Annotated in this window: 103 protein-coding genes and 2 pseudogenes (1 of these 105 running past the window's edge); 51 read left to right on the forward strand and 54 right to left on the reverse strand. The window is 71.4% G+C overall.

What is annotated here, in order from left to right; all coding sequences use genetic code 11:
- A pseudogene (locus BCD49_RS26290) lies at positions 1-435 on the forward strand (TetR/AcrR family transcriptional regulator); the annotation flags it as partial.
- Positions 432-1,235 carry an SDR family NAD(P)-dependent oxidoreductase gene (locus BCD49_RS26295; RefSeq protein ID WP_007508023.1) on the forward strand — a complete coding sequence of 268 codons (804 nt, stop codon included), beginning with the start codon at positions 432-434 and terminating at the stop codon, positions 1,233-1,235. The pseudogene BCD49_RS26290 and the gene BCD49_RS26295, both read left to right, overlap by 4 nt.
- Positions 1,236-1,261: 26 nt before the next feature.
- On the opposite strand, the gene BCD49_RS26300 is transcribed toward BCD49_RS26295, so the two are convergent.
- The 6 genes from BCD49_RS26300 to BCD49_RS26325 form a co-directional block, all read right to left on the reverse strand.
- Positions 1,262-1,909: a TetR/AcrR family transcriptional regulator gene (locus tag BCD49_RS26300; protein ID WP_035925467.1), complete on the reverse strand. Its 648-nt coding sequence runs from the start codon at positions 1,907-1,909 to the stop codon at positions 1,262-1,264.
- A gap of 43 nt (positions 1,910-1,952) precedes the next feature.
- Positions 1,953-2,813 (reverse strand): SDR family oxidoreductase, encoded by an 861-nt coding sequence (locus BCD49_RS26305; RefSeq protein WP_007508019.1) that lies wholly within the window; start codon positions 2,811-2,813, stop codon positions 1,953-1,955.
- 65 nt (positions 2,814-2,878) lie between these two features.
- Positions 2,879-3,979, reverse strand: coding sequence for a phosphotransferase family protein (locus tag BCD49_RS26310; RefSeq protein WP_007508017.1), 1,101 nt, complete (start codon positions 3,977-3,979; stop codon positions 2,879-2,881).
- A gap of 26 nt (positions 3,980-4,005) precedes the next feature.
- Positions 4,006-5,205, reverse strand: coding sequence for a cytochrome P450 (locus tag BCD49_RS26315; protein WP_071042020.1), 1,200 nt, complete (start codon positions 5,203-5,205; stop codon positions 4,006-4,008).
- Positions 5,202-6,368, reverse strand: a complete 1,167-nt coding sequence (locus BCD49_RS26320) for a hypothetical protein (RefSeq protein WP_007508014.1) — start codon at positions 6,366-6,368, stop codon at positions 5,202-5,204. The genes BCD49_RS26315 and BCD49_RS26320 overlap by 4 nt, the downstream gene beginning before the upstream one ends.
- 178 nt (positions 6,369-6,546) lie before the next feature.
- Complete coding sequence (locus BCD49_RS26325; RefSeq protein WP_007508012.1) at positions 6,547-7,662, reverse strand: NDMA-dependent alcohol dehydrogenase; 1,116 nt, start codon at positions 7,660-7,662, stop codon at positions 6,547-6,549.
- A gap of 171 nt (positions 7,663-7,833) precedes the next feature.
- Between BCD49_RS26325 and BCD49_RS26330 the strand changes: the two genes are divergently transcribed.
- The 3 genes from BCD49_RS26330 to BCD49_RS26340 all read left to right on the forward strand — a co-directional run bounded on the left by BCD49_RS26330 (position 7,834) and on the right by BCD49_RS26340 (position 10,914).
- Complete coding sequence (locus BCD49_RS26330; protein WP_007508010.1) at positions 7,834-8,439, forward strand: hypothetical protein; 606 nt, start codon at positions 7,834-7,836, stop codon at positions 8,437-8,439.
- Complete coding sequence (locus tag BCD49_RS26335; RefSeq protein WP_007508008.1) at positions 8,436-9,206, forward strand: SDR family NAD(P)-dependent oxidoreductase; 771 nt, start codon at positions 8,436-8,438, stop codon at positions 9,204-9,206. The genes BCD49_RS26330 and BCD49_RS26335 overlap by 4 nt, the downstream gene beginning before the upstream one ends.
- Positions 9,207-9,303: 97 nt before the next feature.
- Positions 9,304-10,914 (forward strand): AMP-binding protein, encoded by a 1,611-nt coding sequence (locus tag BCD49_RS26340; RefSeq protein ID WP_007508006.1) that lies wholly within the window; start codon positions 9,304-9,306, stop codon positions 10,912-10,914.
- A gap of 84 nt (positions 10,915-10,998) precedes the next feature.
- Here BCD49_RS26340 and BCD49_RS26345 read toward each other — a convergent pair whose 3' ends face one another.
- The 4 genes from BCD49_RS26345 to BCD49_RS26360 form a co-directional block, all read right to left on the reverse strand.
- The gene (locus BCD49_RS26345; protein WP_007508004.1) at positions 10,999-11,427 is read right to left on the reverse strand and encodes a nuclear transport factor 2 family protein; all 429 of its coding nucleotides are present in this window, start codon (positions 11,425-11,427) and stop codon (positions 10,999-11,001) included.
- A gap of 70 nt (positions 11,428-11,497) precedes the next feature.
- A complete protein-coding gene (locus BCD49_RS26350; RefSeq protein ID WP_071042021.1) occupies positions 11,498-13,156 on the reverse strand; it encodes a class I adenylate-forming enzyme family protein in 1,659 nt (552 codons plus the stop codon).
- Positions 13,153-13,950 carry an enoyl-CoA hydratase/isomerase family protein gene (locus BCD49_RS26355; protein ID WP_007508000.1) on the reverse strand — a complete coding sequence of 266 codons (798 nt, stop codon included), beginning with the start codon at positions 13,948-13,950 and terminating at the stop codon, positions 13,153-13,155. The genes BCD49_RS26350 and BCD49_RS26355 overlap by 4 nt, the downstream gene beginning before the upstream one ends.
- A gap of 291 nt (positions 13,951-14,241) precedes the next feature.
- Positions 14,242-15,027 carry an SDR family NAD(P)-dependent oxidoreductase gene (locus BCD49_RS26360; RefSeq protein WP_007507997.1) on the reverse strand — a complete coding sequence of 262 codons (786 nt, stop codon included), beginning with the start codon at positions 15,025-15,027 and terminating at the stop codon, positions 14,242-14,244.
- 33 nt (positions 15,028-15,060) lie between these two features.
- Between BCD49_RS26360 and BCD49_RS26365 the strand changes: the two genes are divergently transcribed.
- Positions 15,061-16,068 carry a phosphotransferase gene (locus tag BCD49_RS26365; protein WP_027141141.1) on the forward strand — a complete coding sequence of 336 codons (1,008 nt, stop codon included), beginning with the start codon at positions 15,061-15,063 and terminating at the stop codon, positions 16,066-16,068.
- Positions 16,069-16,106: 38 nt separating this feature from the next.
- Here BCD49_RS26365 and BCD49_RS26370 read toward each other — a convergent pair whose 3' ends face one another.
- Positions 16,107-17,402, reverse strand: a complete 1,296-nt coding sequence (locus BCD49_RS26370; RefSeq protein WP_007507993.1) for an acyl-CoA dehydrogenase family protein — start codon at positions 17,400-17,402, stop codon at positions 16,107-16,109.
- Between the two features lie 56 nt (positions 17,403-17,458).
- On the opposite strand from BCD49_RS26370, the gene BCD49_RS26375 reads away from it, so the two are divergent.
- Together BCD49_RS26375 and BCD49_RS26380 are read left to right on the forward strand one after the other, a co-directional pair.
- Positions 17,459-18,352, forward strand: coding sequence for an SDR family oxidoreductase (locus tag BCD49_RS26375; protein ID WP_035925471.1), 894 nt, complete (start codon positions 17,459-17,461; stop codon positions 18,350-18,352).
- Position 18,353: 1 nt separating this feature from the next.
- The gene (locus tag BCD49_RS26380; RefSeq protein WP_083401709.1) at positions 18,354-19,580 is read left to right on the forward strand and encodes an acetyl-CoA C-acetyltransferase; all 1,227 of its coding nucleotides are present in this window, start codon (positions 18,354-18,356) and stop codon (positions 19,578-19,580) included.
- Positions 19,581-19,595: 15 nt separating this feature from the next.
- Here the strand turns inward: BCD49_RS26380 and BCD49_RS26385 are convergent, their stop codons facing one another.
- From BCD49_RS26385 to BCD49_RS26395, 3 genes are all read right to left on the reverse strand, one after another.
- A complete protein-coding gene (locus BCD49_RS26385) occupies positions 19,596-20,420 on the reverse strand; it encodes an enoyl-CoA hydratase/isomerase family protein (protein WP_051466434.1) in 825 nt (274 codons plus the stop codon).
- A gap of 188 nt (positions 20,421-20,608) precedes the next feature.
- Positions 20,609-21,760, reverse strand: coding sequence for a phosphotransferase (locus tag BCD49_RS26390; protein ID WP_007507984.1), 1,152 nt, complete (start codon positions 21,758-21,760; stop codon positions 20,609-20,611).
- A gap of 44 nt (positions 21,761-21,804) precedes the next feature.
- Positions 21,805-22,032, reverse strand: coding sequence for a hypothetical protein (locus BCD49_RS26395; RefSeq protein ID WP_131803572.1), 228 nt, complete (start codon positions 22,030-22,032; stop codon positions 21,805-21,807).
- Between the two features lie 47 nt (positions 22,033-22,079).
- Between BCD49_RS26395 and BCD49_RS26400 the strand changes: the two genes are divergently transcribed.
- Entirely contained in the window at positions 22,080-22,940 is an 861-nt protein-coding gene (locus BCD49_RS26400) for a TIGR03620 family F420-dependent LLM class oxidoreductase (protein ID WP_007507982.1), read from the forward strand.
- A gap of 92 nt (positions 22,941-23,032) precedes the next feature.
- Complete coding sequence (locus BCD49_RS26405) at positions 23,033-23,767, forward strand: TetR/AcrR family transcriptional regulator (protein ID WP_083401711.1); 735 nt, start codon at positions 23,033-23,035, stop codon at positions 23,765-23,767.
- A gap of 121 nt (positions 23,768-23,888) precedes the next feature.
- On the opposite strand, the gene BCD49_RS26410 is transcribed toward BCD49_RS26405, so the two are convergent.
- The 4 genes from BCD49_RS26410 to BCD49_RS26430 all read right to left on the reverse strand — a co-directional run bounded on the left by BCD49_RS26410 (position 23,889) and on the right by BCD49_RS26430 (position 28,755).
- On the reverse strand, positions 23,889-25,154 hold the full coding sequence (locus BCD49_RS26410) for an ABC transporter substrate-binding protein (protein WP_007507976.1): 1,266 nt from the start codon (positions 25,152-25,154) through the stop codon (positions 23,889-23,891).
- A 120-nt stretch (positions 25,155-25,274) separates the two neighbouring features.
- Positions 25,275-26,534 (reverse strand): CaiB/BaiF CoA transferase family protein, encoded by a 1,260-nt coding sequence (locus BCD49_RS26415; protein ID WP_007507974.1) that lies wholly within the window; start codon positions 26,532-26,534, stop codon positions 25,275-25,277.
- Complete coding sequence (locus BCD49_RS26420; protein ID WP_232794223.1) at positions 26,531-27,739, reverse strand: CaiB/BaiF CoA transferase family protein; 1,209 nt, start codon at positions 27,737-27,739, stop codon at positions 26,531-26,533. Before BCD49_RS26420 ends, BCD49_RS26415 begins: the two co-directional genes overlap by 4 nt.
- 650 nt (positions 27,740-28,389) lie before the next feature.
- A complete protein-coding gene (locus tag BCD49_RS26430; RefSeq protein WP_007507968.1) occupies positions 28,390-28,755 on the reverse strand; it encodes a hypothetical protein in 366 nt (121 codons plus the stop codon).
- Positions 28,756-28,924: 169 nt separating this feature from the next.
- On the opposite strand from BCD49_RS26430, the gene BCD49_RS26435 reads away from it, so the two are divergent.
- From BCD49_RS26435 to BCD49_RS26460, 4 genes are all read left to right on the forward strand, one after another.
- Entirely contained in the window at positions 28,925-29,785 is an 861-nt protein-coding gene (locus BCD49_RS26435) for a hypothetical protein (protein ID WP_007507966.1), read from the forward strand.
- 429 nt (positions 29,786-30,214) lie between these two features.
- The gene (locus tag BCD49_RS26440) at positions 30,215-30,826 is read left to right on the forward strand and encodes a hypothetical protein (RefSeq protein WP_007507964.1); all 612 of its coding nucleotides are present in this window, start codon (positions 30,215-30,217) and stop codon (positions 30,824-30,826) included.
- Between the two features lie 167 nt (positions 30,827-30,993).
- Positions 30,994-31,833, forward strand: a complete 840-nt coding sequence (locus BCD49_RS44290; protein WP_007507963.1) for a hypothetical protein — start codon at positions 30,994-30,996, stop codon at positions 31,831-31,833.
- Positions 31,834-33,129: 1,296 nt separating this feature from the next.
- Positions 33,130-33,915: a flavin reductase family protein gene (locus BCD49_RS26460; protein ID WP_007507959.1), complete on the forward strand. Its 786-nt coding sequence runs from the start codon at positions 33,130-33,132 to the stop codon at positions 33,913-33,915.
- Between the two features lie 68 nt (positions 33,916-33,983).
- Here the strand turns inward: BCD49_RS26460 and BCD49_RS26465 are convergent, their stop codons facing one another.
- Entirely contained in the window at positions 33,984-34,784 is an 801-nt protein-coding gene (locus BCD49_RS26465; protein WP_035925474.1) for an SAM-dependent methyltransferase, read from the reverse strand.
- Between the two features lie 194 nt (positions 34,785-34,978).
- Positions 34,979-35,581 (reverse strand): TetR/AcrR family transcriptional regulator, encoded by a 603-nt coding sequence (locus tag BCD49_RS26470; protein WP_269799841.1) that lies wholly within the window; start codon positions 35,579-35,581, stop codon positions 34,979-34,981.
- 77 nt (positions 35,582-35,658) lie between these two features.
- Here BCD49_RS26470 and BCD49_RS26475 point away from each other — a divergent pair, with 77 nt between their 5' ends.
- The 3 genes from BCD49_RS26475 (at position 35,659) to BCD49_RS26485 (ending at position 37,951) form a co-directional block, all read left to right on the forward strand.
- Positions 35,659-36,432, forward strand: a complete 774-nt coding sequence (locus BCD49_RS26475) for an SDR family oxidoreductase (RefSeq protein WP_007507953.1) — start codon at positions 35,659-35,661, stop codon at positions 36,430-36,432.
- Between the two features lie 14 nt (positions 36,433-36,446).
- On the forward strand, positions 36,447-36,881 hold the full coding sequence (locus BCD49_RS26480) for a nitroreductase family deazaflavin-dependent oxidoreductase (RefSeq protein WP_007507951.1): 435 nt from the start codon (positions 36,447-36,449) through the stop codon (positions 36,879-36,881).
- A 65-nt stretch (positions 36,882-36,946) separates the two neighbouring features.
- Positions 36,947-37,951, forward strand: a complete 1,005-nt coding sequence (locus BCD49_RS26485; protein WP_007507948.1) for an NADP-dependent oxidoreductase — start codon at positions 36,947-36,949, stop codon at positions 37,949-37,951.
- 451 nt (positions 37,952-38,402) lie between these two features.
- Here the strand turns inward: BCD49_RS26485 and BCD49_RS26490 are convergent, their stop codons facing one another.
- The 10 genes from BCD49_RS26490 to BCD49_RS26535 form a co-directional block, all read right to left on the reverse strand.
- Entirely contained in the window at positions 38,403-40,583 is a 2,181-nt protein-coding gene (locus BCD49_RS26490; RefSeq protein WP_007507946.1) for a carbon starvation CstA family protein, read from the reverse strand.
- A complete protein-coding gene (locus BCD49_RS26495; protein WP_007507944.1) occupies positions 40,580-41,038 on the reverse strand; it encodes a hypothetical protein in 459 nt (152 codons plus the stop codon). Before BCD49_RS26495 ends, BCD49_RS26490 begins: the two co-directional genes overlap by 4 nt.
- Before the next feature lie 274 nt (positions 41,039-41,312).
- The gene (locus BCD49_RS26500; protein WP_007507942.1) at positions 41,313-42,509 is read right to left on the reverse strand and encodes an ABC transporter ATP-binding protein; all 1,197 of its coding nucleotides are present in this window, start codon (positions 42,507-42,509) and stop codon (positions 41,313-41,315) included.
- A gap of 8 nt (positions 42,510-42,517) precedes the next feature.
- Entirely contained in the window at positions 42,518-43,426 is a 909-nt protein-coding gene (locus BCD49_RS26505) for a carbohydrate ABC transporter permease (protein WP_007507940.1), read from the reverse strand.
- The gene (locus BCD49_RS26510; RefSeq protein ID WP_071042038.1) at positions 43,426-44,352 is read right to left on the reverse strand and encodes a carbohydrate ABC transporter permease; all 927 of its coding nucleotides are present in this window, start codon (positions 44,350-44,352) and stop codon (positions 43,426-43,428) included. The genes BCD49_RS26505 and BCD49_RS26510 overlap by 1 nt, the downstream gene beginning before the upstream one ends.
- A gap of 29 nt (positions 44,353-44,381) precedes the next feature.
- Positions 44,382-45,632, reverse strand: coding sequence for an ABC transporter substrate-binding protein (locus tag BCD49_RS26515; protein ID WP_027141147.1), 1,251 nt, complete (start codon positions 45,630-45,632; stop codon positions 44,382-44,384).
- Between the two features lie 513 nt (positions 45,633-46,145).
- Positions 46,146-46,553, reverse strand: a complete 408-nt coding sequence (locus BCD49_RS26520; protein WP_007507934.1) for a VOC family protein — start codon at positions 46,551-46,553, stop codon at positions 46,146-46,148.
- A gap of 201 nt (positions 46,554-46,754) precedes the next feature.
- Positions 46,755-48,041: a hypothetical protein gene (locus tag BCD49_RS26525; RefSeq protein ID WP_007507932.1), complete on the reverse strand. Its 1,287-nt coding sequence runs from the start codon at positions 48,039-48,041 to the stop codon at positions 46,755-46,757.
- 150 nt (positions 48,042-48,191) lie between these two features.
- Complete coding sequence (locus BCD49_RS26530; RefSeq protein ID WP_007507930.1) at positions 48,192-49,343, reverse strand: hypothetical protein; 1,152 nt, start codon at positions 49,341-49,343, stop codon at positions 48,192-48,194.
- 72 nt (positions 49,344-49,415) lie between these two features.
- Complete coding sequence (locus BCD49_RS26535; RefSeq protein ID WP_071042022.1) at positions 49,416-51,632, reverse strand: protein kinase domain-containing protein; 2,217 nt, start codon at positions 51,630-51,632, stop codon at positions 49,416-49,418.
- Positions 51,633-51,978: 346 nt separating this feature from the next.
- Here BCD49_RS26535 and BCD49_RS26540 point away from each other — a divergent pair, with 346 nt between their 5' ends.
- The gene (locus BCD49_RS26540; protein WP_007507926.1) at positions 51,979-52,725 is read left to right on the forward strand and encodes an SAM-dependent methyltransferase; all 747 of its coding nucleotides are present in this window, start codon (positions 51,979-51,981) and stop codon (positions 52,723-52,725) included.
- A 251-nt stretch (positions 52,726-52,976) separates the two neighbouring features.
- Positions 52,977-53,939, forward strand: coding sequence for a glutamate ABC transporter substrate-binding protein (locus tag BCD49_RS26545; RefSeq protein WP_241832402.1), 963 nt, complete (start codon positions 52,977-52,979; stop codon positions 53,937-53,939).
- Positions 53,940-54,117: 178 nt separating this feature from the next.
- Here BCD49_RS26545 and BCD49_RS26550 read toward each other — a convergent pair whose 3' ends face one another.
- From BCD49_RS26550 to boxC, 3 genes are read right to left on the reverse strand one after another with little or no spacing between them, the layout of a single operon-like run.
- Positions 54,118-55,722: a CocE/NonD family hydrolase gene (locus BCD49_RS26550; RefSeq protein ID WP_007507921.1), complete on the reverse strand. Its 1,605-nt coding sequence runs from the start codon at positions 55,720-55,722 to the stop codon at positions 54,118-54,120.
- 55 nt (positions 55,723-55,777) lie between these two features.
- A complete protein-coding gene (gene boxB, locus BCD49_RS26555) occupies positions 55,778-57,232 on the reverse strand; it encodes a benzoyl-CoA 2,3-epoxidase subunit BoxB (RefSeq protein ID WP_051467354.1) in 1,455 nt (484 codons plus the stop codon).
- Positions 57,233-57,255: 23 nt separating this feature from the next.
- A complete protein-coding gene (boxC, locus tag BCD49_RS26560) occupies positions 57,256-58,971 on the reverse strand; it encodes a 2,3-epoxybenzoyl-CoA dihydrolase (RefSeq protein ID WP_007507917.1) in 1,716 nt (571 codons plus the stop codon).
- A gap of 162 nt (positions 58,972-59,133) precedes the next feature.
- On the opposite strand from boxC, the gene BCD49_RS26565 reads away from it, so the two are divergent.
- From BCD49_RS26565 to BCD49_RS26600, 8 genes are all read left to right on the forward strand, one after another.
- Positions 59,134-60,003: a PaaX family transcriptional regulator gene (locus BCD49_RS26565; protein ID WP_051466439.1), complete on the forward strand. Its 870-nt coding sequence runs from the start codon at positions 59,134-59,136 to the stop codon at positions 60,001-60,003.
- A 157-nt stretch (positions 60,004-60,160) separates the two neighbouring features.
- Positions 60,161-61,840 (forward strand): benzoate-CoA ligase family protein, encoded by a 1,680-nt coding sequence (locus BCD49_RS26570; RefSeq protein WP_007507913.1) that lies wholly within the window; start codon positions 60,161-60,163, stop codon positions 61,838-61,840.
- A gap of 180 nt (positions 61,841-62,020) precedes the next feature.
- Entirely contained in the window at positions 62,021-63,409 is a 1,389-nt protein-coding gene (locus tag BCD49_RS26575) for an ABC transporter substrate-binding protein (RefSeq protein ID WP_007507911.1), read from the forward strand.
- A gap of 621 nt (positions 63,410-64,030) precedes the next feature.
- Positions 64,031-64,210: a hypothetical protein gene (locus BCD49_RS42515; protein ID WP_007507909.1), complete on the forward strand. Its 180-nt coding sequence runs from the start codon at positions 64,031-64,033 to the stop codon at positions 64,208-64,210.
- 36 nt (positions 64,211-64,246) lie between these two features.
- Positions 64,247-65,230 (forward strand): AAA family ATPase, encoded by a 984-nt coding sequence (locus tag BCD49_RS26585; protein ID WP_007507907.1) that lies wholly within the window; start codon positions 64,247-64,249, stop codon positions 65,228-65,230.
- Positions 65,227-66,372: a DUF58 domain-containing protein gene (locus tag BCD49_RS26590; protein ID WP_007507904.1), complete on the forward strand. Its 1,146-nt coding sequence runs from the start codon at positions 65,227-65,229 to the stop codon at positions 66,370-66,372. The genes BCD49_RS26585 and BCD49_RS26590 overlap by 4 nt, the downstream gene beginning before the upstream one ends.
- Positions 66,369-68,993, forward strand: coding sequence for a transglutaminase family protein (locus BCD49_RS26595; protein ID WP_071042024.1), 2,625 nt, complete (start codon positions 66,369-66,371; stop codon positions 68,991-68,993). The genes BCD49_RS26590 and BCD49_RS26595 overlap by 4 nt, the downstream gene beginning before the upstream one ends.
- Before the next feature lie 17 nt (positions 68,994-69,010).
- On the forward strand, positions 69,011-71,299 hold the full coding sequence (locus BCD49_RS26600; RefSeq protein ID WP_007507899.1) for a PKD domain-containing protein: 2,289 nt from the start codon (positions 69,011-69,013) through the stop codon (positions 71,297-71,299).
- A gap of 60 nt (positions 71,300-71,359) precedes the next feature.
- Here the strand turns inward: BCD49_RS26600 and BCD49_RS26605 are convergent, their stop codons facing one another.
- Positions 71,360-72,241 carry a tetratricopeptide repeat protein gene (locus BCD49_RS26605; protein ID WP_007507897.1) on the reverse strand — a complete coding sequence of 294 codons (882 nt, stop codon included), beginning with the start codon at positions 72,239-72,241 and terminating at the stop codon, positions 71,360-71,362.
- 275 nt (positions 72,242-72,516) lie between these two features.
- Here BCD49_RS26605 and BCD49_RS26610 point away from each other — a divergent pair, with 275 nt between their 5' ends.
- Positions 72,517-73,152 (forward strand): hypothetical protein, encoded by a 636-nt coding sequence (locus BCD49_RS26610; protein ID WP_035925481.1) that lies wholly within the window; start codon positions 72,517-72,519, stop codon positions 73,150-73,152.
- Positions 73,153-73,181: 29 nt separating this feature from the next.
- On the opposite strand, the gene BCD49_RS26615 is transcribed toward BCD49_RS26610, so the two are convergent.
- From BCD49_RS26615 to BCD49_RS26640, 6 genes are all read right to left on the reverse strand, one after another.
- Positions 73,182-74,042, reverse strand: coding sequence for a nucleotidyl transferase AbiEii/AbiGii toxin family protein (locus tag BCD49_RS26615; RefSeq protein WP_071042025.1), 861 nt, complete (start codon positions 74,040-74,042; stop codon positions 73,182-73,184).
- A 138-nt stretch (positions 74,043-74,180) separates the two neighbouring features.
- Complete coding sequence (locus BCD49_RS26620; RefSeq protein ID WP_007507891.1) at positions 74,181-74,480, reverse strand: DUF1905 domain-containing protein; 300 nt, start codon at positions 74,478-74,480, stop codon at positions 74,181-74,183.
- A 147-nt stretch (positions 74,481-74,627) separates the two neighbouring features.
- Positions 74,628-75,380 (reverse strand): AraC family transcriptional regulator, encoded by a 753-nt coding sequence (locus tag BCD49_RS26625; RefSeq protein ID WP_007507889.1) that lies wholly within the window; start codon positions 75,378-75,380, stop codon positions 74,628-74,630.
- Positions 75,381-75,426: 46 nt separating this feature from the next.
- On the reverse strand, positions 75,427-75,729 hold the full coding sequence (locus tag BCD49_RS26630) for a putative quinol monooxygenase (RefSeq protein WP_007507887.1): 303 nt from the start codon (positions 75,727-75,729) through the stop codon (positions 75,427-75,429).
- A 167-nt stretch (positions 75,730-75,896) separates the two neighbouring features.
- On the reverse strand, positions 75,897-77,261 hold the full coding sequence (locus BCD49_RS26635) for a TetR/AcrR family transcriptional regulator (RefSeq protein ID WP_007507885.1): 1,365 nt from the start codon (positions 77,259-77,261) through the stop codon (positions 75,897-75,899).
- A gap of 258 nt (positions 77,262-77,519) precedes the next feature.
- A complete protein-coding gene (locus BCD49_RS26640) occupies positions 77,520-78,728 on the reverse strand; it encodes an amidohydrolase family protein (protein WP_007507883.1) in 1,209 nt (402 codons plus the stop codon).
- 397 nt (positions 78,729-79,125) lie between these two features.
- Here BCD49_RS26640 and BCD49_RS26645 point away from each other — a divergent pair, with 397 nt between their 5' ends.
- From BCD49_RS26645 to BCD49_RS26660, 4 genes are all read left to right on the forward strand, one after another.
- Positions 79,126-80,121 (forward strand): NAD-dependent epimerase/dehydratase family protein, encoded by a 996-nt coding sequence (locus tag BCD49_RS26645; RefSeq protein ID WP_051466442.1) that lies wholly within the window; start codon positions 79,126-79,128, stop codon positions 80,119-80,121.
- Complete coding sequence (locus BCD49_RS26650) at positions 80,121-80,318, forward strand: hypothetical protein (protein WP_051466444.1); 198 nt, start codon at positions 80,121-80,123, stop codon at positions 80,316-80,318. Before BCD49_RS26645 ends, BCD49_RS26650 begins: the two co-directional genes overlap by 1 nt.
- Before the next feature lie 183 nt (positions 80,319-80,501).
- The gene (locus BCD49_RS26655; RefSeq protein WP_007507880.1) at positions 80,502-81,392 is read left to right on the forward strand and encodes an MEDS domain-containing protein; all 891 of its coding nucleotides are present in this window, start codon (positions 80,502-80,504) and stop codon (positions 81,390-81,392) included.
- Complete coding sequence (locus BCD49_RS26660) at positions 81,389-82,357, forward strand: sensor histidine kinase (protein ID WP_007507878.1); 969 nt, start codon at positions 81,389-81,391, stop codon at positions 82,355-82,357. The genes BCD49_RS26655 and BCD49_RS26660 overlap by 4 nt, the downstream gene beginning before the upstream one ends.
- 127 nt (positions 82,358-82,484) lie before the next feature.
- On the opposite strand, the gene BCD49_RS26665 is transcribed toward BCD49_RS26660, so the two are convergent.
- Entirely contained in the window at positions 82,485-82,673 is a 189-nt protein-coding gene (locus BCD49_RS26665; RefSeq protein ID WP_007507875.1) for a hypothetical protein, read from the reverse strand.
- Positions 82,674-83,000: 327 nt separating this feature from the next.
- Between BCD49_RS26665 and BCD49_RS26670 the strand changes: the two genes are divergently transcribed.
- The 4 genes from BCD49_RS26670 to BCD49_RS26685 all read left to right on the forward strand — a co-directional run bounded on the left by BCD49_RS26670 (position 83,001) and on the right by BCD49_RS26685 (position 87,616).
- Positions 83,001-83,978, forward strand: coding sequence for a TIGR03557 family F420-dependent LLM class oxidoreductase (locus BCD49_RS26670; RefSeq protein ID WP_007507873.1), 978 nt, complete (start codon positions 83,001-83,003; stop codon positions 83,976-83,978).
- Between the two features lie 171 nt (positions 83,979-84,149).
- A complete protein-coding gene (serA, locus tag BCD49_RS26675) occupies positions 84,150-85,346 on the forward strand; it encodes a phosphoglycerate dehydrogenase (RefSeq protein WP_007507871.1) in 1,197 nt (398 codons plus the stop codon).
- Complete coding sequence (locus tag BCD49_RS26680) at positions 85,343-86,809, forward strand: FAD-binding oxidoreductase (RefSeq protein WP_007507869.1); 1,467 nt, start codon at positions 85,343-85,345, stop codon at positions 86,807-86,809. The genes serA and BCD49_RS26680 overlap by 4 nt, the downstream gene beginning before the upstream one ends.
- Positions 86,810-87,013: 204 nt before the next feature.
- Positions 87,014-87,616 carry a VC0807 family protein gene (locus tag BCD49_RS26685; RefSeq protein WP_035925485.1) on the forward strand — a complete coding sequence of 201 codons (603 nt, stop codon included), beginning with the start codon at positions 87,014-87,016 and terminating at the stop codon, positions 87,614-87,616.
- A gap of 120 nt (positions 87,617-87,736) precedes the next feature.
- Here BCD49_RS26685 and BCD49_RS26690 read toward each other — a convergent pair whose 3' ends face one another.
- The gene (locus tag BCD49_RS26690) at positions 87,737-88,912 is read right to left on the reverse strand and encodes a hypothetical protein (protein WP_071042026.1); all 1,176 of its coding nucleotides are present in this window, start codon (positions 88,910-88,912) and stop codon (positions 87,737-87,739) included.
- A gap of 389 nt (positions 88,913-89,301) precedes the next feature.
- Between BCD49_RS26690 and BCD49_RS26695 the strand changes: the two genes are divergently transcribed.
- Positions 89,302-89,589 carry a DUF1330 domain-containing protein gene (locus tag BCD49_RS26695; protein ID WP_007507862.1) on the forward strand — a complete coding sequence of 96 codons (288 nt, stop codon included), beginning with the start codon at positions 89,302-89,304 and terminating at the stop codon, positions 89,587-89,589.
- Between the two features lie 226 nt (positions 89,590-89,815).
- A complete protein-coding gene (locus BCD49_RS26700; protein ID WP_007507861.1) occupies positions 89,816-90,643 on the forward strand; it encodes a phytanoyl-CoA dioxygenase family protein in 828 nt (275 codons plus the stop codon).
- Positions 90,644-90,705: 62 nt separating this feature from the next.
- Here BCD49_RS26700 and BCD49_RS26705 read toward each other — a convergent pair whose 3' ends face one another.
- A complete protein-coding gene (locus BCD49_RS26705; protein ID WP_027141153.1) occupies positions 90,706-91,404 on the reverse strand; it encodes an SDR family oxidoreductase in 699 nt (232 codons plus the stop codon).
- Between the two features lie 91 nt (positions 91,405-91,495).
- On the opposite strand from BCD49_RS26705, the gene BCD49_RS26710 reads away from it, so the two are divergent.
- A complete protein-coding gene (locus BCD49_RS26710) occupies positions 91,496-92,437 on the forward strand; it encodes an AraC family transcriptional regulator (protein ID WP_035930554.1) in 942 nt (313 codons plus the stop codon).
- A 190-nt stretch (positions 92,438-92,627) separates the two neighbouring features.
- Here BCD49_RS26710 and BCD49_RS26715 read toward each other — a convergent pair whose 3' ends face one another.
- Complete coding sequence (locus BCD49_RS26715; protein WP_071042027.1) at positions 92,628-93,521, reverse strand: class I SAM-dependent methyltransferase; 894 nt, start codon at positions 93,519-93,521, stop codon at positions 92,628-92,630.
- 1,200 nt (positions 93,522-94,721) lie between these two features.
- On the opposite strand from BCD49_RS26715, the gene BCD49_RS26720 reads away from it, so the two are divergent.
- Both BCD49_RS26720 and BCD49_RS26725 read left to right on the forward strand, forming a co-directional pair.
- Positions 94,722-95,147, forward strand: a complete 426-nt coding sequence (locus tag BCD49_RS26720) for an Hsp20/alpha crystallin family protein (protein ID WP_007507854.1) — start codon at positions 94,722-94,724, stop codon at positions 95,145-95,147.
- 84 nt (positions 95,148-95,231) lie between these two features.
- The gene (locus BCD49_RS26725; RefSeq protein ID WP_007507853.1) at positions 95,232-95,585 is read left to right on the forward strand and encodes a MerR family transcriptional regulator; all 354 of its coding nucleotides are present in this window, start codon (positions 95,232-95,234) and stop codon (positions 95,583-95,585) included.
- Positions 95,586-95,648: 63 nt separating this feature from the next.
- Here the strand turns inward: BCD49_RS26725 and BCD49_RS46500 are convergent.
- Positions 95,649-95,741, reverse strand: a pseudogene (locus tag BCD49_RS46500) (SDR family oxidoreductase); the annotation flags it as partial.
- 427 nt (positions 95,742-96,168) lie between these two features.
- Between BCD49_RS46500 and BCD49_RS26730 the strand changes: the two are divergent.
- Together BCD49_RS26730 and BCD49_RS26735 are read left to right on the forward strand one after the other, a co-directional pair.
- Positions 96,169-97,887, forward strand: coding sequence for a hypothetical protein (locus BCD49_RS26730; RefSeq protein WP_007507851.1), 1,719 nt, complete (start codon positions 96,169-96,171; stop codon positions 97,885-97,887).
- Positions 97,888-97,895: 8 nt separating this feature from the next.
- Positions 97,896-98,762, forward strand: a complete 867-nt coding sequence (locus tag BCD49_RS26735) for a hypothetical protein (RefSeq protein ID WP_007507850.1) — start codon at positions 97,896-97,898, stop codon at positions 98,760-98,762.
- 133 nt (positions 98,763-98,895) lie between these two features.
- On the opposite strand, the gene BCD49_RS26740 is transcribed toward BCD49_RS26735, so the two are convergent.
- Positions 98,896-99,465: a dihydrofolate reductase family protein gene (locus BCD49_RS26740; protein WP_027141155.1), complete on the reverse strand. Its 570-nt coding sequence runs from the start codon at positions 99,463-99,465 to the stop codon at positions 98,896-98,898.
- A 337-nt stretch (positions 99,466-99,802) separates the two neighbouring features.
- On the opposite strand from BCD49_RS26740, the gene BCD49_RS26745 reads away from it, so the two are divergent.
- The gene (locus BCD49_RS26745; protein ID WP_027141156.1) at positions 99,803-100,159 is read left to right on the forward strand and encodes an ArsR/SmtB family transcription factor; all 357 of its coding nucleotides are present in this window, start codon (positions 99,803-99,805) and stop codon (positions 100,157-100,159) included.
- A gap of 18 nt (positions 100,160-100,177) precedes the next feature.
- Positions 100,178-100,744: an SRPBCC family protein gene (locus BCD49_RS26750; RefSeq protein WP_007507847.1), complete on the forward strand. Its 567-nt coding sequence runs from the start codon at positions 100,178-100,180 to the stop codon at positions 100,742-100,744.
- A gap of 26 nt (positions 100,745-100,770) precedes the next feature.
- Here BCD49_RS26750 and BCD49_RS26755 read toward each other — a convergent pair whose 3' ends face one another.
- Positions 100,771-101,490, reverse strand: coding sequence for an SDR family NAD(P)-dependent oxidoreductase (locus BCD49_RS26755; RefSeq protein ID WP_007507846.1), 720 nt, complete (start codon positions 101,488-101,490; stop codon positions 100,771-100,773).
- Between the two features lie 138 nt (positions 101,491-101,628).
- Between BCD49_RS26755 and BCD49_RS26760 the strand changes: the two genes are divergently transcribed.
- Positions 101,629-102,645: an AraC family transcriptional regulator gene (locus BCD49_RS26760; protein WP_007507845.1), complete on the forward strand. Its 1,017-nt coding sequence runs from the start codon at positions 101,629-101,631 to the stop codon at positions 102,643-102,645.
- Here BCD49_RS26760 and BCD49_RS26765 read toward each other — a convergent pair.
- The 3 genes from BCD49_RS26765 to BCD49_RS26775 form a co-directional block, all read right to left on the reverse strand.
- On the reverse strand, positions 102,593-103,636 hold the full coding sequence (locus BCD49_RS26765) for an NAD-dependent epimerase/dehydratase family protein (protein ID WP_007507844.1): 1,044 nt from the start codon (positions 103,634-103,636) through the stop codon (positions 102,593-102,595). The genes BCD49_RS26760 and BCD49_RS26765 overlap by 53 nt on opposite strands.
- 71 nt (positions 103,637-103,707) lie before the next feature.
- Positions 103,708-104,895, reverse strand: a complete 1,188-nt coding sequence (locus BCD49_RS26770) for a sensor histidine kinase (protein WP_007507843.1) — start codon at positions 104,893-104,895, stop codon at positions 103,708-103,710.
- Between the two features lie 33 nt (positions 104,896-104,928).
- Complete coding sequence (locus BCD49_RS26775) at positions 104,929-105,657, reverse strand: response regulator transcription factor (RefSeq protein ID WP_007507842.1); 729 nt, start codon at positions 105,655-105,657, stop codon at positions 104,929-104,931.
- Positions 105,658-105,819: 162 nt separating this feature from the next.
- Here BCD49_RS26775 and BCD49_RS26780 point away from each other — a divergent pair, with 162 nt between their 5' ends.
- From BCD49_RS26780 to BCD49_RS44300, 3 genes are read left to right on the forward strand one after another with little or no spacing between them, the layout of a single operon-like run.
- Complete coding sequence (locus BCD49_RS26780) at positions 105,820-106,500, forward strand: glycosyltransferase family 2 protein (protein ID WP_007507841.1); 681 nt, start codon at positions 105,820-105,822, stop codon at positions 106,498-106,500.
- Positions 106,497-107,204 (forward strand): TIGR04282 family arsenosugar biosynthesis glycosyltransferase, encoded by a 708-nt coding sequence (locus BCD49_RS26785; RefSeq protein ID WP_071042028.1) that lies wholly within the window; start codon positions 106,497-106,499, stop codon positions 107,202-107,204. Before BCD49_RS26780 ends, BCD49_RS26785 begins: the two co-directional genes overlap by 4 nt.
- A complete protein-coding gene (locus BCD49_RS44300; RefSeq protein WP_007507838.1) occupies positions 107,201-107,920 on the forward strand; it encodes a class I SAM-dependent methyltransferase in 720 nt (239 codons plus the stop codon). The genes BCD49_RS26785 and BCD49_RS44300 overlap by 4 nt, the downstream gene beginning before the upstream one ends.
- Here BCD49_RS44300 and BCD49_RS26795 read toward each other — a convergent pair.
- Both BCD49_RS26795 and BCD49_RS26800 read right to left on the reverse strand, forming a co-directional pair.
- Positions 107,915-108,427 carry a hypothetical protein gene (locus tag BCD49_RS26795; protein ID WP_007507837.1) on the reverse strand — a complete coding sequence of 171 codons (513 nt, stop codon included), beginning with the start codon at positions 108,425-108,427 and terminating at the stop codon, positions 107,915-107,917. The genes BCD49_RS44300 and BCD49_RS26795 overlap by 6 nt on opposite strands.
- A complete protein-coding gene (locus BCD49_RS26800; protein ID WP_007507836.1) occupies positions 108,424-109,623 on the reverse strand; it encodes a molybdopterin-dependent oxidoreductase in 1,200 nt (399 codons plus the stop codon). The genes BCD49_RS26795 and BCD49_RS26800 overlap by 4 nt, the downstream gene beginning before the upstream one ends.
- 113 nt (positions 109,624-109,736) lie before the next feature.
- Here BCD49_RS26800 and BCD49_RS26805 point away from each other — a divergent pair, with 113 nt between their 5' ends.
- Positions 109,737-111,371: a glycosyltransferase 87 family protein gene (locus BCD49_RS26805; protein WP_007507835.1), complete on the forward strand. Its 1,635-nt coding sequence runs from the start codon at positions 109,737-109,739 to the stop codon at positions 111,369-111,371.
- 84 nt (positions 111,372-111,455) lie between these two features.
- Here the strand turns inward: BCD49_RS26805 and BCD49_RS26810 are convergent, their stop codons facing one another.
- Together BCD49_RS26810 and thrS are read right to left on the reverse strand one after the other, a co-directional pair.
- Entirely contained in the window at positions 111,456-112,055 is a 600-nt protein-coding gene (locus BCD49_RS26810; protein WP_232794227.1) for a L,D-transpeptidase family protein, read from the reverse strand.
- Positions 112,056-112,407: 352 nt separating this feature from the next.
- Positions 112,408-113,652, reverse strand: coding sequence for a threonine--tRNA ligase (gene thrS, locus BCD49_RS26815; protein ID WP_269799870.1), 1,245 nt, complete (start codon positions 113,650-113,652; stop codon positions 112,408-112,410).
- 544 nt (positions 113,653-114,196) lie between these two features.
- Between thrS and BCD49_RS26820 the strand changes: the two genes are divergently transcribed.
- Positions 114,197-115,343, forward strand: partial view of a penicillin-binding transpeptidase domain-containing protein gene (locus tag BCD49_RS26820; protein ID WP_241832403.1) — the 5' portion only. 497 nt of this gene lie beyond the right edge of the window; the window shows 1,147 of its 1,644 coding nt (coding positions 1-1,147); its start codon is at positions 114,197-114,199; its stop codon lies off the right edge, out of view.

The raw sequence follows: 115,343 nt of genomic DNA on the forward strand, positions 1-115,343 counted from the left end.
GAACGCATCCGCGCGGCGAACGAGCACTACCTGCGCACCTACGCCGCCAACGCCGGCATCATGCGCGTCATCCACCAGGTCGCCACCATCGACGTCGACGTCTGGCGCATCCGCTTCCAACGCCAGGACGCCTTCGCCCACAGCATCGAACGACGCATCCGCCAAYTCCAACACGACCACCTCGCCGACCCCGACGTCGAACCCGCCTACGCMGCCCARGCCCTCGGCGGCATGGTCGCCTACTTCGCCGAACTCCTCTTCAACTCCCACGACCCCGTCGCCTTCGACACCGACAAGGCCGTCGACGAACTCACCCGCATCTGGCTCAACGCCCTCGGCATCAAACACCCACCGCGTAATCCCCGTCAGGGCGGTGAGCCGGCACCAGACGAAGACAATCCTCCGGTTTCCTCCACGGGGAAGGAAGAGCGATGAGCGGCACACCCCCGGAATGGGTCGGCGTCGTCACCGGCGCGGCGAACGGCATCGGCCGAGCGGTCGCACGCCGGTTCGCCGCCGAAGGCGGAAAGGTCGTGGGCGGGGATATCGATGAAGCGGGTCTCGCCTCGCTCGGCGCCGAGCTCGGCCCGGACGTGTTCGCCGCCGCCCGGTGCGACGTGACGGTCGAGGACGACGTGGCGTCGCTGATCGACACGGCCGTCGCCACCTTCGGTCGCCTCGACGTCGTGGTCGCCAACGCGGGCGCCGGGTATCTCTCCGAGATCCCGGACCACGATTTCGACGCGTGGCGACGGGTCGTCGACCTGTGCCTGCACGGAGCGTTCCTGACCGTGAAGCACGGCAGCCGGGTCATGCGCGACGCCGGGCGGGGCGGGGCGATCGTCACGGTCGCGAGCCTCAACGCGGTGCAGCCCGGGCGCGGAGTGGCCGCGTACTGCGCGGCCAAGGCCGGCGCCGTGGCGCTCACCGAGGTCGCCGCGCTGGAGCTCGGGCGGTACGGCATCCGGGTGAACGCGGTCGCCCCGGGGCTGGTGCGCACCGGGCTGACCGGCGGGCTGTGGCACCTGCCGGGTCTGGTCGAGGAGTTCGTCGACAACGCGCCGCTCGGCCGGTTCGCGGAGCCGGACGAGATCGCCAATGTCGTCTACTTCCTCGCCTCGGACCAGGCCTCCTACGTCTCGGGCGCGCTGTACGGCGTCGACGGGGGCGCGCGGACCCGCCGTTACCCCGACATGGTCGCCGCGATGAGGCCGCCCGCCCCGCGCTCGGCCTGACGGCAGGCGGCAGGCGGCGAGCCTGCTCAGGCCGGGCCGACGAGTGCGCGCACGACGTATCTGTCGACGAACTCCCGTTTCCGTGCCGGCGACCAGCCGGACCACGGTGGGCTCATGATGATGACGCCCGCGGCCATCATCCACCGGACGGTCTCCCTGAGGTCCAGGTCGGTGGCAAGTTGCCGACCGTCCTGCCACTGTCGGAGTAGCGGCCGGAGGTGGCGATACACGGCGTCCACTATGGGTTCCGCGGTCAGTTCCAACGACTCCGGCAGCGATCGGCTTCCCGTGGCGAAGAGCGCCTCGTTGATGGCGTCTCCGTTGATCAGGTCCGTGCACTTCAGGAACACGTCACAGATCGAGCTCGACGCGTCTTCTGGCCGCGAAAGTGAACTGAGAACGCCCTGCATGGCGACGTCCACTCTGCTCAGCAGGACGGCGAGGATCAGTTCGTTGCGGCCTTTGAAGTATCGGTAGACCGTGGAGCGGGAGACGCCCGCCTCGACGGCCACCTCCTCGACGCGGATCCGGCTGGTGCCCCGCCGGGCGAGGCAGCGACCCGTGGCCGCGACCAGGCGCCGGCGGGCCTCCTCGTCGTCGAGCAGCGCGCTGTCGCTCCCCCACCACCCCGGGGTGCGCTGGCCCGCGCCGTCCTCCTCGGCGACCGCTGTCATGGAGCCATGGTAGGGGCGGCGCGGCATCCGTCCGTGGCTCGTCTCATGGGCCGGTACGGGCCGGCTCGGCCCTCCCCAGCAGGGCGTCCTTACCCCCGAACCGGGGCGCGACCAGGGTCGAGTAGTCCGGGCCCCGGCGCAGGGAGAGGCCGCCGTCGACGTTGACGATCTGCCCGGTGACCCTGGCGGCGCGGGACGACAGCAGGAAGCTGACCAGCTGCGCGACGTCGTCGACATCGGAGGCGCCCCCGAGCGGCGTGTTCTCGTCGTAGCTCTCGTAGACCGGCGTGCCCGGCTTCGCCCAGCTCATGATCTCCGTCGACGTCAGCCCCGGCCGGACGGCGTTGAACCGGATGCCCGCCGCCCCGTACTCGTCGGCGGCGTTGCGGATCAGTTCCTCCACGGCCGCCTTCGCCACCGGATAGGCACCGAAGTATGGGTGCGTCACGTGTCCGGCGATCGACGAGATGGCGACGAACGAACCGGCGCCGGCGCCGGCGAACAGCGGAACCGAATGCTTGACCAACAGCAGCGTGCCGATGACGTTCAGCGTGAGGACACGGTTGAACTCGTCGACCTTCTGGGCGTGCAGCGGGGCCAGGGCACCACCACCGCCCGCGTTCGCGACCACGCCGTCGAGCCGGTCGCGCCAACCGGCCGCGAGCTCGACGAGCTGCCGCACGTCCGGCTCGCTGGTGACGTCCGCGACGTGGAACTGGACCGCCTCGCGGCCGGCGTCGGCGTTGATCGAGTCCGCCGTCGCCCGCAGGGTGTCCGCGGTGCGGCCGCAGATCGTGACCCAGGCGCCCTCGGCCACCAGCCGCCGCGCGATACCCGCGCCGATGCCGGTACCGCCGCCCGAGACCAGCACCGACAGTCCGTCGGCCTCGTTCGTCATGTCCATGTGTCCGTCTTCCTGTGATCACGACTCGTCTGATCGCCGGCACGCCGGCGCATGTCCGAGGGCTGTCAGCGGGCCGGGCCCGCGGACCTCTCGCGGGCTTCCTGAACACGCTCGGGCCGGGGCTCGACGGGTCCGGAGGGCAGTCGCTCGTCGATGCCGAGGTCGCGCAGGGCCCGCCGGACGTAGGGCGCGATGCCCAGCCCCATGAGGCTGAACCTCGGGTCGTCCGAGTGGCCGGCGTCGAACAGCATGGCGCCGACGAGGAGGATCACGCAGGTCTTGAACGACTGGAACGCCCGGTACCACTCCCGGTGCCGGACCGGTATGCCGGTGAGCTCCTCGTAGTACGCGACCGCCTCGTCGGAGGTGAGGGCCGACGGCCGGCTCGTGAAGAAGCCAGGCGTCTTCCAGAGAAGGTCGAGGTACCCGACGTCGGCGAGTGGGTCACCGACCCCGGCCATCTCCCAGTCGAAGACGCCGGTGACCTCGCCGTCCACGAACGCGAAGTTCCCGGGTTTCGGGTCGCCGTGGACCAGGGTGGCCCGCTCGGACGCCGCGGGCTTCCGGTCCCGCAGCTCGGTGAGCAGYCGCTCCAGCGCCGGGAGCTCGTCGCGCTGGACCCGGCGCATCTCGGCCGTCCAGTGGTCGAGCTGGTCGTCGACATACGTCCGGCCGTCGCCCAGGGCGGCCAGGCCGCTGCCGGAGAGGTCCACCGAGTGGATCGCGGCGAGCTGTTCGACGAGTGCCAGCGTCATGCGTCGAATCGTCGCGGGCCGCGCGTCGAGCCACTCGGGTATCTCCTGCTCGTAGACATCCCCGACCACTCGCTCCATCACGTAGAACGGCCGCCGCAGCACCTCGCCGGACTCGTCGAGCCACAGGACCGCCGGGCTCTGCACGTCGGTCTTCTCGAGCGCTCGCAGGATGGTGAACTGCCGGGTCATGTCATACGGCTCCAGCAGGCCCGGAAACGGCGGGCGCAGGCGCAGGACGACATCCTGGCGACGCTGCTCGGTGCCGGCGCGCCAGGCCAGCGTCAGCGCGAGCATCTCGGCCGAGTGACCGAAGGTGACCCGGCTGGAGTTCTCGACGCGGACGTCGGTCGCGGGCGCGAGCCGGTCCCGGAACCATAAGGTGAGCAGCTCGAGAGCGTCCTCGGTTCGCATTGCTCGCCATGCTCCTTTCGCGCCGGTCAGCTCGGGGTGAAGCGGATGCGGATACGGTCGTAGGCCCTGGCGAAGGTGGCCGCCAGGATCTGGGGCTCGTCCGGGTCGACCAGCTCCCAGTCCGGCATCCTGCGCAGCAGCTCCTCGAACATCACGCGAATCTCGAGGCKGGCGAGGTGGGCGCCCAGGCACACATGGGTGCCGAAACCGAAGGCGACATGCCGCTCGGACGTTCTCGTCACGTCGAGGACGTCCGGGTCCGTGAAGGCCCGCGGGTCACGGTTGGCGGCCGAGTAGAGCAGCAGGATCTGGTCGCCCGAGCGGATGTGCTGCCCGTGCAGCTCGTGGTCCTCGGTGGCGGTGCGCCTCATGTTGAGGACGGGCGACACCCACCGGATGAACTCCTCGACCGCCGTGTGCGTGAGCAGCTCGGGCTGCTCGCGCAGCAGCCGCCGCTGCTCGGGGTGCAGCGCCAGGTCGCGGATCATCGTGCCGATCACGGTCCGGGTCGTCTCCGCCCCGCCGTCGAGCACGAGGATGGTCTCGTCGAGAACGCGTTTGGTGTCCCACCCCGGGGTCGTCACCCACAGCGAGATGAGGTCGTCGCGGGGCTCGGCCCGGCGGGCCTCGATGATCTGCACGGTGGTCGCGACGAAGTCCTTGATGACGGGGATGATCCCGGGGTGGGTGACGTGCGGCGGGCCGTCCGGTGACGTCTTGCCGGACAGCAGCATGATCTGCTCCGACCAGTACCGGACCTTCTCCCACAGCTCGCGCGGGTATCCCAGCAGGTCGCCGATCACGATGGCCGGAAGCCGCGAGGCGATGGACTCGATCGCCTCGCACTCCCCGAGCGGCGTCACCGCGTCGAGGATCTCCGCGACGACGCCGCGAACGTGCTGTTCATGGCTACGCATGGCACGCGGGGTGAACCGCCGGRCCACCACGTTGCGCTGGTCCTGGTGGTCCGGATCGTCCATATTGATCATGGAACGGTCTTCGCGCAGGTCGATGTGCGGCCGGGAGCCGTAGAACGACGAGTACCGGGCGCCGTCCTTCTCGACCGCGAGGACGTCGGAGAAACGGGAGACGACCCACAGCTTCTGTACCGGGTCCCAGAAGACCGGAGCCTCGTCGCGCAGCCAGCGGTACGCCTCCCACGGGTCCACGTAGAACTCGGGGTCGAGAACGTTGATCCGCTCTTCGGCGGCGGTCCCGGTCGTCATGCGAACGACACCTGGTGGTCGGAGGCAGCCGTCAGGCCGAGTTCGGGCCACTCGCCGTGGATGAGGCTCTCCAGGATGCCGTAGCCCACCGCGTCGCCTTCCCGGACCCGGACCGGCGTGTCGCGAAGCTGGCCGAGGACGCGCAGGTTCTCGTCGCTCCAGCAGTCCTCGAAGTACTCGCCGTCGAGGTGCAGCTTTCCCAGCCACGACCCGTGGATGTGCCCGCCCCAGGATCCGTATCCCCCGGTCTTCAGGAAGAAGCCGGACTCGCCGAGGGCCTCGACCTCGATGACCCGCTTCTCACCGGAATCCATCGTGAGGTGCAGCTCCCCACCCCTCACGAACCGCGTACGGCTGTCGTACTCGATGCGCGGCTCGGCCTCACGGATCTTCAGCTGGGTGCCGTCGGACTCGTTGAGATACGCGGAGGTGTATCCCCAGACGCCTTCGGCGATGAAGATGGCGGTCTCGTAGTACGAGCCGTCGGGGCGGCGCAGGAAGGCCGGCGCCCATTTCATCCCGCCCTTGACCTGTGTCTCCTGCCGCGGCGCCCGACTCCGGATCAGATCCGTCGGGGGCGCCCCGACGGCCTGCCGGACACCCCACGAGTGGTCCCGATAGCCGAACCACGCCTCTGGGCGGACCTCGTGGGTCTCGCCGTCGACCGTGACGGTGCCCGACACCCAGCCACCCTGGTGATAGCGGACGACGTTGACGTCCACCCGGCCGGTGCGGCGGTTGCGAACGAGGTTGCGGTCCTCGAAGAACGGTGGAGTCACGCCGGACAGGACGAGGTCGAAGGAGATGGGCTGGACATCGTTGGGCTCCAGCCGGAACCGCACCTGGTCCAACGACGCGACGATCTCGTAGTGGATCGGGCCGACCGCCGTCTCCTCCGGGTCGCTGCGCAGTTCCCGGCTACCTCGGACCGTCCACTGCGAACGGCCCCGGGAGACACCCGCGAAGCCGTCCATGATGCCCCGGTTGTGGTACTTCCCCAACCCGAAGCCGACCTGCAGCGAACCGTCGACGCTCGCCAGCGAGCCCCAGATCTTCTCCGTCCAGGCAAGATCGGACTCCGCCACGGTGGCGAACGTGTCCGCTAACTGATGGTTCAGGGTCTCGTCGGCGCCACGCAGCGCTCCGATGTCCTTAGGTGCCATCTGTCCCGTCCCCTCACGACGCAGCACGACTGCGACTCACGACGGCAAGCATGTCGCATGGCAACACACTATTGCACTCATGTCTCATCTTCTTCAAGAAGCGGGCGAGCACCGGCCAGCGGCCCCGGACGCCGCTGACCAGATCGAGGCCGACCGGATCGAGATCGTCGGCTGGCGCTCAGAAGACGATCGCCCCGCGGAGGATCTGACCGGCCTCCAGGTCTGCGTAGCCGTCGTTGACCTGGTCGAGCGTGTACGTCCTGGTGACGAGCTCGTCGATCTTCAGGATGCCCGCGCGGTACAGGTCGAGCAGGCGCGGGATCGCCACTCGTGGGCTCTGCGAGCCGTACAGGCAGCCGCGGATCTGCTTGTTCGTCATCGCGAACATGAACAGGTTGACGTCCGCCTGCGCCTGGCCCGCCGGCGCCACCGCGGTGATGACGCACGTGCCGTCCTTGCCGGTGAGGCCCAGTGCGGGCTCCAGCAGCTCGGAACGCATCACCGAGAACGCGCAGATGACCGCGTCGCACATCGCGCCCGCGGTCAGCCGCCTGATCTGGTCGGCTGCCTCGTCCAGGGACGCGAACGCGTGGGTGGCACCGAGGCGCAGCGCCTGGTCGCGCTTGAACTCCACCGGGTCGACGGCGAACACCCGGCGGGCCCCCGCGATACGCGCGCCCTGCACCGCGCTGACGCCGATGCCGCCGACGCCCAGGACGGCGACGGTGTCGCCCGGCTTCACCTCGGCGCGGTTCACCGCGGAGCCGAACCCCGTGGCGACACCGCAGGACACCAGTGCGGCCACCGTCCAGGGCACCTCGGGATCGATCTTGACGAGCGAGGTCTCGGCGACCAGCTGACGCTCGGAGAACGCGCCGAGCTGGGAGTAGCGAGCCACGGGCTCGCCGCCGACGCGGTGGGCGATCCGCCCGTCGGTCATCATGCCGAGGCTGAACAGCTTCGCGCCCTCGTCGCACAGGAAGGCCCGGCCCGTGCGGCACAGCCCGCAGACGCCGCAGGACGGCACGAACGACATCGCCACGTGGTCACCCGGCCGGACCGAGGTGACCCCCGGACCAACCTCGGTCACCTCACCGGCGCCCTCGTGGCCGCAGATTATCGGGTAGTGCGACATCGGCATGTCGCCCGTGCGCGCGTGCTCGTCGGAGTGGCACAGGCCGCAGGCCCGCACCTCGATCAGGACCTCGCCGGCCCGGGGTCCGTCGATGTCGACCGTCTCGATCTTGAAGTCCCGACCTGGGCCGTGCAGCAGCGCCGCTCGTGAGCTGACCATCTCGTGACTCACCTTTCGTGAACCCGCGGTGGTGCGACCTCGGGCGAAGCCTGGCCGCAGGGTGAGACAGCATCAATCAATCGACTCAGGATGAGACAGTCAATAGATTCTGTTGCGACCCGGCGCCCCGCCGCGGGCCTGACGTCGCACCGGAGCAGGTGGAGACCACGCATGACGACCGACACGGGACCGGACGAGGACGACGTCCTGCAGGCGTTCCGCCTCATCGACCAACGACTCGTCGACACACCAGGGCATCGCGGCCTTCGACTGCTCCGGGAGCGCCTCGCCGGCGAGCTGATCGGTGACTCCGAGCGCGTGGGGGCGACGCTGGATCCGGCGTTCGCCCTCGTGACGCACGCGGGCGGAAGCGCCACGAGGACCGACCGGGCGGCCCTCGTGGAGACGGTCCACCGCCAGGGCCGCGCGAAGGGCGCGGCGATGACCTGGCTGCGCCTCGACGACCTGGTCGTCGAGGGCGACGCCATCGCGGGCCAGGGCGTGCTGCGCACGCTGCTGACCGCCCCGCTGGCCCAGCGGCAGGGCTGGCAGGGCCTCGGCCCGGCCGACCTGTGCCTCACGACGATCCCACTCGCGTTCTTCATTCGTCTCGTGGGCGACCTCATGACGTCCGAGGTCCTGTACCTGGCCGCCGACGCGAGCGAGCGGACGGTCCTGACGAACGGCTCGCGGCCAGACCCGGATCACTGCCTCAGGCTCATCGACGGCGGGGGCGCCGGCCTGACGGCGGGCCTCACCACGGAAGGCGGCTCATGAATCTCACGGACGCGTCGGCGATCGTGACGGGCGGCGCCGGCGGCCTCGGTGCGGCCACCGTCCGCCACCTCGTCGAGCTCGGCATCGGTGTCGCGGTCTTCGACCGGGACGGCGAGCGCGCGAGGAACCTCGCGGCGGAGCTCGGGCCCGCGACGGCGGCGGTCGTCGGCGACGTCACCGCCGACGCCGACGTCCAGGCCGCGATCGACGCCGCCCGGTCACTCGGCACCCTGTCGGTCGTGGTCAACGTGGCCGGCGGCGGCACCCGCCCGGCGCGCACCGTCGGCCGCGACGGGGAACCGCACGACATGGCGACGTTCGTCGACACGATGGCGAAGAACGCGTTCGGCACGTTCAACGTGACCCGGCTGGCCGCCGCCGCGATGGGGGCGAACACACCGGACGAGGACGGTCAGCGCGGCGTCGTGGTGAACACCGGGTCACTGGCGGGGCTGGAAGGACAGGCCGGCCAGGTCGCGTACGCGTCGGCGAAGGCCGCCATCCTGGGGATGACGCTGCCCCTCGCCCGCGACCTGGCTCCACTGGGCATCCGGGTGTGCGGCATCGCGCCGGGCACCATCGGCACCGATCTCATGCTCAGCGCCTCCCAGCAGTTGAAGGACAAGCTGGTCGCCAGCATCGTCTTCCCGCCCCGCATGGGTCGCCCCATCGAGTTCGCCCTGTTGGTCGAGGCGATCGTCCGCAACCCCTATCTCAACGGGGAGAACATCCGGCTCGACGCCGCGCAGCGGTTCCCCGCCAAGTGACCACGCGAGACGCCGAGAGCCAAAGGGTGTGCAAAATGATCTTCTTGTGCGCGCCCGGCGGCCGTCCCCAGGATCAGCAGCAGCAGGAGGCATCCCCATGAGCGGCGCATCGCCGGACGAGGCGGCGGACCTGTACCAGGACCTGTACCGCGGCGCGTTCCTTCCCGACCTGCTGATCGCCGCGCTGCGCCGCCATCCCGACCGGCCCGCGATCCATCTCGGGGAAAGCGTCCTGACCGGCGCCCAGCTCAGCGCGCGGATCAGCCAGTACGCGCAGGTCTACGTGGCGAAGGGGGTGCGGCCCGGCAGCGGCGTCGCCATGCTCTCCACGAACCGCCCCGAGGTGCTGTACGCGATGGGCGCCTACATGGTCGCGGGCGCCCGCAACACCTCGCTGCACCCGTTGGGCTCGCTCGACGACCACGCGTACGTCCTCGAGGACGCCCAGATCGAGACGCTGGTGTTCGACCCAGCCTTCGCCGAGCGGGCCGCCCGGCTCCAGGAGCGGGTGCCAGCCCTGAAGCGGCTGCTGTCGTTCGGGCCGTGCGACGTCGGCGAGGACCTGAACGCGCTCGCGGAAGGCCACGACCCGCTGCCGCTGGTCGCGCCCCGCCTCGACGCCGAGGGGATCTCCGCGGTGGCCTACACCGGCGGGACGACCGGGCAGCCCAAGGGCGTGATGGCCACCTACCGCGGCAGCGCCGCGATGACCCAGATCCTGCTCACCGAATGGCAGTGGCCGACCGATCTGCGCCACCTGGTCTGCACACCGCTGAGCCACGCGGGCGCGCCCTTCATCGTCCCGGTCCTGCTCCAGGGCGGTTCGGTGGTCGTGCTTCCCAGGTTCGACGCCGGCGCGGTCCTCGACGCCATCGAACGCCACCGCATCACGTCGGTCTTCCTCGTCCCGGCGATGATCTACGCGATCCTCGACCATCCACGGCTCGACCAGACCGACCTCTCCAGCCTCCAGACGGTCTTCTACGGGGCCTCGGCGATGTCGCCCACCCGGCTGAGAGAGGCGATCACGCGGATCGGGCCGGTCTTCTTCCAGTTCTACGGGCAGACGGAGGCACCCCAGACGGTGTTCGTGCTGCGCAAGGAGGAACACGACCCGGACGACCTGTCCCGGCTGGCCTCCTGCGGCCGGCCGGTGCCGTGGCTGAAGGTCGCGCTGCTCGACGACCAGGGGCACGAGGTGCCGCGCGGCGAGCCCGGGGAGATCTGCGTACGCGGGCCGCTGGTCATGAAGGGCTACTGGAACAAGCCGGAGCAGACCGCCGAGGCCCTCGCCGGCGGCTGGCTGCACACCGGCGACATCGCCCGCGAGGACGAGCGCGGCTTCCACACGATCGTGGACCGCAAGAAGGACATGATCGTCAGTGGCGGCTTCAACGTCTTCCCCCGCGAGATCGAGGACGTGCTCTCGACGCACCCCGCGGTGGCCGCGGCCGCCGTCATCGGCGTGCCCGACGAGAAATGGGGCGAGGCCGTCAAGGCCGTCGTGGTGCTCCGCGCCGGCACGGCGGTGTCGGCCGACGAGCTGGCGGCGGAGCTAGCCGCGCTGGTCAAGGAGCGCAAGGGCTCCCACTACGCCCCCAAGAGCGTCGAGTTCGCCGACACCCTCCCGCTCACCGCCGTCGGCAAGCCGGACAAGTTGACCCTGCGCCAGCGCTACTGGTCGGGCGCGGCCCGCCGGGTCGGCTGATCCCGCGCCGACCGGTCCGGCGGGCAGCGGTCGATCCGCGGCCCAGGTCGGGCCCGGCCGGATCGTCCACCAAGCCGCCGACCGTCACGAACCTTCCGGGGCCGGCTTCCTCGGGCGCGCGGGCCGGTCGGACAGGCCGTCCGGCGTGATGAACTGGCACCGGCAGCGGCTGATCCGCCAGCCGTCCGGGGTCCGGACGAGCTCGTCGCTGTAGACGGCATGCCGCGCGACCCCGTCGGCGCGGTCGACGAAGAGCAGGTTGCGGGTCGTACGGGCCTCGTCCGGACCGACCATGTCGATGACCGGCGGGCCGCCGAGGTGCAGTCCACCGGGAGCCGCGCGCATCATCGCCCGCAGCGCGTCACGCCCATCGAAGGAACGCCCGTAGACCAGATAGCTGGCGTCCGGGGTGAACAGACCGACCCAGCCCTCCACGTCGTCCAGGTCGAGCGTCAGGCAGTAGCGGGCCAGCAGGCCGCCGATGGCCACCTGGTCCGCGGGCGAGGGAAGCATCAGAACTCCTCCGGGCGAAGTGCGGCGCCGGGGTCGGGGGCGGGTCGGTCTCTTGGGCTTCTCCAGCGGGTCAACCGTCGGCCAGCCGGGCGGCCAGGTCGCTGTCCTTTCCGGGTGTGTCCATCACCAGCCGGGATCGGACGAGCTTGCCCGAGGCGGTCCGGGGCAGCGGCGCATCCCAGCGGACGACCTGCTCGGGCAGCTTGCGCGTCGCGACCCCCTGGGCGACGAGATGGGCCACGACGGCGTCGAGAGTGACCGCGATGCCGTCGGCCGGCCAGACCGCGACCGCGAGCCGCTCGCCGGTCGACGGGTCGGGCATGCCGAAGCAGGCGGCCTCGACGGCTCCGGGCAGGTCGGCCAGCGCCGCATCGATCTCGGTCAGCGAGATCTTGAGGCCGTTGYGGTTGACGACCTCCCTGAGCCGGCCGACGACCGTCAGCCGGCCGTCGTGCAGCTCGAGCTGGTCACCGGTACGGAACCAGCCGTCCTCGAACGCGGCCTCGTCGTCCGCCGCGTCCAGGTAGCCGAGGAACAGGTTGGGACCGCGCAGCAGGCCCTCGCGCGGGTGGTGGCTGGAGCCGACGCGCACCTCGCTGCCCGGCAGCAGGGCCCCGTCGTCGGACAGCCGCCGCTCGCGGTCGTCCCCTGGCAGGCTTCCGGAGAAGGTCGGCGCCTCGGAGGAGCCGTAGACGCGGGCAATCTCGATCCCGAAGGTGTCCGTCGCCAGCTCGAGCAGAGGGCGCGGCAGCATCGCGCCGCCCAGCGCCAGCGTCCGCAGGCCGATCCCGGCGCCGTCCGGGCCGGCGGCCACGGCGGCCCGCAGCAGGCGCTCGGCGATGACCGGCGCGCCGCCCAGCAGGGTCGCGCCAACGGCGTTCATCTGGCGCAGCGTCCGCTCCGGTGAGAACCGGTCTTCCAGCGCCAGCGTGGCGTGCCGGTCCGCCGCGAGGTGGACCTGCGACAGGCCGGTGATGCTGGTCAGCGGGCTGACGAGGAAGACCACCGTGCGCTCGTCCGCGGACGTGGTCCGTGCCATGTTGTCGGCGCCGGCGGTGAGCGTGTTGAGCGAGTGGACGACGCCCTTGGGCCGGCTGGTGGTGCCCGACGTGAACAGCACCACCGCGGCCCGGTCGCGGTCGGGCTCCGCCCAGGTCGGCGCCCATGGCGACAGCGGCCGCGAGCCGACCGAGCCTGCCGAGCCTGCCGAGCCAGAAGGTTCGGCCGAACCGGAAGGCTCGGCTGGAGGCCCGCTCACGTCGTCGAACAGCTCCAGCGACACCACCTCGACCGCCTCGGTCAGCGGCTCGGCGAGCCGCTCGGCCTCGGCCGCCGGCACGATCACCCGAGGTCGCGCGCAGAGCGCGTCGAGGGCGGCACGCAGGTCGGCGACCCCGCACCGGCGGTCCAGCAGGACCGTCGTCGCGCCGGCGCGCAGCAGCGCATGGTAGGCGATCACTCCATGACGGGTGTTGCCGCTGACGAGCACGACGCCGTCGCCCGCCCGGACGCCCCGCGCGGCCAGGGCGGTCACGCCCGCCGCCACGGCCGTCGCCAGCTGGGCATAGGAGAGCCCGCGCTCGTCGTCCACGACCGCCACGACGTCGGGACGGCGGTCCGCGCCCACCTCGACGCCGTCGGCGAGCAGGCGGTTGTCCCACAGCCCGGCCGCCCGGTAGCGCGCGGCGCGGTCGGCCGGGGCACGCCCAAGCCCGGCCAGGGCGCTCACCGGCTCGGCCGGCCGGCCGCCCGGCTCAGCATCGCCGCGAGGTTGCGCTGGAACGCCGGCTCGTCGAACGACGCCGTCTCCCGGTCGAGCGCCGCCGACAGCGAGGACGTCATCGCGTGGTGCAGCGCGCCGTTGAGGATCGCCTTGGTCTCGATCACCGCCTGCGGGGGCAGCGCGGCCAGCCGGGTCGCCAGCTCCACGGCGGTGGTGACCGACGTCCCCGTCGGGACCACCCGGTTGGCCAGCCCGAGGCGCAGCGCGTCGGCCGCCGGCAGCCGGTCACCGAGCAGGATGAACTCCTTGGCGCGCAGCAGGCTGGTCAGCAACGGCCAGGTCAGGGCCCCACCGTCGGCGGCGACCAGGCCGAGCGCCACGTGCGGGTCGGCGAAGTACGCGTGCTCCTCGATGACCACCAGGTCGCTCATGGCGGCGAGGCTGCAGCCGAGACCGACCGCCGGACCGTTGACCGCGGCGACGATCGGCACCCGCACGGACGTCATCCCGCGGACGATGTCCGCCGCCTCCGCCATGATGTGGGCGCGCAGCTCGACGTCCTTGACCATCCTGTCCAGGAGGCCGAGGTCGCCGCCCGCCGAGAACGCCGCGCCCGCCCCGGTCAGGACGATCGCGCGGACCTTCGGGTCCGCGTCCAGCTCCGGCCACACCTGGGCCAGCGCCGGGTGCAGCGTCTCGTCGGCGGCGTTGAGCGCGTCGGGCCGGTTCAGCGTCACGACCCGCACGGCCCCGCGCGCCTCGACGATCAGGGGACCCTGCGTGCTCGGACCGTCGACCATGTCACTCCCTAGGTGTTCCCGCTGGTAGGTGGCCCGCTGGCGTCGGGCGCTCCGGCGTCGTCATTCCCGCCGCCGAGGTGCGGCTCGCCGCACGTCCCGATCATCATCGGGCCGGCCTGACGCCGGCTCCGTCCTCCCCAGAATATCGAACTCGACACCAATGTCGAGATTTGCGACCATCCGCTCGTCCTGTCCGACGTGACGGGGAATCCTGTCAGACGCCAGCGCCACGACCAGCACCGTCTCGTGACGCTGGCGTCTGACAGGACGCGCGAGAGGAGTGGTCGGGCGTCAGACCAGGCGGCCGAGGTCCTGGAGGAAGGGCTGCGTGTAGACGACCTGGCCGGTCGTCGTCGCGGGGTCGGCGGTGCAGAGGATGAGCGCGGTCTCGGTGATCAGGTCGATCTCCTCGGTGTCCTCCTTCGCCAGGTCGAGCGTGCCGGCGCCCGGCGTGGACACCGGCTGGAACGGCGCGGCCGCGTTCACCGCGATCCGGTCGGTGTACAGCTCGGCGGCGAAGGCGGCGGTCAGCCGGTCGAGCGCGGCCTTGACGGTGCCGTAGACGCCGAATCCGGCGGTCCGGTCGAACTCCGAGAACGGCGGCCCGACCGGCCGCTGCCCGGCGATCGAGGTGAGGTTCAGGATCCAGCCGCCGCCACGGGCCCGCATGCCCGGGACGGCGAGCTGGATCAGGTGCATCGGGGCGAGCACATGCATCTCGAACATCAGCCGGGCACGCCGTTCGGGAAATCCGTCCAGGGTGCGTAAGAAGGTCACGGCGGCGTTGTTCACCAGGATGTCGGGCGGGCCGGCCGCCTCGACGGCCGCGGCGAAGAAACGCTCGCGGTCGGCGTTCTGGGAAAGGTCACACTGGATCTCGACGGCCGATCCGCCCGCGGCCCTGATCTCCTGCGCCGTCTCCCGTAACGAACCCACGTACTTGTCGTCCGGCTCCATGGTCCGCGCCGTGATGACCACGGTGGCGCCCTCGGCGGCGAACCGCTGCGCGATCGCCTTTCCCAGTCCTCGACTCGCCCCGGTGACCAGCGCTACCTTGCCCTCGCACAGCCCTGACATGTTGTCTCCCGAATATCAACCCGACGACGGGGAGTGATGACGATAGAAATCGACCTGGGCACGCTCGAGTCGCGGCTCGCGGTCATCGGACTCACCGGCCTGCGTCGCCTGTCCGGCGGCGCGTCCAGCCTGTCGTACGTCGGAACGGCCACCGTCGACGGCATTTCTCGTCCCGTCGTCGTAAAAGCAGCGCCACCGGGCCTGGAACCGGTGCGCAACCGTGATGTGCTGCGCCAGGCGTCGATGCTGCGCCGGCTGGCGGCGACCGAGGTGCCGGTGCCCACGGTCCTGTGGGAGGACCCCGGCGACCCGCCCGAGGTGCCGCCGGTCTTCGTGATGTCGTTCGTGCCGGGCGCCTCCTTCGAGCCGCTGTTCGACCGCGACGGCGACGGCGGCGGCGACCCCGACGACGGCGGCGACCCGGCCGTCGTCGCCGACCGGATGCTCGATGCCGCTCGTACCCTCGCCGCGCTGCACCGGCTGAGCCCCGCCGCGCTGGGGCTGGCCGACGAGCCCCAGGTCGGCCTCGCGGACGAGGTGCGTCGCTGGACACGCGCACTGGGAACCGTCGACCCGACACTCGTGCCCGGCTGGGAGCGGGTCGCGGAGGCGCTGCTCGCCACCGAGCCGGCCGCGATCGCGCCGGCCGTCGTCCACGGCGACTTCCGCCTCGGCAACCTGCTGGCCTCGGGCCCCACCGTCACCGCCGTCATCGACTGGGAGATCTGGTCGGTCGGCGACCCCCGGGTGGACCTCGGGTGGTTCCTCATCAACGCCGACCCGGCCACCTACGGCCGGCGGACCCGCTACGCCGAAGCGCTCCCCGCGCCGGCCGACCTCGCGGCGACCTACGCCGAGCGCCTGGGCCGCGACGTCCCGGCGCTGGACTGGTTCCAGGCGTTCGCCTGCTTCAAGTCGGCCGCCACCTGGTCGCTGATCGTGAAGCACTCCCGGCGCCGGCCGGCGCCGGACCCGATGGCCGAGGAGCTGGCCGGCGCGCTGCCCGGGCTGCTCACGCGGGCCGCCGATCTGCTGGGCTGACGGTCGTAACCGGGGCCTGTCCCGGGCACGGGCGCGCATCAGGTCCGTGGGATTCCGGCGAGGCGGTCGGCGAACTTCGCCTCGGCCTCGGCGCGCAGGCGCACCAGGTGGCCCGACGGGAACAGGCCCTCCGCGGGCGAGTACCCCTTCAGCAGCTCGCGGGCGAGGGTGACCTTGTGGACCTCGGTCGGCCCGTCGGCGAGCCCGAGCACGAACGACTCGACGAGGTAGTGCACGAAGGGCATCTCGTGGGTCGTGCCGAGCGAGCCGTGCAGCTGCAGCGCCCGCGAGCTGACGTCGTGCAGCACCTTCTGCATCATCGCCTTGACCGCGGAGATGTCCGCGCGGACGGCCTTGTAGTCCTGGAACTTGTCGATCTTCCACGCGGTCTGCAGGGTCAGCAGGCGGAACGCCTCGATCTCCATCCACGAGTCGGCGACCATCTGCCGCACGAGCTGCTTGTCTCCCAGCACCTCGCCCTGGGTGAAGCGGGAGACCGCCCGCTCGCAGATCATGTCGAAGATCCGCCGGACCAGCCCGACCGTGCGCATCGCGTGGTGGATGCGGCCGCCGCCGAGCCGGGTCTGGGCGACCATGAACGCACCGCCGCGCGGGCCGAGCATGTGGTCGGCCGGGACGCGGACGTTCTCGTACCGGACGTAGCCCTCGCTGCCCTGGCCGACCGGCTCGTAGCCCATCCCCACGTTGCGCAGGATGTTCACGCCGGGTGTCCCGGCCGGGACGACGAACATCGACTGCCGCTGGTACGGCGGCGCGTCCGGGTCGGTCACCGTCATCACGATCAGGAACGACGCGAGGGCGGCGAACGAGGTGAACCACTTCTCGCCGTTGATGACCCACTCGTCGCCGTCGAGCGTCGCGGTGGTCGTGAAGATCTTCGGGTCGGCGCCGCCCTGCGGCTCGGTCATCGAGAACGACGACACGATGCGGTTGTCGAGCAACGGCTCGAGGTAGCGCTTCTTGAGCTCCGGCGTGCCGAAGCGGGCGAGGATCTCGCTGTTACCGGAGTCGGGGGCCTGCGAGCCGAAGACGATCGGCGCGCAGACCGACCGGCCGAGGATCTCGTTGAGCAGGGCGAGCTTCACCTGCCCGAAGCCCGGCCCGCCGAGCTCGGCGCCGAGATGGGTCGCCCATAACCCCTTCTCCTTGACGATCGCCTGCAGCGGCGGAATGAGCGCCTGCCGGACCGGGTCATGGAGGTCATGTGACTCCCGGACCACCAGGTCCAGCGGCTCGCACTCCTCGCGCACGAACGCGTCGGCCCAGGTCAGAAGCTCGGCGTAGTCCGGATCGGTCGCGAAGTCCCATGCCACGTCCGCCCCAACCCCTTCGCTTGCACCAACATCGACATCGATATTGGCTGTCTACCATGAGTGAAGCCGACATGTGCGCGGGCAGGACCTGCATCGTCACCGGCGCGGGACGCGGATTAGGCCGGGAGTACGCGCTCTTACTGGCCCAGCACGGCGCGAACGTCGTCGTCAACGACGTCGGTGGCAGCCGGGACGGGACCGGCGGCAGCAGCGGCCCGGCGACCGAGGTCGTCGACGAGATCACCGCCAAGGGCGGCTCCGCCGTCGCCAACACCGACGACATCAGCAGCTGGGACGGCGCAGCGCGGCTCGTCGGGCAGGCGGTCGACACGTTCGGCGGCCTCGACGTCCTGGTCAACAACGCCGGCATCCTGCGCGACCGGATGCTGTTCTCGATGTCCGAGGACGAGTGGGACGCGGTGATCCGCGTCCACCTCAAGGGCACGTTCGCCCCGAGCCGGCACGCCGCCGCCTACTGGCGGGAGCGCGCGAAGGCCGGCGAGACCAACGACGCCCGCATCATCAACACGACCTCCGTCTCCGGTCTGTACGCCAACGTGGGTCAGACCAACTACGGCTCGGCCAAGGCCGGGATCGCCGCCTTCACCCAGATCGCCGCCCAGGAACTGGGCCGGTACGGCGTGACCGTCAACGCCATCGCCCCGGGCGCCCTCACCCGGCTCACCGCCAATCTGGAGATCACCGACGAGATCCGCTCGACCTTCTCCCCCGCCGCGGTCGCCCCCGTCATCGCCTGGCTGGCCTCCGCCGACTCCCGCGACGTGACCGGCCAGGTGATCGAGGCGTCCGGCATCGTGCTGGCGGTCGCCGAGGGCTGGCACCGCGGCCCCAGCACCAACCCCGTCGAGTCTCCAGGTGAGGCCGGCGAGGCGGTGCGACGGCTGCTCGCCGACGCCCGCCCCCGCACGCTGTTCCACGAGGTCAGCTGACATGGACGCCTGGATCGTCGACGCGGTCCGGACCCCGCGCGGCAAGGGGCGGCCCGACGGCGCGCTGCACGACATACACCCGCAGGAGTTGCTGGCGCAGTGCCTGCGCGCGCTGGCCGGCCGGGTCGGCTTCGACCCGGCCGAGGTCGAGGACGTCGTCGCCGGCAACGGCATCTTCGCCGGCGACCACGGCGACTGCATCGGACGGCTCTCGACGCTGCTCGCGGGCTGGCCGGAGACGGTGCCCGGCATGACGCTGAACCGCTTCTGCGGCTCCGGGCAGCAGGCCGTCACCATCGCCGCGACCGGGGTCGCGAGCGGGGCGCAGGACCTCGTCGTCGCCGGCGGGGTGGAGTCGATGTCGCGCTGGGGCCTCGCCGCCGGCTCGGCCACCATCGACGGCCAGAACCCGGCGCTGCGCGCGCTGTTCCCCACCGTGCCGCAGGGCATCTCGGCCGACCTCATCGCCACCCTCGCCGGCCTGGGCCGCGCGGACGTCGACGCCTTCGCCGTCACCAGCCAGGACCGCGCCGCGCGCGCGGTCGCCGAGGGCCGGTTCGACCGCGGGATCATCCCGGTCACCGACCCAGACGGCAAGGTGCTGCTGGACCGCGACGAGCACCCCCGCCCCGGGACGACGCTCGAGGGGCTCGCCCGGCTGCGGCCGGCGTTCGCGGCGGCCGGCGCGACCCGGCCGGACGGCGAGGCGCGCACCTACGACGAGCTCGCCCTGACGCGCTACCCGCGAGCCGGCCACGTCGAGCACGTCCACCACGCCGGCAACTCCTCCGGGGTCGTCGATGGCRCCGCCGCCGTGGTCGTGGCGTCCGACGCGTGGGTGCGGGCCAACGGGGTCACCCCGCGCGCCCGGGTCCGCGCCACCGCGGCGGTCGGGTCCGAGCCGGTCATCATGCTCACAGCGCCCGCGCCCGCCGCGCGGCGTTGCCTGGCCAAGGCCGGGATGGCGGCCGGCGACATCGACCTCTGGGAGATCAACGAGGCGTTCGCCGCGGTCGCGCTCACGACGATCGACGACCTCGGCCTCGACCCGGACCGGGTGAACGTGAACGGCGGCGCCATCGCGCTCGGCCACCCGATCGGCGCGACCGGCGCGATGCTGCTCGGCACCGTTCTCGACGAGCTGGAGCGCCAGGACCTGACGGCGGGCCTGGTCACCATGTGCACCGGTGGCGGCATGGGCACCGCCACCATCATCGAGCGGATCTGACGTGGCCCGACGCCGTCAGCGCCCGCTCCACGCCGCGCGCGCCGCGGCCGCCTCGTCGGTGGCATGGGTGATCACCTGGTTGCGGTTCTCCAGCTCGATCGCGGCCGCGAGGCTGGGCGCGTCGGTGTTCTGCGCGAGGGCGCGTTTCGTCATCCGCGTGGCGAGCGGCGCGTGCGACGCGATCAGCCCGGCGGTCCGCATGGCCTGCTCCCACAGATCGCCGTCGAGGTGGACAGCGCTCACCAGTCCACTGCGCAGGGCCTCGTCGGCCGCGACCGTCCGCCCGGTGAGCATCCAGTCGGCGGCGATGCTGGTGCCGACGACGCGCGGCAGGTGGTAGCTCATCCCCATCTCCGCCCCGGACAGCCCGAGCCGGATCGCGGCGTTGCCGAATGTCGCGGACGCGGCGCAGATCCGCACGTCGGCGGCGAGGCAGAGGGCGAGCCCACCCCCGAACGCCGGCCCGTTGACCGCGGCGACGACCGGCTGCGGCAGGTCCCGCACGACCTGCGGGAGCGCCGCCATCATCTCCTGGAACCGCATGCGCTCGATCGCGGGCGCCGCCGCGTCCGGGACGTCGCCGCCGAAGTCGCGGACGTCGATGCCCGAGCAGAATCCCCGGCCGGCCCCGGTCAGCACGACCACCCGGACGTCGCCGTCGTCGGCGATCGCCGCGCAGGTCGCGCGCAGCGCGGCCACCAGCGACGCGTCGAGGGCGTTGAGCCGGTGGGGACGATTGAGCCGCAGCACGGCCACGCCCTCGGACCGGTCGACCAGCAGCGTCGGCGCCCCGTCCCGCGAGGTCGACTCCCCAGACCTGGACACCCGCGACGCCACCATCCTCGATCACCGCTGGCGGAACCACTCGCCGGCGAAGACACACCGTCCGCGGTGGAGCACTGTAGCGCCGTCCGCGGCGGCCCGGAAGTCACCGCGTCCCGGCCGGGCCGGGCCAGCGAGCGCCGGGCCAGGTCCGGTCGGGACGGGTGGGGGGCATGGCTGCCCCCGCGTCCGACGGTCGTGGCCGGCTAGGCCGACAGCAGTTCGAGGGCCTCCAGGTCGCGGATCGCCGCGCAGGCGTTGGCGGCCATGGACAGGAACATCCGGTCGGCGCCCGTGGTGCGCTCGGCGCTCGCGTAGATGGCGCCGATCATCGTGATCAGCGGCCCCTGCAGCAGCCCGCGCCGGTAGTCCTCGAAACAGAGGTCGACGGGGTAGTCCGGGACGCCGTACTCGACGAGCCGCTGGTGGTAGGCGGCGACGAGCGCCCGTTCGTGGACGCGCCGCTCGGCGGGCGGCAGGGCGGTGGACAGGAAGTAGGCGAGGTCTCGGCCGGGGAAGGCGACCTCGACGGTCTGCCAGTCGACCGCCCGCACCTGCGCGTCGCCGGAGAACAAAAGGTTGTCGAGCCGGTAGTCGCCGTGTAACAGCGAGAAGCGACCCGTCGTGTGTCTCCCCCAGCCGGCGACGAGCTCGGCCGCGCGCAGCAGGGTGTCGACGTCCCGCGGGTCGAGGTCGGCCCGGTACCGGTCGGTGAACTCGGCGGCGGCGCTGGTGGCGACCTTGCCGAGGAAGCTCATGCCGGCCTCGTCGAGCCGGGACAGCCAGTCGGCGCCCTCGGCGAGGGTGTCGTCGTTCCAGAACGGCGCGTGCAGCCCGGCGAGGTTGCGGACGGCCAGCACCGCCTGCGCGGCCGTGCAGCCGTCGACCTGGCTGCCGGCCCGCGCCGGGTGGGCGTCCTCCAGCACCAGGGTGAAACGGTGCTCGTCGTCGCTGAGCCCGGCGCTCCAGCATCGCGGCACCTCGACCCGCGCGCGTCCCGCGAAGGTCCGGTAGAAGCCGACCTCGTTGCGGTAGGCCACCTTCAGCCGCCGGCGGACCTCCGGGGCACCGCAAGCCATCTTCACGACCACGCTCGCCGGCCCGCGCCCGGCCTGGCCCGGCGCGAGGTCGAGGTGGAAGCGGTAGCTGACCGCGGTCTGCCCGGTGCCGACCGGCTCGAAGCGCAGACCGGTGACCTCGACGTCGGCGCCGCCCGAGCGCAGCACGTCCGTCAGCCACGCCGGGGTGATCTCAGCCGGATCGTCGACGACCCGGTTCGGTCCGTCCGCGCCTCGCGGCTCCCCCGCCTCGGCCCGCGCGGCCTGGTCGGGCACCAGGCCCGTTGCGTCCTTCGTCATGCGTCCGCCCCTCACCCCTCACCCCGTACCGCGGCTCCATCACGTCACCACAGGCTGGCGATTGGCTCCACAATTGCCGGATCGGTCGCTTCGGCGCGGTCGCGGCCGGCGGCGGCACGCGCGGACCATAGCCCGATCACAACTTCGAGGTCAATGTCGAGATTGCGAACGCGATCCATCCCCAGGCCGACCGTCGTCCGGCCGAGCGCGGCCCCGCGAACGGAGATTCCAGACAACACTGGCGTTTCGACCGCCCACGGTGCACGTTTCATGCCAAGGAGTGCTGCCGGCCGGCGGCGGAACAGTGCGGAGGAGCGGCATGGAGCTGTCGGGTGTCGGGGTGTGGAGCCAGGAACTGCACTACGGCGATCCGGGCGAGGCCAGCGAGGCGGCCGCCGAGCTGGAGGAGCTGGGCTTCACCGCACTCTGGATCCCGGACATGGGCGGGGCGCTGTTCGCGGCCGTCGACCGCCTGCTGGCCGCCACCCAACGGACAGTCGTGGCGACCGGCGTCCTGAGCCTGTGGAACCACGCCCCGGCCGACGCCGCGAAGGCGCACGCCTCGCTGTCCGCCGTGCACGGCGACCGCTTCCTCCTGGGCATCGGGGTGAGCCACGCGATCGCGGTGGACATGGCGGAGCCCGGGCGCTACCAGCGGCCGTTGACGGCGATGAGCGAGTTCCTAGACGGCCTCGACGCCGAGGACCCGCCGGTGCCCGTCGACCAGCGGGTCCTGGCCGCGCTGGGCCCGAAGATGGTCGCTCTCGCGGGAAGCCGGGCCCGCGGCGCGCACCCCTACCTCGTCACTCCCGAACACACCAGCCGCGTCCGGGAGGCCCTGGGCTCCCAGGCGCTCGTGCTGCCCGAGCAGACCGTCATCCTGTGCGCCGACGCCGACGAGGCGCACGCGATCGGCGGCGCGTGGCTGCGGGGCTACCTGAGCCTGCCGAACTACGCCAACAGCCTGCTGCGGCTCGGTTTCTCCGCCGACGAGGTGACCTCGGTCAGCGACCGCGTCTTCGACGCCATGATCGCCTGGGGGGACGAGGAGGCGATCATGCGCAGGGTCGACGAGCACCGCGCCGCCGGCGCCGACCACGTCACCCTTCAGGTCCTCACCGCCGACCAGAAGGCCTTCCCCCGGGCGCAGTGGCGCCGAATCGCCACGGCTCTGCGGTAGGCCTGCCGGGCGGGCGGCGGGGCGGGCCGTGAGGACTCCACCGGGAGATCCGCGCGCCGGAGCACGCGGACGTTCCGGTATACTGACGTTTTATGTCGGGGATTCCCGCTCGTCCGGACGTGCGTAAGGATGTGCGTAAGGATGTGCGTGGCATCCATACGCGGCAGCTCCTTCTCCGAACCGCGGAACGGCTTTTCGCGGTGCAGGGAATCGCCCGCACCTCCACCCGGCAGATCACCGCCGAAGCCGGCATCAGCCGGGACGCCATCCACTATCATTTCGGTTCCAAGGCGGCTCTGGTGCTCGCGATCGTCGACGCGCGCACCGAGGAGCTCCGTGTCGAAATCGAGCGCCTGTTCACCGTGAACGTCCCGGACCGGGACGTCACCATTCGCGACATCGCCCATGCCATGGTGGTCGCGGCGACCGAGATGGCCGAACACGAGACCGGTCGGTACTACCACCCCTTCCTGGCCGCCCTGATGAACGATCCCGAGTTCCGGCATCTCGTGAACTCACGGTCCACGCCGCAGAGCGAGGCCGTCGTGGCACTGCTCACCCCGCTCACACCAGGTCTCGGCGAAGCGGAACGCGTCTATCGGGTGGCCTGCGCGTTCGTGCTGATCCTGTCCGGCACGGGAAACAGCGGCGTCGTCGAATGGGTGAATTCCCAGGTCGCGACGACGCACGGCCGGCTGCTGATGATGCTGGTCGACGTCGTCACGAGCGTGTTGGCCGGCAACGTCCCCGCCGCGGACCCTCCGGGGGCGCCAGAGCGGCAGGCCGCGTCCCATGGTCAGAGGCCCGAGGCGGCGTCGGCGCGGTGACGGCGAGCTCGGCGGTGTAGGGTCGCCCGTTCCCGGTGGCCGGGCTCCGTCCGGCGCGACGAGCGGCCGGGCCGGACGCCGCCGAAACGGTGACCGGCCCAGCCCTCGGCCGGCTACCGGCTCAGTTCCCGATCGAGGAAACCCCGAACGGCCTGTAGTCGGTCGGCTGGCCCTTGTCGTTCAGGGTCGCGATCAGCCCACCTCGGACGCACCCCCCGGGCTGGTCGGGAACCGCCTTGCCGTTGCAGCGAAAACGCAGGCCTCCGGCGCCCGGCAGCTCCTTCTCCGGCATCCCCTTGATGGCGGCGGCCACCGACGCGGGCGTGACGTCACCGGTGAGCCCCTCCAGCGCGGACCCCAGGGCGGCGACCACGGTGAACATGCTCATCGTGCCGGACCGGTTGACGTCGATGTCATGGCCGTAGGTCTTGACCACGGCACCCAGGAGGCGGGTCGATGGGCTGTCCGTGCCGATGGGCGCGGACGCGGAGACGGAGATGCCCTTGAGCGAGGACCCGGGCACCGCCTTGCGCGTCGCGTCGGTGATGCACAGTCCCACGGCCACGACCGAGCCGGTGAACCCGACCGCGCGCAGGCCGTTCAGCGCACTGATACAGAAGGCGTCACCGCCGATGATCGACACGACGCTCGGCTCACCGGAGGCGATGTTCCGCAGCTGCGGTGTCATGTCGGCCGTGCCCGGCGGGACGGAGACGACGTCGAGGTCGATACCCAGCTTCTGGAACCTCGCCGGCGCGAACGACTTGTAGAAGTCCGCCACGACGGGCACGTCGATCACCACGGCGGTGACCTTCTTGAGACCCTTGTCCTTCGCCACCTGGGCCGGCAGGTTGATCTGACCGAAGTACGGGTCGGTCAGGTTGAACGACGTCTCGCCGTCGTTCAGGACCACAGAGGCGGACGTGTTCGCGAACATCAACGGGATCTTCGCCGCGTGCAGCGGCGCCCAGATGCTCTCCCCGACCGACGACGAGCCGACGACGACGGCCACGACGTTCTGCTCGACCATCTGGTTGGCGCAGTCGGTGCCCTTGCCCGGATCCGCCAGGGCTTCGCATTTCACCAGCTCGATCGGCCGGCCGGCGATTCCGGAACGGTGCTCGTTGAGCCACTTGATGGTGGCGTCGGCGACGCGCGGCTCGTAGGACAGGTCCGAGACGGGGCCCTTGCCGTCCGAGATCATGCCGATCCGGACCGGAGCGCCCTTCGCCGGGGCGGACGGCCCGAGCACGTCGGCGGAGCTCGCGGCGCCGGCCGTCGCCGTGCCGCCGTCGCCGCTATCGCCGTTGTCACCGTTGTCACCGCCGCCGCAGGCGGCCAGCAGGAACAGGCTCGCGGCCACGCCGGTCGCGGCGGCTAACTTCATTCCACTCGGGCGCCACCCGACTCGTCGGCGTCCCGTGCGCGCAGGCCAGATCCCGATGTTTTTCATGAACGGTCCCATCTCTTCGTCGTGCACAGACCCGTGAATTCGTCGGGGATGAGCTCAGCCCTCGGACCAACCGGTCTTCAGGACGCTTTCGGTGTGTTCCCCGAGCAGGGGAGCCGGCCGGGAGATCCGCCAGGGGGTGCGACTGAAGCGGTAGGGCGTCCCGGGATGGGTCTCAGTCCGGCCGGTGTAGGGATCGGTCACTTCGGTGGCGAATCCGCGGGCGACAAGGTGTGGGTCGGCGATCGCCTCTTCCGGAGACGCCACGAATCCCGCGACGAGCCCGCGCTGTTGGCAGCCCAGGAAGAAGTCATATCCCGGCAGCCGCTCGGCGAGCAGCATCATCGCGTCGCGCGACGCGTTCCAGATCTCCATCGCCAGTGGGTCCGTCGCGAGCTCGACGACGGCGACGCCGCCGCGCTCCACCGCGAGCTCCAGCAGGACCACGTCCGGGAACTCGTCGCGCAGCCCGACGAGGTCGATCCACTCGGCGATCGAGGCGTAGTCCTCCGCCGCCCGCGGCGGGAAGCCGAGGACGACATGGTGTCCGTCGGCCGCCTGAACCTGCGTCGGGGCGGTCGGCTCGACCATCGCGTGCCGACCGGTCAGTCGCCGGACGATGCCGCCATCGGCGAGGTACTGGACGGTGGCCAGTTCGCTGGAGACGTTGAGGGCCGCGTCGACGCTGACGTCGACGTGTTGCCCGTGCCCGGACATGTCGCGGTGCAGCAGTGCGGTGAGCGCGGCCGCGACCGCGAAGGATCCCGCGACGTGTGCGCTCTGCCCCCCGGCGCCGCGCACCGGCGGCAGTGTGTGGTCGTCATAGCCGCAGCTGTGTACCGGGCCTCCGCCGGCCAGCAACGTGAGATCGGTGGTCGGGGTCTCGGGTGGCGACCCGCGCCGCCCGAACGGCGTGACCGAGACCCAGACGAGCGATGGGTACGCGTCCGCGAGCGTCGCCGGGTCGAGGCCGAACGCGGCGAGGTCCCGCGCCGGCAGCCCTTCCAGGAGCACGTCGCAGTCGGTGAGCAGCCGCTGGAAGGGCTCGCGGTCCGCGTCGTCGCGCGGGTCGAGAAGGACGCCTCTTTTCGAGGTGTTGTAGTGCCGCCAGTGCAGGCTCGTCCCGGGCGCCGGCTGGTCGCCGGCGAACGGACCCCATGAGCGGGTCACCGAGCCGCCGGGCGGTTCGACCACGATGACGTTCGCGCCCAGGTCGGCGAGCAGCTTGCCTGGGTAGGCGGAGAACTCCCCGGCGATCTCCAGGACGCGCAGCCCGTGCAGCGGGCCAGTCGTCGGGCCTGTCGTCGGGCCGCTCATATCGTGCCCTCGGCCGTCAGCTCCTCCAGCTCGGTCTCGCCGACCTCGAGCAGATCGCCCAGGACGAAGCGGTTGTGCTGGCCGAGCCGGGGAGCGCCGCGACGCAGCGACCAGTCGGTCTCCGACAGGTGCACCGGTAGCCCTTCGACCCGTGCCGGCCCGATGTCGGGATGCACGACCGTCGGCCAAAGGTCCCAGCCGGGCGTCGCCGCAACCCCGTCGATCCGTTCGGCCGGCGTACGGACGGGGCTGGCCGGGACCCCGGCGGCGACGAGACGGGCCGCGAGCTCATGGTTGTCGAACCCGGCGGTCCACGCGGCCAGCAGGGCATCCAGCGCATCCTGGTCGGCGAGCCGGGCGGCGAGTGTCGCCAGCTCCGTGCTCGTGGCCCACGGCTGGTCGATCTCGTCCGCGAGCCGCCGCCAGTCGTGGTCGTCGCGGCAGGCCACCGCTACCCAACGGTCCTCGCCCCGCGCCGGGTAGATCCCGTGCGGTGCCATCGCCGGCGCGCGGCCGCGGTTGGAGTCGACCGAGCCCGGCTGCCGCGGGGAGCGCCCGTTGAGGTGGTGGTCGAGGATCTCGGGGCCGGTGAGGCTCAGGCCGACCTCGACACCGGCCAGGTCGACCCACTGCCCCTCGCCGGTCCGGTCGCGGTGCCACAGCGCCGCGAGAATCGCGATCGCCATGGCGTAGGCGCCCATGTGGTCCATGTAGGAGAAGCCCCAGCCGGCCGGCGGCTGTCCCGCCAGACCCGCGGTGAAGGTAAGGCCGCTTACCGCCTGGACGATCGGCCCCCAGGTACGGAAGTCGCGGTAGGGACCAGCGGCGCCGAACCCGCTGTGCGAGACGTAGACGATGTCGGGCTTGATCTCCTGAAGCCGTTCATACGGGAAGCCGAGCCGGGCGAACACCCCACCGGCGAAGTTCTCGGTGACGACGTCCGAGATCGCGATCAGCCGGGCGAGCAGGTCACGCCCGCGCTCAGTGCGCAGGTTGATCGTGACTCCCAGCTTCTCGGCGTTGTGGTTGTTGAAGCTGCCGCCGAACTCGATGCCGCGGCGTCCGTCGTGGAAGGGCGGGGCCCCGCGGACGATGTCCCAGCCGCCGCTCGTCGTCGGATCCTCGACGCGGATCACCTGAGCGCCGAACGCGGCGAGAATCCTGGTTGCCCCGGCGCCGGCAAGCTGCCCGCTGAGATCACACACGCGGATTCGGCGTAAGGCCGTCGACCTGGTCTCAAGATCGGGTGGGCACCCGGCCCACCGATCGGCAGCCTCATCGGAAGCGGCCCGCGACGACGATCCGACCACTTGCTGCCTCCCGCATCAGTCCCCGCGACGGGTGGACCACCCGTGGAGCACGGTTTCTATCAAGCGCTTGGCAGAAAAGTCCAGACCCGGGTGGTCACGCCTCGCCTCGGGGCGCGCCGCGGGCTGATCCACACCCTGCTCGCCACCGCCACGACGAGTGTCGTCACCGTCGCGGCCGTCGGGGCCCCGCTACCCGGCGGCCGGACGGCCGCCGGGCACGCTTCGAGACCGAGGGATGGGAGATGGAGACCGAAGGAGAGCACCGCGATCGTCGAGCCGTGTTACGCGATGACCAGGCCGGATGTCACCGGGCGCCGAGGGCTCGACGCCGGTGACGTCCGAATGTGATCACAGGTGCCGTACTCACCCTGGCGACCCTCACGTCGTCGGCCGCCACGGAAGGGCGGTCGACGCGTTCCAGCACCGCCGCGGCACAGTCAGTTCGACGGACCGGGCGCACGGAATCACGGAATCACGGAATCACAGCGGCGAGGGCCGCGAGCGGACGTGCAGGCGGTCCCAAAATCCGGTGGGTCGCCGCGACGTCACATGCTTAGTTCACGTTCGATCGTCCGGAGGCCGTGGCGGGCCATGGCGAGGTTGGCCCGCGCGCGGTCCAGGGCGAGGTACAGGAACAGCCTGCTGCCGCCGCGGGTAAGCAGGCGGATGACGTGGTACTGCCGGTCCAGGGTGATGAGGATGTCCTCGATCCCCTCCCGGATGCCAAGTGCCTCCAGCGTCCTCGCCTTGGCGCGAACCACATCGGTGTTGCCGGCGGCGGCGATCTCGAGGTTGAGCGCGCGGCCGCCGCCGGCCGAGCCCAGCATCATTCCGCTCTCGTAGTCGACCAGCGCGGCTCCGATCGCACCGTCGAGCGCCATAGCTTCCTTCAACGCGGTATCGATGTCCATACAGCCCTCCCCGATTCAACGGCCAGTTTGTCATTGTGCGTGGGTTGTTTTTTTCGTGAACCGGTCTGCCATCGTTTGCGCGCTCGTTGGCTGGACTGGTAGCACTTGGTCGCAACGCACCATATCCTTCCCCCTGTTCGCTGTCACTGGGATGAGGGGGTGGAACGCGATGGGCGCGGACACCGCGGCGGATGGTTATGTTCTTCTAGACGTATTGTCACGGCTCGGCGAGGAACGTTTCTCGGGGACGCTGCGGACCGAGGGCGCGCGGGGCGGGGGAACGGTAGTCCTGAGTTCCGGCCTGCTGGTCGCCGCCGACACCCCGGTCACCCCGGGGGTCGAATCCCTGCTGCTGCGGTCGGGGCGGGTATCTCACGAGGACTGGGCCGAGGCCCTGGTCGAGGCCGCGCCGGCGGGCAGGCTGCGCACCGAGCTGGTCAGGCGCGGCCTGCTCGGCGACACGTCCGTGCAGGTCGTGACCCAGACGGCCGCGATGGACGCCCTGTTCGCGCTGGCGCTCGCGGACGTCTTCGCGTGCGTGCCCGATCCGGACGTCGCGGACCCGCTCATACCGCTGGTGCCAGGGATGGACGTCGGCCGCGTGGTCCGGGAGACCCGGCGCCGGCTCGCGGTCGCGGCCGGGTGGCGCGAGCAGGGCCTGCACGCGCGGGCCCATCCGCGAACCCTCCCGGCGATCCCACCGATCGACGAGGGCCGGGTGGAGATCCTGGCGCGGGTGAACGGCCGGCGGACGGTCAGCGACCTTGCCTTCCTGCTCGGGCGCGGCCTTTTCGCCGTGATGTTCGACATGGCCCTTCTCTACCGAGACGGACAGATCGCCTTCGACCAGTCCGAGCCGGCCGCGGCGAGCGTCCTGTCCTGGCCCGGCCATCCTGACGACGGTTCACCGCTGGTCGTCTCGAGGCTCCCCGGCGGCGACGTCGAGGACCTGGCCGCACCCGTGGGCTCCGCCGATTCGGCTCCCCGCCGGCGGCTGATTTCCCGACGGGGAGCGCGTGGCGATCGATGACTATCCGGACACGTGAATGAGAGCCGCGTGGACGACTAGTGGACGACTAACAGTCGGACGACTAAGAGAATGACTAAATTTTCCGTCCGTTGATTCTTCTCGTCATCAGTGTCGTCATCAGTCCTGGGTCTCGGCTGACGGACTCAGGCGTGCCTGACCGACGTGGGTGGCGAGCTGTCCGACGCGGGCCAGTCGAACCTGACCCGGTTGCCGCCGGCGCCTTGGAGACCGGCGCGCCCCCACTCGTCGCGGACACGCCCCGAGGCGCTTCCGGCGGCCACGCGGCACCGGACGGGCGGTATCGGGCGAACGACCATCGCCGTGCGGCCGCCGGGCTCCGGCGTTTACCGCCCAAGATCGCGGGTACCGGAGCGGTCGTAGCAGGCGGAACGTAACGGGCAGACAGCCCGATCTTACGGAGGTTGCGGCATGTCGGCATTGGGGTGGATCATTCTGGCGATCTGCGTGATCGCGCTGGTCGTGGTCCTGGTCATATTCGTCCGGGGCGCGGGCCAACACGGCGGTTCGACCCGCGCGCTGCGCCGCAGATTCGGCCCGGAATACGACCGGGCGGTCGAACAGAGCGGTGACCAGCAGGAGGCCAAGCGCAGGCTCGCGGAGATCGCCCGCCGCCGCGACGAACTCGACATCCGCCCCCTCGACGCCGACGAGCGCGCCAGCTATGTGGCCCGCTGGGACGGGCTGCAGGCCCAGTTCGTGGACGAGCCGGCCGAGGCCACCCAGCAGGCGGACCTGCTCATCGCGGACGTGATGCGTACCCGTGGCTACCCGGAGGCGGACTTCGACGGGCGCGCTGAGCTGATCTCGGCCGATCGGCCCGAGGTCGTCAGCTCCTACCGGCAGGCCCACGCCGGAGCGTCCAGCCAGGTCGACGGCCAGGGCACCGAGAAGCTGCGGTCGGCCTTCATCCACTACCGGGAGCTGTTCGAGTGGCTCGTGGAGGACGGCTCGCGGGGAGCGAAGACCCCGGGTAGGGACCCGTCCCCGGCCTTGTCCGGGCCGGACCGCTCCCGCGCCTGACCACCAGCCACCGAGATCCCGCCCGACCTGGGCCCCGAGCCCCCGCGCGTCCCGTCTTGAGCGGCGAGGTTCGCCACCCCGCAGTCCCGCCAACCCCGCAGCCCCGCCAACCGCAAGGAACCGGCCGGCAACACCCCGGCCGGCGTGGTCCCCGAGGAGGACGCGAGATGAACCTGTTCGACCGACGACCATCCACTGATGAAGTGGCGTCCACGAACGACTCCGAACCCACGGATGCCACCGCGGCGCACCAGGTCGTGGCTCCGGCCGGGACCAGCGCACCGACCCCGCACGCCTCGGACCTCGACACCCGCGATGACACCGACACCCGAGACGTCACCGACGGAGACGTCACGGACCGGGGCGTCACCGACCGGGACGTCACGGACCGGGGCGTCACCGACCGGGACGTCACCGATCCCGATTTCACCGACGACGACCTCGTCGACGAGCCCGTGGTCGCCGAACCCACCGCGGCACACGAGACCGTGACCCCGACTGTGACGCCTACAGGGACAGACGTGCCGACCCCGCCGGCTTCGGTCTCCGATACTCGCGACGGCACCGCCGGCCCGTTCGCCGATGAGCCCGTCGCCGCCGATCCCCAGGGTCCCCGGGCGTTCGACGACGCGAGCGCGTTCGACGCCGAGGCCGCCGCCGCGGGCACCGGTCCCATCGACGCCGAGGCAGCCGCCGCGGCAGCCGCCGCCGACACCGATGCCGCCCCCGCCACCGACGCCACCGCTGGTGCGGATGCCGGCAGTGAGCGGCAGGCCGGAGACTGGCGGCAGGTGCTGCTGGAGTTCGTCGACAATCCGCGGGAGGCCGTCGAGAAGGCCGACCGACTCGTCGACGACGCCGTGCGGTCGCTGACCGAGCGGATCAACCGCGAGCACTCGGGACTGCGGGACGCGTGGCACACGCACGGCGAGCCGTCCACCGAGGACCTGCGCCGGGCGCTGCGCGGCTACCGGGACTTCTTCGACAAGGTCCTCAGCAGCCGCTGAGCACCCAACCGCCCCGCGGCGCCTCCCCCATGGAGCCGCCATCCCACGCCCCGGTCGGGCGCAGACCAGTGGTCCGAGCCCGACCAGGGCGTCGCCGGCTCGGGCGACGCGAGGCGAGATTGTGGCCCTACTGACGGCCACGGCATGATCGATTGTGGGTCGGCGCCCATCATCCGGTCGTTACGAACCACCTGACAGGCTCGGCAGGCGCATACTGGAACCAATGACAAGGCCCGCGGCACCCAAGCGCCACTTGCCCACCAGCCCCTTCAAGGCGCCGGTTACTCCACGGTGCGAACGGTTCGCTCTAGGAGACCGGGTCGTCCACGACACGTACGGTCTCGGCCGGGTGACCCGAGTCGAGGAGGAGATCGCCGTACTCGTCGATTTCGGATCCGAGCAGATTCGCATCCTGAGCCCGTTCAGCAAGATGTCCCATCTCTGACGCCGAGCAACTTCGATCTTCGGTCTCCGAGGACGCTTGGTGCGCCTAGGCCGCGGACGGTTTCGTCCGCGGTCCGGTTGGCGTGCTACCTGATCGTTCCGCTCGGCCGCCACGTCCTGAAAGCGAGACAGCCCCCATCGACACGACCGAGACCCCCCTCTTCTCCGCGCTCGAACCAGCACCAGCCCCGCCACGGCGCGAGTCAGCACAGCTGACGACTGACCTCTTCCGGGCCCCCGACTTCGGGCCGGACGATGTCGAACCAACCGACTTCGAGACGACCGGCCTCGACGCGCCCGCCGTCGCGAGCAATCGCTCCGCCGATCCCCGTCGTTCCGCGGATCCCCGTAGCTCCGCGGGTCCCCGCCGCTCGTCGGATCCTCGCCGCTCGCCCGATCCACGCCGATCCACGGATCCCCGTCGTCGCCGGGCGCGGCCCCGCCAGCCCTAGGCCCAGGTACGGCCGCGGTCAGCCACGGCAGCGACCGCGAGACCCAGCTCGACGTCAGCGACCTCGTCGTCACGCACCTGCACGGCTCCGGCATGCCGGAGCCGCTCTGACAGGTCGCGAAGTTCCTGCTCCTGGTGACGCTCGACGCCGTCCTGCGCGGACTCACCCTCCTGGCCTGACCGGCCCGGTGGCGGGCGCGGCGGACATGGTGGCACGGCATCGAACATCGGCATGTGTGTCAGTAGTGTTCGAGGGGCCGCTCACCTGGACACCGCTTGCCTTGTCGACTTGCCTTGTCGACGACACGCCACGCCACTCCAGGCCGTGGCACCGGCCGGGCGGGTGCCCGCACCGACGCGCGTGGATACGGTGGACGAGCACGAACGGAGCAGGTGCGAACATGCCGAATCGCATACCGTCGCCGTCATCGCCCCGGGCGGCGTCCCGGACCCCGGGCGACAGCCGCGACGACGCCGGCGCCGAGGCGATGCGCCTTGCCTTCCGGCGGCACGCGGCGGGCGTCACGATCGTGACGATGTCCGGGCAGCGCGGTCCGGTGGGCTTCACCGCGACCTCGGTGGCCTCCCTGTCCGAGCGCCCCCCGTTGCTCGCGCTGGCGTTGTCGGTCCGGTCGTCGATCGCGCCGACGCTGCGCGCCGCCGAGACGCTCATCGTTCACCTGCTCTCCCGGGACCAGCAGGACCTCGCCGCGCGCTTCGCCCTGCCGGGCGCCGATCGGTTCGCCGCGCCCACCCGCTGGCGTCGGCTCGACACCGGCGAACCGCTGCTGCTCGACGCGACCACCTGGCTGCGCTGCCGAATTCGGGATCGCTCCGCCACGGGCGACCACTGGCTGGTGGTCGCGGAGATCCTCGAAAGCCGGGTCGATCCCACGGCGGAGCCGCTCGTCTACCACGACGGCGGCTACGGCACCGTCCTCAAACACGACGACGGCCCCGGGACCGGCGGTAAGCCGGCCGGCGGCGGGGCGACCAGCACGGCCGGGACGGCCGGCGGCGCGGGGAATGCCAACGCCGCGGGGAAAGCCGCCTCCACCGGCAAAGCCAGCGCCGCGGGGAAGGCCGCGGCGGGCAAGGCCGACGGCGGCCGGAGCCGGAGGGACGGCGGCGGAAAGGCCGCCGAGGGCGATCTCGGCATTCGCGGCCGGTCGCCGTCCGGCCCCTGAACGGCTCGCGCGGCTACCGACGGCCTACCCAGCTCGGCGCGTAGCCCGCGCAACCGGGACCGGCCGGATCACGGTTTGCGCGCGAGGGCGCCGTAGGCGCTGACCTGTGCGTCGGTCGGCTCGTCCGCGGTGCCAGCCTCGTCCGGGCGCCAGCGGTGAATGAGCGCGACACCGGGATCAACGGGTTCCAGGCCGTCGAAGAACCGCGCGATCTGCTCCCGGGAGCGAGCGACGGCGGGCAGGCCGCTGCGGTGGTAGACCTCGGCCGCACGGGCGGCCTCCTCCGGTGCCAGGTCGGCGGTGAACTGGCTCAACGTCAGGTAACTCCCCGACGGCAGGGCGTCGAGGTAGGCGCGGATCAGCCCGTAGGGGTCGTCGGTGTCCGGGATGAAGTGGAAGATCCCGATCAGGGACAGGGCGACCGGCTTCGAGAGGTCCAACGTGTCGGCCAGCTCGGCCGAGCCGAGGATCTTCTCCGGTTGCCGCAGGTCGGCGTCCAGGTAGGCGGTGCGGCCGATCGAGGTGCCGGTGAGCAACGCCCGGGCGTGCGTGAGCACGCTCGGGTCGTTGTCCACGTAGAGCACCCGGGCGTCCGGGGCGATCGCCTGCGCGACCTCGTGCAGGTTCGGCGAGGTCGGGATGCCGGTGCCGATGTCGAGAAACTGACGGATGCCGGCCTCACGGGCCAGGTAGCGGGTGGTGCGGTGCATGAACGCCCGACCCTCCGCCGCCACGATCCGCGCGTTGGGCAGCACGGCCAACGGCTTCTCAGCCGCCTCGCGGTCCGCCGGATAGTTGTCCTTGCCGCCCAGGTAGTAGTCGTACATCCGGGCCGGGTGGGGGACAGGCTGACGACTACTCGTGGCCAGAGTGGCGGTGGCCCAGCTGCGTCACGCCCATGCTCACGCTCACCTTTGCCGGACAGTCCCGATGGTCACACCGGACTAGCGAGCAGGTTCGCTCCAGCAGGCGCGATGCGCGCAAAATGCAGCACCGTACCACCGTACGAGGGTGGTCGGTTCAGCTGTTCGCGGGCTTGGTGGTGGTTGCCGCCGACTCTTGTTCAGGGCGCCGTCCAGGGCCATGCCCGCATCGCCAGGGCGGCCACTGCTTCCAGTTCGCCGCGATCGGCGCCGTCACGGGCCTGTTGGGCCATGCCTTGCATGACCACGCTGGTGTACACCGCCAACGCGCGGGCGTCGGTGCCGGCGGGCAGTTCCCCGGCGTCAATCGCGACGTTGACGAGGCGTTCGAGCGCGTCGAGGTCGGTGGTGCGCAGGGCGCGCAGGGCCTGTTCGACCTCGGGTGCGTTGCAGTTGACAGCGGCGCTGATCACTAGGCAGCCGCGCGGCAGGTCGGGACGGGTGTAGGCCCCCGCGGCCTCGCGCAACATGCGGTCCAGTCCGGCCTTGAGGGTCGGCTCCTCGATCAGCGCCCTTGCGATGAAGGCGTGGTAGGTCTGGCCGTAGACCTGCACGACCTCGTCGAACAGCTCGCGCTTACTGCCGAAGGCCGCGTACAGGCTCGGGGCGCCGACACCCATTGCCGCCGTGAGATCGGCGATGGAGGTCGCCTCATAGCCGCGCTCCCAGAACAACACCAGGGCGTGATCAAGAGCCGCGGCTCGGTCGAACTCCCTGGGTCGTCCCCGTCGGACTGCTACCACATCCTCATTCTATACCGAACGCTAGAGAATCTGCTACAGTCCGAATTCTGTAGCGACCGCTTTAGAAGGATGTGGGCATGAGGACGCTGGCAGGCAAGACCGCGCTGGTCACCGGTGGCAGCAGGGGTATCGGCAAGGCCATCGCCGAACGGCTGGCCCGGGAGGGCGCGCTGGTCGCCGTCCACTACGGGAGCGACGAGGCAGCGGCCACGCAGACGGTAGCCACGATCAAGAGCGGCGGCGGCAGAGCGTTCCTGATCCGGGCAAGGTTCGGGGAGGCCGGCGACGCCACGGCGCTCTGGGAGTCGTTCGACCGGGGCCTGGCCGAGTTCACCGACACGCCAGGCCTGGACATCGTCGTCAACAACGCCGGGATCGTCGCCTACGCCGCCATCGGCGACGCCGCCGAGAAGGACTTCGACGAGATGTTCGCGGTCAACGCCAAGGCACCGTTGTTCATCCTCAAACATGGCCTGCACCGGCTCCGTGACGGTGGCCGGATCATCAACATCACCTCCGCGGCGGCCCGGATCGCCGTCCCGATGACCATCGCCTACTCGATGACCAAGGCAGCCCTCAACGTCCTGACCCACACCCTCGCCCAGGAGCTCGGGCCGCGCGGCATCACCGTGAACGCGGTCGCGCCGGGCGTCGTCGACACCGACCTCGCGCCCTGGCTCGCCGACCCGCAGCTAAGGGAGCGCACGGCCGCCCTGTCGGCCTTCCACCGGATCGGTGAGCCGGTCGACATCGCCGACGTCGTGGCCTTCCTCGCCTCCCCCGACGCACGGTGGATCACCGGTCAGACCATCGACGCGACCGGCGGCACCCTGCTCGGCGTGACCGTTTAGAAACCGAGACGATCATGACCTTGTCGGGTGCGTACGAGCCCAGCCCGTTCCGGCGGATCCGTGACCAGGTCGAGCTCTACGAGGCGACCGACGGGCGTGAGGGCGGCATGCTGGAGGACCGGCCGGTCATCATCCTGACCCACCGGGGCGCGACCACTGGGAAGCTCCGCAAGACGCCGCTGATCAGGATCGAGCACGACGGCGGCTACCTCGTGGTCGCCTCCTACGGCGGCGCGCCCACCCATCCCGTCTGGTACTACAACCTGCTCGCGCACCCGCTCGTCGAGGTGCGCGACGGTGCCATCACCCGCACCATGCACGCGCGCGAGGTATCCGGCGCCGCGAAGACGGAACTGTGGAAGACGGCCGACACGGCCTGGCCGCATTTCCCCGAATACCGCGCCCGCACCGACCGGGAGCTGCCGATGTTCCTCCTGGGCTCCCCCTGAACCCGCACCGCCCTCTCCCTTTCGCCCATGCAGTCTTTCTCCCCGTGCGACCCAGGAGGTCTCCCATGCCGGTTTCCAGCCGTGCCTGGCAACTCGCCGCCCGCCCGATCGGCGAACCCAAACCGACCGACTTCGTGTCCGTCACCACCACGGTCGCCGACCCCGGACCGGGTCACATCCTCGTCCGCAACGACTGGCTGTCCGTCGACCCGTACATGCGCGGGCGCATGGACGAAGGTGAGTCCTACATCCCACAGTTCGAGCTCGGCGAGGCAATGACCGGTCATGCGGTCGGGACCGTTGTCGCCTCCGGAGCCGACAACGTGCCGGTCGGGTCAACCGTGTTGCACTTCCTGGGCTGGCGCGAGTACGCCCTGCTCCCCGCCGCCGTCGAGGTGCTCGATACCCGCCTCGCCCCCGCCCAGGCCTACCTCGGCGCGCTCGGTATGACCGGGCTCACCGCCTACGCCGGCCTCACCCACATCGCCCCGGTCCGACGAGGCGACGTCGTCTTCGTCTCCGCCGCCGCGGGTGCGGTCGGGTCAGTCGCGGGCCAGATCGCCAAGCGCCTTGGCGCCGCCAAGGTCATCGGCTCGGCCGGCGGCCCCGGCAAGGCCCGGCGCCTCGTCGAGGACTTCGGCTACGACATCGGGCTCGACTACCGGGCAGGCGACCTACCCGGCCAGCTCACCAAGGCCGCACCCGAAGGCATCGACGTCTACTTCGACAACGTCGGCGGCGACCACCTCCAAGCCGCGCTCGGCGCGATGAACCTGCACGGGCGCATCGCCCTGTGCGGTGCGATCTCCATCTACAACAGCACCGAACCCCCACCCGGCCCGAGCAACCTGCCGCTCGCCATCGGCAAACGCATCACCCTGCGCGGCATGAACGTCGGCGACCACTACAACATCGCCACCGACTACATCCAACAGGCCACCGACTGGTTGCAAGACGGCTCGCTGCGCACCGAAGAGACCATCGTCGAGGGCATCGATAAAACCGTCGAAGCCTTCCTGTCCATGATGCGCGGCGCTAATACCGGCAAGACACTCGTCCACCTTCCATAGGGTTTTGCCAGGTCGTTGATCGTCTGGATTTGGGGTGCGGGATCTTCGTCTGGTTCGGCGGTCGTTGTGCATCCCTTCCCCGGTAGGGACGACGAATGAGTACGACGACAGACTCCCACGCCGTCAGGTACCACAGGGTGTGGGAACGACGCGTCACCGACCGGAAGATTCCAGGTGAAAAGACCAGCGGACCGCTGTCCTGACGGAAGCCCTGGTGGCCGCATCCTTGGCAGGACGAGCATCCGTGATGCATGTTCTTCCAGCCGCGCTCTCGGCCGAGGACGAGCCGGACCTGTCGTCGGCGCCAGCTGCGTCGTGGCCGACACGTGTCCATCGCTGGTGGCCACGGACCGCTTCGACCGCCCTCCCGCCGCATTGTTCCGCCTTCTCCCCTGTCCGGTTTGGGCCGGGGTTCCGCAGCGCGACGCCGCACGTCGAACGGCGGTGCACGTCAAACAGAAATGTCGTCCGCGTGCGCGAGCGGCTGGTTCGCGGTCTCGCCCGCGAACCGTCCCGCGGGCACGACGATCCGCGAGGCCACATGCTCCGCCTCGGTGGTGGGTACCGGCACGCGGCCGCGCGCCACCCGCACGCAGACCCGGGTCGCGTCGACGAGTACGACGAGGACCAGCAGGGCGAACGTCATCGCCAGGATCCCGTCCACCGTCGAGTTCTGCACGATCCTGTGCATGTCGTCGACGGTCTTGGCGGGCCCCAGAATCCTRCCGTCGTCGAGGGCGGCGGCGTAGCGGTCGCGCTGGGCGAAGAAGCCGAGCCTGGGATCGTCCGAGAAGACCTTCTGCCAGCTCGCGGTGAACGTGACCGCGACATCCCAGGCGAGCGGAATGCCGGTCACCCAGGCCCATCGCGCCCGCCCGCTCTTGATGAGCAGGGTGGTGGCCACCGTCAACGCGATCGCCGCGAGCAGCTGGTTGGCCAGGCCGAACAGCGGGAAAAGCTGGTTGATGCCACCGAGCGGGTCGGTCACCCCAGCCCAGAGGAAGTAGCCCCACGCACCGACCACCAGGGCGCTGCTCAGCCAGACCCCGGGCCACCAGCTCACCCGTCCGATCGGTTTCCAGACGTTCCCGAGCGTGTCCTGCAGCATGAATCGGCCGACCCGGGTGCCGGCGTCCACCGTCGTCAGGATGAACAGCGCCTCGAACATGATCGCGAAGTGATACCAGAACGCGGCAAGCCCGTTGCCGAAGGCGCCGGAGAGGAGGTGGGACATGCCGACGGCGAGCGTTGGCGCCCCTCCGGTCCGGGCAACCAGCGTCGATTCGCCCACCGCCCGGGCCGCGGAGTCGAGCGCGTCCGGCGTGACGGTGAATCCAAGGTGGGCGACCGCGGTCGAGGCCGATGCCGCCGTCGTCCCGACGACCCCGGCGGGCGCATTCATGGCGTAGTAGAGGCCCGGGCTGAGTACCGCCGCGGCGATCAGCGCCATCAGCGCGACGAAGGACTCGGTCAGCATCGCCCCGTAGCCGACCAGCCGGACCTGCGACTCCTTCTGGAGCATCTTCGGTGTGGTTCCGGACGCGACGAGCGAGTGGAATCCGGACAGAGCACCGCAGGCGATGGTGATGAAGAGGAACGGAAACAGGCTGCCGGCGAAGACCGGTCCGTTGCCCCTGGTCGCGAAGGGGCTGATCGCGTCCGCCTGGAGCGCCGGGAGCTCGACGAGAACCCCCACGGCGAGCAGGCCGATGGTGCCGATCTTCATGAATGTGGAGAGGTAGTCGCGCGGCGCGAGCAGCAGCCACACCGGCAGTACCGAGGCGACCAAGCCATAGCCGACCAGGCAGGCGACCAGTGTCTTCGGGCTGAGCGTGAAGGCGGAGGCGAGCCCGGACTCCTGGACCCACCGGCCGCCGACGATGGCCGCGAACAGTGCCGCGACGCCGAGGGCGGTGGCTTCGCCCACCCGCCCGGGCCGCACCAGCCGCACGTAGACGCCCATGAACAGCGCGATCGGGATCGTCATCGCGATCGAGAACGTGCCCCACGGGGAGTGCGCGAGAGCGCTCACCACGACGAGAGCGAGCACCGCCAGCAGAATGATCATAATGGTGAAGACCGCGAGCAGCGCCGCCGTCCCGCCCACCGGGCCGATCTCATCGCGGGCCATCTGGCCAAGACTCTTGCCATCCCGCCGCATCGAGAAGAACAGCGTGACCATGTCCTGCACCGCGCCGGCGAAGATCACGCCGACGACGATCCAGATCGTGCCGGGCAGGTAGCCCATCTGTGCCGCGAGCACCGGACCAACGAGAGGCCCGGCCCCGGCGATGGCGGCGAAGTGGTGACCGAACAGGACTCGCCGGTCGGTCGGCTGGTAGTCGACGCCGTTGTCGAGGCGCTCGGCCGGCGTCGCCCGGCTGTCGTCGACGCGCAGCACCCTGTTCGCCAGGAACCGCGCGTAGAACCGGAAAGCGATCGCGAACGATCCGAGGCCCGCTACCAGTATCCAGGCCGCGGAGACAGACTCGTCCCGGGAAAGCGCGAGCACGGCCCAGCCGATCGCACCGGTCACCGACACCGCGGTCCAGATGATGATCGACCGGAGCCGACGGGCCGCACCGCCGCCGGAGGCGCGGCCAGCGTCGGCCGTGCCGAGGTGGGCGGTCATGCATCGCCCCCGATGACCGAGCCCTCGCGGACCGGACCCGCGGAGACCGAGCCCGCGGGCACCGGACCCGCGGAGACCGAGCCCGCGGGCACCGGACCCGCGGAGACCGAGCCCGCGGAGACCGAGCCCGCGGCAGCCCGGCCGAACAGCTCCGTGAGCCCGATGTCCTGGGGTAGATCGCAGCTGAAGCGCCGAAATCCGAGACGGAACCGGCAATCAACCGCGACATCCCTGCCCAGCAGCCACGGATAGGCGAGCGGGTGAGCCATGGAACTTCCGACCGGATCCGCATCGAGTGAACGAAAGCCGCGATATTTGAGCGCGACGGCCCGTGGCGCCGTGCGCAGCCATGGCTGACCGGTGCAGCCACAGCACAGCCCGAGCGCGGCCCAGTCGAACACGATCACCTCGCCGTCGCGCAGCGCGGCGCACGCCCGCTCGGTGAGCCGAATCATCGAGTGCTTCCCCGCGCCGGGACCTGGTCGTGCAGCCGCCCTCCGGCGACCGTCACCAGCGCCCGGCGCGCGGTCGAAGCATCCAAAACGCCCCGTTCCGGCCTGTCTCCGTGATTTTCGCCGTGGGCCATACAGTCTCCCGTGATCGCGCGGTCGCCCTGTTTATAGCGGGCTGGCCATCCGATCGGTGAATTCCTGTTCGCGACGGTGACGTCGCCGGGAGACTTGTCCCMGCTTGTGGGGGTCCGCGGGAAAGAGAGGCGCCGGTGAATCGTTAGTCCGTGGCCGGAGTGTCCAGGTTGCGGCCAGTGTCGGGATCGAACAGGTGCAGCTGGTGGGTGTCCAGCCAGAGCTCGGCCTGCTGGCCCTCGTGGACCCGGCTGGCCGCGTCGAGCCGGGCGACGATCTGTTCCGCCCCGCTGGAGAGGTCGACGGTGCCGGCGTCGTGGGCCAGCTCCTCGAGGTCGGCGATCCGGGCCCGTCCGCCGGTCACCGTGAAGTAGGCGAAGCTGTCCGAGCCGAGCCGTTCCAGCACGTCCACCGTGGCCGTGAACCGCAGCCCCGGGCGGTCGGTCACCTGCTCCAGCGCGGCGTCCTCGAAGTGCTCGGGCCGCGCTCCGACGATCAGCGACCGATCGCCGGCGGCGCCGCCGTTCCAGGCTTCCAGCAGCCGCCGCTGCCGGTCGTCCGGGGCGATGTTCCCGAACGGGGTGCGCAGCTCGCCCTCCTCGACGGTCGCCGGCACGAAGTTCATCGCCGGCGAGCCGATGAAACCTGCCACGAAGACCGTCGCCGGCCGGCCGTAGAGCTCGGTCGGCGTGCCGACCTGCTGGATCCGCCCGGACCGCAGCACCGCCACCCGGTCGCCGAGCGTCATCGCCTCGGTCTGGTCGTGGGTGACGTACACCGTCGTGGTGCCGAGCTGGTTCTGGAGCCGGGACACCTCGGTGCGCATCTGCACCCGCAGCTTGGCGTCCAGGTTGGACAGCGGCTCGTCCATCAGGAACGCCTTCGGGGAGCGGACGATCGCCCGGCCCATCGCGACCCGCTGCCGCTGCCCGCCGGAAAGCTGCGCCGGCTTGCGGTCAAGGTGCTCGGTGAGGTCGAGCACCCGGGCCGCCTCCTCGACCTTCCGGTCGATCTCCTCCTTCGGCCTCTTCGCCAGCGCCAGCGCGAAGCCCATGTTCTTGCGCACCGACATGTGCGGGTACAACGCGTAGCTCTGGAACACCATGGCGATGTCGCGGTCCTTGGGCGCCAGGTCGTTGACCACCTTGCCACCGATCCGCAGCTCGCCGGAGGTGATGTCCTCCAGGCCGGCGATCATGTTCAGGGTGGTCGACTTCCCGCAGCCGGACGGGCCGACCAGGATGACGAACTCGCCGTCGGCGATGGAGAGGCTCGCGTCGTCCACCGCGAGCTGGCCGTCCGGGTACCGCTTGGTGACGTGGTCGAGAACGATGTCCGCCATGGCCGGGCCTACCCCTTCACCGCGCCGGACGTCAGCCCGGCGACGATCCGACGTTGGAACAGCAGCACGAAGATGATGATCGGGATGGTGATGACGACCGCCGCCGCCGCGATCGAGCCGATCGGCTGGGCGAACTGCGACGCCCCGGTGAAGAACGCGATGGCGGCGGGGACCGTCCGCGACCGCTCCGTCGACGTCAGCGAGATGGCGAACAGGAAGTCGTTCCAGCAGAAGATGAACACCAGGATCGCGGTGGTCACCATGCCCGGCGCGGCCAGCGGGGCGATGACCCGCAGGAATGCCTGCAGCGGGGTGGCGCCGTCGACCTGAGCGGCCTTCTCCAGGTCCCACGGGATCTCCCGGAAGAACGCCGACAACGTGTAGATGGCCAGCGGCAGCGAGAACGTCAGGTACGGGATGATGAGCCCGATCCAGGTGTCGAAGATGCCGATCTGGCGCCAGAGGTTGAACAGCGGGCTGACCAGGGAGATCTGCGGGAACATGGCGATCAGCAGGGCCAGCCCGACGAGCAGCCGCTTGCCCGGGAAGTCGAGCCGGGCGATCGCGTAGGCGGCCATCGACCCGAGCACCACCGCGAGCACGGTGGAGATGATCGCGATTCCGAGGCTGTTCAGCAGCGCCCGGGTGAACAGCGACTCACGGAAGATCCCCCGGTAGTTCTCCAGGGTCCAGTGATGCGGGACGAAGCTGCCGTCGGTGATACTGGCGGGCGTCTTGAAGGACAACGACAGCAGCCACAGCAGCGGCACCAGCGATACCCCGATGATGACGAGGTTCGCGGCCGACCAGCCGACGAGCGCTGAGCGCTGCCCGGACGGCCGGCGGCCGCGCACGGCGGCGCCGGAGGTGCCGGCGGTACCGCCGGCCCCGGCGGGAGCAGAGGCAATGGTGGCCATCAGCGACGGTCCTCCCCACCGGGCGCGGCTGCGCCGAACCCCTTGACGAAAACGAATGCGAGGAGCGCCACGACGAGGAAGATGAGCACCGACAAGGACGACCCGACGCCCAGGTTCAGCGCCGTGAACAGGTTGTCGTAGCCGAGGATCGAGACCGACCGGGTGTCATAGGACCCGCCGGTCAGCACATAGATGCTGTCGAAGATGCGGAACGCGTCCAGCACCCGGAACAGCAGCGCGACGAGAATCGCCGGCTTCATCAGCGGCAGCATTATCCGGGTCAGCCGCTGCCAGGCGCTGGCTCCGTCCATCTTCGCCGCCCGCAGCAGCTCCTCCGGGACCAGCGCCAGGCCGGCGAGCAGCAGCAGCGCCATGAACGGCGTCGTCTTCCACACCTCGGCCAGGATGATCACCGCRATGCCCCAGACCTGCGAGCTCAGTGGGGTGGCGTCGCCGAAAAGGCCGGAGAGGTAGCCGGTGTCCGGCGTCCACGCGTACCGCCAGCCGAACGCGGCGACGACGGTCACGATCCMGTACGGGATGAGGATCACCGTGCGGATCAGCCCGCGACCGACGAGCGCCCGGTGCATGGTCAGCGCGAGCGCCAGGCCGAGCACGAACTGGATGGCCACCGAGATGACCGTGATGATGACGGTCACCGCGAGCGCCTGCCACCACAGCGACGACGAGAGCACGGTCCAGTAGTTCGCCAGCCCCACGAACTTCGAGTCGTCCGGGAACCGCAGGTCATAGCGCCGCAGCGACAGGTAGATCGCGTAGCCGATCGGGTAGGCCGTCACCGCGAGAATGACGATGACCGCAGGTGCGCACAGCGCCCAGCCGAGCCGCCGCTCCGCCCGCGCCCCCGCCGAGAGCGGCGCCTTCCGCGGTTTCGCCGGTGCCGGGTCGCCCGGTGCCTCTGTCACGTTCGTGGTCGCTTCCGCTCCGCTCACAGTCACGGCACCAGTCCCTTCGACTCGATGGCGTCGGAGATCGCGCCGCGCAGGTCGCCGAGCCGGCCGAGGCTCGCGGCCGACGGTGGTGACAAGGTGTGCGCGATCTGCAGCGACACACTCTGGTAGGCCGGCGTCTGCGGCCGGACGCTGGCGTTCTTCAGCGCCTGGTAGATAGCCGCCGCGAACGGGTAGCCACCATCGATGAACTTCTGGTCGGTGTACAGATCTTCGATCGTCGGCGGCAGGCCGCCGTCGACCGCGTCGCGGATCTGGTTGTCCCGCCCGGTCATGCACTCGATGGCCGCGGTCGCCTCGGCGCCGTGCCGGCTGTGGGCGCCGATCGCCAGGTTGTAGCCGCCCACCGTGGTGTGCGAGGGCTGACCGGCGACGAGCGAGGGCCACTGCGTCCAGCCGATCTGCTCCGCGAGCTTCGGGTTGTTCTGCCGCGCAGACGGATAGATGAACGGGTAGTTCAGCTGGAAGGCGGCCGTCCCGGTCTCGAACGCGAGGCGGTTGTCGTCCTCCTTCTGGTTCGACCAGGACGGGTCGGCGGCCGGCGAGTGCGCGAGGGCCCGGATCGCCTCGACCGCCTTTTCCGCCGGCGCGCCGAGCACGACCTTGGTGCCGTCGTCATTGAGGATCTGGCCGCCGGCGGAGGCCACCAGCGAGTTGAACAGGACCGTGTAGCCCTCGTACTGGGCGCCCTGCACCTCGACGTAGTCCGGTTTGCCTTCCGCCGCGAGCTGCTTCGCGTCCGCCAGCATCTCGTCCCAGGTCTTCGGCGGGTTCGGCACCAGGTCCTTGCGATACCAGAGGAGCTGGGCGTTGGTGTTCAGGGGCACGGCGTAAAGCTGGTTGTCCCAGGTACCGGTCTGGACCGCGACCGGCAGCATCCCGTCGGTGAGCCGCCCCGCCTCGGTGGCCGGGAACGGCACGATCCAGCCGGCCTCGGCGAACTCGGCGGTCCAGGTCACGTCCAGCGTGAGGATGTCCATCGAGGAGTCCTCGGCGGCGAGCCGCCGCACCAGCTGTTGGCGCTGCCCGTCCGAGTCGTTCGGCAGCACGTTGGTGCTGATGGTGTACCGGCCGTTCGACGCGGCCGAGCAGTCCGCCGCCGCCTTCGCGAACGAACCGGACGACTCGTTGTACACGTACCAGGTCAGCCGAACCGGGCCTTTACCGCCGCTCCCGTCGCCGGAATCCCCGCAACCGGCCAGCGCGGCCCCGGCGGCCAGCACCAGCGCTCCCACGACGGCCGCCGTAGACCGGCCCTGACGGGCGCCGAAACGCCGGCCAGGTCGACGAGGTCCACGGGGCCGACGGGATTGTCGAATTCTCATGGGCCGTGCTCACCACCCCACGTCGCATTACCAGGGGCGACGCGCGGGCGGAGGCGTTCATGGCCGGATGGTGTCCGTCCATGCCACCGACAACCGGGCCACGTCGTCCCGGATCGTGCATCCACCGGCCAGGTGGCCGACGGTGGCTCCGCCATTCCCAGGCGCATGAACGTGTAAACCCGGCGTCACGGGACTATTTCTAACAGTGTTCCTCTGGTAGCGCTAGGTGTACCGCACAGCCACGGCCGTCCCGGGCCGGCGGATCCCCGCCGCCCCGGGACGGCCGCACGTCGGTGTCGGCGTCGGCGTCGGCGTCGGATGGCGAAATCGGATGGCACAAGCAGTCCCGGCGGTCGGGTCTGGAATGCCGCCACGGCTGGCCGTTTCCGGTCGAGAGGACTCAGCTCCGGCCGGCGGGATGAGTCAGCCGCCGTGGCAGCAGACCTCCAGCTCCATCCCGTCCAGGTCGCGGAAGAACAGTGACCACTCGGACCCGAGCCGCTGGATCTCCCCGGTGTCGGCGCCCAGCTCGCGCAGCCTGTCGCGGGTGGTTTCGAGGGTCTCCAGGGAGTCGACCGCCAGGGCGAAATGGTCGATCGGGCCCCGGCCGCCCGCGCGGCGCCTGTCCCCGAGGATGTCGTCAGCCGGCGCCTCGAAGACGTTGAGCGCGGCACCCCCACCAAGATCGAGGATCACCATGCGCGGATGGTCGTCCCGCGCCGCCATCTCAAACGTCACCTCGGCCCCGAAGGCGTCGACATAGAACTTCACGATCCTGTCCATGTCAGGCGTCATTGTGGCGACGTGGTTGAACCCGGTTGTGATCGGCATCTGTGTCCTCGATTCGGTCTGTACCGGTCTCGATAGCGTCTGCGTGCTCGCTTCACACCGGATCTCAGTATGACGCTAAAACCTCAAGTCACCTTCAGCTCAACTCCGTCGGCGACGCGACGGTGCGACCGCGGGGTCGGGCGATGGACGGCGGGCGGGCCGCCGATGGCGACGGCGGGCGCGGGACGCGCTGTCGTGGCGTCAGCCGAGGGTGGACTCGGTGACCGACGGGCTGCCCGAGCCGAGGAAGAAGATGCCCCGGTAGCCGCGAGTCTCGAAACCCTCACTTGGGTTGTTCCGCAGCGTCGACTTCTCGATCGTGAGAGTTCCGGTGCGGTCGTTGCTGACGAAGAAAACCGCTCCGCCGCCCTCGGCCGCGCGGTTGCCCTCGACGACGCTGCCCGCGATCAGGACGCGGAACAGGTTGCCGTCGGTGTAGATCGCTCCGCCGCTGCCGCCACCCGGCGTGCCGCCGCGAGCCGGGTTCGCGCCGGACCCGATGGCCTCGTTGTCGCGAAACACGCTGTTCAGGACGGTCCACGAGACGCCGATGCTGCTCAGCGCGCCGCCGTTGGAGCAGGACCCGCCGACGAAGGTGCTGGCGACCACGTAGACCGGGCGGTCCTGGAACTGGTCCAGCACCCGGACCGCCGCGCCGCCGAGGTCGGGGCCCGTCTGGTCRCACCGGTTGTCGACGAACGCGGAACGCACGATCCTGAACTGCCCGCCACGAACGAAGATCGCCCCACCGCCGCCGCCCTCCACGTGGTCGCCGGTCGAATTGCCATCGGCGAACGTCAGGTTCTGCACGGTCAGGCTCGGGAGATCCTGGTCGTCGCAGTGCGAGGTGGTCCACCCCTGGGCCTGGTCGCACGTGTTCATGTAGAGAATGCGGTGCCGACCGCCGCCGCTCAGGGTGACCAGGCCTCCGCCGTCGAGGACGACCCGTGGGCTGGCCGCGTTCACCACCTTGGCCGTCGCGGTCATGGTGATGGTGACCGGAGCGGGACCGCAGGCGAAGGTGATGACTCCTCCGGCGGCGACGGCGGCCACCACCGCGTCGGAGGTACAGCTGGCCCGCGTTCCGTTGCCGACCACCCGGGTCGGGTGCGAGGTGTCGACCGCGGCCGCCTCGGCCGGGACGGCCGCCGTCCCGCCGGGATTTCCGACGGCGAGGTTTCCGACGGCGGCGTTTCCGTTTCCGGTGGCCGGATTTCCGGCCACCGGCCCGCCGGGACCCGGCCGGCCGGACGGGTCAGCCGCGGGGGGCGACGAGACCTGAGTGGACGACGAGACCAGCGGAGGGCTCGGGGCCGCGGCCTGCGCCGCGAGAGCCGTCGGAGCGGCCGTCACGCCGGCGGAGAAGGTGACCGCCGGGTCCGCGGTGGCGCCGCCTGAACCGCAGGCACCGACGCAGCCGACCAGCAGGCAGACCAGGACGACGACCGGCCAGGGCGGCGTCCGCGACCTGCCTGCCTTCGTTGCCATGCGCGCACGCTAGTCCGGCGAACGGGACTTCTCGAAGGCTACTTCGATCAACAGATACCCTACCCTAGATTTTCGGCCCTCGGCCGGTGGGCGCCGACGCTCTCGTGTCGTAAGCGGCCTGGGTAGCGGGCGGATGGTGTTTTCGAGGACTCACGAGGCGCGCGGCCGCGGGGATGGCGGATCTCCGAGGGGATGGCAGACCTCGAAGGGCGCGCTGCTGCCGCCCCAGTGCACGACGCGTCCCGACCAGAGMGGGACACAGTCGCCGACGGTCAGAGATCGGATGGCGGTTCCGTCATCGATACCGTTGCCGAAGCACCAGTCGTAATAGACATACGCATCCCTTGTCAGCCCGCCCGCGGCCAGGCGCAGCACTATCCCGGTGTCGCCCCACATGTCCCGCACGCAGGTCTCCGGCGCGTCCGGTCCACCGCCGACCGGCGCGGCCCGGATCGCCGCGAGCAGCGCCGCCGCGCCGGCCCCGCGGAACTGGTGGGAGGCCTGGAGCCCGGGGCTTCCCGCCGGGCGGTGCAGGTCGTACTGGCAGACCGCGATGGTGTCCACGGTGTCCAGCAGAGCCACGTCGAACGGTGCGGGCGGGCGGGCGAACCGGCCGGCCTGGATCGGCGAGCTGACGTCGCAGCCGTAGTGGTCGACAGTGGCCTGGCGGGCCGAGCCGATGATCCGCCCAGCATCGTCGAGGTGCGCGTCGTCCGCCAGGACGAACACCTTCGCCGAGCCAACCGTGCGAACGACGCGGGTCCAGCCGTCGGCGCTCACCCGCCCGTCCGGCGTCTCGTCGACGCCACCCGCCGCGGGGGTGGCGGCGAACCAGACGTGCGGGGCCCAGTGTTCGCGAGGCACCCCGCCGCCGTGCAGATCCAGGTTCTCGCCGCCGGAAACGCAACCGATCAACAGCTCGAACACGTCGCCGCCTCTGGTATCGACGTACGGCTGCTCGGGAAAGGAGGCCGGTTGTCCTCTGTAGGCGCACCAGTCGGCGCCGGGCGCCCGCGCATACCCCCAGGAGGCCGGGACCTGCACAACCATGTCGAGGAACGACTCGAACCGCCATCCCGGATCCGGTCGTGCCATCTCCTGTGGGGATGGTGGGCGCTCGGACCGGGCGGTCTCGCCGCCGTCCGCCCGCCCAACCGCGAACACCGTGCCGCCGACGATCAGCACGATGGCGACCGGTAGCCCCACCATCCAGAGCAGAGCCCGAGGCCCGCCGTGCCGGGCGGCGGCGAGGCGCTGGACCACGGAACGCGGACGCGGCACGCGGATCGGACGAATTCTCATGGCGGCCTCCCCCGCCTTCGACGCGCTGTCGCGAGCTTCGGTTCCAAATTTCAGCCGGCTCGGACGGCGCCGTCACGGCCCGGGGCGGAAGGTGGCAAAGATCCGCCACATCAGGGCCTGCTGGCCGTCCCAGTCGGTCTGCGGCATCCGCCAGCGCAGCGCGTATCCGTGGCCGTTGCGGACGACACCGAGATCCAGGACGTGGATGGTGCGCCCACCCGAGTTGAAGGTGAACTCCCAGATGGCGGCGCTCGCGCCGTTCCMGCCGTCGGCCGGGCGGATGGACAGGAGCCGATAGCCCGGTGACTGCGCCCGGACGCTTCCTTCCAGTGACCGCCAGGCGCCGATGGCGGACGGTCCGGCCGTGGCCTGGGCCTCGACCAACAGCTCCGGATAGCCGCTCGCGGGGGCGAAGACGGTTCGGTCGGCGCCGCGCGGGGAGGTCGACCACTCGCTCGGCACCGCGACCGACCAGCCGGATCCTCCGGAACGCGTGGTGTAGCCCTCCGGCGGCCGCGCCGGGGTGGTACTGGTCGGAATGAGTGCGCCGAGGCTGGTGTCGTAGTCCTGCGCCGGCGCCGCGTTCGTCCGTGGGTCGCCTGAGGCCGCGGAGCCGCCCGCGCTCGAAGGCGGGAGTGACGAGCTCGGTGTCGCCGGTGTCGGCGTCGGCGTCGAGGATGCGATCGGGCCGGACGAGGAAGACACCGGTCTCTGCGATGGCGGGGCCGCGGTKGGCGTGGCGGTGCCGTCGTCGGCGAGCGCCAGGCCCACGGTGGTCCCCACCGCCAGGAGCGCCGCCAGCACCGCCGCCGCGATCACTGACGCCCGTCGGCGCGAGCCGTTTCGCCTTCCATCAAGGGGTACCGGGACGGCGCCAGCGTCGTCTCGTTCGGCGTCGTCCGGTTCGGCGTCGTCCGGTTCGGCGTGGTCGGGTTCGGCGTGGTCGGGTTCGGCGTGGTCAGGTTCGGCGTCACCCGGCTCGGCGTCGGCGGGATCGGTGCCCTGGTCGGGTTCGACGCCCGCGTCGGCATCGGTGCCCGCGCCATGTCCGGCGAGGTCGCCGGGCTCGGCGACGGCGTCGGATTCGGCGGTCGCGTCGGGCTCGGCGGGCACCGCGGGCACGTTCGGTTCAGCAACGGCGTTCGGCTCGGCAACCGCGTTCGGCTCGGCGGTGGCGTCAGCCTCCGGTTCGTCCGCGCTGGCCGCGTCGACCATGTTGACCGTGCCAGCCACGTTCGCCGGGCCGGCGCTGTCGACGTTCGCTCCATGGTCCGCTGCACTGTCGGCCGCCAGGTCCGGTCCGGCGCCATTCGGCTGCCCCGGACGGTGGCTGTCGGCGAGGATCTCCAACCACGGGTCGGACCGGTCGGCCTCGCGGGGACGGGAGGGGCGCCGAGCGAGCGCGGCCCGTCTGGTGTGTCTGCGCCGCCCGCCCGCGGCGGACGCCGCGCCGTCCAGGACCTCGTGAAGATGACCGCGGATCTGCGCGAGCGACGGCCGCCTGTCGGGGTCGGCGTCCAGCATGTGATCGATGACGCCGCGTAGGAAGCCCGCGTGGGTGAACGGGCGCCTGCGGTTCTCCACGACGGCGGTCAGGGTCGCCAGCGCCCCCTTGCCCTCGAACGGGGGCGCGCCTTCGACGGCGGTGAACAGGGTCGCTCCCAGCCCCCAGACGTCGCTGGCGTTCACGGCCCGCGCACCGCGGACACGTTCCGGGGCGATGTAGGCCGGCGAACCGATCAGCGTTCCCGCGTTCGTCAGAGTTGTTTCGCCGTGACTGACCGCGATGCCGAAGTCGGTCAGGCGTGACTGGCCGTCGGCGGTGACCAGGACGTTGCCTGGCTTGACATCACGGTGGATGATGCCGGCGTTGTGAGCGGCCTCGAGCGCGTAGGTCAGGCTGATGCCGATACGGGCGACCCGCTCAGGTGCCAGTCGTCCGGAGTCCGCGATGAGCTGGGACAGCGAGACGCCGTCGATGTACTCCATGACGATCCAGGAACGCCTGTCCGCCTTGAGCACGTCGTAGACCGCCACCAGCCCCGGATGCCGCAGTCGAGCCGCGGCGCGTGCCTCGCGCATCACCCGCTGTTCGGCGAGGTCGAGTTCGGCCGCCGACCCCATGGGCGGTAGCCGAACCTCCTTGATCGCCACCGGGCGGCGCAGCAGAACGTCCTCACCCTCGTGGACGGTGCCGCCACCGCCGCCACCGATCACTCTGCCCAGCCGGTACCGACCGCCCAGATACCCTTCCGTGCCCTGTCCGTCGGGGGCACCGGTGGTCGGCATCGCTTGACCCGCTTTCAGCGATCTTCTTGGGATTTACGGTTCACTTACCCAACGGCACAACGGACAACACGCACGTTACCCAGTCACCGTCGTCGGCATGCGCCGCGCGGAAACGGTGCCCTGGTCGCCGAGACCGTCGCGAACGCGACCCCTCGCCAGGGTCGAACGCGCCCCCTCGCCGGGGTAATGTCTTTCACAGTTCGTCGGGGTACGCCCCGACCGTGACCGTGGAGGACGCCATGCCTGCCCCGGGTTGATACCCGGGTCACCGGCTTCCTTCGGTGTGCCCGGGTTCCGTCTTCGCAACGACCCCGTGATCATGCACACCTCGAACGGAGCACCAGCGTTGTCCGATCCAGACTGGTACCGAACCTTCTTCACCGAACTGCCGAACGAGTTCTGGCGCCGGGCCGCCGCCCCCGCCTGGACCGTCGCCGACGTCGACTTCATCGTGTCCGAGCTCGGGCTGGCTCCCGGCTCGCGGATTCTCGACGCACCGTGCGGCAGCGGCCGGCACAGCCTGCTGCTCGCCGCCCGGGGCCACCGGGTAAGCGGCGTCGACATCTCGACGGAGGCGGTCACACACGCCCGCGCGGCGGCCGCCGCCGCCGGGCTCGACGTCGATTTCACCGTCGACGACATGCGCAACGTTCCACGGACCGGCGCGTTCGACGCGGCCGTGTGCCTGGGCAACAGCTTCGGATACCTCGATCCGGCCGGCACCGCGGAGTTCGTCGCCGCGCTCGCCGGTGCCGTGCGCCCCGGCGGCGGGCTCGTCATCGACTTCAGCGCCACGGCGGAGTCGGTCCTACCGGGCTTCACCGGCGAGCGGGACGTCATGCGGACCGGTGACATCGAGGTCGAGACACGCACCGAGTACGACCTGGCTGAGAGCCGGCTGCTCAGCCAGTACACCTTCCGCCGCGGCAGCCAGGTCCTCGACGCGACGGCAGTGCACCACATCTACACCAGCGGTCAGCTGACCGGATTCCTGCGAGCGGGCGGCTTCACCGTGACCGGCCGGCACGCCGGCCCGGACGGCGCCCCGTACGAGCTGGGCTCTCCTCGCCTGCTCCTCCTCGCCCGCCGCTGACCCACCCCATCGCCGGCCGTGCGGGACACCGTCCCGCACGGCCGGCACCCGGGGCCGTTGCGCCGTGACCGCCAGCCGACATCTGCGCACCGGCGTCTGGACGGACAATTACGATCTCCGACGTGGCAGCGGTCACGGTTAGAACCGGGCGCCGCCCTCGGCGGCGGCCGGTGCCGGCATGGCGGGGCGGCAGCCGGACTCCGGGGGTGTGTTCGCGGGCCAGGCCCGACACCCGGGCCATCGTGGTGGCCGTGCTGGCGTTGTTCGTCGTTACCGCGCTGGCCGCCTGCGGCACCGTGTCGAACCCGGTGCCGGACGTCGCCCGACCGATGGCGGCGCCGAGCGCGCCGGTGCTCGCGGTCCCCGGACCGTCCACCGCGTCGCCGGGGTGCGGGGACCCGACCRCCAGCCTGCGGCCACCGGCCGTCCTTCCGAGCCCTGGCGCGATGCCGCCCGGTTCCTATCTCGAGACGATCGCCAAGCGCGGATATCTGACGGTCGGGGTGCGGCTGGACACGCCGCCATTCGACTCGCTCAATCTCGACACCAATCAGTTCGAAGGCTTCGAGATCGACATCGCGAAGCTGGTCGCGGCGGCCATCTTCGGCCCGGTGGACGTGGACAAGCACGTGAGGTTCCGCGCGCTGACCGCGGCCGAGCGGATCTCCCTGGTGCAGAAGGGGGAGCTCGACCTGACCACCGCGACGATCACCGTCACCTGCGGCCGGCTGGCTCAGGTGGACTTCTCGTCCGTCTACTACCTCACCGCCAAGGCGGTCATCGTCCAGCGCGGGTCGGGTTTCCGCGGGCTGGACGACCTCGGCGGACACCGGGTCTGCGCGGCCAGCGGCACCACGTCGATCCAGCGGGTCGTCGACGCGCCGTCGCACCCCGTCCCCGTACCGGTCGCCAACGCCGCCGAATGCCTGGTGGCGTTGCAGAACGGCTCCGTCGACGCCGCGGTGAACGACGAGATCGTGCTGGCCGGAATGGCCGCGCAGGACCCGGAGACCGAAATCGTCGGCCAGGGGCCCGACGACGTGCCGGTGGCCGCCGCCATAAGCAAGGCGCACCCGGATCTCACCCGGTTCGTCAACGGCGTGCTCGCGGCGGCCACGCGGGACGGCACGTGGACCAGCATCTACAACCAGCGGCTGCTGGCCGAACTGCACCGCCCGGCGCCGGTGCCGCCGGCCACCCGTTACCGGGACTGACGGCCGAGGGCACGGTCGTGTCCGCGCTGCCGCACGAGGGCGGCATGCGGTACCGGGTCGTGGTTCGGGGGGCCGACGGAAAAGGACCTGATCAGGGCACCTCGCCGGCGGCCTACCCGACTCTGTGGGGGCCGGCGGGTGAAACTCCCGCTGGCCACCCGGAATCCGATGCTGGAGATCAGTTTCGGATGGGCAGGATCACYGCCGAGGGGTGGGCCGGGTCGTGGTACACAGATTGATCGGCGGCGCGCAGCGCGGTGGCGGTGGCGTGGGGTTCGCCGGTTCCGGGGTTGCGGGCGTAGCGGGGGAAGGCGCCGCTGGAGACCTGGACCCGGATGCGGTGGCCGCGCTTGAACCGGTACGCCGTCGGCCACAGCCGTACTGACGCACAGGAGATCTGACTGGCGACGGTCAGGCTGGCCAGACCGTCGCAGAGGTTGTGGGAGCGGCCGCGGGGGTCGACGTCACAGAGGCGGACGAAGACGTCCGCGTACGCGAGGCTGGAGCGGAACCAGATCTCGGCGCTGACCTCTCCGATGACCTCGACGTCCTCGTCGAGCGGCGCAGTGGTGTAGGTGAGCACGTCCGGGCGGGCCTCCAGCGCCCTGTTGTCAACGGACCCGCTGTCGCGGGTCATGCGCACCCCGCCGACCGCTGGGGTCGGATCGGCTGGGTCGTAGCGGTAGGTGTCCGCCGCCGATTCACCGGAGGGCTCGGTCGACAGTGCGCCGCCAGGCTGGAGGTGGTATCGCCGTGGTGAGTAGCCCTTCGGCGGCCAGGAGTCGAAGTCGCGCCAGGCACCTTCGCCCATCACGTACAGGCGCACCGGTGCGCGGTCCGGGGACTGCTCGCCGCGCGCATGGGCGAGGCCGAACGTGATGGCCTCCCGCAGCGGCGTGCCGTCGCGGGCCACGTGTACCCAGGGACCGACCGTCAACTGGGCCGGCCGGCCGGCCGCCTGCAGGATCTGGAAGTCACGAAGCTGGCCGGGCAGGAAGATGTCGAACCAGCCGCCGACCGAGCAGACCGGAACGGTCGCGTCGGCCAGCCGGTGCCGGTGGTCGATCCCGGCCCACCGAGGCGCGTCCGGGTCATGGGCGAGGATGTCCTGGAGGTAGTCCGACCGGTGGCCGAGGGCGGCGATGTCGGCGTCGGCGAGCGGAACCGTGGACAGCGCGCGGCGAACCATTCTCGCCCCGAGAAGCTGCCGGACGATCGCCCACCGGCGTTCCTGGCCGGCGACCATGACACCCCAGTTGAACGGCGTCTCCAACGACATTCCGTCCTTCCGCAGGAATTCCAGCGTCAGGGCGGACTCGGTCATCAGCGTGATCATCGCCTTGACCTCGGGCGGGAGACGGTCGGCCACCGCCCACTGCACGTAACCGAGGTAGCTTGCGCCGAAGAGCACGATCGAGCCGGCGAACCAGGGCTGCTTGACCAGCCAGTCCAGCGTCGCCAGGCCGTCATCCCGCTCCTGCCGTAACGGGTCGAACACGCCGCCGGAACCGAACGTGCCCCGCACGCTCTGGATCAGCACCTGAAACCCGCGTTCGGCCAGCGGCCTGGCCATGGCCGAGCCGACTATTCCCCGCCGGCCGTAGGGCGAGCGCAGCAGAGCGATGGGTAAGGACTCGCCCCCAGCACGCGGTGCCCACCGGTCCGCCAGCAGTTCGACCCCGTCCGGCATCGACACCCGAAGATCCCGCTGAACGACCAGGTCCCGGGTAGACGGCGGGGGAAGCTTCAACTGGCGCTGAATGAGACGACTGCTCAGGTTCACTGGCTGCTCCAGGTCATGCGTGGTGGTGGGCCGTTTTTCCCTTTCGCGGGCGCGGTCACGCGGGGAATCGGACGTAGTCGAACTCGACGGGCGTGTTGTTGATCCCATGCTTCGGGGGCGTAAGCCAGCTGGCGAACTGGCCGGGATCGAAGATGGGCCCCATGAGCCCGGACACCTGTGCCATGTCGTCGGCCGTCGGCAGCCAGTCGCCGAGCCGGGCGTGCCAGGCCGCCTCGTCGAGGATCTCGCCGTCCGGCGAGATCCGGTGGCCGACAAACGCGCCGACGGCGCGGTTGAAGCCAATGTGCGGCAGCGTCAGCCGAACGTCGACGCCGGCGTCCGCGAGCGCCGCGTTCCAGCGCCGCACGCCGGTGGCGCAGTCGGCCGCGTATTCATTACGCAGGTCCAGGTTCAAGCCGGTGAGCATCGGCACGGTGCGCGTGGTGAACGCGCCGTCGCGGACCTCCGGCACCTCAAGGATGGCCTCGGTGAGCACGTGGTCGTCGCGGCGGCGGGTCTCCAGCCAGCGGCCCTTGAGCCCGGTGGTGAAGTAGGACGCCACGTTCGACGACGTCTCCGAGCCGAACAGGTCCAGCGACACCGAGTAGTGGAAGTTGATGTACTTCTGGATGACGGACAGCGGGATGCCGCCGTGCCTCCACAGGTCGTCGGTGCCGTGCGCCCGCATCAGCTCAGCGGTCCGCTCCACCACGCGCTGTACGCCGGTGATGCCGACGAACATGTGGTGGGCCTCTTCCCTGAGCATGAACTCGCAGGTGCGGGCGAGCGGGTCGAAGGCGCTTTCCTTCAGCGTGCCGAGCTGGTACTTGCCGTCGCGGTCGGTGAAGTAGGTGAACATGAAGAACGCCAGCCAGTCGGGCGTCGCCTCGTTGAACGCKCCGAGGATGCGCGGCCGGTCGGAGTCACCGGAGTTGCGGCTCAGCAGCGCCTCGGCCTCCTCCCGGCCGTCCCGGCCGAAGTAGGCGTGCAGCAGGTAGACCATCGCCCACAGGTGGCGGCCCTCCTCGACGTTGACCTGCAGCAGGTTGCGCAGGTCGTAGAGGCTGGGCGCGGTCGCCCCCAGGTGGCGCTGCTGCTCGACGGAGGCCGGCTCGGTGTCCCCCTGCACGACGATGAGCCGGCGCAGATCCGAGCGGTACTCGCCGGGAACCTCGTTCCAGACCGGCTCACCCTTGTGCATCCCGAAGCCGATTTTCTTGTCGGGGTCGCTCTCGGCCAGGAAAATACCCCAGCGGTACTGCTCCATCGGCACGTGGTCGAAGTGCGCCCAGCCGTCCCGGCCGACGGCGACGGCGGTGCGCAGGTAGACGTCCCGGGTGGGCAGCGCGGGCCCGAGCCGGCGCCACCAGTCGAGAAACGCCGGCTGCCAGCTTTCCAGCGCCCGCCGCAGGCGGCGGTCGCCGGCGAGGTTGACGTTGTTCGGGATGCGCTGCGTGTAGTCGACCGGGCTGAGCGGCCCGGCGGGCGCCGGCGCGGCACCGACGGCCACGGCCGCGTCGGGAGTGGTCACGATCAGACCCGCTTCCTGTCGTAGTCGGCGCGGCGGCCGGTGCCATAGCGCCCCAGGGCGCCGTTCGGGCCGGCGGCGTTCGGCCGCTGGAAGATCCAGTTCTGCCAGGCGGACAGCCTGCCGAAGATCTTGGTTTCGAAGGTCTCCGGGCCGGCGAACCGCAGGTTGGCCTCCAGGCCCGTGAGCGCGTCTGGGGAGAAGCTGGCGCGTTCGGAGAGCACCAGGCGGATCTCGTCGTCCCAGTCGAGGTCGTCTGGCGTCGCCGTCACGAGACCGGCCCGCGCCGCCTCGGCGGCAGCCAGGTCCGTGCCCGCCGTGGCGAGCGCGCCCTCGAGCGCGGCCGGGTCGCCCCGGAACCGGACGGCCAGCCGGCTGACGCCGGCCGACGTCGGCAGCGGCCCGGCGTTGAAGCCGTCAAGCCGGAGGACAGCGGCGGGTGCCGGGTCGTCATCCTCGGTGAACTCGCCGTCGAGCATGTACTGCCGGTCGGCCGCCAGCGCGAGCTCCAGCAGGCTTCCGACGAAGCAACTACCCGGCTCGACCAGCGCGATCAGGCTGCGCGAGCTGGCGTCCAGGCGGCGAAGTGTCCGCTTCCAGAACTGGATGACCTCGTTGACGAGCCAGTCGTCGCGGTGCGCGAGCAGCAGCTCGTCGACGGCGGCGACCGCCGCCGGGTCGCCCTCGGTGCGCAGCACCCAGGTGCCGACGGACAGCTCGTTGACCCGCAGCCGCAGGACCGCGTCGTCCAACGCGCGGGCGACGGCCAGCGGCCAGCAGCCGGCGCCCTGGGTGTGCACGTCCTCGAGCGAGGCCGGGGTCGCCGCCGGCCCGGTGCCCGGCCCGAGGACGGTCAGGTACGCCGTCGACGACGCCCGGTCGACGACGACCCGCAGGTGGTCGTAGCTGGTCGTGTCCCCGTCGACGGCGCGGCGCAGCGGCGTGAGCCGGATCCCGGCCGCGGCATCCGGCCGGGGCGAGCGGGCGACGGCGGCCTCGACGCGGGCAGCGAGCGCCGCGCCGAACCCACCCGGAGGCACCGCCTCGTCGACGAGGCCCCAGGCGACGGCGCGGGCGCCGCGCACCCCCTCGGCGGTGGTCGCGAAGACGTCGGCGAGGTCGCGGCGCACGGCCCGCTTGTCGACCATCCGGGTCAGCCCGCCGGTGCCGGGCAGCACCCCGAGCAGCGGGACCTCGGGCAGCGAGACCGCCGACGAGCCGTCGTCGACGAGCAGGATCTGCTCGCACGCCAGCGCGAGCTCGTAGCCGCCGCCAGCCGCCGTGCCGTTCAGTGCGGCGAGATAGGTCTGACCCGAGTGCGCGGTCGCGTCCTCCATGCCGTTACGGGTCTCGTTGGTGAACTTGCAGAAGTTCACCTTCCAGGGGTGCGACGACTGGGCGAGCATCCGGATGTTCGCGCCGGCGCAGAACATCCGCTCCTTGCCGCTGGTGACGACGACGACCTTGACCCCGGGGTGCTCGAAACGAAGCCGCTGGGTCGCGTCGTACAGCTCGATGTCGACGCCCAGGTCGTAGCTGTTCATCTTCAGCTCGTAGCCGGGCACGATCCCGCCGTCCGGGTCGACGTTCAGGGCCAGCGTCGCGACCGGCCCGTCGACCGACARCCGCCAGTGGCGGTACCGGCCGGGCTCGGTGTCGAACGACACCGCCACGGGGCCCGCAAGCTCCGCGGACGGGGTCGCCGCGTCGGTCACGGTCATCCGGCCTCCCAGTTTGCTACACAACTGTGCGCATGATGCACCGATTGTGTAGCCAGTCATCGGGCGGGCGCAAGAGCCCGGTCACGGCCCGCGCCCTCGCCGGCGGCGCTGGAACTGGGGCGGTACCTGGCACGATGGGACGCCCAGAGGAACGAGCCGGCCATGGGAGGTGACGAGATGACCTCGCTGGACGGCCGCGTGGCGCCCACGGAGATCACCCGGCGCCGCGAGGTCGGCACGGCCAGCGCCCGCAGCCTGCTGCTGACCGTGCTCGGCGAGTTCGTGCTGCCGCAGGACGCCCCCGTGTGGACGTCGACGCTCGTCCGGCTGCTCGGCGAGCTGGGGGTCGAGGAGAAGGCGGCCCGTCAGGCGCTCATGCGCCTGGCCGGCGACGGCTGGATCGTCGCCGACCGCCACGGCCGGCGGGCGCGTTGGAGCCTGACACCCGCGGGAGAGCGGCTGCTGGCCGACGGCACCCGGCGGATCTACTCCTTCGCGGCCTCGGTACGCCAGTGGGACGGGACGTGGCTGCTGCTGTCGGTGGACGTGCCCGAGGGGGGGCGCGCCCTGCGCCAGAAGCTGCGTACCCGGCTGGCCTGGGCCGGCTTCGGGCAACTGCCGGGCGGCCTGTGGATCTCGCCGCGGCCCGAGCGGGAGGAGGAGGCGGCGCGGGCGCTGGCCGACCTGGGGCTGGGCGACGCCGCGCTGTCCTTCCGGGCCCGCTCCGGCGCGGTCGGGGCGCCCGACGCGATGGTCCGCCAGGCCTGGGACCTCGAGGAGCTCGCGCACGACTACGACGAGTTCCTGCGCGCCGTTACGTCGCTCGAGCCGGACGGGCCCGGCCAGACGCTCGCCTACCAGGTCCGGCTGGTCCAGGAGTGGCGCCGCTTCCCGCTACGTGACCCCGGCCTGCCGCGCCAGTTCCTGCCGGTCGAGTGGAGCGGCGAGGTGGCGGCCGACCTGTTCCACCGCCGGCACGCCGCCTGGGCCGGCCTTGCCTGGACCGGCTGGCGCGCGCTCGCCGCCGAGTGATCGCGGCGGGTTGTCCCTGGTGGCCACAACCTGCTACACACATCGGAATTTGATCCGTTTACCTGTAGTTCTTTTCCGCCGGCTGCCCTATCCTTTGAGCCGCCATCGTCCGGACGCCCCGTCGCCCTTGCCAAGGAGCGACGCAGGAGGCCAGCGCATGACCACGACGTCCTCACCAGGCCAGTCCGCTCTCGCCGGGACCGCGGGGTTCAACGCCTACGACTGGCTGTTACGCCGGCGCGCCGCCGACGATCCGGCGAGACGGGCCGTCATCGCCGTCGACGCCGCCGGCCGCGCGCGGGAACTCAGCTACGGCGACCTCGACGCCCTGGTCGCCCAGTGCGGGGCMGGGCTCGTCGCCGCCGGCCTGCGCCGCGAGGAGCGCTTCGTCCTGTGCATGGCGGACGGGCCGGAGCTGGTGGCGCTGTTCCTGGCCGGGCTGCGCATCGGCGCGGTCCCGGTGCCCGTCAGCACGATGCTCACCGGCAAGGACCTCGCGACCATCCTCGCCGACAGCCTCGCCCGGCTCCTCGTGGTCAGCGCGGAGTTCGCCGCCACCGCGCACGCGGCCGTGGCCGACCTCTCGGGCGCGGCCACCCCGCCGGTCCGCCTGGTCGTCGCCGGCGGCGCGCCAGCCGCCGCCGCGCCCGGCGCGGCCGCGGCGTCGACCTTCGAGAAGTTCCTCGCCGCGGGCAGCGGTGAGCGGGTGCCGCTCGCCGACACGCGCTACGACAGCCCCGGGTTCTGGCTCTACACGTCCGGCACCACCGGCACGCCGAAAGCGGCGATGCACCGCCACGGGTCGCTGCGCGACACCGTCGACACCTACGCCACCGATGTGCTCGACATCCGGCCCGACGACGTCACCTTCTCCGTCGCCAAGGTCTTCTTCGCCTACGGCCTGGGCAACAGCCTGACCTTCCCGTTCGCTGCCGGGGCGACGACCGTCCTCGCCCACGCGCGGCCGAACCCGACGGCCGTCGCCCGGGTCGTCACCGAGCACCGGCCGACGCTGTTCTTCGCTGGCCCGACGTTCTACGCCGCGCTCCTCGCCGCCGACCTGCCCGCCGACACCTTCGCCAGCGTCCGCCTCGCGGTGAGCGCCGGCGAGGCCTGCCCCGCCGACCTGCTGCGCCGCTTCCAGCGGCGCTTCGGCATCGAGGTCCTCGACGGCATCGGCTCCACCGAGATGCTGCACATCTTCCTGTCCAACCGCCCCGGCCGTGTCCGGCCCGGCACCACCGGAACGCCCGTCGCCGGCTACGACCTGCGCCTCGTCGACAGCGACGGCCGCCACGTCACGCCCGGCGAGCCCGGCCAGCTGATGGTCCGCGGCCGCTCGGCGGCCAGCGGCTACTGGTGCCGCGCCGACATCTCCCGCCAGGTGTTCGAGGGCCCGTGGACCCGAACCGGCGACATATATGTCGAGGACGAGGACGGCTACTACACCTGCCTCGGCCGCACCGGCGACGTCCTGAAGGCGGGCGGCATCTGGGTCTCCCCCGGCGAGGTCGAGGAACGGCTACGGGCCCACCCCGCGGTCGCGCAGGCCGTCGTCGTCGCGGTCACCGACCACGACGGCCTGGAGACCCCRGTCGCCTGCGTCGTCCCGGCCCCCGGCGAGCAGGTCGGCGAGGCCGACCTCGTCGCCTTCTGCCGCGAAGGACTCGCCGCATTCAAGCGCCCCCGCCGCGTGTTCGTCCTCCCTGAGCTCCCCCTCACCGGCACCGGCAAGATCGCCCGCTCCCAGGTCCGCCATCTGGCCACCACCCTGATGACCAACCCGGACGAGCCCACCACGCCCGCCGAGCCGTCCCCGCTCACCACCGCCAACTGACCCGGCGACGTTCCATGAGCGTCCCGCGGGCCGCTTTCCAGTCGAACTACGGGCGCGCTGGCCGACAGCTGACAGCTGACAGCTGACAGCGCGACGTGCCTGCCGTCGCAGTAGCTGTCGCCCGGCGAAGGCACTGCCGTCGACAACACCGTCGTTCCTCATCCCACCTGGGAGCACACGATGACCCACCGATCCGGTCCTGAGATCTCCATCGTCGCGACGCCCCCGGCGACGAGATGGACGATGCGCGGGCAGCATGCGAGGAACCTCCTCGACGGGCTGCCTTCCGTGCGGGCGCGGTATCGGCGGGCGGGCCTGCGCCTGACCGCCTTATCCGCCCTGGCCGCGAGCCTGTTCCTGACTGCCGGATGTGGGAGCGGTGGCGACAACAGCGACGAGAACCCGCCAGCGGACAGCGCCCCGAGCACGGCCGGGGTGCTCGGGCCGGCGGCCCCGGCCCAGGGGACCCCGGTCCGGATCGGAACAATCTCGGACGGCAAGACCCCCTTCGGGGACGTGTCCATCCAGTTCCACGTGGCCGACGCCACCATCAAGTACCTGAACGAGCACCGCTCTGGCATCGCCGGCCGGCCTATTCAACTGGTCACGTGTGAGGCCCAGGCGGACCCGAGCAAGAGCATCGACTGCGCGAACCGCATGATCCAGGAGAACGTCGTCGCCGTCGTCCTGCCCGAGCTGACAGCGATGGATGACGTCTGGAGGACGCTGCACGACGCGAAGATGCCGGTGATGCTCTTCGGCGCGAGCAGCTCGACGCTGCTGGCCGACACCGAGTCGACCTTCACCCTGGGTGATCCGCTGTTCGGCCGGGTGAGCCTGCCCATCCAGCTCGCGAAGGACTCCGGCGCCACCAAGGTGACGGCGATCGTGATCGACGTGCCGGCCGCGCTGAGTCTCTATGACACGATCGCGCCGCCGATATTCGAGGAAGCCGGCATCGGCCTCAAGGTCGTCCGGGTTCCCCCGGGCACCCCCGACATGACGCCCCAGCTGCAGAGCCTGGCCGCCAGCGACCCCGGAGTCGTGCAGATCGTGGGGAACGACGCGTTCTGCATCAGCGCGTTGAACGGTCTGCGGGCGATCGGATTCAACGGCAAGATCACCGCTATCGCGCAGTGCATCACCGACGCGACCCGCCGGGCGGTGCCGGCGGACATGCTCGAGGGGATAGCCGTCGCCGCCGCGACGCCGATCGGAACGGACAACCCGTCGACACGCCTTTACAACGCCGTCGTGGAAACCTACGGCAACGGCATCGACACCAGCTCGGCCGGCGGGGTGAGCATGTTCATCGCGCTCGCCGGCTTCCAGGCGGCGACCGAGGGGATCTCAGGGAGAGACATCACCCCGGAGGCCATCGTCGCTGCAATCAAGGCGATGCCGGAGAAGGAGCTGCCGGGCGCGGGCGGCTTGCGGTTCCGCTGCAACGGCAAGGCCAGCCCGACAGCGCCGGCGATCTGCGTCCGCGGCGGGCTGATCACCACCCTGAACGCCAAGGGCCAGCCCACTGACTATAAGGCGGTCGGTTCCTCTCCCATCGGAGGCTGAGGGGCTCTGTTGTGTTGTCTGGGCGCAGCGGTTGGGCCGACCGGTCAGGCATGATCGCCGCTGGGCGGAGTTCCGGGCCGCGACGCCTGTCGAGGGCGGCGCGCCGGGGCATTAACAGTTTCCCAACTTTGGCACATATGCCGGGCGAAATAGCAGCAGCCAGTAGCATGTGGGACATCTGGGGGCATTCGGGGACCGCGGTCATGACGGCAGATTCCAGAACCGGCTCGGGGGCCGGCCGGTCGTGTGGACGGGCCACCGCCTGAGAACGGCAGAGAGACAGTGGACGACGGCGAACGCGCGCATGGAGCCGGCCCGAAGGATCTCGGTGCCGAGACCGACGCCTTCCTGACCGCGTGGCGGAGCTTTCCGGCCACGTCCCCGCCGTCGCTGGCCGCGCTTCGGCGCCTTGCCGCCCGGCGGCCACCCCCGAGGGCGGCGGCCGATCGCCGTGACGACCGACGTTCCTCACCCGGCGCCGCGCCGCCGTATGCCACGCCGCCGTATGCCACGCCACCGGGCGCCGCACCGCCGGCCCCGGCCCCGGGGCCGGCCGGGGCGCCATCGGGGCGGGCTCGCCCGGCCCAGCCGATGGCGTCGACCCCGCCGAGGCCCGACGACGTGGCCGAACCCGGACCGCCGAACACCTACGCCGCGAACGACGGTGCCACGGTCTTCGTCGGACGGCTCAGCCGGGACGCCCAGTTCCGCGTCCTCGGCCGCCGGGCCGCGGTCCTGGCCGCCGTGCTTCTCCTGGCCGTCGTCGGTTCGGTCACGGCGGCGGCGGTGCTCGTCCGATGAGTCTGAACAACCACCGACAACCCTCTGGGAGAGCGTGTGTCCGAGCAGCCAGTGTCGCCGGCCGAGGTGGCGTGGTTCGCGCAGCGGTGCGACCTGGTCGTCCGCAACGTCGAACGCGTCATCCGCGGCAAGACGGATGTCATCCGGCTGGCTGTGCTCTGCCTCGCCGCCGAGGGTCATCTGCTCATCGATGACGTGCCGGGCGTGGGCAAGACGTCGATCGCGAAGGCGCTGGCGAGGTCGATCGCTGGCACGATGCGCCGGATCCAGTGCACGCCGGACCTRCTGCCGACCGATGTCACCGGCGTCAACATCTGGAATGCCGACACCAGGAAGTTCGAGTTCCAGCCCGGCCCCGTGTTCGCGAACGTCGTACTCGCCGACGAGGTGAACCGGGCGTCACCGAAGACGCAGTCCGCGCTGTTGGAGGTGATGGAGGAACGGCAGGTGACCCTCGACGGAACCGCCTACCCGCTGGAGCGGCCCTTCCTGGTCATCGCCACCCAGAACCCGGTCGAGCACGGCGGCACCTTCGACCTRCCCGAGGCGCAGATCGACCGGTTCATGATGCGCCTCGCGGTCGGCTACCCGAGCCACGAGGCGGAGGTGGACATGCTGGCCAGCCGGTCGGCCGGCCAGTCGGTCGAGGACCTGGCGCCGGTGGTGTCCGCCGCCGATGCGCAGCTGATGACCGCGACGGTGCGGCGCGTCCACATAAGCCGCGACCTGCTCAGCTACGTCGTGACGATCGTGGACGCCACCCGCCGGCGCGGCGAGCTCCGGCTGGGCGCGAGCCCCCGCGGGGGTCTCGCGCTCGTCGTCGCGGCGCAGGCGCACGCGGCGGCCGAGGGACGCGCCTTCGTCATTCCCGACGACGTCAAGACGCTCGCCCCGCATGTTCTCGGGCATCGGCTGCTCCTGCGCCCGGAGGCCGAGCTGAACGGCGTGACCGCCGAGAAGGTGCTCGGCTCGATTCTCGTCGGGATCCCGGTACCCGGCGAACGGCCGGCCTTCCGATGATCACTCGCTCCGGGCTCCTCATGGCCGCGCTCGCGGTGGCCCTGGGTGTCGCCGGCTTCGTCCTGCGCTACCCGGAGTTCGTCGTCATGTCGGCCGCGGCCACGCTGGCGCTCGTCGTCGCCTGCGGCTGGCTGTTCGTGGCCCCGGACGTCGTGATCAATCGTGAGATCCGCCCGGCCGGGGTGGTGGAGGGCGAGCCGGCTTCCGGCGTCCTCACGGTCACCAACGTCTCCGGGCGGCGCTGCCCGCCGCTGCGGGCCGCCGAGCGCGTCGCCGGCACGTCGATCGGCATCGCGCTTCCCAGCCTCGCGGCCGGGGCCGGAACCCAGCGCGGTTACGCGATCCCCACCGGGCGGCGCGGGGTGTTCGAGATCGGCCCGCTGGTCGTCGGCCACAGTGATCCGCTGCGGCTCATCCAGCTGCGCCGGGAGCTGCCCGGGCGCTCGACCCTGCGGGTGCGCCCGCGGGTGCTCGCCGTCGCGCCGCTGCCGACCGGGGGGTCGTTCGAGCTCGACGGGCCGGCGGCGCGTGAGGCACCGCTGGGCGGTGTCGCGTTCCACTCGCTGCGGGAGTACGTGCGCGGCGACGACCGGCGGCTCATTCACTGGAGGTCCTCCGCCAGGGTCGCCAAGCTCATGGTCCGGCAGAACGTCGTGCCCAACGAAATGACCATGATGATCGTGCTGGACACCAGCGCCGCCCCGTACGCCGACGACTTCTTCGAGGACGCGGTGCGGATAACCTCGTCGCTGCTCGCCGCCGGGCTCACCCGGGGCTTCCCGGTCGAGCTGTGGACCACCGGCCGAGGACGCCTCGCGGCCGGCCGGGACAGCGCGGCCGGGGAGGCGATGCTGGACCTGCTCGCCGAGGTGACGCCGCGGGCCGACGACCCTGGCCTGGCCGCGTTGGCGGCCATGGCGCCGGGCACCTCCGGCGTCGCGCTCGGGGTCGTGACGGGTCAGCCGCCGCCGTCGGCGCTGGGCGCCGTGTCGACCGTGCGGCCCCGGTACGCCATGGTCAGCCTCGTCCAGGTCGGTGAGCTGTTCGGCCGGCCGGCGCCGTCGGTGCCCGGGGCGCTCGCGGTCAACGTGCGGACCAGCGACGAGTTCGCGGCCGTCTGGGGTTCGCGGGCGCGCCGATGACCGCGCTGACCACACCGGTCCCGTCCCCCACGCGGACCCAGTCCCCCACGCCGCTCACCACCGGCCGTCGCCTCCGGCCGGGCGACGTGCTCCTGGCCGGGGCGTCGATGCTGCCCGCCGCGGTCGCCCTCGGCGCGCTGTTCGACGGCTACCGCTACCTGGCGCCGCTGGCCGGCGCCGTCGCCGTCGCGGCGGTCGCCGGCGCCGTCGCGGCCCGGCGGCTGGCGACGGTCGAGCTGGTCTGTCTCGTCGGTGCGCTGGGCGGCCTGCTCTACGGCACGGCGGTGACCGCGGGCCGCGTCGACCTGCTGCTGCGGGCGCTGCGCGACGGCTGGCGACCGCTGCTGACCACGGCCGTGCCCGCCGAGCCGAGCGCGCTGCTGCTGGCACCGCTGGGCGCGGTGCTGTGGGTCGCCACGTTCACCGCCGTCGTGCTGGCGGTGCGCTGGCACGGCGCGCTGCTGCCGGCGCTGCCCCMGCTGCTCGTGACGGTCGGGTTCCTGCTGCTGGTCGCCGAGGCCGGGCAGCGCCGGCGGGTCACGCAGCTTGCGCTCACCGGATGCTTCGTGGTGCTCGTGCTCGTGCTCGCGGCGGTGCGCTCGGCGCGCGCGGGGGTGCTCCCCGGCCAGTCCGAGCCGACCGGGGGCGGATGGCGCCCGGGGGCGCAGCCGTCCGGGCATCGGTCCCGGTTGGCCGGGCCGCTGGTGATCGGGCTGCCGGTGGTCGCGACGGTCGCGGTGCTGGCGACGGCGGTCGGCGTCATCGTGCCGATCGACTCCGCCGACCGGTACGACCCCAGGGAACACAGCAGCCCGCCGGTCGACGACGTCGCCCTGCTCAACCCACTCGTGCGGGTGCGCGCGCAGCTGGACACCCCCAAGCCGACGACGCTGTTCACCATCCGGCTGACGCCCCCGGCCGCCGCCTGGCCGCCCGCCGGGCCGGCCACGTCGCCCCGGGTGCGGACGGCCGCCCTCGGCACGTTCGACGGCGCCACCTGGAGCGTCGACGGGAACTTCACCGCGGTCGACAAGGTGCTGCCGGGGCCGGACGAGCCGGTCACGACGACGGTCGCCCGCGCGAAGGTGCACGCCGACGTGACCTTCGACGAGTTCGATGACGCACTGCTGCCCGCGCTCGGCCAGCCGACCGCCATCGACTACGCCACCGCCAGCGGTTCCGGCCCGCGGGCGGGAAGAGGACCGGCGTTCGAGCCGGCGTCGGGAACGCTCGCCCTGCTGTCRCCGCCGCGGGCCGGCGACCGCTTCGACCTGACGGCCGAGGTACCGCAGCCGTCGGACGCGCAGCTGGCCGCGGCCGTCGTCGCGACCGGGCCGGGCGCGGACCGCTACCGGGTGCTGCCGAACCTGCCGGACGACCTGCGGGCCGACCTGCTCGCCACCGCCAGGCGGACGACGGCCGAGGCCGCGACGACGTACGACAAGCTGGTCGCGCTCGCCGCCTTCCTGCGCGACGGCAGCGCGTTCCCCTACGACCTGCACGCGACGCCGGGCCACTCCTACGGCCGGCTCACCCGGCTGCTGGACTCCGCCGACCCGGCGGACCGTCGCGGCTACGCGGAGCAGCGCGCCGCCGCGTTCGCCGTCCTGGCCCGCGCGCTCGGGTTCCCGACCCGGATCAGCGTCGGCTACCTGCTCGACGAGGACGGCCCGAACAACGCCAACAGCGCCGACAGCGCGGCCGACGACGGCACGTTCACGGTCACCGACCACCAGGCACACGCCTGGCCGGAGGTGCTGTTCGCCGGGATCGGCTGGGTCGGGTTCGAGCCGACCGACACGAGCGACCTGTCGAGGGCCGGGTCCCGGCTCACGCCGCCTGCCTCCCCGCCGCGCGGCCAGCAGGGCGACCAGGAGAAGCCGGCGGTCATCGCGCCGACGCAACGCGGCATCACCGTCGACGACGGAGATGACCATGGTGGGCGCCTCGACTGGCCGTTCATCCTGCTCATCGCGCTGGGCGCCCTCGCCCTCGCCGTGCCACTGGCTGTGATCGGCGAGAAGGCCCGGCGCCGGCTGGCGCGGCGGCGGCGCGGCAGCCCGGCCGACCGGGTGCGCGGCGCCTGGTGGGAGGCGCGGGACCGCCTAGGCGAGTTCGGCGTCTCCCGGTCACCGTCACTGACCAGGCGTGAGCTGGTCGGCGCCGTCGCCAGGAACCCGGCCACGGCGCCGGCGGTCGCGGCGCTGCGGCTGCTCGCGGCGCTGGTCGACGAGGCGACGTTCGCCGTGGGCGGCACCGGAGCCGACGATCCCGACCGGGCCTGGGCGCTGGTCGGCGACGTCCGCCGGGAGCTGGGGCGCGCGGCCGGCCGCGCCGGCCGGATGCGGGCGCTCCTCGACCCGCGTCCGCTGTTCGCCGCCCCGGCGGCCGGCGCGGCTGGAACGGCCGGCGCGGGCCTCGCGGGCGTGCCGGGCGCTGGCGCGCCAGGCGCGAGCGCGGCGCCGACGCCGACCGGTCCGGCGATGACGCCCGCCGCCCTCGCGCCGACGCCCGCGAGCCCGTCGGACTTCCTCCTGCACTGGGTCCAGGTGCACGACCAGCAGCGACGCACGATGGTCAACGCCGGCCGGCACGACGACACGCGCGCTGACGCGCGCTGACACGACGGCGGTGCCCGGTGAATGATCACGCCCTCCCGCGTCGGCAGGCGATCCCGCGGCCGTGGCTCCTCTGGCTGCCGCGGATCCTGCTGACGCTGGTGCTCGTCGGCGCGGTCGCCGGGCTCGCGGTCGCCCTCGCGCGGCCGGAGGAGGTCCCAAGGCGGGCGGTCGACCTCGACGACGCGTCGGCGTGGCTGGTGTCGTCGGCCGTGGGCGAGGCGGTGCTCGTCGACGGGATGTCCGGGCAGATCATCGCCCGGGTCGACGTCGGCGGGAACGGGCCGGTGGGCACCCAGGAGGGCACCGACGCGTTCGTCTCGTCGGCCGACGGGACGGTGCGGCGGATCGACGGCACGACCTACCGGGTGGACCTGCCGACGAGCCCGTTCTCGGGCCGCGGCGAGCCGCTGGAGCTGTTCCCCGCGCCGGGCGCGCTGTTCGCCGTCAGCCCGGCGCGGGGGGTCGTCTTCGTCGTCGACCCGCGGACGTTGCGGGTCCGCGCGACCGTCGCCGTCCATGCCACGATCCGCGACGGCGGGGTGCTCGCCGACGCCTGGGGCCGGCTGTGGATCGTCGACGCGGCGACGGGCGACCTGCTGCGGGTGGACGGCGACGGGCGGCAGGCCCGGGTCGGGGCCGTGGACCCGAAGTGGACCAGGCTGATCTCCGTGTCCGGGCGGCCGGTGGCCGTGGACCTGGCGGCCGGGCGGGCCCGCCCGATCGAGGCGGGCGGCGTCACCGGGCCCGGGGTGTGCGTCGACGCCGACAAGGACGGCTCGGTCGTGGTGGCCGGCGCGGGCGCGGCGCCGCCGCCGGGGCAGCTGGGCGCGGACGCGGCCCGCTGGATCTTCCTGGCCAGCCAGCGCAGCGGGCTGCTGTTCCTCAGCGACCTCGCCACCCGGACCTGCGACGACGTGATCGACCTGGGCGTCGCCGGACATCGGCTGGGACAGCCGGTGGAGGCCGCCGGCCTGGTGTTCGTCCCTGACCTCACGGCCAGCCGGGTGATTGTCGTCGACCTCGCCGGGCGGAAGGTCCGGGCCGCCGCGAACGTGCCGGTCAAGCCCGGGCAGCCGTTCGAGCTGCGGCGCGCCGGGTCGGTGATGTTCTTCAACGACTCCGCGGGGAGCATCGCCGGGATCATCCAGCCCAGCGGCACCGTCACCACGGTCGAGAAGTACGGCCCTGCGCCGACGGGCGCCGACGAGCCCGCCGCCGTTCCACCGCCCCCGCCCACGTCCACGTCGCCGACACCCACGCCGTCGACACCGCCGCCGTCCCCGACCGGGCCCGCGACGTCCCCGCCCGCCACGGCCCGGCCCACGCCGCCGAAGACTCCCCCGGTCTCGCCGCCCGCGGCCGCGCCCAGCCCGCCGCCGGTCGTCCCCCCGGTCACGCGGCCGGCGCCACGGGGAACCTCTCCCGAGGCGTCGCGCCCGACGAGGCCGGCGCAGACCACCTCCGCCGCGCCCACCGGACCCCCGGTCGTCGCGCCATCGCCGGCGCCCACCTCGCCACCGCCCAGCGCGCCGCCGGTCGTCGCGACGTCGGCGCCAGCGACGGTCCCGCCGCCAGCGAACCCGCCCACGGCCCGGCTGAACGTGTCGCAGACCAGTGGGCTGGCGCCGCTTCCCGTGCGGCTCGACGCCAGCGGCTCGTCCGCGGCGAACCCGGCGGTGCCGATCGTCAGCTACAACTTCCTGGCGGGTCCCGGCGGTTCGATCACCCAGACGACCGGGGACCAGGCGTCCGCGGTGGTGGACCTGACCTTCGACACGCCAGGCACCTGGCTCGTCATGGTCCGCGTCACCGACGCGGCCGGCAACTCGGCGCAGAGCGCCTCGATCCGGGTAACCGTGAACGGCCCCCCGACGGCCCAGCCATCTCCGACTCCCCCGACGACGCAGCCCCCGACGACGCAGCCGCCGACGACACGTCCACCGACGACAGCGCCGCCGACCACGACGCGCCCGCCGACGACAACTCCACCGGCCACGACGCCTCCGCCGACGACGACTCCACCGCCGGCGACCCACACCGAGGTCACCGGCAACACCGGCTCGCCGACCTTCGCCACCGTGCATTTCGTCGGCCCGAACACCCCGAGGATCGGGGTGAACGTGGCCGTGCAGGTCCGCTGTCGGACGACCGGAGACGCGGTGGAGGACGGGAACACCTGGTTCTATCTGGTCGTGTCCGGGGTGGCGTCCGGCCGGTACGCGCCGGCCGACAACTTCTACAACAACGGCGCGACGTCCGGCCCGCACAACAACGTCTTCGTCGACACGAAGGTCCCGCTCTGCTGAGCCGAAGAGCCCCACGATTCACGTGCTGGCGGTCGCGTAGTACCGAGCCGGCAGGTTCGGTCAGGCGCCCCGGGTTTCACCGTGGCGACCGAGGGCTTCCAGGATCTCGGCGCGGTTCTGGTGGTCGATCGAGGTCGCGCCGCCGCCGGCGATAGCGGCGTCGACCGCCGCCAGCGCCTCGGCGTGCCGGCCGAGGTCGAGCAGGATCGCCGCCCTGACGCTCAGGCCGGTGGCCCGGTTGGTCCGGTCCGGCAGTGAGCCGACTCCCCTACCGGCCTGCTCGATCTCCTGGCCGCGGGCGCAGGCGGCCAGCGCCTCGTCGAGACGGTTCATCAGGTGCAGGACGACCGCCTTGTCGAGGTGGCCGAGCACGAAGTTCGGTTCTGCCCGCAGCGTCTGCTCGCAGATGGCCAGCGCCTCGTCCAGCTGGTCCCGCCGCATGTACAGCCGTTCCAGGTTGAGCAGGGTGCCGAGGTGCGCCGGATCGATCCCGAGGACCTGCCGGTAGGCGTCGGCCGCGTCGTCGGGACGGCCGAGACCGCTCAGCATCAGGCCCTGGTAGAAGTGCGCGTCGATGTAGCGCGGCCGCAGTTCGAGTGCCTCGGTGAACGCGGCGAGCGCATCCCCGTCCCGCCCGGAGCGGGCCAGCTCGTTGCCCCGCTCGACGAGGTCGATCTCGGGCGGGGCGGCCCGGTCCCTGACCTCCGGCCAGTCGGCGGGGTCGAGGAGCGTGCCGAGGCACCGGGGGCACAGCGCCGCGTCGAACCACCGTGCCTTCGCCTGCACGCACTGATAGCAGAACCGGCGTTTGCAGTCGCCGCAGATCATGTGCTGGCCGGCGAACGATCCCGGGTTGGCGCGGGCCACCGGGTTGCCCCCGGGAATCACCGAGACCGAGATCAGCCGGTCGCAGAAATTGGTGGAACAGTAATAGACGGCCACGCTCGCCTCCAGCGGCGCGTCAGGACCACCCACCCGGTGCGGATGCCGCCCGCGCCGATCAACGTGGCAAGACTCGCACGCACCAGAAGTCCCCCACGGCCGGCGTCGGCTGCGCGACAACACGACGCAAGACCGCCTCGTCCACGTCCTGAGCATCGTCCCCGTCCTGGGCGATCTCACCTGACGCTCGCCCGGCACCGGCCCCGGAATTCCCCGATCCTGGAGAAGGTGACGGGAACAATCCCGCACGAAGCGGGACGATAGATGATGGGTGCGTGTGGTCTGGCGATTTCGAGGTGCATCTGACCTGCCCGGCGATGGAAGTGGCGGCGCTCGCGACGTTCGCCGAGCGGCATGGTGCCAAGTTCAGCCACATCGAGCTCGATCAGGGAGCGACCCCTTCGCAGCCGATGCTGACGGTGTTCGGCAGCGGGACCTCAGTCGAGGTCCAGGGGCTGGCCACTCGCTGGCGGGCCCGGCTCGAGGCCGCGGGCCTGCGGGTGCTTCGTCTGAAGATCGAGGCGGCGCCCTGGAATGATGGCGTTCCTGAGTTCGACGCGCAGGCGTCCGCCGATCTGTACTTTGAGCATCACATCAAGGTTCGGCTGCCATCCGGTGACCAGCGGGTGGTGGGCGCGTTGGCCTCGACGGTGCGCGGCCACGGTGCCCGTCCCTCCCGGAACGCCCGCCGGGTCGTTGCCCAGGGCTGCGAGGACAGGTTCGTCACCCAGCGCTGCCGCGGTGTCGGTCGGCGGACCGCGGTTGGCCGGCTCGACGCCCTGCTGGCCGCGGTCCGGGATGGCGGGTTCGAGGTACGGGATGTCTGCACGGAATACGTCGTGTTCGACGACGCGGCGCACCTCGATGCCGGCTGGCTTGAGCGTGAGCTGGTCATCGGCTCGGCCCAGTAGCCGCCGGTTCCCCTCTCGACGCGAGGCGATCAGCTGGCAGCAAGCGCCGCGCCCAGGCGGTTGAGCCAGGATTGGGCGTCGCCGTCGACGTGGGGGTGCTCGGCGCGGAAACGGTCCCAGTCCACCTGGCCGGGCGAGAGCGGTTGGATCACGTCGAGGTGGTCCAGGAGTTCGAGGAGCAGGCCGCAGATGTGAGCGAGCGGCACCTGGCTGTGCTCGGCGAGCAGGACCGCGTCGTAGAGGTCCTTGCCGCGGGCAGGGACGTCGTTGAGCAGCCAGTACACCTTCCAGGCCAGGGAGAGCGCGGGGGTCGCGGYCATCATCCGCGTACCCAACGGCGGGATCTCCACGACGACCGGCTCCTCGACCAGCCGCTCCCCGAACGCCAGGTCGATCTGGAGCACGTCCCGCTCGTCGCCGACGTCGTACGGAAGCAACAGGCGGGTCACCGGCGGCGGGTGGCTCGTTCCGGGCGGCTGGCCCGGCCGTTCCTCCTGGAAGCCGTGGGGCAGTCGCGCCGGTAGCCGTGAACCTGACCGTCGCGGCAGCGTGTCGGCCGGGTACTCGTCAAGGTAGCCGTAGTAGCCGTTGATGTCGTCGACCTCGATCAGGTCCGCGCGCAGACCCGGCACCGGGTCCTCAGCGAGCGCCGCCAGGACGCCGTCCACCAGAGCCTGCTCGCCGATCCGCGCGGTCGGGTGCCCGTCCGCGTCGAGGCCGGGGTGCGTCACGACGAAGTCGATGTCCGCGGGCTCGCGCGCGGGCTCGCCCAGCCAGGCCCTGAGCGCCACGCTGCCCCGCAGCACCAGGTACTGGGCCCAACAGGACGCGGCGAGAACCCGTAACACGTGCGCCACCGCCGCGCGGCGCGCGATCAGCCTGTCGGTCACAACCACGCCGCGATTAGACCATATGTTCGATATCTACTCGACAGCCACCTGGCTCCGTCACCCAGCCGAGGCCGGCGCGAATCACGGAAGGAACCGCCCGGAATGCCGGAACTGGCGGGTTACCCGCTCGTTTGGCGGTCACAGGTCGACGAGCTCGACGGTCACGGTCGCGACGTCACCGGGCTCCAGGGCCTCGGCCTGGCGGACGGCGCGCTTGACAGGCAACACGTAGCCGCGGGTGCTGTCCGGGAAGATCGAGGTCGTCCACGAGCTGCCGCCTACCATGACCCGCACCCGTAGCGACCCGAAGCCGCGACGCAGCCCACCCGCCCGCTCACGGATCTCCTCGGACGCCTCGGCAGGCAGGCTCACGAAGGTCCAGCTGTCCGTACGCCGGGCGTCCCATATCCACAGCTCGCTATCGAAGACGACGACCACCAGCTCAGTGTCACCGCCGAGTCCGACAGTCCACGGCCGTCGGCCGCCAGTTGCCGTCCCGGCGGGTAAATCCGGGCGGCGACAAGGAACACCCGACGGCGACTTCGCCGTTAGTCTCTCCGTCCCACCTGACCAAGCCTCGCCGCCTCAGGGCCGGAAGCTGGCCCGGTATTCCGTCGGAGTGCGGCCGGTCAGCTCCCGGAATGCGGCGTTGAACGCCGACAGGGAGGTGTAGCCGATCGTGTACGCGATCGCGGTTACCGCGGCGTCCCCCGCGGCGAGTTCCTCGATGGCGCGCAACACCCGCATACGACGCAGGACCGCCCGCCAGGTCATGCCCGTCTCCGCCTCGAACCGCCGGGCCAACGTCCGCGGCGCGACGCCCACCTCGTCCGCCAGGTCCTCGAAGCGGACCTCCTCGCCGAGCCGCTCCTCGGTGAGCCGCAAGGCTCGGCGCAGCTCCGGCGATCGCCCCGCCGGCACGACCACCGGACTCGGCTGATCAGCAAGCCGCCAGGTCACCGCGGCGAGCGCGGCGAACAGCGTCTCGCCGTACGCCGTGAGGGGCTCATCGCTCTCGCCCCACGCGCCGCACTCATTCACCAGCGCCCGTGCCAGCGGGCTGAGGTCGAACACCGTCAACGGCGCTGGCGGAACCGGGGCGAAGTCGGTGTCGAACAGCACCGACGCCGTCGTCACCTGCTGCGGGATGCTCACCCGGACCGGCCGGCCCGCCTCGATCAGCGCGGCCCTGGCCGGCGGCAACAACCACGCCTGACCCCGCGCCTCCAGCCGCAGGACGCCGGCGGAGGCGCAGAGCAGGTAGTGGCGGTCGACGCAGAGGTCGCGATCGGGCTCCGGCGCGAACGTCCGGACGAAGCTGTACGCCTTCCGGGTCATCGACGGCCTCGCACGGACCGATCGTAGGAACCCGCCGCTACGCCGGTCAGGCGACCGTCTCCACCAACTCGGCCTGGAATCTCCGGCTGATCGGAACGCCGGTCATCATCGGCCGAAGCACCTCGCCGGAGCGGGCGAATGCCTCCGACCCCAGGTAGCCGCCAAACGACGCCGGGTCGTCCCATTCGTGCACGACGGTGATCCGGGTGTCGTCCTCGCGGGAGGCATAGACCCGGAAGGCGACATTGCCTGGCATGGCGCGGATCTCGTCACGCTCACCGTCGAGCTGGGCGAGGGCGGCCGGCCGATCGGCGGCAGCGGTACTGAAATCGAGGATGGCAATGAGCACCAGAGACCTCCTGGTTCGGGGCGGGTAACCGCCTCGGGCTTGATGCACCCATCTTCAGCCGGTCCCCACCCGCCGACCACGGTCAGCCGGACACGTTCACGCTCCCATCGGACAGGCCCGCTCCGCACCGGCGGCGCGGCGATCACGGTGATCACGGCAGCGCTTCGTCATCTGCCGAGCAGGCCGCGCTCGATCACGTGGACCGCGGCCTCCAGCGTCTGCGTCGGGTGGTTTCTGCCGCCGAACACGTCGAGCAGGGCCATCGCCACGATCGCCTCGGCATGGACGTCACCGAAGCCGCGTGGTTCCAGGAAATGCACGATCTGGCGCCGGCCCCAGTCGAGCGCAGCGGCCGCGTCGGTCCCGAGCGACGCATCGCGGCGTGTCGCGTCGACCCAGATCCGGATGATCCCGGCCTCGGAGGCGTGCATCTTGTTGTATGTGCGCAGCCATGCCCGCAGGTCTGCCGTCGACCAGGCTTTCCCGGACCCGGGTTCGGGCGGCGCGGGGATTGCCGCGAGCGTGCTGGAAAGCGGCTCCATCGCTGTCAGCACGAGAACTCGCGCGAGGTCGGCCTTGTTGGCGAAGTATCGGTAGAAGAGGCCGTGCGAGAGGCCGGCGATCTCGACGACGTCGTCGATCCGCGCGCTGTGATATCCGTGCCTGATAAAGGCCTCGTAGCCGGCGGAGAGCAGCGCGTCATGCGTCGCCCGCGCGGCGCCGACGAGCGCGGAGCGCCGTGTCGATGTCCCGTCGGCCCGGTGGTCGAAGTCGATCGGCGGCGCCGCGACGGCGTCTCGACCGTGCACGTTCACGTCGGGAACGAGCCCGAAGAAGGTGCGGTGGATGATGTCGGCGATCGCGTCGTCGACGCGGGCACGGGGATACGCGTGCGGGGCCGCGTGCCGCAGGATCCTGCCCAGGTAGCAGGCGTGGGCCGTGGCGCCCAGGAGCAGGCCGATCATCGCGTCGGCCCCGCCGGCGGCGGACGCGGCCGCAGGCAGCTTGGACCGGATCCGCGCGATGGTCAGCGCCACCGCGCGGGTGTTCAGCGCTTTGAGGCTCTCCGCCTCCCTGGCCGCGCTCTCGAAGACGTGAAAGACGGCGCCGAAGTGCTCGTAGATGTCCGCGTACTGTGCCACCCAGGCGCGGATCGCCGTCCAGCCGGCGCCATCCGGAGTCAGCGGCCCCATCGCCTCGACGGAGGCGCTGACCTGGTGGGCGACCTGCCCCGCCAGGTGCCAGAGGACGTCCTCCTTGCTGGAGAAGTACTGGTAGAACGTCACGCGCGAGCAGCCGGCGTGCCGGGCGAGGTCGGCGATGGTCGAGGTGTGGTAGCCGCCCTCGCCGAACGCCCGCAACGCGGCGGCCAGGATGCGCTGCCGGGTGCGCTGCCCGCGCTGGCCGACCGCGGGATTACCGGAGAACGGGGCGCGTCGGGCGATCGGCTCCGGCCCGGGCAGTCCCCTGGCCTCGGCGGTGGGTGTCGGCCGCGCGGGCCCGCCCGTCGAGCTGGCCGGATCGCTGATCATGATTTCGCCAGCATCTCAAATCCAGCATCTCCATCGAGGTCCGCCTGCCGGTCGGGGTCTGCTGGTCAGGGTCTGCCGGTCAGCCCCGGGCCGGCCGCATGGTTGCCTGCGATGGCGAACATCCGGCCGGCTCGGTGGCGGCGAGATCGGCGATGCTCCCTGCTCGCGGGACCGTCGTGCTGGTGGGGCCCTCCGCCGTCCACTGCGCGAAGGACCCACCAGCCACACTTCGACCGGCCTCCCGATCGGCCTCTCCGCTCAGGCCGCGGCAGCGAACGGGAGGTTCATGGCCTCGGCCAGGTTGCCGCCCATGACACGAGCGATGTCCTCCGCGGACAGGCCCTCGAGCTCGTCGACGTAGGAGACCGGGTCGGACAGGCCCTCGGCGTGCGGGAAGTCGGACCCGAACACGACGCGGTCGACACCCACGACCTTGATGAGGCCGCGCGGGTCCTCCTCGTGGAACGGGTGAATCCAGATGTTGCGCTTGAACACCGCGAGCGGGTCCTCGTCGAACCGCCTCGGGTTGTGCGCGTAGGCGGTGCCGGCGGCCTCCACGAAGGGCCGAACCCAGCCGGAGCCGTTCTCGACCGGAAGAATGCGCAGCTGGGGGAAACGTGAGAGCAGCCCGTGCCCGATCAGCGAGGCCACCGTGTCGAAGATGCCCCGGCCCTGGGTGTGCATGATCTCGATGAACGCCGACGGTGTGGAGAAGGGAAGGTGCTCACCGTCGGCTCGCCCCTCCCACATGTTGTAGTAGCGGGTCAGACCGTCGTCGGAGGAGTGCAGGCCGACGGTGATGTTCGCCTCGACGACCTTCTCCCAGAACGGGTCGAACTCCGGCAGCGCGAACGACCGGAAGCCCTCGTAGCCGGGAACCGGCGCCGGCCGGATCAGGATGATCTTCGCTCCGCGCTCGAGCACCCACTCCAGTTCCTTGATCGCCTCGCTCACGATCGGCAGCGTGATGACCGGGGTGGCGAAGATGCGGTCCTGGTAGTTGAAGCTCCACTGCTCGTGCATCCACTGGTTCAGCGCGTGGACGACCACGTGGGTGGCCTTCGGGTCCATGCGCAGCCGGTCCTCCAGGAGACTGGCGAGCGTCGGCCACATGAGCGCCCGGTCGATTCCCAGCTCGTTCATGAGGGCCAGCCGCGGCTCCGGCGCGAAGAACGCCTCGGGCGAGCGGATCGGGGCACCCATCAGTTCCCGGGTCGACTTCCCATCCGGATTGCCGTGCTTGAAGAACTCCTCCCAGGCTCCCGGCCGGGCGACGACGTTGAAGGTCGGGTTCGGGATGTACTCGGAGATCACACCCCGAACCGCGATCTTGTCACGCCCGTTGACCTGGACGTATTTGATTAGGCCGTCATATTCCTTGGGAAGAAATCTCGTGAAGGCGTCCACCGTCTCGTACATGTGGTTGTCCGCGTCGAAGACGGGAAAGTCGACGGGGGTTCTGGGCATGACTACCTCCGGTCGCTGGTGGGCCGTCCGGCGGACGTCACTGGGCGGCCGCGCGACAGCTCGTGATCATGCCTGCCTGGCAGCCGACGAGTATCAGCCCCGGTGCGTGACGCCAGACACAGATCGTTCCTAACATCTTCTAACACTGACGTCAACGTTAGTCAGGAGCCGGGACGGCTCGCGACGAGGTCCGCTCGGGTACGGCGCCGTCACAGATGCCGGGGCGAGGGGTCGGATGGCTATCGACTGCCCCAATGGATCGGGTTACGACATAGCCCTCCTCGCGGCTCGCACCAGGCCACTGCCCGGACGACGCGGGCGACGCCCATCCCGCGGCTGACTCCACCGGGGAATCGCCGGGCGAGTTAACCGGGCTGGAGGCGGGGAGGCCTGCGACATGCGCGTCGCGATCGTCGGAGCCACCGGGAACATCGGACACGCCCTGCTCCACACCCTGCTGGCGGATCCGTCCGTCGAGGAAGTCGTCGCGGTCGCCCGGCGCCTGCCCACCGAGCCACTCGGGGCTCGCGTCCGCTGGACGTCGATCGACATCGCGCACCCTGACGCCGCGGCGGCGCTGACCGAGGCCTTCCAGGGCTGCGCGGCCGTGGTCCACCTCGCCTGGCTGATCCAGCCAGTCCGTCGTCCGGACGTGATGCGAGCGACCAATGTCGACGGCAGCGCCCGCGTCTTCGAAGCGGTCCGGGCCGCCTCGGTGCCGACGCTGGTCTACGCCTCCTCCGTCGGTACGTACGCACCGGCGCCCCGGGACGCCCACGGTTCCAAGGCAGGCCGCCTTCTCGCCGAGGACTGGCCGACGACCGGCGTCGTGACCTGCGCCTACAGCGTGCACAAGGCGGCGGTGGAGGACATTCTGGATCGCTTCGAGACGGACTTCCCGCAGTGCCGGGTGGTGCGGATCCGGCCCGGCATCGTGCTCTCCGGGGCCGCCGCCGCCTCGCAGACGCGCTACTTCGCCGGACCGCTGCTGCCCCGCCGCACGCTCGGCCTGCTCCTGCGTGGCCACCGCCAGCCGGACGGGACGGCCGACCCGACGAGCGCCCCGCGCCGGCCGGCGGCCCGATGGTCCACGGGCTGGCGACGCCCCGGCCGGCTGCCGGTGGTCCGGCGGTCAGCGGGCTGGAGTTCCAGGTCGTGCACACCGACGACGTCGCGGCCGCGTTCGCCGCCGCGATCAGGGCGGACGCGCGCGGTCCGATCAACGTGGCCGCGGGCCCGGTCGTGGACCCACGCTCACTGCCGAACATGGTGGGCGGTCAACCGATACCGGTGCCGGCAAGGCTGGTCCGCGGCCTGGTCCAACTGGCCTTCCGGGGTCGCCTCATCCCCATCGACGAGGGGTGGATCGACCTTGCTCTCGCGGTCCCGCTGATGGACACCAGCCGGGCCCATGAGCTGCTCGGCTGGCGGCCCGCGCACGAGGCCGGGTCCATCCTGCGCGAGTGGCTGACCGGCGCCGCGGCCGGAACGGGCCGAGCCACCCCGGTGCTTCGCCCCGTCAACCGGCCAGGCGACCAGGTCGCGGGCGCCGCCCGCGCCATCCGTGGGGACTCCGCCGGCCGGGTATGACGCCGCGCGCCGCGGAGTGGAGTTCCCGCCGACGGGAGCCACCATGTGCGGCGTCGCGCCGAGTTGGCTGACGATCTGCTCTGGGCATCGCGTTTATGGTGACCGCCCTGTCGGGTAAGTGGCCGAACAACTGAAGGTGGGGCCCCGGCCCAAGGCCAGCCCGGGGAGAACTGTGGGACTGGTGTGATCGCATGCGAGGGCCGAGCACGCCGGGTCGACGGGATAGACCAAGGCGACCACCTGTGTCTGGCGTACTTCGACGACACCGAGCAACGCCGGGTGGTCACCGCATATGTGCGGGCCGGCCTGGGGCGCGGAGAGCGGGTCCTGTACTTCGCTGACGAGCGCGCCCCGCGTGAGGTCCTGGGGTGGCTGCGCGAGGACGGTGTCGATACGGCGGCGGTCCTCGCCACCGGCCAGCTGTCCGTGGCCACCGCCGCCACCAGCTACCTTGCCTCCGGGGCGTTCGACGCCCTGGCGATGGTGCGGGCGCTGCGCAGCGAGGTGAACGACTCGTTGTCAGCCGGCTTCGCCGGCGTTCGGGTCAGCGGCGAGATGGGCTGGGCACTGCGTGACGTGCCTGGCGCTGACCAGCTGGGCACCTACGAGACCGCGGTGAACGCGGCGTTCTCCGGCCAGTCGGCTTCGGCGGTCTGTCAGTACGACGCGCGCCAGTTCAGCGCCGCCGCATTGGAGGACCTGCAGCGGCGCCATCCGGCAGCGGTGGAGCTCACGCCGCTGCACCTGAGCAGCCGGTTGCGCATCGTGCCGGCCTTTCGCTGCGGACGTCGGACGCTGCGGGTGGTGGGCACGGTGGACCACAACACCGTCGACGCGCTGGCCGGGGCGCTCGAGGCCGTCCTGACCTGGCCGGAAGACATCTGGGTGGACATGGGCGAGCTGGAGTTCATCGACCTGGCTGGGCTGCGGGCGCTGAGTCATGCCGCGGGGCGGCTGCCGGCGGGACGGCAGATGCACGTGATGAACCTGGCGCCACTGCTGTGCCGCGTGGTCGAGCTGGTCGGCTTCAACAACATCCCCTCCCTGACCGTCACCCCTCGAGACGCCACGTGACGAGCACCGCCGAGCCATGTCCTCCGTCGGAGCGCCACCGAGGTCTGATCCACCGGGCGCTGATCTACGGCAGCGACGCGGAGTTCCTCGCCGCGACGGCGCCGTTCTGTCTCGACGGCATCGACCAGGGCGATTCGCTGCTGGTCGTCACCTCGGCCGTCAACATCGACCTGCTACGGCAGGCGCTGCGCGACGCCGCCAGCGAGGTCGAGTTCGTCGCCGCCGAGGAGTGGTACGACACACCGGGGGGTGCCCTGGGTGCCTGCCATCGGGTTGTCGATCGCTATGCCGCGACGGTTGGTCGCCGGCGGATGCGCTTGATCGGCGAGCCGATCTGGCACGGCAGGGACGCGGTGGAGACCGCGGAGTGGACGCGCTACGAATCGGCGATCAACCTCGCGTTCGCCGCCTACCCGGCGTCGGTCCTCTGCGGGTATGACAGCCGGCTGCTGCCCGAGACCGTGGTCGCCGACGCGCGGCGTACTCATCCGGAACTGGCCTTCGGGACGTCGGCGCACTCCAGCCCCGAGTACGCCGACCCGACGGACGTGTCCGGTCCCTGGACACGGCGGCTCGCGCCCTTGCCCGTCGACGGTGACGAGGCCGTGCTGGACTTCGGCACCGACCTGGCCACGGTGCGGGACTTCGTCACGGCGACCGCGACCGCCCTGGGCGTTTCCCCCGACGGAATCGAACGGCTGGTGTTCAGCGTCAACGAGGTCGCCACCAACGCCCTTCAGCACGGCGGCCAGGGACGGCTGACGATGCGGCTTGTCGGACGCCGTCTGGTCTGCGACATCACGAACCCCAGCCATCGCGCCACCGACTGGTTCCTGGGCTACCGTCCACCCGGTCCCGGTCAGGAACGCGGCTACGGCCTGTGGGCGGTCAGGCAGCTGTGCCACCTGATGGAGATCGACACCCACGACGGACACACCACCGTGCGCCTGCACCTCGAAATCTGACGGCGGCCATCGGACGCGCGAACATTCGACTTCATGGGAGATGGAGATCGCCACCGGCGCGCTCAGTCTTTTCATGAAGGCAGACGACCGAAGGTCGCCTCGGCTATAAAACCTCCGCGAGGACCAGTCAGGACTTGTCGGACCGCTCCGAGTCCGAGCGGGAACGGCGGCCGCGCGTGCCGACATCGGCAGGCCGGCGATGAATGCCCTCGAGGGCCGCGGCACGGTCGTCGGCCACGCTTTGAGCGATGAGATCGAGAGTGCGAGAACGGGTGTTGTCGTCGAGTCCGTCCACCAGGCTGTCCAGGAAACTCACGTTTCACTCGCTTTCATTCTGCAACGCGATGCTTTGGTCGGGTACCCCGATCCCCGCCGACAACCCACCCGCGCCAGCGACGTGACGTGCATCACATCTTGACGCCGATAGCCCGCCTGGCCTTCCTCGACGAGCTGATCACGACGGGTTGAGAACGACCTTGACGCGGTCGTCCGCCTTCGAGGGATCGACGCAGGACCCACGGCTCCCGCGATGGCGCCAGCCCATGCGGGCCGAGCGGAAACGCGGGCTCCGACGATTCACCGGCGCACGGGCGGGAAGGCGATCCGCTGGACGGCGTAACCCAGCCGACGACGGAGGATCGCCATGAAGATCGGGTACAAGCTGGCGACCGAGGCCTTTGGCCCGGCCGAGATCATCCGGCAGACGGTCGCCGCCGAGCAGGCCGGTTTCGACTTCGTCGAGCTGTCCGACCACTTCCACCCGTGGCTGGACAACCAGGGCCACTCGGCCTTCACCTGGACGCTGCTGGGGGCCATGGCCGAGCGCACGGATCGAATAGGGCTCGCGACCGGCGTGACCTGCCCGACGATCCGCTACCACCCGGCGGTGATCGCGCAGGCGGCGGCGACCGTCACGCTGCTGTCCGACGGCCGGTTCACCCTCGGCCTCGGCTCCGGGGAGCGGCTCAACGAGCACGTCGTCGGCCGTGGGTTCCCGGCCGTGGCCACCCGCCACGCGATGCTGCGAGAAGCCGTCGAGATCATTCGGCTGCTCTGGGAGGGCGGCTACCGCTCCTACGACGGCCGCCACCTCCAGCTCGAGGACGCCCGGGTCTTCGACCTGCCCGACTCCCCGCCGCCGATCGCGATCGCGGCCAGCGGCGGCCCGTCAGCCCGGCTGGCGGCCGACTGCGGCGACGGACTGTTCGCCACCGAGGCCGAACCGGAGATCGTCGGCGAGTTCCACCGGGCTGGGGGCACCGGCCCCCGCTACGCCGAGGTGCCCGTGGCGTACGGCCCCGACGAGCACGCCGCCGCCGAGACGGCCCTGTCCACCACCCGGTGGGCGCTCACCGGCTGGAAGGTCATGAGTGAGCTGCCCAACCCCGTCAACTTCGCCGCCGCCACCACGACGGTCACCGAGGACGACATCACCGACCGGTTCGCCTGCGGACCCGACCCGGCCCGCCATCTGGGGGTCGCCCAGCAGTTCGTCGACGCCGGCTTCGACCACCTGGCCCTCATGAACGCCGGACCCGACCCCGACGGCTTCCTCGACTTCTTCACCTACACCCTGTCGGCGCCGCTGCGCGCCCTCACCCCGTCCGCGCAGGCGGCCTGAGGAGGCGGCCGTGGTCGTACCCGCGCGGGCCTGACCGCACGGGCGTGACCGCAGGAACGAAACGGTATGCGCCGACGGCTGGCCATGATCATCCGACGTGCCCCGCCGAGGACCGGCCGCCGGCTTCGTAGACTGCGGGAGACCTGTCACCGGCTGATGAGGGCCCCTGCCGTGCGTGCGCTGCTGCTAGAGAACGTCCACCCGGACGCCGCGACGATCCTCGAGGCCGCCGGCGCGGAGGTCGAGACGATCGACCGGGCGCTCGACCATCGGGCGCTGGTCGCGGCCCTGGCGGGCGTGCAGCTGTTGGGGATCAGGTCGAAGACCGAGGTCACCGAGGCGGTGTTCGACGAGGCGCCGGACCTGCTCGCCATCGGCGCGTTCTGCATCGGTACCAACCAGGTGGATCTCGGCGCCGCGCGCGAGCGAGGCGTCGCCGTGTTCAACGCTCCTTTCTCCAACACCCGCAGCGTGGTCGAGCTCGCGCTCGCGGAGATCATCGCGCTGACGCGGCGGTTGACCCCCAAGAACACCGCCATGCATGCGGGCGTGTGGGACAAGTCGGCCGAGGCGGCCCACGAGGTCCGCGGCCGGCGCCTCGGCATCGTCGGCTACGGCAACATCGGCGCGCAGCTGTCGGTGCTGGCCGAGGCGCTCGGCATGAGCGTGTACTTCTACGACACCGCCGACAAGCTGGCGCTCGGCAATGCCCGCCGCTGCGCCAGCCTCGACGACCTGCTGGCGGTCGCGGACGTCGTGACCCTGCACGTGGACGGACGCGCCGGCAACAGCGGGATGTTCGGCGCCGAGCAGTTCGCCCGCATGCGGCCTGGCAGCCTCTTCCTCAACCTCTCGCGCGGCTTCGTCGTGGACCATGGCGCACTGCGCACGCAGGTGGAGAGCGGGCGGCTGGCCGGCGCGGCGATCGACGTCTTCCCGCATGAGCCGGCCGGGCGCGGCGACGAGTTCCGCTCCGAGCTGCGAGACCTGCCGAACGTGATCCTCACGCCGCACATCGCCGGCTCGACCGAGGAGGCCCAGCAGGACATCGGCCGCTACGTCGCGGGCAAGCTGCGGGACTACCAGCTCGACGGCGGCACGGCCATGAGCGTCAACCTGCCGCACCTCTCGCTGCCGCCGCGGCCGGGCGGGCGCCGGATCGCCCATCTGCATCGCAACGTGCCGGGCGTGCTCGCGAAGATCAACAGCCTGCTCGCCGAGCACAAGGTCAACATCGACGGCCAGCTCCTCGACACCCGTGGCGAGTACGGGTATGTCCTGACCGACATCGCCGTCGACTACCCGGCGGCCGTACTCGGCTCGCTGGCCGCGATGCCAGAGACCGTCCGGGTAAGGCTGCTGGGATGAGCGCGCCGACCAGCGGGCTGACGCCGGCTGGTGGCGTGGCGGCAACCTCCGACGCGGCGATCCCCGACGGGAAGCCGGGTTCCGACTGGGCGTCGACGCCGGCCTCGGCCCTGGCGGCGGAGCTGCGCGCCGCGGTCGGTGCCGCCCATCTGCTCACCGACGCCTCCGTCGTCGCCTCCTTCGAGTCCGACTGGACCGGTCGGTTCCACGGCCGCGCTCGTTGCGTGGTCCGGCCCGCCGACACGACCGAGGTGGCCGAGGTGATGGCCGCCGCGGCGCGGGCGAAGGTGCCCGTCTGCGTCCAGGGCGGCAACACCGGGCTGGTCGGCGGGAGTGTGCCCGTCGACGGCGCGATCCTGCTCAGCACGGCCCGGTTGACGGCTCTCGAACCGGTGGAGTCGGTCTCCGGCCAGGTCACCGTGGGTGCGGGCGTCACCCTGGCCGCACTGCAACGGCACGTCCGCGCCGAGGGCTACGACTTCGGGGTCGATTTCGCGGCGCGGGACTCGGCCACCCTCGGCGGTCTGGTCGCCACCAACGCTGGCGGCGAGCGGGTGCTGCGTTACGGCACGACCCGGGCGCAGGTGCTCGGGATCGAGGCGGTACTCGCCAACGGTTCGATCATCAGCCGTCTCAGTGGGCTCCCGAAGGACAACACGGGCTATCACGCGATGTCGCTGCTCACCGGCAGCGAAGGCACGCTGGGGATCATCACCCGGCTTCGCCTGCGGCTCGTTCCCCTCCTGACCGACCGGGCGGTGGCCCTGGTCGCCGTGGACGACATCGCCGCCGCGCTGTCGCTCGTCCGGTCGGTGCGCAACCGGATGCCGTCGCTGGAGGCCGCCGAGCTGTTCTTCGCCGACGGCCTCGCGCTGGTCCGCGACAAGACCGGCCTCTCGGCCCCGTTCGCCGAGACCTACCCGGCCTACCTGGTCCTCGAGTGCGCCGGCCGGACCGACCCGACCGAGGACCTGCTCGAGGCGCTGGCGGACAGCGATGCCGTCAGGGATGCGACCGTCGCCTCCGACACGCGCGGCCGGCACCTGCTGTGGGCCTACCGCGAGGCGCACACCGAGTCGATCAACGCCGCCGGTGTCCCGGTGAAGCTCGACGTGGCGGTGCCGCTGACGGCGCTGGCCGAGACGGTGGCTTCGCTTCCGGCGACGATATCGGCGGCCTGCCCGACCGCGCGGCCGATCCTGTTCGGGCACATCAACGAGGGAAACCTGCACGTCAACGTGCTCGACGCGACCAGCGAGGCCGAGGCCGTGACGGACGCGGTGCTGCGGCTCGTCGCGGCGCACGGCGGGAGCATCAGCGCCGAGCACGGCGTCGGTCGGGCCAAGCGCGCGTGGCTGGGGCTGTCCCGGTCACCTCAGGAGATCGCGATGATGCGCGCGGTCAAGCGCGGACTCGACCCTGACGGGCTGCTCAACCCGGGCGTCCTGCTCGATCCAGCCTGACACGGTCGGGACGGCCCCAGCCACGGCGGCTCAGGGGGACCAGCGTATGGTTGGCGCGACAGTGGATCGCTGGCGCAGCGTCGACCCGTTGGAGACATGATTTTTCTAGCGGAGCGAGCTCCAGTCCTCCACGGCCCGGCCGCCCCTGAGACGGGACCCGGCGAGGCGGCAGCGCAGGCGGACGCCCGGCTTCCCAAGCCCACGATGATCGCCAGACACGGGCTGCCTCATCTCATCGAGGCGACGGTCGTACCCGCGGTCCTTTTTCTTGTCGTCCTGCACTTCTTCAACTTCACCTTGGCGGCGTTGGCCGCGTTGGTGTGGGAGTACGCCGCGGTGAGCCGGCGGGTGGCCACCAAGCGGCGCATCCCGGCGCTGCTGGTGCTGTCCTCGGTCGGGCTGACCGTGCGCACCGTGGTAGCGGTCATAAGCGGCAGCGCCTTCGTCTACTTTCTTCAGCCTGTCATCGTCGCCGGAATCGTGGGACTGATGTTCCTGCTGTCCGCTCTCTCCCCGCGGCCCCTCGTTCACCGGCTGGCGCGCGACTTCTGCCCGCTGCCTCCCGGCGTGACGGCCCGGCCCGGCGTGCGCAGGCTGTTCCTCGGGCTCACCCTCCTGTGGGCGGCGGTGAACCTCGGGAACTCCGCCTTCACGTACTGGTTGTTGACATCCCAGACGACCGAGGTCTTCGTCGCGGTCCGCGGGATCACCGGCACCGCCCTGCCCGTCGCGGCCACGTTGGTCACCGTCGCCTGGTCGTGGCGGGTCGCTGGCCGAGAAGGTCTCCGGGCGGCCCGCGCGGCCTGACGTCTGACGTCTGACGGAGGCTGCCCCGCGGGTAAGCCCCGCCGGCCGGCGGCCGATGCGCATCGGGTCGGCCCGGTCGCACGGCGGCGACCGGGCCGACCCGACGGCGGCGAGATCCGATCAGCTCCAGGGAATCCAGGCGGTCCGCACGTGGCCGTTGCCGTGGCTGTCGCTGGGCTGGAAGTAGGAAAACATCAGCTTACTGGACGTGCTCGACTCCGGATGGCCGATGTAGGCCCGGCACAAACCTCCGTCGCCGGTGGTGCTGTTACACGGGACGGCCGCGGTGAATCTCGGCGTAAACGGCCCGGTTGGGCTGCTCGACGAGAACACCGTGATGTTCCCGCCGATATCGTCCTGCTCGATCGCGACGAACGGGGACCCGGAGAACGCTGGATAGCGGTGGACATCGAAGCTGGCCGGAGTGATCGGAGTGAAGCCACCGGAGGTGGCGGCCAGTGTGCTGAAGGTGTAGTTACGGGGGTCCAGCCAGCGATGACCACCGCTCCGATTGCTCGCGTTGTACGCCGCGAACGGTGTACTACCCAACGTGACCTTCGCGACCTGGGCGGTCCCAGCGGAGCAGTCACCGAAGACGGAGCTGGTGCACAGACCGGTGTAGAAGTACAGCGAGCCGTTGTAGACCACCGGTGAGCCCAGGGTGCGGTTGTCCGCCAGCGGGCTGCCGGTGAAGATCCCGTTGCCGCCGACCGGGCTGTCGTTGCTGAAGGTGTTCGTCGTGTAGTCGTAGTCGACGATACGGAACGCGAGCGGCCTCGTGTTGCTTCCGTCCAGGCACATCAGCACGTACGGAATGATGAGAAGCGGATTCGGCGAGGACGTCGGGATCGACGCTGTTCCGCTGGCCCAGGCGGCGAGGGTACCGCCGCAGGAGAACCCCGACKGGTTCGGGATGAACTGGACCACGTTGTTGCCCGAGGCGTCCGTGAAATCGCCGAACAGCGACTGGTTCGGCGCGGTGAAGGCCTGCGCGGTACCCGCGGTCGTCCCCCAGACCCGCTGGCCGGTCGGGCTGACCGCGGTGTCACAGAACAGCCACAGCACGCCGATCGTGTTCGCCTGCGGGACACCGGTGAACCCGCAGTCCCGGGAGATCTCGTAGCCCTTGTTCACCTCGAGCGAGGACACGACCTGGCCGATGTCATTGACGGCCCGGGTGGCCGCCGCCGCCGGCGCGGCGGCGCCCACGGTGTACGCCAGAATGACCGATAATGCTGCGCTGATCATAGATAAGATGGAGCCGATAAACTGTCGGCGCGGGCGCACTGCACGCATGGTGCGTCTCCTCGACGGTCGACCGCGACGCGAAAGCGCCGCGCGGGGCTGGACGCCCACCTCGATGGCACTGGTTGCGAAGACAATCGATGGAGCAAGCTCCCGATGATTGACGCGACAAGTTCCCGCAAGGTCAGGCGTCGCGCCTTCCATAATTGGAGGTCGTCGCATCGAAAATGGGGCACGCCGTTCGTCGTGGACCTTAGCATGCCCACCCCTGCGCAATCTATCGAAGCCGATCAACCTCCGCCTCGACAAGGCGGTCGGACAATCTCGGATGACAAACCCGAGGTCAGCGGACCGGAAGGTTTGCCGTCAAGATCTCCATCTTCCGTCACGATCGGCCGAGCTGAGCCCGTTCACCTCCCGGCCTCGGGCACGATGGCGTCATGACTGCCTACTGGATCAGCGTGTACAAGGAGATCGTCGACGAGGGCAAGGTCGCGGCGTACGCCGAGCTGGCCGGTCCGGCCCTGCGTGCCGCCGGCGGCACCTTCGTCGCCCGCGGCCTTCCCGAGTTGACCTACGAGGCCGGGGAGAAGACCCGCACCGTGCTCATCGCCTTCGACTCGGTCGAGGCCGCCCGGGCCGCGCATGACAGCGCCGCCTACCAGGAAGCCCTCGCCGCCCTCGACGGCGGCGCCGTTCGTGACCTGCGCATCGTGCCCGGCCTGTAGGGCCTCGTCGCATCTGGTGTCTCCCCCGACGTGCGCGCGCACGGATGGCGAACCGACGCCTGGCCGGAGTTGTTCGGGCGCGTCCTGACGGTGACGGTGCCGCGGCCGATGAGTGCGCCCTCGCTCCTCGGCCCGGTGCCGCGTCCGCCTGCTCGCCTGCTGGCCGCAGGCGCCGCCGGGGAGATGTCCTACGGTCCTACGGGAGCGACGGAAGACGGAGGACACCATGGGTCACCTGGACAGCGCCGGTCGCTACCTCATCGACGACGAGGACCGTCGCCGGTTCGCGCGCGACGGGTTCGTCCACCTGGCCGGCGTGCTCACCGACGGCGAGGTCGCCGAGATCGAGGTCACCTACGACCGGTTCCTTCGCCGCGAGATCGACGTCGAGGGCAAGGACTTCTGCGACATGGCCGGCGACTATGGACGGGACCCGTCGGAGTACTCGATCGTGAACGTGATGCTGCCCCGTCGGTACTTTCCCGGCTGGCAGGGCAACGTGTACGAGCGGCGGACCGCGGACATCGCCCGGCAGCTCTGCGGCGACGGGATGACGATCGACTACGACCAGCTCCTCGCCAAGCAGCCGCACAAGACCGACGCCGTGTTCGCCTGGCACCAGGACATGGCCTACTGGCCAGCGACCGAGGACCGCCGCACGGCCACGTTCTGGCTCGCCGTCGACGACTCGACCATCGACAACGGCTGCATGCGGTTCGTCCCGGCCACCACCCACGAGACGCACCTGCGGCCACATGCCCCCGTGTACGGCGGGCGCGGCGAGTCCCATGCCCTGGGCACCGAGCTGCGGCCCGACGACGAGGTGATGGTCAGGCCGATCGCGCGCGGCGACTGCACCGTGCACAACGAGCGGGTGATGCATGGCTCGGGCGGCAACCACACCGACGGATTCCGCCGGGCCTACATCCTCGCCTACCGCTCCGAGGCCACCGTGAACATCGAACGGCAGCTCGGCTTCACCCACAGCCACAACGACAAGGCCGACGTCCTCAACGCGGTCGGCGTCGCGGGCGAGACCAACCGAGACGCCTGAGGCCAGGTCACCACGGGACACCGGACGCCGGAAACCGGACGCCGGACCGCGATGCGACGGCCCTAGACCAGTGCGTACACCTCGGCGGGGTCGGCGCCGAGCGCCGCCTTGGCATCGACGGACTCCTGGTCCGCGAGCACCTCCAGCGCGCCGGCCTGGAGGCCGTCGAGTGCCGCCCGCACGACGTCGGCGGGGTCGTTCTTGGGGATGTCCCAGCCGGCCATCATGTCGGTGTCCGTCGAGCTCAGGAAAAGGCCGGTGACGAGGGTGCCCTGCGCCGCGAGCTCCAGGCGCACGCCGTTGGTCAGGCTCCAGGCCGCCGCCTTCGACGCGGCGTAGGCATTGGCGCCGTCGTACGAGAGCCAGGCTAGGCGTGACAGCACGTTGAGGATCGCGCCGCCGCCACCTGCCGCGAGGATCGGCGCGAAGGCGCGGACCATCGCGAGCGGCCCGTAGAAGTTGGTGTCGAGCTCCTGGCGGATACGCGCGAGGTCGCCGGTGACGAGGTTCGTGGCGGTCGAGACGCCGGCGTTGTTGACGAGGAGCGTGACGTCGGGGGCAGCCGCGGCGACGGCGGCGACCGACGCCGGGTCGGTGACGTCCAGGCGCAGGACATGCGCCTCGGGCACGTCGACCGTCTCGGGGACGCGGGCGGTCGCGTAGACCTTGGCCGCCCCGCGCTCCAGGAGCTGCAGCGCGAACTGGCGGCCGAGGCCGCGGTTGGCGCCGGTGATCAGAGCGGTGCTTCCAGTGATATCCACGACGGTCACGCTAAGCGGGCTGGATGCGGCTGTGGATGCGTATCAGCGTCAGATCCATATCAGCCTGCGTCAGACCAGTATGCTTCATGGCATCGACATCCTCTCCGAGATGCTTGCGGTATCCGGTGTCCGCGGGGTCCTCGGCGCCCGGATCGAGGCTGGCGCCGACTGGGGCTGGTGGGCGGCGCCCAGCGCCGGCGCGGCGTTCCACGCCGTCACGGCGGGCACCGCCTGGCTGGCCCGGCGCGGTGAGCCAGCGCGTCAGCTCCTGCCGGGCGACGTGCTGCTGCTCCCCCGCGGCACGGAACATGCCCTGGGCAGCGACCCCGCGGCGGTGGCACGCGCGGCGGCCGGCCGGCCCGACGGCTACGAGCAGACGGGACCGGGGACGGTCCGCATCGGCGCCGGCCCGGTCCGGACCCATGTCCTGTGCGCGCACTACGAGCACGACCCGGCGTCGTCGAGCCAGCCCTTCGCGCTGCTTCCCGAGGTCGTGCACATCGGCGCACAGGCCGGCGGGTCCGGGCTGGAGGACACCGTCCAGCTACTCGGGCACGAGCTGGCCCGGTCGGGGCAGGTCGCGACGGCGCTGGTGCTGGACCGTCTCGTCGACATCCTGCTCGTCCAGCTGCTGCGGGCATGGCTCGCCGGCGATCCCGAAGGCACGCAGCCCTCGGTGCTGGGCGCGTTGCACGACCCGCTGGTCGGCGCCGCGGTCACCGCGTTGCACCGCGACCCGGCCCGCGCCTGGACCACCGAGGCGCTCGCCCGCGAGGTGGCGGTGTCACGCGCGACGCTCACCCGGCGCTTCCGGGCGGTGACCGGTGACACGCCCGGGGCCTACCTGACCCGGTGGCGGCTCGACCTCGCGGCCCGGCGCCTGCGGGACGGCGACGAGGGCCTCGAGGCGGTCGCGCACTCGGTCGGCTACACGTCCGTCTACGCGTTCAGCCGTGCCTTCCGCCGCGCCCGCGCCATGCCGCCGGGCCACTATCGCGTCGCGGCGCGGCAGGGCCAGCGCAGCCAGGCCTGACGCCGTACGCGGCGACCGCGGCGACCGCGGCCGCCGCGCCCACCCGGAGCGCGGCCCCATCAGTGCCGCTTCCGTCAGGGCCTGCCCGGGTCCGAGACCGCGGATCGGCCCAGCCTCCCGACGGGATGTCCCGTCAGCGGTTCCGGCCCGTCGGGAGGCTGAGTGACTCATATCTCAGGGCACGGCTTTCTCAGGGCACGGCAACCTTCTCGAACGGCACCGCCTGACCATGGTCCATGTCCCGGTCCAGATCACTCGGCTTGCGTAGGACCACCAGGCGGTATCGGACCGCGCCGAGGGCCGAGAGCAGAAAGAGAAGGAGCGTGGAGCGGATCGGGACATGTCCACGGCCGGTGACGGCGCGAGCGATGCCGGTCGAGAGCAGATAGAGGTAGGTGGGCAGGGTGAGTTTGGTGACGTCCTCGTTCCGTTCGAGCACGAGCCCGGCCTTGTCGGCCATTGCCTGATAGTCGCCGTCCGACCACTTCGATTGCCGGCCGTATCCCTTGGCGACCTGGTCCTCGAGCCAGCGGCTGACAGCGCTGTCAGCGCCGTCCGGGTCACCGTTGTCCGCGGGCACGAAGTCGGACAGGGAAATCCGCCCGCCGGGCTTCAGGACCCGCTGCGCCTCCCTGAGGAAGGTGAGCCGGGACGGGAAATGAAAGATGCACTCGACCGCGAGAACCGCATCGAACGCGGCGGAGGGCAGCGGGAGCGCGCAGCCGTCCGCACAGATGAACTGGGTCCGGGTGGACTGGGCCCGGGTGGACTGGGCCCGGGTGAGCTGCCGATGATCGATGTTCACACCGACCAGTCGCGCCGCCGGCAACCGTTCCGACAATCGCCCCAGCGTTCCCCCGAAGCCGCAGCCGACATCCAGGACGGCCATGCCATCGGAGATCAGCGCCCCGCCAGCGACCGTGTCATCGAGCCGCTCCTGGGCGGCGACGACATTCCGCCCTCGAATTCTTGTACCGCRCAGCCGTGGCCACAGCCCCCAGTGTATGTGCCGCGAGAAGGCATCCGCCGTCCGATCACCTTGGTCATGGGTATCGAGAAGTACGTCTATATAGGGCAGTTCCACATCCACACCATATACTGAGGTTTGGCATCGAGCAAAATGCCGCGGACAGGCCCGGCAAAATATCTGCCCGGCTACCTGACGTTACCGTAGATGGCGAGTTCGATTGGCCGCGGAACGGCCGACCTAGTATTTAGGACGCTCCCGCCGCGACCGGCTCGCGTATCTACGAAAAAATTGACGCCTCCTCGCGCAGGAAACCGCCGATGCGCCGACGGCTGGATTACAGGGCCGTCGGCGCGGCGATAGACCGACCGCCGGATCGTCGCGTCCGAGACGGCGGTAGCTGGTCAGCGGGCGTCGATCGGCGAGCAGCAGTTGCCGGCCCGCACGATCCTGGCACTTCGACCGCCGACCAACCGTCCGGCATCCCGTCTGAAACGGTCCGCTCGTCGCATGTACTTTGTCTAACACAGACAGCCCGGATCTTTTACCCTCGATCGGGTGTAATCTCGCGATCGGATTTGGTATAGAATTCGCCGCGGGTACGGTTCAGCCCAAGGCAGGATGCCGACCGGCGGTGTCGTTCCTGGTCCGTAAATTCCGGAGCAGGGCGTGGCAGCGCGTGCACTCGGGCGCCGTCGACCCGGAACCGCTCCCCACCCTCACCGGCGTCCGTGCGGCACGGCGTTGGTCACGAGCTCGCTGGTCAGCAGCAGGACCAGGTCGGCCAGCTCGTCATCGACCCCCAGCCGGCGCAGGACCGGGCCGAGGCGAACCCTCGCCTGGCCCGGGCATATGAGGCACCACCCGAGCCTGTCTGGCCGGTCGACCGGGTGGCGCGGAGGTCGAGTCCATAGCGCGGTGGTGGCGGCGACGGTGCCAGGTGTGAGGGTCGGGTGGGCGTCGGGGTCGGGTGGCCGTGGGGGTGATGTCGACGGGCGGCGCTTGAAATCTGCTCTGGCTGATGCATAATTTGTGGCACGGGTGGGGTAGATAGTCGACCGAGAGGAACCACGCGGGAGGTCAGGAGGTGAGGACGATGGCGGTGCTCCTCCCGACAGCTCGAGGCGGCGACTGGCGGCCGCCATGCGCGAGGGAACTGCGCACCATCCGAAGGCGTGCGCGGCGTCGGCCCGGAGTCCGGCGCGCGACGCGGCCGTGACATCCCGTCCGGCCGCCACTGCCTACACCCGTCGCGACCCGCGGCGGTTCGCAAGATCAGAGATCCATTGTTCGTCATGTGGTTGGAGGTTTGTAGCAATGCTGCTGCGATTCGATCCGTTCCATGACTTCGACCGTCTGGCCAGCGAGGCGCTCGGAGCGGCCCGGACGCCGCGGATGATGCCCATGGACTGCTACCGGTCCGGCGACGCGTACTTCCTGCACTTCGACCTGCCGGGTGTCGACCCGGACTCGGTCGACGTCACCGCGGAGAACGGCACCCTGACCGTCCGCGCAAGCCGGAGCCGGCTGGCTCCCGAAGACGCCCAGTACCTGATCTCGGAACGAGGCACGGGCACCTACAACCGGCAGATCATCCTCGGCGACGGGCTGAGCCTGGACAACATCGCCGCGCATTACCGCGACGGCGTGTTGACCGTGATGATCCCGGTCGCCGAACACGCCAAGCCCCGGCGCATCGAGATCGGCCGCGACACGACCGACCACAAGGTCCTCGAGCCATGACGGCGCGCCCCAGACAGACCGCATGACGGTCGGCGGCCGGTGGGCTGACAGCCCACCGGCCGCTGGGCGTAGGAGGGGTGGCATATGACTCGGCACGGCAAAATCGACGACACCAGCTACCCGGCCTTCAGCATGGGTGCGGCCGCCGACCTGATCGGCGTCGAACCCTCCTTCCTACGCGCGCTCGGCCAGGAAGGACTGCTGAGTCCGCACCGTTCCGACGGCGGGCACCGGCGCTACTCCCGCGCCGACCTCGATCTGGCCGTCCGCGCTCGGGCGGTCGTCGACGAGGGCCTCACCGTCGCCGCCGCCTGCAGGATCGTGCTGCTCGAGCACCAGCTCGCCCAGACCCGCGCCGAACTCACCGCACTACGACGCCACAGCAAGCGCCCCGAGAACGGCACCCCACCGCCGCCCACCGGACCCGATCAGAGCTGACAGGGAGCCGACACCCCGGTCAGTACGCGGATGTGGGTCGCGAAGCGTGGACGAGAAGATCCTTCAGGGCCGGCGCAGGGCGCCGGAGTCCAGGCGCGATCCCGCCTGAGGACCCATCTGGAGCATGCCGCCGTCGACGGCTTGCAAGCTGCCGGTCGGGTCATGCGAGCAGGTTTTCGAGGTCGCCGTGGTCGAGACGGTGACAGGCTGGCATCGCGCCGAGTTCACACACGGCCAGCACCCGCTCGGGATCGGCGGCGTGCACGCGGCGCAGTCGGCGACGCCTTCGCCCGCGTTGATCGCGCGGTGTAGTTCGGCAAGCTCTGGCATCCCACGGGAGCCCACACGGAGCCGTGAATGCTCGGCATCCGAGCCGGCGAGGCGACCACCAGACCGGACACCGAACTGGCACACTCGACCCCGGTCGAGACCGGGTTTCACCTTCAGGCTCGGCCGGCAATCGTTGTCGCGCACGGAAAGCCGTCCGCTCATCCCAGGATCCTTACCTTCTCCGCGCATCCCCCTGTCCGGATGTCGTCGGCGCCGCCATCACCGTCATGGCGACAAGGAAAGCAGGTCGATCTTGATCGATTACTGGACACATACGGCATATCTCGATGTCTATGGGCAAATTCTTGCCGGCGGGGCGGGACCGCCGGAACTGCGGGACCGGCTCCTTACCGCGATCAAGTCCGATCCAGGGTCGGCGACGCTCGGGGCCCTGGTCGACCACCTGGTCTGGCACGCTGACGACGACGCGGAGCTCGGCCTGGTCAGGCAGGCATCCGACCTCTGGTCGCGGGCATTGACGATCTACGGCCAGGTTTCGGCGGCCCGCGACGACGTCGAGGCGGCACTGCTCTCGCCAGGAGACCCGGCCTCCCCGGCACGCTTCAATCAGGCAACCGCACAGCTCGTCGCGCTGAAGAACGGCCTGGGGACCTTGCAGGCCCAGATCACGGCGCTGCACGCGGCGCTCGCGCCGATACCGCACCTGCGTCGTCCGCACCCGCGCCAGGAGTCCCGGGACATCGCTTCCTGGCCTTTCGCGGATCGGTTCCTGGCCCGCCGCACCGCCGCCTTCCTACAGAAGCTGCTCTCCGGGGCGACGGACGACGGATCCACCGCGTTCGCCGCCGGCGCGGTCTCCTCCTACCTCGGCAACGCCGCCGGGTCGGCCTACCTGGGAGCCGTGGTCGGCGGGCCGCGCCGCCTGCACCGGGTACGGGACCGGCTGGCCAGGAACACGGTCGGGGCCTGGATCTCGGTCAACCGGGGGCAGCCCTCGCTCACCGAACTGGCCGAGCTCGTCTCGCTCGGCGCCGAACGCGGCGCCGAGACGATCCCTGGGCCCACCCGCCAGTGTCTGGAAGCGGCGCTCGCGGCGGCATACCCGGGCCTGCCGCCCGCGGGGGACCTCGATACCGGTCTGCGGCGGATGGCCGAGCACCTTCGCCTGCTCGACACGTTCGGGCTGCCTCCACTGCCGAGGCCGCTGCCGCCGGCGCTGGCCGCGACCCTCACCCTGGTCCCCGGCAGCCCGGGCGGCGGGGTGAAGGTGCAGTCCTACGGCGACGACCCCAACGGGCCAACCAGCTCGACCACCACGCCGACCACCAGTGACAAGCAGACCGCCGCGGGGAACATCTGCCTGGCGATCCTCGTGCTCCTGGTGGCGTTGCTGGTAGCCGGCCTCATCATCTGCATCGGGCTGCTGGCGGAGGAGGGCAAGTGCACCCCCGAACGTGTCTGGGAAAAGCTCACCGGCGGCGGTGGGCATCCGCCCCAGGTGGCGGTGACGGCCCAGACCCTGGTGACCGTCGCCCAGAACGGCGCCGGCGCCGAGCTGGTCCGGGAGTTCGCCAAGGCACAGGGAGCGCTCTTCCAGGGGCTCCTGCAGGCGCGGACCTTCCTCGCCACGATCGGACTGATCTACCCGACCGGCGGCCAGCTAGGCACACCGTTGTTCGCGCAGTTCACCTCCACCCCGAGCACCGCGCAGAACGGCTGGCCTCGCCGGTCGCCTCCCGACGAGTTCGACTCCTACATCTACGCGCCGACGAGCCCGGTGGAACAGCCGTCCTCGTCGGCGCCGCTGCCTCCTGGTAAGGACCCCGGCTATCTGCTCGACGCCGTCCCCAGCTGGATCAAGGAGCTGACCCACGACATCTTCGGTGAGCCACCCAGCATCGATCTGGACGCCGATCGTGGTCTGCTCCACCGTTGTTGGGACGTGGCACCCGGTACTCGCATCGACGACCAGCCGCTGTCGGTCCACCTACTCGGTTTCCACGAGATCTGAGGGATGACGTGCCGGAACACGAGAACATTGACGAAGCCAAGCCCTGGCTGGTGATTCCCTATTTCGCCGGCGACCTCGGCCGGCAGGGAATCGAACGGGCCCCTCTGCCCCCGCCGGCCCTCGGATGGCTGTGCGAAGGCATCCGGGTCAACGGCGGTCCCTTGCGGGTGTACAACCCGGGCGAGCCGACGACCGTCACCGTGGACGTCCGCAACTACGGCGGCGGCGCCGCGGAAACGCTGGCCACAGTGACCGTGTGGTGGACGGACCCGACGGCGGGCTTCAGCTCGGCCAAGTGGTTCGGCGAGGAGATGGCGCTCGTCGCGTCGAAGGGCGGGAGCGCGACGGCGACCGTCACCGGGGTGATCCCGGTGACGGCTCCGGCCCACGTGTGCCTGCTCGCGAGCGTGGAGGCGGCGTTCGACGACAACCTGCCCGCCACCATCGCGCCCGGCGTCGACCGGCACTGGGCCCAGCTGAACATCGACGCGGTGAAGGCTCCGGGCGGGGCCTTCAGGACGCCCTTCGCCATCGGCAACCCCGGATACACGCGGATCCGTACGCACGTCAGCGCGCGGCTGCTGTCCCCGGAAAGGTCAGTGGCCGCAGCCAAGACCCTGGGGGTGGCGCCCTTCCACCCGAAGACGGTCGAGCTGAAACTGTCGGCGCGACGCGGCGAGGCCCGTCTGGAACACCTGGACGGCGCGGTCGCGGTCGATCTCGCCCCAGGACGCTCCGCCACGCTGGAACTCGCCGGCCACCTAAGTCCGCCGCCCGAGCCGGGCACAGCCGCGCTGATCGAGATCGTGCAGTACGCACCGCACGATCCGGACACGGTCGTCGGATCCCTGGCCGTGGCCGTGACCGGCGGCTGATCCCGGCCGGCGCGCGGCCAGGGGGCAGGCCGGTCTTCCGCGTCCGCGACGTCCCTCAGCCTCGTCCGCGGGCGCTGTCGCACGGGTCGATGTCGCGGAGTTGCCAGGCCCGCGTGTCCAGGGCAGCCGACCTTCAGTCCGTGACTCGACTGGGCTGGTACCGCAGAGCGACCGCCCCCGACCGGAACTCCTGGCGCTCGACGAGCTTCAGCTCGAGCCGCTCGCTCAGGCCGGCGAACAACGTCGGGCCGTGACCCGCCACGACGGGCTGCACGACGAACTCGTACTCATCGATCAATCCCAGATCCGCCAAGGCCAGCGGGAGGGTCACGCCTCCCACGAACAGGCCCGTGCCAGGCTCCCGCTTGAGCTGCGCGACGGCTTTCCCCAGGTCACCCCGCACGAGCTCGGCGTTCCAATCGACCCGGTCCAGGGTGCCCGACACGACGTACTTCTTCGCCCCGTCGATCGTCTGGGCGAAGGGGACCATCCAATCGGCCATCCAGTCAGGCCACGTTCCCGCCGCCGGCCGCCGCCACGCCTCCTCCATCATCTCGTAGGTCACCCGGCCGAAGAGAAGCGCATCGGCCCGTTCCAGACTCGCGGCCCAATAGCGATGCGACTCCTCGTCCGGGGTCATCCCCACCCGGTGGTCGCAGCAGCCGTCGAGGGTGACGTTGATCGAATATCGGAGCGGTCTCATCGGTTGCTCTCCCTTGCTGCGGTCACAGGCATCTGGCGGACCGTAATCAGACCGGCGCCGCCGCCATTTCTCATCGGTCCCTCGTTCGGAACCGCTCGGAGGGCGCGTGCCTTCGAGGCCGAGCCCCGCGACCTTGTTGAACGGTGAGTCCTGCTCGGCGAAGCTCGCGACGCCGCCGGCGACGTGGATCACGAAGCCGGCGGTGTCGGCCCGTCCGCGGCGGGCGGCGCCCGCCGCGGACGGGCCGCGGGTTCGGTCACGGTGCACCTGAAGTCGGCCGCCCGTGACACGCTTATATCTCTTGCTAGGCATATAACCTTCGGGGTATGTTCAGGGCGTGGAGGCAGTGTTCTCGATCGTCGCGGAGCCCAGCCGGCGGCGCATCCTCGACGCGCTACGGACCGGCGAGCGGTCGGTCGGGGACCTCGTCGCCGCACTGGGCATGAGCCAGCCCGCGACGTCGAAACAGCTGCGGGTCCTGCGTGACGCCGGCCTCGTATCCAGCCGGATCGACGCGCAGCGCCGGGTCTACCGGATCGAGCCGGCACCCCTGCGCGCCCTCGACGACTGGCTCGCCCCCTACCGCGCCCTGTGGGCCGACAGCCTCGACGCCCTCGAACGTCACCTGGACGAGGCGGCCCAAGCCGAAAACCAGGACGGCCCGCACCGAGACACCACGGCCAACGGCCACTGAGCACTCAGGGAGGACCGCATGGCGACGACCACCGACCGGCTGGGAACGCTCGAACGCGTCGGAGACCGCGCCCGGCTGCGCTACGAACGGCTGCTGCGCCACCCCCGCGAGCGGGTATGGCGCGCACTGACCGACCCGGAGGACCTGCGAGCCTGGTTCCCCACCGGCATCGTCGGCGACCGGGCGACCGGCGCCGCACTGACGTTCCCGTTCCCCGACCAGGACCTCCCCGCCATGACCGGCGAGATGCTGCGGTTCGAGCCGCCAGCGGTACTGGAGCTGCGCTGGGGTCCGGACGACATCCTGCGCTTCGAGCTCGCCACCGCCGCCGACGACGCCGGCGGCACCGGCTGGTGCGCGCTGACGCTCGTCGCCGAGTTCACCCCGCTGGGCAAGGCCGCCCGAGACGGCGCCGGCTGGCACGAATGCCTCGACCTGCTCGCCACCCACCTCGCCGGCGGCGAGCCCTGGGCACCGGGCCAGCGCTGGGCCCCCATCGCCGCCCGCTACCGCGCCGCGTTCGGCCCCGAAGCCTCCGAGCTCGGACCGCCTGACGGCTGGAAGGAACCCACCGAACCGCGCTGACGGCACACCCATCCGGAAGCCGCAGGTCAGCCTGCGAGCATCCTCTCGAGGCCCAGCGGGTCGGTGAGGTAGACCGAGCCCGCGCCGGCAGCGGCGTCATCGGGCCAGATCACCGTCTGCCCGGCGGCGACGCCGGCGACGATCCGTTCCGCGACCACTCGCGGCGGCGCCTTGACGGCATCGACCCCGGCGAGCATGTCCGTGTCGATACCGCCGGGGTAGGCGCCGACGACCTCGACGCCAGTGCCGCGTAGTTCCGCCCGCAGGGACTGGGTGATCGAATGCGCGGCCGCCTTCGACGCGCAGTAGCCCGCCATTCCAGCCACCGGCGCGAGCGCGATCAAGGTCAGTACGTTGACGATCGCGCCCGGCGCGTTCTCGGTCAGGACGGGCACGAAGGCCTGGCTCACCCGCAGCAGTCCGATCTGGTTGGTCAGCACGTCACGCTGAAACAGGTCCAGATCACCGTCGAGGGCCCCGCCGAATCCGAGAACTCCGGCGTTGTTGATCAGCAGGGTGACATCGGTCGCGGCCTTGGCCGCGGCGTCCACGCTCGAGGAGTCGGTGACATCCAGCGCCAGGACGTTGACCCGCGGGTCGGTGCTCACAGCCGACGTGATGGCGCGGGGGTCCCGCGCGGTGGCGTAGACCTTGCTCGCGCCCGCGTCGAGGAGCTCGCCGACCAGACGAGCGCCGAGGCCCCGGCTCGCGCCGGTCACCAGGGCAATGCTGCCGTTGACGTTCATGTGTCGCCTTCCGGTTGCGATCTGGAACAGATCAACCGTATGGCGCGCAAGGTGAGCTATCGATGCCGGGAAGTCTCAGATTCTTGTCTGATCGTCGCACAGATCAGGGGGTGAGAGGCCTATCGGTAGGCTGCGGGAATGGATCTGCTCGGTGACGTGCTGCGCGTCGCCGGTGTGCGCGGGACGGTCGCCGCGACGGTCCACGCCGGCGATCCGTGGGGACTGCGGCTGTTCCGGATCTCGGCGGCGGCCTTCCATGCCGTCACCGCCGGCACAGCCTGGCTGCGCCTTCCCGGGCAACCGCCCCTACGGCTCATGCCCGGGGATGTCGTTCTCCTGCCCACCGGGTCCGAACACGGCCTGGCCGGCGACCCGGACGGTCCGCTGGAACCGTTCGACCACGCCGTGTCGAAAGCGGCGCTCGCCAGCGATGGTCGCCTGGACGTCGGGACCYTGCCGGCGCGGACCAGAATCCTGTGTGCCTCCTACCGGCACGACCCCGCCGTCACCACCCCGCTGTTCACCCTGCTGCCCGAGGTGGTCCACATACCCGCCGGGACACCCGGCGCCGGGCCGCTCGCCGACACCCTCCGCCTGCTGTCAGGCGAACTCACCGAACCAGGCCCGGCCGCCACGACGCTGCTCGACCGGCTCGTGGACGTCCTGCTCATCCAGGTGCTGCGGGCGTGGCTGCGCGCCGCGCCCACCACACCATCGATCTCCTGGCTACGCGCGCTGAACGACCCCACGATCAGCGCGGCGCTCACCGCTCTGCACTCCGACCCCGGCCGCGCCTGGACACTGACCTCGCTCGCCGACCACGTCGCCGTCTCCCGCGCCACCCTCGCGCGCCGCTTCCCCGCGCTCGTCGGCGAGACCCCGGCCGCGTACCTGACCCGATGGCGGATGGACCTCGCGGCCCGCGCGCTGCGCGACACCGACGACCCGATCGGGGTCATCGCCCACGCCGTCGGCTACACCTCCGAGTACGCGTTCTCCCGCGCCTTCTCCCGCGACCGTGCCATCCCTCCCGGGCGCTACCGCGCCCAGAGCCGAACTCGACCCGCCGCTGGGGCTGACGGATCCGGGGACGCGTCTGCTGTCACCCGCGCAGCGGGTCGCGGGCGAAGGCCGTCATCCCCGCGTCGAAGGTGACCGCCGCCTGGTAACCGAGCAGATCGCGGGCGCGGTCGGAGGACGCGACGATGTGCCGGACGTCGCCGGCCCGGTACTGCCCGGTGACAACGGGCATCGGTCCGCCGAAGGCACGGGCCAGCGCGCTCGCCATCTCGCCGACGGTGTGGGGCTGTCCGGAGCCGACGTTGACCGGCACGAGCCGGCCGGGTGCGCCGTCGTGCCGGAGCGCCGCCACGTTGGCGTCGGCGACGTCACGGACGTGGACGAAGTCGCGCAGCTGGCCGCCGTCCTCGTAGACCCTCGGTGGCCCGCCCCGCTCCAGTGCGCTGCGGAAGATCGACGCGACCCCGGCATAGAACGTGTCCCGCGGCATCCGCGGGCCGTAGACGTTGTGGTACCGCAGCGCCATCACGGTGCCGCCAGTGGCGGTGGCCCAGGCGGCGGCGAGGTGTTCCTGGGCGACCTTGGTGGCCGCGTAGACGTTGCGCGGGTCCAGCGGCGCGCCCTCGGTGACGGGCGTCGAGTCCAGCGGCCGGCCGCAGCGGGGGCAGGGTGGCTCGAACCCGCCGTTCTCCAGGTCGGCGGGCCGTCGGGGACCGGGACGGACGGGCCCGTCCGCGGCGCAGCGGTAGCCGCCCTCGCCGTAGACGACCATCGAGCTGGCCAGCACGAGCCGCCCGAGGCCGCGGCGGGCCATCGCGGCGAGCAGGACCGCGGTACCGAGGTCGTTGTGGGTGGCGTAGGCGGGCAGGTCGTCGAGGTCGACGCCGAGGCCGACCATGGCCGCCTGGTGGCAGACGGCGTCCACCCCGTCGAGCGCCGACCCGACCGTCGCCCGGTCGGTGACGTCTCCGACGATGAGCTCGGCGGCGTCGTTGAGGGCTGGTTTCGTGCGGTGCACGGCCGGCAGCAGGGCGTCGAGCACCCGGACGGAATGACCCGTGTTGACCAGTGCGTCGACGATGTGGGAACCGATGAAGCCGGCGCCGCCGGTGACGAGGACCTGCATGTCCGCGACGCTAGCGGCGCGGGCGCCCGATGGATCTTACGAGTCGCGGAAGCCCGCTCCTCCTGGGAGGTTCAGGCGGCGGGAAGGGCGACGACGAAGCGGCAGCCGTCGTGCTGGTTGTGGACGGTGACGTCCCCGCCATGCGCCTCCACGATGCCCCGGACGATCGCCAGCCCGATGCCGGACCGCACCCGGGGCTGATGTGGATGATCGCCCCCGTCGCCGGGAGTACGCGCGGTCTCCCCGCGGAAGCCGAGGTCGAAGAGGCGCGGCAGGTCCTCGGTGGGGATGCCGCCGCACCGGTCGGCGACCGCGACGATCGCCCGGCTGTCGTCGGCCGCTCCCGCTCCCGCTCCGTCGCCGCGCGAGGCGCCGCCCGTCCGTTCGACCTGGACCTCGACGGTGCCGTCGTCGGGGGTGTGGCGGATGGCGTTGATCAGCAGGTTGATCAGCGCGCGGCTGACCTGGGTGGCATCCACGTCGACGTAGACGGCGTCGTCGGTGCTGCCGGTGACGACGACCCGCCTGGCGCGGGCGATGGGATCGACGACGGCGACGGCGTCGGACACGATGTCGGCGAGGCAGACCTTCTCCAGGGTCAGTTCGAGCGCGCCGGCCTGGAGCCGGGCGAGCTCGAACAGGTCGTCGACCATGCCGGTCAGCCGTTCGGCGTCGGCGAGCATCTGCCGGTGGTAACGCTCCGTAGTTCCAACATCCGTGACCAGGCCGTCCGCGAGCGCCTCCGCCGTGGCCCGGATCCCGGCGAGCGGGGTACGCAGGTCGTGGCTGATCCAGGCCACCAGTTCGCGCCGGCTGGCTTCCAGCGCGCGTTCACGGTCGCGCGACGCCACCAGACGTACGTGTGTCGCGTCGAGCGTGCCCGCCAGGGCGGTCAGCTCGACGGTCGGGAGCCGGCCGGCCCGCTGGTAGGCCGGGTCACCCAGCGTGCCCGCCGCGCGGGTCAGCGAACCGGTGGCCGCGACGACCGGCCGACCAAGGCGCACCGCGGCGGCGGTCGCGACCACCGCGGAGACCGCCACGACGATCAGCACGACCCGCAGGTCATGGTGCGAGAGGAACATGGCGCGGGCGGTACCGGCCACGCCGGCCGCGACAGCGAGGATCGGAACGACGCTCAGCACGACCGCGGTGGCCCACAGCGGGCGTGCGCGCAGCAGGCGAAGCAGCGGCACACCGGTCAGTGCGGCCACCGCCGAGCAGGCGAGGGCGATCCCGACGACCTGCAGGTCCGCGCTCATGCCAGCGCCTCCGTTCTGGCCGACCAGCCGGACCTACTCATCGGCGGCGCGGGACCGGCCCAGAGAATCCGAGTGGTGCGCGGCCGGCGGGTCGTATCGGTATCCGACGCCCCACACGGTGACCAGCAGCCGCGGGGCCGTCGGGTCGTCCTCGATCTTCTCCCGCAGCCGGCGGATGTGCACCGTGACGGTCGACGGGTCGCCGTAGGTCCAACCCCACACCTGTTCCAGCAGCTCCGCGCGGGTGAGGGCGCGGCCGGGGTGGCGGAGCAGGAACACCAGCAGGTCGAACTCGCGCACGGTGAGCCCGAGCGAGCCGCCGTGCCGGGTCGCGGTGCGGGCGGCGGCGTCGACGACGAGGGCGCCGGCACGCAGAATGCCGGAGCCGGCCGGCGGCGGCTCGCTCGCCCGGCGCAGCACGGACCGCACCCGCAACGTGAGCTCCCGCGGTGAGAACGGCTTGGTCACGTAATCGTCCGCGCCGCACTCGAGCCCGGCGATGCGGTCGGTCTCCTCACCGCGCGCCGTCAGCATGATCACCGGGATGGGGCCCCGCTCCCGCAGCCGGCGACACACCTCGATGCCGTCAAGACCGGGGAGCATCAGGTCCAGGACGACCAGGTCCGGAGCGGCCGCCTCGACCATCCGCAACGCGGCCGGCCCGTCCGCGGCCCGGTCGACGTCGAACCCGGCATTGCGCAGATACCGGTCGACGACCTCGGCCACAGTGGCGTCGTCATCGACCACCAGGACACGAGCCACGTCGCCACCATAGAGCGCGGATACCGCCCGCGAGCGACACCGGAACTGCCGTCACGGATTCGTAAGAAGACCCGCGCCGGCTCCGCCGAGACAGTCGCCCACCAGCGGATTTCCTTGTTTGGTAAGGGTCGACGACGGCCGACTGTCACTAGAGTCGCGATCATGCTCACGCAAAGTCACCAGGGGCCGGTCTCGGTGGACGTCGTGCTCCCCTGCCTGAACGAGGCCGAGGCGCTGCCCTGGGTCCTCGAACGGATACCGCCCGGATATCGAGCCGTCGTCGCCGACAACGGCTCCCGCGATGGTTCCCCACAGCTCGCCCGTGAGCGGGGCGCCGTTGTCGTCGACGTGCCGCGGCGCGGCTATGGGGCGGCCGTGCACGCCGGCCTGCTCGCGGCGGACGCCGACGTGGTCTGTGTCTGCGACGCCGACGCGTCCCTGGACCCCGCGCAGCTTCCCGGCCTCGTGGCCGAGCTGACGGCCGGGCGCGCCGACCTCGTCCTGGGCCGCCGCCGGCCGACGTCCGCCCGGGCCTGGCCGCCGCATGCCCGGCTCGGCAACGCGGTGGTCGCCCAGCGGCTGCGCCGTCGCGGCGTCCCGGTCCGCGACCTCGGGCCGATGCGGGCCGCCCGCCGAGCCGAGCTGCTACGCCTGCCGATCACGGACCGCCGCTTCGGCTACCCGCTGGAGCTGCTGCTGCGCGCAGAGCAGGCGGGCTGGCGCATCGTCGAGAGGGACGTCGACTACCACCCCCGGGTCGGGCGGTCGAAGGTGACCGGAACACCACTCGGCACGGCCCGCACCGTACGGGACATGACGGCCGCGCTGGCGGCGCTGCGATGACCGCGCGGTGGCCCGAGGAGCCGCCTGTCGCGGTGACTCTGCTGGTGGTGGCGAAGGAACCGGTCCCCGGCCGGGTCAAGACCAGGCTGACGCCGCCGTTCACCCCGGCGCAGGCCGCCGCCGTGGCCGAGGCGGCCATCGCGGACACGTTGACGGCGGTCAGCCGACTGACCCGGCTTCCCGGTATCGGGCCGGTCCGGGCCGTCCTGGTGCTCGACGGCGCCGTCGGCCCCTGGCTACGCGTGCCGATCGAGGCAATCCCGCAGGCCCGGGGACCGTTCGACACCCGGCTCGCCGCCGCCTTCGACGCCGCCGCCGGCCCAACGCTTCTGATCGGGATGGACACCCCACAGGTGACACCCACCCTGCTCGCCGACGCCTGCCGCGCGCTGGCCCGCACAGACGCGGTGTTCGGCCCCGCCGCCGATGGCGGGTGGTGGGCGCTCGGCCTACGCCGCCCGGACGGCCGCCTGCTGCGCGGCATCGCCACCTCCCAACCTGACACCGGAGCCCGACAGCTCGAACGGCTGACCMAGGCCGGCCTGCGCGTCACGACGCTGCCGGTCCTGCGGGACGTCGACACCGCGGCCGACGCCGACGCGGTCGCGCGGCTCGCCCCCGATGGCCGGTTCGCCGCCGCCGTGCGGACCATCGGGAACGATGCGGCCCGGACCGGCGCGGCCCGCCCGCTGGTCGGGCGATGACGACGGCCGCCGCCGCGGGGCCGCCGGCGACCGTCGGGCTCGGTGACCGGGCCGGGCAGTGGACCCCGCCGGTCATGGAGGGCAGCGCGCCGACGGCGCTGTACGAGGCGGCGCTGCGCTCCGCCGACGGCCGGCTGTGGGTACGCCACCCCGATGGGCGGCGCGAGCCGTTGCCGGTGCCCAGCTGGCGTGGCGGGCTCGTCGCGGGCGACGCGTCCCTGCTGCGGCGCTGCGCAGGTCCGACCCTCGACGTCGGCTGCGGCCCCGGGCGGCTGACCGCCGCGCTCTGCGCCCGCCGCGTGCCGACGCTCGGCGTCGACGTCGCGCCCTTCGCGGTACGCCTCGCCCGCCGGGCCGGCGCGCCAGCGCTGTGCCGCGACGTCTTCGGCCCGCTGCCGGCGGAGGGACGCTGGTCGACGCTGGTGCTGGCCGACGGCAACATCGGCATCGGCGGGGACCCGGGCCGGCTGCTGACCCGCGCCGCCGAGCTGCTCGGCCCGGCCGGCCGGGTACTCGTCGAGCTGCGGCCGCACCCGTCCCCGGCCGGCCGACGGCTGGTCCGCCTGGAGGGGCCGGACGGACAGGTGTCGCGATCGTTCCCCTGGGCGTTCGTCGCCGCCTGCGAGGTCGTCGGCTACGCCTCGGCCGCCGGGCTGCGCGTCACGCAGACCTGGCGCGGCGGCGGCCGGCACTTCGCGGCGCTGGGCCGGTCATGAACCCTCGGTGACCCGCCGCCCCGGCTGATCAGCGGCCGGCGGGTGGTCCGCGCCGCGGGACGGGTCGGCGCGGACCACCCGCGTGCGACGCGCCCGCATCGCCCGGACGGCGATCACGACCGCGGCGCCGGCCCACACGGCGCCGAGGACGATCGCCAGGTTCCGCCCGTAGGGCAGCGGGTTCACCGTCGGGTTGTCGGGCGAGCCGCCGTAGCCGCGCCAGAGAGGCAGGGACGCGAGCGCGACGGTCGCGCTGACCAGGAGCGCGCCCTGCGCGACCGCCCGGTACGGCGCGCGCACGAACCGGGTGAGCAGCAGCCCCATGATGGCCGTGACCGGGACGGCGACCAGGTCGTGCACCAGGACTGCGCCGATCAGCCACCGGGCCGCCTGTGGCGGGTGGGTGGCCCGCGTCATCGTCAGCAGCCCGTGGACGCCGTATCCGATCACGGCCAGGCCGACGACTACGAGCACGCCACGCAGGACCGCGGCGAGGGTCGCCTTCACAGCATCACCACCCGGTGCACCCACTTGGTCTGCAGCACGCCGGGCCGGTTGGGGGCGATGAGCCGGGCCGGGTATCCGTGGTCGATGTCGAGCTTGGCGCCGTTCAGCCCCGTGGCGAGCAGCGTCAGCGGGTCGCGGGCGTGCGGGGGGTTCACCTCGCTGGCGCGGTAGCCGCCGCGCACCTCGAGCGACTCGACCCGGACCGTCGCGTCGGGCGGGACGCCCGCGGCGTCGAGCAGGTCCCGCAGCCGCGGACCATGCCAGGTCGCGTCGGCGGCCCACCCCTCCACGCAGGTGATCGGCAGCTTGGACGTGTGGTGGTCGAATGCCAGCAACTCGTCGAGGCCGAGAGAGAACGGGCGCGGGCCGACGACGTCCAGTCGGTAGCCCGGGTCGCGGGCGAGGGCGACGACCCGCGCCGCGGCCGCGGTCCGGTTGACCGGCAGCCGCTGCGGGCCGGCGTCGGGCCGCCGGGGCGCGAGCAGGTCGAGCCGGGCCAGCCCGGGCACGAACTGGCCGGCGCTGGTGAGGGTGATGACGCCGGCGGCGGTGCCGACCGCGATCCCGAGGCCACGCCGGGACAGTCCCTCCCCCGGCGGTTCCGGCTTGCTGACCCGGTCCGCGAGCGGCGCGCGGCCGGCCCGGCCCGGGCCGACGTTCGCCCGCACCACCGCGAGCTTCGCGGCGACGTGCACCAGCAGCGCGCCGATCGTGATCCAGGCGACCCAGTAATGGGTGACGGTGAAGAAGAACCGGAAGCGGTACCACTGCGCGATGTTCGCTATTCCGGTGGCCAGCTGGAACAGGGCACCCGCGATGAGCGGCACGATCGTCACCCGTTCCAGCGCATGGGCCGCCGAACGCACCGGCGGCCATTCCCACAGCCGCGGATACACCGTCCACAGCTTTACCAGCAACAGCGGAACACTCGCCAGCCCGGTGGCCACGTGCAGACCCTGGGTCAGCCGGTACAACCAGACCGGACGGGCCGGCCAGTCCAGCCACGACGGCGGATGCTGCATGAAATGCGAAAACAGACCCGTCAGGAAACACACCCCGAACGCGATCCCGAGCCAGATGCCGAGCAGCGCGGCCACCCGCGGATCGTGCAGGCGGCTCGGGAAAGCGCCCTCGCGCAGCGGGCCCCGCCGTAGGAAAGCGGGTGGATGCGGGAATCGTCTGGTCAGCGCGCGCACTCACGCACCGTAGGTCTCCTAGACCGGGCATAACGAGTCGCGAAGCCTTACGGAACGGAGAAACCCGGCCCCGGCCTGCCCGCGGCGCCCGGATTGGCTGCCACGCTCGCTACATGCCGACCGCCGTCACCACCTCCCAGAGCCAGCGCGTTCCCGCGCCGCCGGCGACGCGGTCGGGGCCGTGGCGCGGGCGGCGCTCGGCGGCGCTGGTCGGGGCCGGCGTCGGGCTCGCGGGCCTGTTCGCCGTCCAGGTGGTCGTGCTGCGCCAGCCGGGCTACCTGGTCAGCCGTCCCGCCCTGCTGTACCTGACGATGCTGTGGTGGGCGCTCGCTCTGATCACGGCCACCCTGCTCGTGCTGGCCGCGCCCCGCCGGCTCGCGCTTGTCCTGCTGCTCGCCGCCACCGTCGCGATCCCCACCGTGGCCCTCACGCACGGCCCGCGGCTGTCCGACGATCTCTACCGCTACGCCTGGGACGGCAGGGTGCAGGCCGCCGGCATCGACCCCTACCGCTACGGTCCGCTCGACCCCGAGCTCACCGGAGTCCGGGACGGCTGGCTGTTCCCCGACTCGGCCGGCTGCACCGCCGACCACCCCCGCCCGCACTGCACCCGGCTGAACTACCCCCGGGCGCACACCATCTACCCGCCGGTGGCGCAGGCCTACTTCACCGCGGTCCACGTCCTGCCCGGGCCCCCACGCGAGCACAAGCTGCAGCTCTATGCGTCGCTCACCTCGCTGGCCCTGGTCGGCCTCCTCATGGCGATGCTGGCGGCGCGGGGCCGGGACCCGCGCCTCGCCGCCTTCTACGCGCTGACGCCGCTCGCCGGCGTCGACATCGGCTCCGACGCGCACGTCGATGTCCTCGGCGCGCTGCTCGCGCTCGGCGCCATCGCCGTCCTGACCTCGAGTGGGTCCCGGGAGGACGCGGCACCGTCCGCGGCCACGCCGTCCTCCGCGCCCGCGCCGCTGCCCCGGCGGCGGGCGTGGCTGGCGGGCGCGCTGCTCGGCGCGGCCGTGGCGGTCAAGCTCTACCCGGTGCTGCTGCTGCCCGCGCTGGTGGGGCGCGGCCGCCGCCTCCGGCCCGTCAGCCTGCTGTGCGCGGCCGGCGCGGTCGTCGGGTTGAGCTACCTCCCCCACGTCCTGGCGGTGGGAACGGGCGTCCTCGGCTTCCTCCCGCAGTACCTCAACGTCGAGGGATACGACCAGGGCAGCCGGTTCCTGCTGCTCGCCGGGCTCGGCCTGCACGGCAGCGCAGCCAAGGCCGTCGCGGCCGGCGTTCTCGCCACGGTCACCGTCGCGGTGCTGCGGGCCGACCCGGATCGCGTGCCGGTCGAACGGGCCGCGCTGTGGCTCGTCGGCGCCGCCTTCCTGACCGCCACGCCGGCCCAGCCCTGGTACGGCGTCCTGCTGGCCGTCCTCGCCGTCGTCGCCGGCAGGCCGGAATGGCTCGCCGTGGCGGCCGCCGGCCATTCCCTGTACATCTCGCTGTTCACCGACCTGCCCGGCGACGCCTGGACGCTGCGGGTCAGCTCCTACGCCGTCGCCGCGGCCATCGTGCTCGCCGCCACCGTCGCCCGTTCCGCCCGGCGCCGGACATGCCAAGATCGGCCGTCGACCCAGCAGCGGGGCCCGACCCGGCCAGACCCGGTCGCGCGACTCCCGGACGGGAGCGGCGATGGGTCACCTGGCCGGTCTCACCCTGCGAGCGGGAACGGTGAGTCTGTGGCCGGGCCCGGCCCCGCCTAGGCTCCGGTTCGTGGAAGCATGATCATGATGTGGCCTACGCCGGGGGACGCCGGGCGGGCCGCGCGAGGCGCGTTTCCGAAACCGTCAGTAGACCAGGACGGTCGTGCCGATCGCGGCATTGGCGGAGGACCAGAACCAGTCCATCGCCGCGTTGGTCACCCGGATACAGCCGTGGGAGGCCGCCCGGGCCGGCACCGACGCATAGCCGTGGATGGCGATGCCGTCGGTGTGGAAGTACTTCGGCCGGTAGAGGTCGCCGAGGCTGCCGTGGTCGACCCCGTCCACCTGCCGGTAGATGTGCCAGGTACCCGGCGGGGTGTCGGCCAGGTACTGGACACCGTCGTGGTAGTAGATCTCCTCCGTGCCGCTGGAGGTGTTGAAGATGGTCTCCACCTGGCCGTCGCGCACGACCATCAGCAACTGCCTGCCCTTGTCCACCTCCAGGACCAGACCCTGCGTGCTGCGTCCCGCTGGCCGTGTGCCGCGGTCGATCGCGGCTCGGGTGGCCGGGCCGACCATCCCGTCCAGCTCTATTCCCGCGGCCTTCTGCACGGCGAGCACCGCCTGCTGGGTGAGCTGCCCGAACGTCCCGTCCGCGGTTCCCAGCCAGTAGCCGGCCGCCGACAGCTGATGCTGCAGTAGCTCGATCTCCGGTCCGGTCGCGCCCGGCCGCAGGACCGGCACACCGCTTGGCGACGGCGGGACAGGCTGGGACGCAGACGGCTGAGCCGTCGAGCCGGGCTCCGTGGTCCGCGGCGAACTCGGCGTGTCCGTTGGGAATCCCGGGCCACCCGAAGCCGACGGGAAGCCCGAAGCCGACGGGGAGAGAGATGTCGGCGGCACCGACGATGCCTCGCCGTCCGGGCCGCATGCCACCGCCAACGGCGCGCCGACCAGCAGCGACAGGAGCATCATCCAGCGCGCGATCCGGGGTCGACAGATGGCAGACATATACACCATTTGACCACGAGCCGGTCGCGCAACCTGGTTTCGGCCAGCCGCGGGACGCCGCAGATGCTCACCGCGTTACCTGCTGTCATGAGGCGTCGGGGCCCCACAGGTCGGTGTGGTGGGCTTGGACGAGAGCGTGGATACGGGTGAGGACGTCGTCGGCGGACCACGGGCCGAGGCGGCGTCCGTCGCGCAGGCGCAGGGCCATCTGGCCGTCGGCGGCTTCCTTGGCGCCGACGACCCCCTGGTAGGGGACCAGGCGAGCCTCCCGGATGCGCGCGCCCAGACTGCCACGTTCCGGGCCGGCGACCTCGGCGCGCAGCCCCAGGTCGAGGCAGCGTCTGGCCAGGGCCGAGGCGTTCGGCGCCTCGGCCTCGGAGATCGGGAGAATCACCAGCTGGGTGGGGGCGAGCCAGGCGGGGAACGCCCCGCCGTGCTGCTCGACGAGATGCGCGATCGCCCGTTCCACGCTGCCGATGACGCTGCGGTGGACCATGACCGGCCGGTGCTTGGCACCGTCCGCGCCGACGTAGTGCAGGTCGAACCGCTCGGGCTGGTGGAAGTCGACCTGGACGGTGGACAGGGTGGACTCCCTGCCGGCGCTGTCGGTGACCTGGACGTCGATCTTCGGTCCGTAGAAGGCAGCCTCTCCCTCAGCGGCCTCGTAGCGCAGTCCGACGCGATCCAGGACCTCAGCCAGCAGCGCGGTGGAGCGCCGCCACAGCTCGGGCGCCGCGACGTACTTGCCGCCTGGGCCCGGGAGGGAGAGCCGGTAGCGGGTCGCAACGATGCCCAACGCCTGGTACGCCCGGCGGATCATCTCCAGCGCCGCGCATGCTTCGTCGGCGACCTGTTCCAGGGTGCAGAAGATGTGCGCGTCGTTGAGCTGGATGGCCCGCACGCGGGTCAGGCCGCCAAGTACGCCCGACAGCTCCGAGCGGTACATGCCGCCCAGCTCGGCGATCCGCAGAGGCAGCTCGCGGTAGCTGTGGGAACTGGAACGGTAGATCACCGCGTGATGTGGGCACAGACTCGGCCGTAGGACGACCTGCTCACCTCCCAGATCCATGGGCGGGAACATGTCCTCGCTGTAGTGCGACCAGTGCCCGGAAATCTCGTACAACTCCCGCTTGCCAAGCACCGGTGAGTACACGTGCCGGTAGCCCGCCCGCCGCTCCTGGTCGCGGATGTACTCCTCCAAGGTGTGCCGTACGGTCGCGCCGTCGGGCAGCCAGTACGGCAGCCCCGCGCCGATCAACGGATCGGTGCCGAACAGGCCCAGCTCACGGCCGAGCTTGCGGTGGTCATGCATGGTGGTCTCCTCGCGGATCGCGGGCGAGTGACCACAAGCAGAAGCCCCGGGGCACTCGCCCCGGGGCTTCGCATTACGACAACTGTCAGCGCGCCGGGACACACTCCGGCGTCGTCGTCACAGCGGCGCGCTTCATGCCGACCACGGTAGCAGAGACAGGGTGGCTGTCCCACCCGCTTGTTCCGCCGACCCGCCCGTTCGCGGACCCGGGAAACACCGTCGACGGAACGGTCCCGCGGCGGCGGTGAGCGTTGAGCTGCCACGCCCCGTGTCGGCCATCAGATAGCTCTCGTGTCTGCCTTTGACGGCATGAATCGCCACCCGTAGCGTGCGCGGCATGGACCCGTGGACGCCGGATCCGGCCGAAAACCGTTCATGGGCAGACAGGGGGTACGAGTCGGAGAACTCAGCCGACCCGGACGCTGAGTACGACGACGCGGAGTACGACACGGCGTCCGAGGGGCAGAACCCGCCCCCCTCGGACACGAGGCGCGAGTGGCAGGACGCGCCTCGCCCGGTCAGGCGCCACCGAAGCCGCAGGTCGCGGAAGTTCATCACGCTCGTGACGACCGTGGCCGTGGTCCTCCTGGTCGGCGTCACCGCGACCATCGTGAGCGTGGTCGCGCCAGGCAAGAAGAGCCATCCCGTCGTCGGGTTCGTGCCGACGGGGGCCTCCCCCGAGCAGGACGGCGAGCAGATCACCACCGCGTTCCTGAATGCGTGGGGGGCCGGCAGCCTCGGGTTGGCGGCCAGCTACACCGACAGCCCGCAGGCCGCCGAGGCGGCGCTCGCCGCGTACCGTGCGGGCCTCCATCTCGGGACGCTGAGCGGCTCGCCCACCGGCGCCACACAGCTGACCGGCAGTGTGCCTACAGACAGCGCGCCGCCCGAGTCCCCGTCGACGCCGCGGGTCAAGGTCACCATCGCGGTGAACGCCCTGGTCGCGGCCGCGGCAGGCACCGGGACGATCAGTGGTTCCTGGAGCTACCACTCGTCGCTGGTCGCCTACCAGAAGCCGGACTCGCCAGCGTGGTCCATCGCGTGGGCACCTGCCAACCTCGCGCCGAACCTCACCGCGACCACCCACCTCGCCGCCGTCCCGGTGGCGCCGAAGGCGACATCCGTCCTCGACTCCAGCGGCAACAGCCTCACCTCGTATCAGGACCCGGGCCTGAACACGATCGCGGGAGTACTGAAGGACAGCCCACCCAAGGACCTGGGGCAACCGGGACTCGCCGTCGAGATCCAGTCCGCCGACGGCACACCGGTCAAGGGCACCCAGGCAGCAATCACCGCGCCGGTCGACGCCACTCTKGCCACTACCATCAACCCCAAGGCGGAGCAGGCCGCGCGCAGCGCCGTCGCGGAGCACCCGCAAAGTTCGATCGTCGCCATCCAGCCGTCCACCGGCCAGATCCTGGCTATCGCCAACAACGCCGGCTACAACGACTTCGCGCTCACCGCCGCGGTGGCACCAGGCTCGACCGCTAAGATCATCTCGGCCGCGGCGCTGATCACCCACGGGGTCCTCACCGCGAGCACCCCGGTCGCCTGCCCAGCCGTCTACACGGTGCAGGGCATCAGCTACCACAACGACAAGGACGAGTCCGAGCCGGCGTCGACGCCTTTCTCCTACGACTTCGCCCAGTCCTGCAACAACGCGTTCAGCCAGTGGTGGCAGCAGGAGAGCGACGGCCGCCTCGCCTCGG

The sequence above is a fragment of the Pseudofrankia sp. EUN1h genome, from assembly GCF_001854645.1.
GTDB lineage: Bacteria > Actinomycetota > Actinomycetes > Frankiales > Frankiaceae > Pseudofrankia > Pseudofrankia saprophytica.

Bases quoted from the DNA above. Each gene is read 5' to 3' on its own strand.
- BCD49_RS26335 (WP_007508008.1), top strand. From the start codon at position 8,436: ATGAATCTCACGGACGCGTCGGCGATCGTGACGGGCGGCGCCGGCGGC.
- BCD49_RS26740 (WP_027141155.1), bottom strand. From the start codon at position 99,465: ATGAGACCGCTCCGATATTCGATCAACGTCACCCTCGACGGCTGCTGC.
- BCD49_RS26395 (WP_131803572.1), bottom strand. From the start codon at position 22,032: ATGAAACGTGCACCGTGGGCGGTCGAAACGCCAGTGTTGTCTGGAATC.
- BCD49_RS26305 (WP_007508019.1), bottom strand. From the start codon at position 2,813: ATGGACATGACGAACGAGGCCGACGGACTGTCGGTGCTGGTCTCGGGC.
- BCD49_RS26700 (WP_007507861.1), top strand. From the start codon at position 89,816: ATGGGTCACCTGGACAGCGCCGGTCGCTACCTCATCGACGACGAGGAC.
- BCD49_RS26480 (WP_007507951.1), top strand. From the start codon at position 36,447: ATGACCTTGTCGGGTGCGTACGAGCCCAGCCCGTTCCGGCGGATCCGT.
- BCD49_RS26505 (WP_007507940.1), bottom strand. From the start codon at position 43,426: ATGGCCACCATTGCCTCTGCTCCCGCCGGGGCCGGCGGTACCGCCGGC.
- BCD49_RS26680 (WP_007507869.1), top strand. From the start codon at position 85,343: ATGAGCGCGCCGACCAGCGGGCTGACGCCGGCTGGTGGCGTGGCGGCA.
- BCD49_RS26625 (WP_007507889.1), bottom strand. From the start codon at position 75,380: ATGACCCGGAAGGCGTACAGCTTCGTCCGGACGTTCGCGCCGGAGCCC.
- BCD49_RS26485 (WP_007507948.1), top strand. From the start codon at position 36,947: ATGCCGGTTTCCAGCCGTGCCTGGCAACTCGCCGCCCGCCCGATCGGC.
- BCD49_RS26340 (WP_007508006.1), top strand. From the start codon at position 9,304: ATGAGCGGCGCATCGCCGGACGAGGCGGCGGACCTGTACCAGGACCTG.
- BCD49_RS26780 (WP_007507841.1), top strand. From the start codon at position 105,820: ATGCTCACGCAAAGTCACCAGGGGCCGGTCTCGGTGGACGTCGTGCTC.
- BCD49_RS26330 (WP_007508010.1), top strand. From the start codon at position 7,834: ATGACGACCGACACGGGACCGGACGAGGACGACGTCCTGCAGGCGTTC.
- BCD49_RS26725 (WP_007507853.1), top strand. From the start codon at position 95,232: ATGACTCGGCACGGCAAAATCGACGACACCAGCTACCCGGCCTTCAGC.
- BCD49_RS26565 (WP_051466439.1), top strand. From the start codon at position 59,134: ATGGGAGGTGACGAGATGACCTCGCTGGACGGCCGCGTGGCGCCCACG.
- BCD49_RS26475 (WP_007507953.1), top strand. From the start codon at position 35,659: ATGAGGACGCTGGCAGGCAAGACCGCGCTGGTCACCGGTGGCAGCAGG.
- BCD49_RS26695 (WP_007507862.1), top strand. From the start codon at position 89,302: ATGACTGCCTACTGGATCAGCGTGTACAAGGAGATCGTCGACGAGGGC.
- BCD49_RS26295 (WP_007508023.1), top strand. From the start codon at position 432: ATGAGCGGCACACCCCCGGAATGGGTCGGCGTCGTCACCGGCGCGGCG.
- BCD49_RS26770 (WP_007507843.1), bottom strand. From the start codon at position 104,895: ATGAGCGCGGACCTGCAGGTCGTCGGGATCGCCCTCGCCTGCTCGGCG.
- BCD49_RS26300 (WP_035925467.1), bottom strand. From the start codon at position 1,909: ATGACAGCGGTCGCCGAGGAGGACGGCGCGGGCCAGCGCACCCCGGGG.
- BCD49_RS26325 (WP_007508012.1), bottom strand. From the start codon at position 7,662: ATGGTCAGCTCACGAGCGGCGCTGCTGCACGGCCCAGGTCGGGACTTC.
- BCD49_RS26375 (WP_035925471.1), top strand. From the start codon at position 17,459: ATGAGTGAAGCCGACATGTGCGCGGGCAGGACCTGCATCGTCACCGGC.
- BCD49_RS26645 (WP_051466442.1), top strand. From the start codon at position 79,126: ATGCGCGTCGCGATCGTCGGAGCCACCGGGAACATCGGACACGCCCTG.
- BCD49_RS26460 (WP_007507959.1), top strand. From the start codon at position 33,130: ATGCCGAATCGCATACCGTCGCCGTCATCGCCCCGGGCGGCGTCCCGG.
- BCD49_RS26590 (WP_007507904.1), top strand. From the start codon at position 65,227: ATGATCACTCGCTCCGGGCTCCTCATGGCCGCGCTCGCGGTGGCCCTG.
- BCD49_RS26520 (WP_007507934.1), bottom strand. From the start codon at position 46,553: ATGCCGATCACAACCGGGTTCAACCACGTCGCCACAATGACGCCTGAC.
- BCD49_RS26360 (WP_007507997.1), bottom strand. From the start codon at position 15,027: ATGTCAGGGCTGTGCGAGGGCAAGGTAGCGCTGGTCACCGGGGCGAGT.
- BCD49_RS26750 (WP_007507847.1), top strand. From the start codon at position 100,178: ATGGCGACGACCACCGACCGGCTGGGAACGCTCGAACGCGTCGGAGAC.
- BCD49_RS26495 (WP_007507944.1), bottom strand. From the start codon at position 41,038: ATGATTCGGCTCACCGAGCGGGCGTGCGCCGCGCTGCGCGACGGCGAG.
- BCD49_RS26400 (WP_007507982.1), top strand. From the start codon at position 22,080: ATGGAGCTGTCGGGTGTCGGGGTGTGGAGCCAGGAACTGCACTACGGC.
- BCD49_RS26355 (WP_007508000.1), bottom strand. From the start codon at position 13,950: ATGGTCGACGGTCCGAGCACGCAGGGTCCCCTGATCGTCGAGGCGCGC.
- BCD49_RS26440 (WP_007507964.1), top strand. From the start codon at position 30,215: ATGTCGGCATTGGGGTGGATCATTCTGGCGATCTGCGTGATCGCGCTG.
- BCD49_RS44300 (WP_007507838.1), top strand. From the start codon at position 107,201: ATGACGACGGCCGCCGCCGCGGGGCCGCCGGCGACCGTCGGGCTCGGT.
- BCD49_RS26805 (WP_007507835.1), top strand. From the start codon at position 109,737: ATGCCGACCGCCGTCACCACCTCCCAGAGCCAGCGCGTTCCCGCGCCG.
- BCD49_RS26575 (WP_007507911.1), top strand. From the start codon at position 62,021: ATGACCCACCGATCCGGTCCTGAGATCTCCATCGTCGCGACGCCCCCG.
- BCD49_RS26385 (WP_051466434.1), bottom strand. From the start codon at position 20,420: ATGGTGGCGTCGCGGGTGTCCAGGTCTGGGGAGTCGACCTCGCGGGAC.
- BCD49_RS26410 (WP_007507976.1), bottom strand. From the start codon at position 25,154: ATGAAGTTAGCCGCCGCGACCGGCGTGGCCGCGAGCCTGTTCCTGCTG.
- BCD49_RS26345 (WP_007508004.1), bottom strand. From the start codon at position 11,427: ATGCTTCCCTCGCCCGCGGACCAGGTGGCCATCGGCGGCCTGCTGGCC.
- BCD49_RS44290 (WP_007507963.1), top strand. From the start codon at position 30,994: ATGAACCTGTTCGACCGACGACCATCCACTGATGAAGTGGCGTCCACG.
- BCD49_RS26720 (WP_007507854.1), top strand. From the start codon at position 94,722: ATGCTGCTGCGATTCGATCCGTTCCATGACTTCGACCGTCTGGCCAGC.
- BCD49_RS26765 (WP_007507844.1), bottom strand. From the start codon at position 103,636: ATGCAGGTCCTCGTCACCGGCGGCGCCGGCTTCATCGGTTCCCACATC.
- BCD49_RS26320 (WP_007508014.1), bottom strand. From the start codon at position 6,368: ATGGCACCTAAGGACATCGGAGCGCTGCGTGGCGCCGACGAGACCCTG.
- BCD49_RS26635 (WP_007507885.1), bottom strand. From the start codon at position 77,261: ATGATCAGCGATCCGGCCAGCTCGACGGGCGGGCCCGCGCGGCCGACA.
- BCD49_RS26390 (WP_007507984.1), bottom strand. From the start codon at position 21,760: ATGACGAAGGACGCAACGGGCCTGGTGCCCGACCAGGCCGCGCGGGCC.
- BCD49_RS26640 (WP_007507883.1), bottom strand. From the start codon at position 78,728: ATGCCCAGAACCCCCGTCGACTTTCCCGTCTTCGACGCGGACAACCAC.
- BCD49_RS26435 (WP_007507966.1), top strand. From the start codon at position 28,925: ATGGGCGCGGACACCGCGGCGGATGGTTATGTTCTTCTAGACGTATTG.
- BCD49_RS26500 (WP_007507942.1), bottom strand. From the start codon at position 42,509: ATGGCGGACATCGTTCTCGACCACGTCACCAAGCGGTACCCGGACGGC.
- BCD49_RS26650 (WP_051466444.1), top strand. From the start codon at position 80,121: ATGGACACCAGCCGGGCCCATGAGCTGCTCGGCTGGCGGCCCGCGCAC.
- BCD49_RS26755 (WP_007507846.1), bottom strand. From the start codon at position 101,490: ATGAACGTCAACGGCAGCATTGCCCTGGTGACCGGCGCGAGCCGGGGC.
- BCD49_RS26685 (WP_035925485.1), top strand. From the start codon at position 87,014: ATGATCGCCAGACACGGGCTGCCTCATCTCATCGAGGCGACGGTCGTA.
- BCD49_RS26670 (WP_007507873.1), top strand. From the start codon at position 83,001: ATGAAGATCGGGTACAAGCTGGCGACCGAGGCCTTTGGCCCGGCCGAG.
- BCD49_RS26405 (WP_083401711.1), top strand. From the start codon at position 23,033: ATGTCGGGGATTCCCGCTCGTCCGGACGTGCGTAAGGATGTGCGTAAG.
- BCD49_RS26430 (WP_007507968.1), bottom strand. From the start codon at position 28,755: ATGGACATCGATACCGCGTTGAAGGAAGCTATGGCGCTCGACGGTGCG.
- BCD49_RS26415 (WP_007507974.1), bottom strand. From the start codon at position 26,534: ATGAGCGGCCCGACGACAGGCCCGACGACTGGCCCGCTGCACGGGCTG.